The following is a 115343-nucleotide window of genomic DNA, read 5'->3' on the forward strand; positions in this document are numbered from 1 at the left end:
GGAGTGAAAACCACTTCGTTGTCTCGGGTACTTAACAACCTGGAGTCACTTGGTTTTATATACCGGGAAGTAAATGCGTCGGACAAGCGCTCGGTGAAAGTCTACTTGACAGAACTGGGGAGGGAAAAGCGAAAGATTGCGAAAGATGTGGTGCGGGAGTTTAACGAATACTTGGACGCGCAGCTACCTGAGAAGGAACGTCGGCAGCTGGTTAGGTCGTTACAAAAGATTAACGCCTTGGCAGCAAGCTACACACCGCATGTTGAGCTGGAAACATAATAGATTATAAACTGAAATAAATAGGATAACATGAATAGAAGTATTAAAAAAGTAGCTGTTCTGGGTTCCGGGGTGATGGGCTCACGGATAGCTTGTCACTTTGCCAATATTGGTGTAGATGTTTTGCTGTTGGATATTGTCCCACGTGAGCTGCTTCCGGCCGAGGAGGCAAAAGGATTAACATTGCAAAGCGACGTTGTCAAAAACCGTATTGTGAATACATCGCTGGAGACAGCTTTAAAAACAAACCCTTCTCCTATCTATAGCAAAAGTTATGTATCCCGTATTGCCACGGGTAATTTTGACGATAACATGAAAGATATTGGGGATTGCGACTGGGTGATCGAGGTTGTAGTCGAGCGATTAGATATCAAAAAGACTGTTTTCGATCAAGTTGAAAAACATCGTCGAGCGGGCACGTTGATTACTTCGAATACTTCGGGTATCCCGATCCACTTGATGGCAGAAGGGCGTAGCGCCGACTTCAAAGAACATTTCTGTGGAACGCATTTTTTCAATCCTCCACGCTATTTAGAGCTCTTCGAACTTATTCCCACCGCTGATACGCTGGTCGAAGTGGTTGATTTCCTAACGTATTTTGGTGACAAGATGCTGGGAAAAACGGTTGTCCTTTGTAAAGATACGCCGGCTTTTATCGGCAATCGCATTGGTGTTTACTCCATGCTAGCATTGACACACTTGGTAGAAAAGTTGGGCCTTACGGTCGAAGAAGTTGACAAGTACACAGGTCCTGCTATGGGGCACCCCAAATCAGCGACCTTTCGCACAGCGGATGTTGTTGGTCTTGATACCTTGGTCAATGTCGCGAATGGTTTGGATCAAAACGCTCCGGATGACGAAGCCAAGGGCGTTTTCCAACTGCCGGACTACATCAGCAAGATGGTAGAAAACAAGTGGCTTGGCGAAAAATCGAAGCAAGGGTTTTATAAGAAAGAGAAAGATGATCAGGGTAATTCCGTTATCCTATCGCTGGATCTCCAGTCCATGACCTACAAGCCACAGGAAAAGGTAAAGTCCAGTACCTTGGAAGCCACGAAGCCTGTGGAGGATATTCGCAAGCGCATGAAAGTTTATGAGCAAGGAACGGATAAGGCTGCAACCCTCTTTCGAGCCATGCATTATCCTTTGTTTGAGTATGTCTCGCATCGGGTTCCCGAAATAACCGACGATTTCTATAGGATCGATGATGCCATGCGCGCAGGCTTCGGTTGGGAGCTGGGGCCCTTTGAAGTGTGGGATGCTTTAGGCGTTCGGGAGACGATCGACAAAATTAAGAATGAGGAGAAGCGCTTGCCTGGACAACGTGGTGAGGTTGCTGTTTGGGTGCAGGAGATGCTGGACGCCGGTTTTGAATCTTTTTACAGTATCGTTGATGGGGTAAAGAATTTTTACGATAGTACATCTAAGCAATATAAACCTATTCCAGGCGCGGCCGATTTAATTGTACTAGATCATCTTGCAGATAGTAAAACGGTATGGAAAAATTCCGGTGTGACCATTACGGATCTCGGTGATGGGGTGATCAACTGCGCTTTTCATACGAAGATGAACACAATAGGCGGGGAGGTCATTCAAGGGATTAACAAGGCCTTGGATTTGGCGGAGCAAGAATATCGCGGTCTTGTTATCACAAATGACGGCAAAAATTTCTCGGCAGGAGCCAATATCGGTATGATTTTCATGATGGCGGTGGAGCAGGATTATGAGGAATTGGACATGGCGGTTAGCATGTTCCAAAATACCGCGATGCGCATCCGTTATTCATCGATTCCGGTTGTGGTAGCGCCGTTCCAATTGACGCTCGGGGGTGGTTGCGAGTTTTCGATGCATGCGGATTTTGTGCAACTACATGCGGAGACTTACATGGGCCTAGTAGAGTTTGGCGTCGGCGTTATCCCAGGTGGTGGTGGGTCGAAGGAATTCGCACTACGTGCGTCTGATGAATATAAGCCAGATCAGATTGTACAGAACACACTGAAGGATCGGTTTTTGACAATTGGTCAGGCCAAAGTGTCTACATCCGCTGTCGAGGCTGCCGAACTAGGGTATCTACAGCCGGGTAAGTACGCGATAACCATGAATAGAAAGCGCTTACTGGCTGATGCAAAAGCGAAGGTGTTGGAGTTAGCGAACGCCGGTTATGTACAGCCTGCTCCGAGAAAAGATATCAAGGTGCTTGGCAACCAAGGCTTAGGGATCGTATACGTTGGGGCATCATCGATGCGTGCCGGAAACTACATCTCCGATCATGATAAGAAGATATCTGAAAAATTAGGATGGGTGATGTGTGGCGGCAATTTGTCCGCACCGACCGAAGTATCGGAGCAATATTTACTGGATCTGGAACGGAAAGCATTCCTGGAGCTGTGCGGCGAGCGCAAGACACTCGAGCGGATACAGCATATGTTAACAAAAGGAAAGGCTTTGAGAAATTAATCTATGTATTGCGTATAGCGTAATGAGTATTGAGATATGCATAAGGTTCAAGATTTGAGAGTTTGGCAAAATGCGATGCAGCTCGCTGTTGAGGTTTACAAATGTACCGAACAACTTCCTCAAGAGGAGAGATTTGGACTCCTTTCGCAGGTTAGAAGAAGCGCTGTTTCCATCTGCTCAAATATTGCAGAAGGCGCGGGACGAAATTCTAACGGCGAGTTTGTTCAATTTTTGGGGATGGCAAATGGCTCGGCATATGAGCTGCAAACCCAAATTGAATTGCTAAAGCGACTGGAATATCTTGATGAGGCTACAAAATTAAAGTTAGTTGATAATATAGACGAAATACAAAAAATGCTCTTCAAGCTAATGAAGGCATTAAAAAACAAAAATGAGGTTTAGCAAATCGCAATACGCATTACCCAATACACAATACCAAAAAATAAAAAAATGGAAGCATACATTATAGCAGGATATCGGACCGCAGTGGGCAAGGCCCCGCGAGGGGTTTTTCGTTTTATGCGTGCCGACGATTTGGCCGCCGATGTGATCAAGCACATGGTTTCTACCATCCCAAAACTGGATGTCGAACAGATCGATGATGTCATTGTAGGAAACGCCATGCCCGAGGCTGAACAAGGTTTAAACGTGGGGAGGTTGATATCCCTGATGGGATTGCAAACCGACAAAGTTCCGGGCGTGACGGTGAACAGGTATTGCGCTTCTGGGCTGGAAACAATTGCCACGGCTGTTGCCAAAATAAAGTCGGGGATGGCTGATTGCATTATTGCCGGCGGCGTGGAGGTTATGTCGGGAATGCCTTTCGGCGGATGGAAGATCGTGCCAAACCCTGTGGTGGCTAGGGAGAATCCGGATTGGTATTGGGGTATGGGATTAACCGCGGAGGCTGTAGCCAAGGAATTTAATGTGTCGCGTGAAGATCAGGACGCTTTTGCGTTAAGATCACATCAAAAAGCCGTAGCCGCGCAACAGCAAGGCTATTTGCAGGCGGGGATTGTACCGATAAAGGTTCAGGAAACGTACATAAAGGATAATAAGATCGCTACGCGGGAGTATACCGTGGACAAAGATGAAGGCCCTAGATCGGATTCTTCGGCAGAGGCTTTGGCAAAGCTACGTCCTGTGTTCGCGGCCGACGGCTGTGTAACTGCGGGCAACTCCTCGCAGACGTCCGATGGCGCCGCTTTCGTATTGGTTGTATCCGAGAAGATGCTGAAAGAATTACAGGTTGAACCAATAGCACGCTTGGTAAGTTATGCGGCCGCAGGCGTTCCTCCGCGTATCATGGGGATCGGTCCGGTGGCGGCCATTCCGAAAGCTCTTGCAATGGCGAATTTGGGAAAGGAAGATATCGACCTTATTGAGCTTAACGAAGCTTTTGCTTCGCAATCGTTGGCTGTGATCCGTGAATTGGGACTCGACGAATCGAGAGTCAATATCAATGGCGGAGCAATTGCGCTGGGACATCCGCTGGGGTGCACAGGTGCAAAGTTGACGGTGCAGCTACTGAACGATCTAAAGAGAAGAAACGAGCGCTACGGTATGGTGACCATGTGTGTCGGAACAGGACAAGGGGCTGCCGGTATTTTTGAGATGTTGTAGCGTCAATATCTGTGTAAGCAACATAAGAATGAAAATCAGCTAAAAAACTAAATATGAGTAATGCAATGAAAGGGGGCGAATTTGTTATTCGCGAAACGCCGTATACAGACGTATTCATCCCTGAGGAGTTTGATGAAGAGGCGAAGATGATTCGGCAGACCTGTCTAGACTTTCTTGATAGCGAGGTGCTGAACAAACTGGAGCGCATTGATGCCCAAGAAGAAGGGCTGATGCAGTCGCTCTTGGATAAGGCTGGCGAGTTGGGTATGCTGGGCGTGTCTATCCCCGAAGAATATGGTGGATTTGGAAAAAACTTTAACACATCCATGCTCGTGGCCGATGCGGTGGGCGGCGGCTATTCTTTTGCCGTAGCGCTGTCGGCACATACGGGCATTGGCACGCTGCCCATATTGTATTATGGCAATGATGCCCAAAAGCAAAAATATATTCCAAAGCTGACCACTGGCGAGTGGAAAGCCGCCTACTGTTTGACGGAGCCTAACGCCGGGTCGGACGCCAATTCGGGACGCACATCAGCCAAATTAAATCCAGAGAAAACACACTATGTGATCAATGGGCAGAAAATGTGGATCACCAACGGTGGTTTTGCCGATGTCTTCATTGTCTTTGCTAAAATCGATGACGATAAAAATTTAAGTGCGTTTATTGTAGAAAAGGAGTTTGGTGGCATCAGCATGAATCCTGAAGAGCATAAGTTGGGTATCAAGGGCTCGTCCACGCGGCAAGTGTTTTTCAACGACTGTCCTGTGCCCGTGGAAAACTTATTGTCCGAGCGCGAGAATGGATTTAAGATTGCGGTTAATATCTTAAATATCGGCCGGATTAAGCTGGGCGCTGCGACCATCGGATCGTCCAGATCTGTCATTACACAAGCGGTACGTTACGCTAATGAGCGGGTGCAGTTTAAGTTGCCGATATCCAAGTTTGGAGCCATACGTTATAAACTAGCGGAGATGGCGACTCGTCTTTATGCGACCGAGGCCGCGGCTTATCGTGCCGGTCAAAATATTGATGATGCATATGACGCATTGGTGGCTGGGGGTATGGAGGAGTCGCAGGCGAAACTGAAGTCTGTGGAGCAGTTTGCCATTGAGTGTGCCATCATTAAGGTTTGGTGTTCGGAGATGTTGGATTATGTAGTGGACGAAGGTGTGCAGATTTATGGAGGAATGGGCTATTCTGCAGAAGCGCCCATGGAGCGTGCATACCGTGATTCACGCATCAACCGTATCTTTGAAGGAACGAATGAAGTAAATCGTTTGCTGATCGTGGACATGCTGCTAAAGCGTGCAATGAAGGGCGAAATAGACCTGATGGGGCCGGCTACAGCTATCGCTAACGAATTGCTGTCTATTCCTGAATTTGGTGGGGAGGACAGGGCGCCTTTTGCCATGGAGAAAAAAGTAATCGCTAATCTGAAGAAAGCGGGGCTACTTATTGCCGGCGCAGCTGTGCAGAAACTGATGATGTCATTGGCCAAAGAGGAGGAAATCCTTATGAATATTGCGGATATCATCGGATATGTCTACGTTGCCGAGTCTGTGCTCTTGCGGGCAGAGAAGCTTTACCATACCCAAGGGGAAGAGGCATCGGCCCTGCCGACAGATATCGCGCGAGTCTATCTCTATTCAGCCCTGGATAAAGTACATGTCGCAGGTAAAGAGGCGTTGTATTCTTTCGGGGAAGGAGATGAGCTGAAAATGATGTTGGTGGGACTGCGGCGTTTCACCAAGTCCGAGCCTTTTAATAGCAAAGATGCGCGTCAGCGCATTGCTAAAAAACTGATCGACGAGAATCGTTACGCTTTTTAATAGACATAGCATTTACCGTCATAAAACGGCCTGTTGCAGAATTGTGACAGGCTTTTTCTTTTTCTCCGAGAGCGCGAATTGTTATTCTATCATAATATGCTTACTTTCATCGCGTCGTTTTTATCGCTAATCAAACCACATAATAGATGTCATTGTCGAAAAGAACTGTAATAACAGAAGATTGGACCGTTGTTGTTCTAGGTTTAGCCATTGTCGGATTGGCTTTGTATGGCCTTGTGATTCCCAAGCCTACGTTTTCTTGGCTTGTTTTCTCAGATTTACAGGATAATGTACTCTCCGTACAGAACATCACGCATATTGGTAGCCAGTTTTTATTAGTGTATGGCGTCGCTATCGTCGCTGCGGTGCTCTTGGGGAAACCATTGAGGGCATTGCTATTGGTGTTTCCGGTTGTGTTCGTTATCACGTTGATCGCCCTAATGCTGGCTGGAAACGGAATGGTGAAGGATTTAAACTTGGAGGCGGTGATCTTCAGCCTCGCCATCGGTTTGGCCATCAGTAATCTATTTACCTTGCCGGATTGGTTCAAAGCAGCGCTCGCTACGGAACTGTATGTGAAAATAGGCTTAGTGCTATTAGGAACCACAGTTATTTTTGGCGATATACTGAAAGCAGGCTCGCTAGGCTTGATGCAGGCATTGATTGTGGTGCTCTCGGTATGGTATTTTTCCTTTTGGTTATGCAAAAAGCTTAAAATCGATCAGGAAATGTCCATGATGCTATCCAGTGCGGTGTCCATATGCGGCGTCTCTGCGGCAATAGCAACATCAGGCGCCATCAAAGGCGACTCCAAGAAACTCTCTTACGTTATTTCTTTGGTGCTGATAACAGCAATTCCGATGATGATCTTCATGCCTTATTTAGCGAGTTGGATGGGTCTTTCGCAAGAGGTTACCGGCGCGTGGCTTGGGGGCAGTATCGATACCACGGGAGCCGTTGTCGCTTCCGGATCATTGGTTGGTGAAGAGGCCCTAAAGATCAGTACCATTGTTAAATTTTCCCAAAATGTGTTGTTGGGTATCGCTGCTTTCGCAATCAGCATTTATTGGACCTATTCCAACTCGAAGAGTGCTGAACACGCCGAGAAGCCTACGTTGAAGGTAATTTGGGAGCGTTTCCCAAAATTTGTTATCGGCTTTGTATTCGCCTCGTTGCTGTTCTCTTTTGTTATTCCAACTGCACGGGTGGATGGTGTTAAGGAAAGTCTCAAAAGCATACAGGGACTATGGTTCGCATTAGCCTTTACCTCAATTGGGCTGGAGACCAACTTCAAGGATCTTTTTGTCCACAGCAACAAAAAGCCGCTTTACGCCTTTTTGATCGCCCAGTTTTTTAATGTTTTGATCACCTTGGCCATCGCAATACTGCTGTTCCGATAGTGATTTTGAAATGCCTAAACGTCGCTTCAGCTGGCGTTCAGGAGATTTTTGTTCGATTTATATATGGATTTAGTTGTTTTGGAGCATCTTATTAGTGAAGGAAAAATAGCATGAACGAAAAAGAGCTGCTGTTGCATTATAAAAAGACAGGGGATGTGCAGGCGTTGGGGAAGCTTTATTCTCCCTACATGTCCCTGCTTTATGGGCTTTGCTACAAATACCTTCAAGATCAGGAAGCTAGTCAGGATGCGATTATGCAGATTTTCGAACAGTTGATCGATAAATTGCGGCAGCATGAGGTTGATAATTTCAAAAGTTGGCTTTACGTCTTCGCGCGTAATCATTGCTTAATGGAACTGCGTAGGGGCAAGCAGCGTACCTTCGTCGATATAGAAAATCATCTATTGGAGTCAGAAAACAGGCTTAATCTGAGGCATAACGAGCCGCAGTGGACGGAGCAGGATTTTGAACGGATGGAAAGCTGTTTGGACACCTTGCAGGAGAAGCAGGCCGGTTGCATACGTTTGTTCTATCTGGAACAGCGCTGCTATAAGGATATTGCAACAGAAATGAGTTTAGATTTTAATCAGGTAAAAAGCTATATCCAAAATGGCAAGCGCAACCTGAAGATATGTATGGAAAATAAAAGAAATGGAAAATAATTATCAGCTGTCCAGAATACATAATTACATCCATGGGTTGATGAGCAAGGAAGATATGTACGCTTTGGAACGCGAGGCCCTAGACGATCCTTTTCTTCAGGAGGCTATCGATGGCTACAAATTGCAGAATGGGGTGGATGCAAAGTCGTTAAGTCTACTCCAGCAACGCTTGGAGCGTCGAGTGACGGAGCATGTACACAGAAAAAACCGATATTTCTTCGGTTGGCAACGGTTGGCTGTAGGCCTAGTGGCGGCGGTGATGTTCGTTACCGTGTGTACTCTGGTGCTGATGCGGCATTTGCCAAATCATAGTGCAAATAATGTGACCGAAGTAGAGTTGATGGATGAAGGACTCACAAAAACATCGGTACGTCCGCTTGCTGGCGCTGATGCGGTCCCTGTTGATGGATGGGACGCTTTCGCAGATTTCCTTTCGACACATTATTCCGGTCTTAATAAAGAGAGAAAGTTACAGTTGTCCTTTAAGATTGATGGCGGGGGGGCTCCGTATGCTGTACAGGTGGAACAACCAGTTTCGCCTACAATACAGGATGAAGTGATTAAGATATTGGAATCTGGTCCGAAATGGAGGGGGCGAGAAGGTCGTATAGAGATTGTATTTCCGGAGTAATAAAAAAACCTTAAAGCATGCTTTAAGGTTTTTTTATGTCTTACTTAGAACGGCAAATCGTCATCATCTGCGCCAGAAGAAGAGATGTCTACGGGAGGCATATCCGCGTAGCCGGGTGCTGGTGCCGATTGTGCTGTGTTTGCTAATTTTGTTACACGCCAAGCCACTAACGAGTTGAAGTAGGTTGTCACGCCGTCTTTATTTGTCCACGGACGACCACGTAAGTTGAAAGAAACCTCAATTTCATCACCTATGGCCAAATTATCAAATATGTTAACGCGATCTTGCGTTGATTCAAAACGAATGTATTCTACAAATTGTGGGTTTTCAGCATACGCGACAATTAAATCTCTTTTTTTAAACGACTCGGTAACTTGTTGCGTCGCGCCTATCTCGTGAACTTTTCCTCTTATTTCCATATCAAAACTATTAAACTGTAAAATTAAGCATTTTTTGCTAAGCAGAATAAGTAACTTTGCAAAAATATGATGGAAGTTTTCAACACCCCCAATAAGGTAATTATCACCTGCAACAGACGGCTGTCTCCGTATTTGGAACAAGAAGTCAAAGATTTAGGATTCACGATCGTCCGTGCTTTTAACACGGGCGTCGAGATAAAGGCCTCTATAAATGAGTGTGTTCGTTTGAATCTTAACCTACGTGTAGCGAGTCAGGTTCTTTACGAAGTCAAGGCTTTCCGAGCACACAATCCGGAAGAACTTTACCGCAATTTACTGACCATCGCCTGGGAGGAAATTATCCCATTCGACGGTTATTTCTCGGTAACCTCAACGGTGCATAACGAGACAATTACCACCCCCTTGTTCGCGAATGTGAAAGTGAAGGATGCCATTGTGGATCGCATAAAAGATAAAAAAGGGATACGTCCGAACAGCGGGCCAGAACTCAATCGTGCGGTTATACACTTGCATTGGATGGAAGAGCGAGCTGAAATTTTTATCGATACCTCTGGCGAGACTTTGGCTAAACACGGCTATCGTAAACATCCGGGTAAGGCACCCATGCTGGAAGCATTAGCGACCGCCACGATCTTGGCAACAGGATGGGATAAGAAATCGCCTTTTGTTAATCCGATGTGTGGATCGGGAACATTGGCTATTGAGGCCGCTTTGCTAGCACAACAACGTGTCCCTGGCTTGCAACGTATGAATTATGCATTTATGCACTTCATCGGTTATGACGAGGCGGTTTTCTTTGAGGAGCGCCGCCGCATCAAGGAAATCACCGAGAAAACAAACTTGCCGGAGATCATTGCCTCGGATATCGCACCAGAGGCGGTGGAGATCGCCAAATTGAATGCCCGTACAGCAGGGGTAGAGCATATCATTACGTTTGAGGTGGGCGATTTTGCAGATACGACGGTGCCGGAGGGCAATGGCGTGGTGATGTTTAATCCAGAATATGGAGAGCGCTTGGGGGTGCACAGTAAATTGGAAGAAACCTATAAGCGTGTGGGCGACTTCCTTAAGCAGCAATGCAAGGGTTATCGCGGCTATGTATTTACCGGAAATCCAGACTTGGCAAAGAAAATTGGCTTACGTGCATCACGTCGATTTGAGTTTTTTAATGGCAAATTGGATTGTAGATTACTGCAGTACGAACTATACGAGGGAACAAAAGAAAACTAAAAATATGCAAAACTCTTTTATCGAACAGACAGCTTCTTTCGTTAAAGAGCGTTTGAAAAATGCGGAATCGGGACACGACTGGTGGCATATACAACGGGTTTGGAACAATACGAAATTATTGTTGGAAACAGAAGATGCAGATCGTATGGTATGCGAGTTGACCGCCTTGTTGCACGATATTGCGGATAGCAAATTTCACCATGGGGATGAACAAATTGGACCGCGTATTGCCGGCGAATTTTTGTTGAGCATCGGTGTGGATGCTACGACGGTGGTGCACGTGCAACAGATTATATTAAATATGTCTTTTAAAGCTTCGCTGGGAGAAGTCAGCTTTCATTCCAAAGAACTGGAGATTGTGCAGGACGCCGATCGTTTGGATGCGATAGGTGCCATAGGCATCGCGCGAGCGTTTAATTACGGAGGGTTTAAGAACCGCGAAATCTATAACCCCGAAATTCCTGTCGAGCAGCACTTGACGAAAGAGGCTTACAAGAATACACAGGCGCCAACGATCAATCATTTTTACGAAAAGCTGCTTTTGTTGCGTGATAAGATGAATACCCCAACCGGGCGCGAAATTGCTGCCGAAAGACACCGATTTATGGAGTCTTTTCTGCAACAATTCTATGGGGAATGGAATGGGGAGCGCTAATTTAATATTGCCTTAACTTGAATTTGGTATATTCGTCTGGTAAATAAAACGCTATATACAGAACATAAGTAGATTACAATGAAGAAATCGCTGGTTATACTAACACTTTTTTCGGCTATGGGTCTAGTCTCTTTTGCACAAACGAAGGTCATCGCTCACCGTGGAGCATGGAAAAACACCAAGATGCCACAAAATTCCCTAGCTTCGTTGAACGAAGCAGCAAAGCTCCATGTTTGGGGAAGCGAGTTTGATGTACATGTCACCAAGGATGATATTTTGGTGGTGAACCACGACGACGATTTTTATGGGCTAGACATCGCAACTTCCACCTATGAAGAGCTGCTTGCAAAAAAGCACCCTAATGGCGAGTCGATTCCTACCGCAGAAGCCTACCTCAAAGAGGGGATGAAGCACAAGCACATGAAGCTGATATTCGAATTAAAGACGAATAAACTTGGCACGGAGCGGACATTAAAGTCGGCAGAGCTATCTGTAGCGCTGGTCAAGAAGTTGAAAGCGCAAAAATGGGTTGAATACATTGCCTTTAGTTACGATGCTTGTTTGAAGTTAAGGGAGTTGGATAAATCGGCCATGGTGCATTACTTGTCGGGGGATAAAACACCGCAAGAAATCAAGGACGCGACATTGAGCGGTATAGATTACCATCTATCGGTTTACCAAAAAAAACCAACTTGGATCAGCGAAGCAAACGGTTTGAAGTTGAAGACGAATGTGTGGACCGTAAATAAAGAGGATGATATGAAATACTTCATCGATCATAAAATTGATTACATTTCTACCGACGAACCGGAAAAATTAAATGGGTTATTAGGTAAGTAGTTACGGCTAACAACAAAGAAAACCTGCATCGATGTTCGAATAGCAGGTTTTCTTTTTATTTATTGCAAAAACATGTTTTCTATGGGACGTATTATTCTATCTTGCTTTTTTTCGATCTTGTTGCTTGTTGTCCAAGCGCAGGATATGACGGTCGCTTCGTTTAACATTCGTATGAAGACGAATGCCGATACCGGCAACCTATGGGATAATCGGAAGGCGGCATTGACCAACCTGATCAAGTTCCATGGGTTTGAGGTTTTTGGTATCCAGGAAGGGTTTTATGCGCAAGTTCAAGACATGAAGCAATTGTTGCCAGGTTTTAATTATGTAGGCGTAGGACGGGATGATGGTAAACAAGAGGGTGAGCATTCCGCTATATTTTATAATGAGAAGCGATTCAAGGTGCTAAAAGATGGTACCTTTTGGCTTTCTGCCACCGATACAGGAAAACCTAATAAAGGATGGGATGCTGTGCTGCCGCGTATTTGTACGTGGGCCATTTTTGAAGATCGAGAACATGGGAAGAGATTCATCTTTATGAATACACATTTTGACCATGTAGGTGTCGTCGCTCGCCGCGAGAGTGCGAAGCTTATTTTAGCTAAAGCAAAAGAATTTGCGCAAGATCTGCCACTGATTCTTACAGGCGACTTCAACGTGGATGAAACAAATGAAGCCTATCATACGCTAGCCAATAGTGGTATTGTGCAAGATGTATACGACCTAGCAAAAGTTGTTTATGCGCCAAATTCAACGTTTAACGGTTGGGGAAAAGCACTGAAAGCTGCAGAGCGGATTGATCATATTTTTATTACGAAGCCGTTCACGGTGTATAGATATGGCATCCTTACCGATACGTATTTGGGAAAATTTCCTTCGGATCATTTTCCGGTCATGTCCGAATTGTCTTGGTAAGACCGTCGTATGTGTTCTTGAGAAAGAAGCCGGTAATGAATGGGGCCCATCAGTACCAGGTCTGGATATATCATATCTGTCTTGTCGACAGGTAATTGCATAATAAGCTTACATAATCGTGCAGAACTTGTTATTTTTGGAGCATCAAATCAAAGAGAGTATGCGATCATTTTCTATCAATGCTATAAAGGATTTCGAAGTGGCGGCGCGCTTTATGCGTTATGTGCAGATCGATACCGAGTCAGATGCTTCCTCCAGTTCTTTCCCTTCTACTGCGAAACAGAAGGACTTGAGTCGTCTGCTTGTTGACGAACTACAGCAACTCGGCATAGCCGATGCACACCTAGACGATTACGGTTATGTGTACGCCACGATACCATCCAACTCGGACAAGGATGTGCCGACCATTTGTTTTTGTTCACATGTGGACACATCTCCCGACTGTTCTGGGGCTCATGTAAAACCATTGCTGCACGCAAATTATCAAGGCCAGGATTTGGTGTTACCCGACGATCCTGCTGTTGTGATCCGGTGCGATGAGCATCCTGACCTTAAAAATCAGCTTGGTAACGATGTGATTACCGCTAGTGGAACCACTTTGCTGGGCGCAGATGATAAAGCTGGCGTAGCGGAGATTATGGATGCAGCCCGTTTACTGATGCGCCATCCGGAAATCAAACATGGGACGATTAAGATATTGTTTACGCCGGACGAAGAAATAGGTAGGGGCGTGAACCATGTTGATCTCGACAAATTGGCCGCGGATTTCGGCTACACCATGGATGGAGAGAAAGCTGGCACAATTGAAGATGAAACCTTCTCTGCAGATGGCGTTCAGGTTACTATTCAAGGTGTTTCGGTGCATCCTGGCTTCGCTAAAGACAAGATGGTAAGTGCGCTCAAGGTGGCTGCAGAGATCATCCACGCGCTTCCGAAAGATCGACTTTCACCAGAAACAACGTCCCAAAAAGAAGGTTTCGTTCACCCCAACCAGATTCAGGGTGGTGTGGATAAAGCAGAAATCGATTTCATCGTGCGTGATCATAAAACCGCGAATTTGGAGAAGCATGAAGCGGAACTGCGAACGATCATTGACGGCGTTGTTGGCCGGTATCCGGCGGTGACCTATCAGTTCAAGGTCAGCGAGCAGTACCGAAATATGAAAGAAGTGCTGGATCAATATCCCCAGATTATGGAAATTGGGTTGGAGGCAATTGCTCGCACAGGTATTGTCGCCGAGCGGCGCAGCATTCGCGGCGGCACGGATGGTTCGCGACTCTCGTTTATGGGGCTTCCCTGTCCGAACGTCTTTGCCGGAGGTCACGCGTTTCATGGTAAAATGGAATGGGTAAGTCGACAAGATATGGAGCTTGCAGTGCGCACCATCTTGCACATCGCGACAATCTGGGAAGAACGCGCATAGGATCCTATTTCGTAGCACATTACATGGACAGCACGATTGACATCACATATGACGTCGTTGTGCCTCCAAAATGCCAAAAACATACATAGATCCGCCAACTGGTGGAAGTCAGCTAAAAATTAAGTAAACATATGGAAAACGAGGTATTAAAAGCGATACAGTACAGAAGAACCGTAACGCAAAATAATTTTACGGAACAGGATATCAGCCGAGACGAGCTAATAACCATTTTAGAAGCTGCAAACGCAGCGCCCACGCACAAACGCACACAACCTTGGCGTTTTGTAGTTTTTCAAAAAGACGGTTTGCAGCGATTGGGTACAGCGCTGCGTGCAATCTACAAAGACATTACGCCCGCGGAGAAATATAGCGAAGCAACGGAGCTGAATATGGGAAAGAAAGCTACAACGGCTAATGTGGCTATTGCAATTGTGGTGAACTATACGGGTGAGCTTCCCGAATGGGAAGAGCTTGCAGCGACCTCCTGTGCTGTGCAGAACCTTTGGCTCGCAGCACATTCGCTCGGAATCGGGGGCTATTGGGCTACTCCAGGGTTGATCAATCACCTCAGCGCTTTTCTAAAGCTGGATGAAAACCAAAAGTGTATCGGTTTATTTTACCTCGGGCATCACGAAACCGAACCGCGTGAGCCTGTGCGTAGCGCAATCGAAGAGAAAATACGTTGGGAAGAATAAGTCGAAAGCTTTTCCAATGCGGAAGATAAGGCTTTAAGAGATTCTTATCTTTTTGAAACTTTCTTTCAGACAAAATGTTCGTAAAGTACGCATTTATGTTCAATACTTTAAAAACGTTGTTATGAAAAAACTATTTGGATTGCTTGTCGTGGGCGCTTTTTTGATATCGTGTGTTGATTTGTCATCTTCTGGAGAAAGTGAAGCAGTTGATACCTCATCTGTCGAATCAGGCCCTTCTACGACCGGTGACAACTCTCAAACATCGATTGATTGGGTTGGGACTTATGAGGGCACCATTCCATGCGCCGATTGTCCGGGAATCAAGACTACCATCGTTATTAATAACGATGAAACTTTCCGGATTCGTAGTGAATATCTGGATCGTGGAGAGACAATCGAGGATAACGGAAAGATCATGTGGCATGAAAACGGCTCTGTTGTGCACTTAAAAGGGAAGGATACAGACCTGAAATTAAAGGTAGGTGAAAATCAATTGTTCCACTTGGATAAGGATGGAAAAGTGATCGAAGGCGATTTAGCCTCCAATTATATCTATAAAAAGAAAGCGTAATGTAAAATTACGATAGAAAGCCTGCACATTCGTTGCGGGCTTTTTGTTTATTAACTACCTTGGCAGTCCTAGAATTCGCCGTATGCAAACCGTAGACACAAAACCTCAACTTAATTCCACTGCGCTGTGGTTGATGGCCATTTTATCAGGCTTGGTTGTTGCCAACAATTATTACAACCAACCTTTACTGGGGCTAATAGCGAATGATTTTCAGGTCGAAGAAGGCACCGTCAGCAAGATCTCGGTCCTTACGCAGCTAGGGTATGCCTGCGGTCTTTTGTTTGTTGTCCCCCTTGGCGATAAGGTGCTTCGCAAGCGACTGATATTGATTGATCTGCTATTTGTTGTAGGCGCTTTGCTGTTGATGGCATTTGCCCAGCAATTGTGGCTGCTTTACGTAGCGAGTTTCTTCATCGGTTTTACGTCAATCATCCCACAAATTTTTGTACCTATGGCTGCCGCTTTGTCTACAGCAGATAGGAAGTCGTCTAACATTGGTCTGGTAATGTCCGGTTTGTTGCTTGGCATTCTACTGTCGCGCTTCTTGAGCGGTATTATCGGTGAGTTTTGGGGCTGGCGGTCGATGTTTGAACTGGCAGCGGGTCTCATGGTCATGACCTGGCTATTGGTTTGGTTTTATTTACCCGAGTTGAAACCGAACTTTATGGGGTCATATGTTTCCCTCATGAAATCAGTCTGGCATTTTGCCAAAACAGAACCCAAGTTGCAGCTTGCATCCTTCCGTGGCGCCATGGGCTTCGGCGCGATGTCAGCGGTTTTCACCACACTTGTTTTTCATCTGGAAGGTGCACCATTTTATGCGGGAGCATCCGTGGTCGGAAGTTTCGGGCTTATTGGCGCGGTGGGTGCATTAGCCGCGGCGTTTGTAGGACGTCTCCAGCAACGCTTTTCGGTGTATCAATTGATCTTTGGTGGAATACTCATCCTGCTAGTTAGCTGGGGATTCATTTACTTTGGGCAGCACAGTTATGCGGGTCTAATCATAGGTATTATTTTAATTGATCTCGGTTTACAAAGCTCACATATCATGAATCAAACCGACTACTTTTCTATCCCGACAGATGCGACGAGCCGTCTCAACACGGTGTATATGGTTAGCTACTTCTTGGGTGGGTCGTTAGGCACTTACCTGGCGGCTGTCGCTTGGCAGTACGCGGGTTGGGAGGGGGTCTGTCTTGTCGGGACTACATTCAGTACACTGGCATTTGCCGCCCATATTTTATTTGGGAAGAATCGTGTTAGCTCCCCGGGGACAGCATAGCTCGATTAGCCACTGATATAGTGACCATAAGGGATCTTGCGCAATAGGAATATTATCGCAAATGAGGCCAGCATAGTGAGCAATGCCGCCACCGGAATTTTGTATAGCGTTGGAAGGTCTACAAGGGGATGTACGTAATTCAATACAATAATGTGTACCAGATAGATGCCGAAACTATGTCTGTCCAATGCCTGTAACCATGCGGGAGGCGGTTTTATCAATAGATTTTTACAGAGGAGAAATACCAAACTGGCGAGAAGAGCATTGTTGAGGGCAAGGTAGCCATAAAATGCAGGAGAGAATCCGTGGACCGACTGGCTGTAAAGCCTTGTCCCGTAGGTATTGAAAAGAATCACAACGATAATGAGTATGGCAAGCGTGCCGTTGGTAACACGGAATGCTTTTTTAGCCAGCATGTATCCAAGGACGGTATAGCCGGCATAACCGTAAAAAAAAGACAGGTCTAATTTTGGCATATATGCCGCGTAGCTTTTATTCATGATGAGTAACGAAGCGGCCCATAGGGATAATAACATGTACATTTCCTTTTCGGACGCGTGGCGCACCAGGATGCGGATGAACGGTATAGCGAGGTACACCCCTATGATCATGTACAGAAACCATAGATGGGCACTCGGTCCATGCAATATTTTTTCTATGCTTATTTCTAGAACGCGGTCGGCTGGCAATACCTCCACATTGGTGTAGCGGTAGAAATAATATACCAAATAAACCGTAATCCAAAAGAGAAAGGGCCATAAAATCCGAGTCACGCGCTTCTGATAAAAGACAAAAATGTCTTCCTTTTTGTCTAATAGCAGCGCGCCAGAGATCAGGAGGAAAAGCGGAACGGAAAATCGTGACATACTGTTTAAGATATTGGCATAGCTCCAATCCAAGGAGTTGGCACTAAACGTATGCAGATACCCCGTAGAGGCATGAATAAGAATAACCAAAAATGTTGCCAGTACACGAAGGGTGACAAGATATGGAATGGATTGTTGCATAGCTAAAGTTACTTTATTTTTCGTTCGATGAGCCTGCTATTTTTTCTGCTGTATCGATTAAAAAAAACGCAATAGTGGCAACTTTGTCTTGCTATTTTTCACAGTGTGCTATTCGGAAGGCCATAATAGGGATGTATGTAGCATTGGAATGAGAATTGTTGGATCCTACAAAGTTATCACATAAGGAATTAAAAAAAATAAGTAAATTGCAGAATGGGATTCGCCACTAAGAAATCTAGACGCTGGGAGCTACAACAACTGACTTGGACCTTCATATCCATCGTGATGTTTATTCCGTTGCCGATCCATATCTTTCCCTTTGTTATGCTGACACAGGCGCGAAAAAGTAAAATAAGATCGTGGTATGTTACCGGCATGGTGCTTTTGTTGATTGAGCTGGGGCTTTTCGCATCTTTTATTTATTTTTTTGGAACGCTTTCTCAAGCTATGCTGCTCACACTAAGCGGTTCGGTGACGTCCTATATTGTCGGTAATGGTTTACTGCTAAATCGAGCAAAACCCTATTTGCAACGTTTGGAGCTCGCAGAAATCCGGCCGTTGGCATGGATTCCAACAGCTGCATCCCGAAACAAGGTTCAGCAATTGCCACAGGCGGCATTAGATACACCACAGTTGTTTATTGAGCGACTCATTCACTGGCGGAAAGAGATCGGCAACCGTACCATTCATCAAAATATAGATAAGATTATTCACCTGTTTCAGCTATTGGAAAGAAGTGATAAGATGGAAGCGGAGCGGTTTCTTGTCCGGCACGCCACAGTCGTCAATGTATTAATGAAATATGATGAGATTGAGAACTCTAGATTGAATAACAGCGTAACGATAGCATCTAAGAAGAAATTAGAAGATGTAATCGCGAAGGCGGCAATAGCGATTGAGCAAGAGGTAACCAACCAGTTTAAATCTGGAATTTTAGATGTTTCTGCGGAAACAGACGTATATATTCAAAGCTTAAAAAATAGAAACCTTTTAAACGAATAGCTGATGGCAAATCTAGACTTAACGACATACGAAGACAACCAAGAAGATAAAAGCAAATCGGTAGCCCCGAACTTTACTGCGGAAGAGAAGTCCCAGATCGAACAGTATAAAAGTAAGATCAATTTGACGTCTACCACCGATATAATTCAATATGGAGTTGGTAGTCAAACGAAGGTAAGCAACTTCTCCAATGAGATTTTGAAGCAGGTGCGGACCAAGGATATGGGCGGGGCAGAAGATATTCTGTTAAACCTTCGTTCAGACATTAAATCGTTTGACGAAAACTTGAATAAAAAGCCGCTGATTCCATTTTTCGACAACTTGAAGAAAAAGGTACAGCGTATGCGCACCGAATACCAAAGTGTGGAGAAGAACATCCATCAGATCGAACTTAAGCTGGAGGGGCATTACAAAAATTTGGCGAAGGATGTGCATATCTTCGACAAGTTGTTTGTGGAGAATCAGCATTTCTTTAAGGAGCTGTCTTTGTATATTGCGGCGGGCGAGGAAAAGTTGGAAGAGGTGCATAACGTTACCTTGCCGCAGATGAAGGCAGAGGCTGAAAGCTCTGGCGATCAACAGAAAATTCAGCAGTACAAGGACATGGAGCAACATGTCGTGCGTTTCGAGCGCAAAGTACACGATTTGAAGTTGACGCGTATGGTTGTTTTGCAAACTGCACCTCAGATCAGATTGATCCAGAACAATAGCTCGTCCCTTATGGAAAAGATCCAATCTTCTTTGGTGAACACGATACCCTTATGGAAAAACCAAATGGTCTTGACACTGGGCATCGCCCACTCCCAAAAGGCGCTGGAGGCGCAAAAGGCGGTAACCGATGCCACCAATGAGCTGCTTCGCCGAAATTCAGAGATGTTGAAAGAATCAACGGTGAATATTGCCAAAGAAACGGAGCGTGGTATTGTCGATATAGAGACTATCAAGAAAGCGAACCAAGACATTGTGTCGACGATTGAACAAGTGTTGCAGATCCAGCGTGAAGGGCGTGAAAAGCGCAAGGTTGTAGAGCAGGAATTGATCCAAGCCGAGAGTGATCTCAAAACAAACCTATTGAAATCGTCCACGGACGACAATAAACTGATTAATTAGGTCGTTGTAACCAAAGGTCGAGATCCCGCAATAAAAAAGCGTTTGTCGTGACACAAACGCTTTTTTATTGATCTTGTTCTGCTAATCTTCCCAACGTCTTTTCGGAAGACAGGATATGCTATGTATTTTGCGTAGGACTACAGGTCTTTGATCAAAGCGGCTTTCTAGCACTAACGAGTCCGCATCGTGATAGGCCACGCGATAGCGCGGAAGGTATGTTCCGGTTTTGTAGCAACCGGCCGTTTTATACTTTCCGTTTTCTTTGGTATAGATGCCTTCTCCGATCAAACTATCCCCACGCATCACGTAGACTCCCTTCGCGTATTCGTTCCACTCACCGTTCTTATAACAAGAGTCTGGTATGCGCTTCATTTTGGCATGAACGTGCATTGTGGTATACACCGAATCGCAAATGAACTTGAATTCGTGCAAAGTGTAATCCATCATTTGCGTTTGATGGGGGATGCTGTCTTGCACCCATACACCTTGTAGGAACGCTGCACCTTCCGTTTGCATCTCGGAGTGTCGCACGCAGCTGTTTGTAGCAAACAGCATGCTCGCCAAAAGTGCCCAGCATGCCGTTCTTTTGATATTTTGCTCGGGTAGATTTATCACCTAATTATTTTAAGCTTCCAACCATTTCTTCTGGCTTCACCCATGCATCAAATTCTTCCGCGGTTACGTAACCCAAAGCAATAGCCGTTTCCTTCAACGTCGAATTGTTTTTATGGGCAGTTTGCGCGATTTCCGCAGCTTTGTAATAACCGATTTTGGTGTTCAATGCGGTAACAAGCATCAAGGAGTTGTTTACAAGTTCCTCTATGCGTGCGTAATTGGGTTCGATACCTACCGCGCAGTGCTCTTCGAAAGACACGCAAGCATCCCCGATTAATCGGGCCGACTGTAGGAAATTAGCAGCCATAAGCGGCTTGAACACATTCAATTCGTAATGCCCCTGCGTACCGCCAATGGTGATGGCAACATCATTGCCCATGACTTGTGCGGCCACCATTGTTAATGCCTCACATTGGGTCGGATTGACTTTGCCGGGCATGATGGAAGATCCGGGTTCATTCTCTGGAATCAGAATTTCGCCAATGCCCGAACGTGGACCAGATGCTAACATGCGAATATCGTTGGCAATCTTATTTAATGAAACAGCAAGTTGCTTCAAGGCTCCGTGGGATTCCACGATAGCATCATGGGCCGCTAACGCCTCAAATTTGTTGGGTGCCGTAACGAAAGGCAATCCGGTGAACTCGGCAATATATTTTGCGACTAAAACATCATATCCTTTAGGCGTATTCAAGCCCGTTCCTACAGCGGTTCCGCCCAAAGCAAGTTCGGCTAAGTGTAGCAAGGTATTTTTGACGGCTTTGATGCCATAGTTTAGCTGAGCAACATAGCCAGACAGTTCTTGTCCCAAGGTAACTGGGGTTGCGTCCATCAAATGTGTACGGCCAATTTTTACGACGCTCATGAACTCTTCGGATTTACGCTGCAAGGTGTCGCGCAATTTTTCTACGCCTGGAATGGTAACCTCAACAACTGCTTTGTATGCTGCGATATGCATCCCCGTAGGAAAGGTGTCGTTGGACGACTGTGATTTATTTACATCATCGTTTGCTTTGAGAACAGGATCGCCTTCACCGATTTTTCCGCCAGCCAATACCTGCGCACGGTTTGCAATGACCTCATTGACATTCATATTAGATTGCGTTCCGGATCCCGTTTGCCAAATAACCAATGGGAATTCATCCGTAAGTTTTCCGGCTAGGATTTCATCACAGACCGCCGCTATGGCATCTCGTTTCTCTATAGACAGCACGCCGAGATCGTGATTTGCAAAGGCGGCAGCTTTCTTGAGATAGGCAAAACCTGCTATGATTTCTGTAGGCATGGATGCCGAAGGCCCAATCTTAAAATTGTTACGTGAACGCTCAGTCTGTGCTCCCCAGTATTTATCTGCAGGAACTTGCACTTCGCCCATCGTGTCTTTTTCTATTCTGAATGACATAATTAAACGTATTTATTTACGTGCAAAGTTAATGAAAATTATAGAGAAGCTGTGCGGATTGCCTGACTGAATTGCTTTTGTGGTTACATGCCAAGCCTCTTATCAATTCGCTCTTGGACATGATGATAAAGCTGTTTGGGCTTAAGCGTTCGCCAAGGAAAGCTGTTCAGTTCGCCTCCAAAATGTATGTAATAGTCTATGCCGTGCGATTTGAACTCTTGAATCACATGTTCCCTAAAATTCAGCGCTACGATCCATCCATCGCTGCTGTCTTCATACCACTCTTCATAATAGGAGTCGTCTGATCCATGGAAATTTAATACATTCTCGCCGATCAGCAGAAATTTATCGACGCCCTCTGCTGCCAGCATATCGATTACCTCTCTTTTGAGCAACATAATATCGTTGTAAATAGCGTCGTTCCATTCGCCAATAAGCTCTATGATGGCGTATCCTTTTTCATAATCCACATAGAGCACTTTGAGGTATAGGGTTTGGGAACCAAAATCATCCCACTGGGGATGGAGCAAAAAGTTATAGATCTTCTTATCAAACTCAAATTCGCTATAAACCACGCCATAAAATGGCGATCGCTCATCATCTGCAGCGACGTAATCGTCACGCCAATTGTAGTAGGGTTCTATCTCGTGCAAAACGGATTTGTTTTAGTTGTCCAGCAGCTATAAAGTTACATGGAATTTGTATATGTATAACTCAACATGCTAATTACTTCGGTAGCCTATTCCATATGACATAAAAATTATGAAACATTAGCCGCTTTTAAGTGTATTTTAAGCAAATACCTGTTGATTTAGCATGCAAATTGAAGAAAACTATTTAATTTTGCAAACGAATTTTATACATGCAGAAAGGTACAAAAAGAAATCTATTTGTCGCAGCGACATATGCCGCCGTCTTGCTATTGGGGATCCTTTTAGGGCAAAACTATGTGGATGAGCAGGGGAGCAAGCCGGGGAATAGTTTGGTTCCGATCGGTTTGTCTAATAATACGTGGAAAATACAGCAACTGTTGGATTTGGTGGCTGACAGTTACGTAGACAGCGTAAATGTAGATTCTGTACAAAATGGGGCGATCAATCATATCATTTCACATTTGGATCCGTATTCAAGTTATCTCGTTCCCAATGAGTCGCAGCGGCAGACCGAAATTTTGGAGGGCACTTTTGAAGGCATCGGCATGGAGTACTTCAATTTGAACGATACCTTGATGATTGTGTCGCTGATCAATGGGGGACCTGCCGATAAGGCTGGATTTCGCGTGGGCGATAAGCTATTGAAGATCGGCAACCAAACGGTGGCTGGGATCAATATATCAAGAGAACGTGTAGAAAAGTTGATCCGAGGGCGCCGAGGTACATCCCTACATATCCATGTCAAGCGTGACTTTGAAGAACTGGCCGCACCGATTAAGGTCGTGCGCGATCAAGTTACGGTAAGTTCTTTGGACGTCGTGTATATGATTCGGCCAGGAATAGGCTATGTGAAAGTGCGTCGCTTCGGTATCAATACAGGCGACGAATTTCGCCAAGCGGTGGTGGAATTGAGGAAGCAGGGCGCGACCAAGTTGATCCTCGATCTTCGTGACAACGGAGGCGGGTACTTTCATATGGCAATCAAAATGGCTAGTGAGTTTTTTAGTGATCGGAGGTTGGTGGTCTATACGGAGGGGGCACATGAAGAGAAACAAACGTATTATTCTGATGAAGGTGGAAACTTTTCTACGGGCGAACTGGTCGTTTTGATCAATGAAAATACGGCATCAGCCAGTGAAATTGTTGCGGGAGCTGTTCAGGATTGGGATCGAGGAACGATCATTGGGCGGCGCTCTTATGGTAAGGGTATCGTTCAGGAACAGTATGATTTTTCTGACGGGTCTACAGTCAATCTTAGTATTGCGCGCTATTTTACGCCACTTGGAAGAAGTATCCAAAAAAAGTACAGCCCCAATTGGTCCAACATGGTTGATTTCAACAATATGTACGAAGGGCTTTGGGCGTTGGATACGCTTTATGCGCACGGCAAAACGTTCAAGACGCTCGGCGGTAAACCCGTCTACAGCGGCGGGGGTATCCTCCCGGATATTGTAGTTCCAGTCGATTCCAACGCGTTGAGTTTATTTTACCAGGATTTGATTCAGTATAGCTTTATTGAACAATTTGTTTATACACGTTTCACCAAAAAACTACCTGCATACTCTATAGACAACTTTTTGCAAGGCTACCACTTGCCTGACAATGAGTATCACCGATTTATTGACTTTGTACGTGCGGAAGGCTTTTTAATTTCGGATCGGAAGAAGAACGACCTTCGGCGGGTCATTGAAAGCGATATCGAAGCTTTGGTTGGCCGATATTATTTTGGTAGAGAAGCGTATTTCAAGGTGAAGAACAGAAGTGACGCTTTTGTGCGGCGCGGATTGGAATTTTTGGAGGCCGCGCAGCTTTAAGAGATTCCGCTACACTTTCTTCGTCAGAAGGTTATGTCGGCCCACACGGGATAATGGTCGGACAGCTTTTCCTTGACCACTTCATAGTGTTTCACACGAAATTTCGTACTGCATAGAATGTAGTCTATTTGAAAAAGCGGGAGCATTTCATAGTGGGTCACACCCCAGCCGCTTCCTTTCTCACGGAAGGTGTTCTTTAGTCCATTCCGCACTAGGTTTACGCTATAGGACATTGGCGTATCGTTGAAGTCGCCCATCACGAAGATGGGGTAGCGTGTGGCGTTCATGTGATCGCGTAGAGCTTCGGCTTGTTTGCTGCGTCCCTCAAAAGCATATTTCAATTTTCTTCCGACCCGTCGTGTTGCACGCTCTTCATTGGTTACATTCGAAGGATTTTGGATAAACTCTTTATCTTCTGTTTGCAGGCCGAAGGAGCGTAAATGAACATTGTAAACACGAATGGTATCGTTGGCGCGGACAACGTCGGCAAAAATAATCCGATTGATGCCATATTCGTTTTTAGTAATGGTGCCAGCGTTGATAATGGGAAATTTAGAAAAGATAATTTGTCCGTACGCTTCATGCTCCGTTTTCATGGCCGGTTCAAAATAATAATCTTTGAAACCTGCTTCGTCCAAAATCCGGCTGGTCATTTTTTTGGTACCTTTTATTTTAGAAAAAAACTCTTGAAAGCACAGGATGTCAGGATTCGTGTTTTTTATCAGTCGGATGACATCGCCTTTCAGATCCGTAGCGGGCAGTTGATCTATTTCAGTAAAAAGGTGTGCATTAAAGGTCATCACTCGTATGGTGCTATCTGTTTTCTCCGGACTTTTAACTTGCTTGCGAAAGCCCATATGCTGATTTAACAGATTCCAACCCAGAAAAATAGGAACTGCCATAACGAATGCATACTTCGGTTTGCGTAGCAGCCAGTAGCCTACAAAGCCTATGTTGACAAGGAGTATAGGCAGATAGCCCAATCCGAAAAATGCGATAGGCCAAAAAGTCTTCGGATTGATGTAGGCCGCGGAATAGCTTAACAACAACAACACTATCGCGATAGTGTTGCAAATTAATATTGTTTTGCTAAAAAACCCGAGATCTTTCCTGAACAAACTGTTTTTCGCCATGTTATCGCTCGCTATCACTTGCTTTAAAAAGCACTTCTTTTTCTTGCGAAGTTAAGCTTTCGTAGCCTTCTACGGAAATTTTATCTAAAATCTCGTCGATCTCCTCTTGGTTGGGGAGGTCGGATTGATGTCTGTACTTCATGGTTGACTTGAAGGCCTTACCATGATGGACGACCTTCAGCTTAGATCTTTTCTGTAGCTGAAAAAATGAGCTGAAATCATTTCCTTGCTGCAGGGCTCGTGTGACGACAAGCCCCCAAAGAGCGGCAAAGAGGAAGGATACTGCGCCGGCCTTATTGACCATACCGATGAAGATCACGGACAACGCAACATAAGCAATGGCCAAGTTTTTTAACGATATGTTTCCGATCAAAAAAAGACGAATCTCGGAACGCGGAACTAATGCCGCAATTGATGTGACGAGCGCAGCCAAAGCAAATGACACTCCTTGGTAGGATACCTGGGCGCTATTTTGGAAAGCCGGAATCGTCCCGAATATGGGGTACGAAAGCCCTCCTAAAAGTACGGCAGAGATAAAAATAAATAAAAACTGCCGTCGATTTAAAAAGTTAAGAAAGGTGTTGCCCATCCAGAACAGCCACAGGCAGTCAAACAGGAGGGACAGTAGGCCGGTGTATACAAAGGGGTAAGAAATAAGGCTCCAAGGCTGTTGCAAAAATTGAAGGAAGGAAAGCGGTAAGGTGAAATCACGGACCACATAGTTGTACAGGGAAAAGTTGATCAATCCCAGGTCCTGGATCAGGTCGAAAAGATGAATGGCTACAAATAAAAGAACTTGAGCCGATATGATATACGGGACAGGCGATGGACCTTGATACGTATCCCGCCAAAATGCTTTTAACACACTTTCTTTCATCTTTTTCGTTTTATTACATCGTCCATTTTATTTGCAGAAAAGTTAGATACCTCGTCTGATTCGCCATGCTTTAATGAGTATATATCCGAAAAGTGCACCACCTACGTGAGCCAAATGGGCAATTGAACCGCCAGCATGTGAAAATCCCAAATATATCTCGATAAGAATCAGTATAGGGATGAAGACTTTTGCTTTGATGGGCACAGGGATGAAAAATAAATAAAGCGGCATATTTGGAAATAGATAAGCAAAGGCTAAAAGTAGTCCGTATATAGCACCCGAAGCACCAACTAGTGGGGTTCCGTAAATAGAAGCTAAGGTCGAAAATTGCTCTTGGGTAACTTGCAGGCTGGATGAAACACGGTCATTTAAAAAGTCGAATTGTAAGAGTGATGAGGCTTTTACTGTTCCGGCGATTTGATAAACCTCGAAAGCTTGCACGCCATATTGCAAGATCAGAGCACCTATCCCACAAATCAGGTAGAAATTTAGAAAGCGCTTAGAGCCAAACATGTGCTCTATAATAGGGCCGAACATAACTAAGGAAAACATATTGAAAAAGATATGGCTAAAACCTCCATGCATAAACATGTAGGTAATGATTTGCCACACATTGAAAAAAGGCGAATCGGGATAGAATACGCCGAAAAAGCGGATAGACTGGTCAAAAACTGCAGAGCCAATAAAACAAATCACGTTGATGATTAATAGGTTTTTGACGACTGGTGTAAGATTTGAAAATATACTGTTCATATGTGTTCCTGACGATGTTGTATTTATGTTCTTAATTTTTATTAAATCGCTCCATAAGTTCTTGCAAGGTTATGGTAACGATAATTGGTTTTCCAAAAATGGAGACGCTGGGTGATTCCGTTGCGAAGAGGTTGTCGATGAGTTCTGCCATTTCTTGATTATCCAAGGAGGTGCCTGGTTTGATGGCTGCACTTTTTGCTAAGCTGCGCGCCAAATTGTCCCTTTTGTTAAGTTGTAGAGCATCCTTATTATTTTTAAAATCTTCCAAAAGTTGTTCCAAGATTTTAGCTTCGTTAATACCGGATCCCAAGTCTGCAGGAAGGCCATCGACAATAAAGGTTGTCTTCCCGAAAGGACGCAGCTGAAAACCTAGGGTTTGTATCTCGGACAGCATATCTTCCATGAGGGCGAAGTCAGCACTGCTTAATTCCACGGTTTGCGGGAAAAGGCTCTGCTGGCTGCTTCCTTGATTGTTTTCGAGCTGTTGTATGTATTGTTCGTAAAGAATGCGTTCATGTGCCGCTTGTTGATCGATCAGCATAAAACCCGAATGGATTTGGGAAACGATGAAGCGGCTATGCAGCTGAAAAAACTGCTTTTTGTTTTCCACGGAGTTTCCTTTTGCAAGTCTGCTTTCAGGCGCTGTGGTCGTTTCGCCTTCCGTCGAATGCAGGGATGCCTGTTCGCTCTCTTTCTGTTGGGAGATCTGGTAGAGTGTATCCCAATTTTGAGGAATTCCAGCCTTTTTCTCAAAGCCCTCCGCATAAGCCGATGTGCGGGATTTGGATGAAGCCTTGGCATCTTCAAAAGGGTTAAAATTAGGGTTGAACGATATCGTGGGCGCCTGTATTTCGTCCAAGGGTTTGCTGGTAATCAAGTTTGTAAAACTTGTTTCTTGGTCGAAATCCAAGGTTGGCGCAATGTTATAGCGTCCGATAGACCGTTTCAAGGCCGAGCGTAGAATGGCATAGATTGCCTTATCATCTTCGTACTTGATCTCCGTTTTTGTAGGGTGTACATTGATATCGATTTTGGCGGGGTCAATATCAATAAAGAGTACATATAAGGGAAACGTCTCCGCCGGCAGAATATCCTCGTAGGCATTCATCACGGCGTGGTTCAGATAGGGGTCTTTAACAAAGCGATTGTTGACAAAGAAAAATTGTTCACCACGGGTCTTTTTCGCATACTCTGGTTTACCAATGAAACCGCGAAGCGCGATGATCGTTGTCTCTTCCTCTACCGGCACGAGGCGTTGGTTATAGCTATTCCCGAATAAGTGTACAATGCGTTGTTTCAACGTTTCGGATGGCAGGTGGAAGATCTCATTTCCATCGCTATGCAGACTAAAAAATATGTTGGGGTGCGCTAAAGCTATACGTTGAAACTCATCAATAATATGCCGCATCTCTACAGCGTTACTTTTGAGGAAATTGCGTCGAGCAGGTATGTTGTAAAAGAGGTTTTTTACGCAGATCGTAGTTCCTGAGGGTAAGGCTTCCGGATATTGTTTGATCACTCTTGATCCTTCAATTTCCACTATGGTGCCCAGCTCATCTTCCACACGGCGTGTTTTGAGCTCCACTTGAGCAATTGCGGCAATAGAAGCCATCGCTTCACCGCGAAAGCCCATTGTACGTATTGCAAAAAGATCCTCGGCGCGGCGTATTTTCGACGTGGCATGTCGTTCAAAACACAAACGGGCGTCCGTTACACTCATGCCACAACCATTGTCGATTATCTGGATGAGCGATTTCCCTGCATCCTTTACGATAATCTTGATTTTATCTGCTCCTGCATCAATAGCATTCTCCACCAATTCCTTCACCGCTGAAGCGGGGCGTTGAACCACCTCTCCTGCAGCAATTTGGTTGGCTACCGAATCGGGCAACAACTGAATAATATCTGACATACAGGAACAAAGTTACGAAAATGCTTGCGAAACTGGTACGCTTATCCGAACTTCAAAACCCCGTTCTTCGTCAAAATTAGGCTAAGCTCGTGCAAGATTTTTCCAGATGGATGCAGCAACCCTAATACCCACGAGATGAACACCAATCTGGACCTGCTTTGCACCGACCAGGGGGCATGCTAGTGAAAACAAAAGGGCACTGCCCCTTTGTTTCAATCTTTGTTTTGAATGGCCTTGATTATTCCCTCTAGATTTTCATTGAAAGAGAGGAGTTGTGCGAAGACCTTTTCGTCTTTCCCAAGCCCACCATGTTTGTTGTTTTTACGAAAAATTTCAACAATTTCTTTCCATCGTGCTTCTTCACTTGGCGTTTGCAGGCCTGCCAGTCCCTTTAACTTGAGTAGATTGCTCTCGGTGTCGGCGGTCAGTGTTTGCGATTCACTCTCATAATGTGCCAATACCACCTGCTCGATTTCTTTCGTATTCATCATAGGCACCACTTGGGCCACTAGCTTGCTCATGTTTCTGTAGGAGCCTTGCATTTTAAATGGTGGTTCCGTTCTGTAGCTGTCCTGCATCGCCGCACTGCGTATGTAGCTTTGGTTTACTTTAACCACCGTGTCTCGAATGGTCAGCACGTGTCGCAGCACCGAAAGGAAGTCGTCGATTTCTTGTTTAAGGTAGTTGCCCTCAAGATCAGGAAGCTGGTCAGCATCGGTTTCCACGTAGCGGATAAGTGCATAGAAATCGGCGAAAGACTTTCCTGATATTTTTGCAAGATAGCTATTTTCCATGGCTGCATTTTCGACGAGGCTGAGGTTGAAAAGGTGTTCGGTGTCGCCGATCACATCACCGAGGTTATATACATCTGCACGGTTGGCCAACATGTCAGGTATCTGAAATTTTGCACCGCTCTCGGTATAGGGGTTTCCAGCCATCACGATACAAAAACGCTTACCTCGCAGATCGTACGTTTTACTCTCGCCGTCAAAGATACCGTCGATCTTGCGTTGCCCATCCGCTAGGGATATGAATTTTTGGAGAAATTCGGCACTCAAATGCTGGATATCATCGAGATAAAGCATCACGTTGTCTGCCATTTCTAAGGCTAAGTTTACCTTCTTTAACTCCTCCCGCTCGCCCGATGTTCTTGCCTCAACTGGATCTATAGAGGTGATATGGTGACCAATCGTTGGGCCATTGACCTTAACAAAATGCAGGCCCATGGTTTTGGCTAAGTATTCCATCAGCGTAGTTTTCCCATATCCTGGGGGTGATATCAACAGAAGCATCCCCATGCGTGCGGTACGTTTGTTGTCGCCTGCGGCCCCCAGTTGCTTAGCCAAATTGTTTCCTATCAGCGGGAAGTACACCTCATTAATCAGTTTGTTGCGAACGAAGGAAGTTAATATTTTTGGTTCAAACTCGTTGATCTTGAGCTCTTTTTCGTAGGCCTTGCTAATTTGTTCTTTTAGCGTGGTGAAAGCTGCGTAACGCGGTACGCTTTCTTTGGTAAAAGCGCTCAATTTTTTGATAAAGACATGATAGGGTATACTGTAGCTTCCGTTTTGCAAGGCTGCATGATTACCTTTAAGATTTTCCAACTGTATTCCCTCGTGTGCGAAGACGAGTTGATAGTTGTCGTTCGGAAAGAGGAGGGCAGAGGCCGTTTCAGGTATTAAATGTATCAGTTTATCCCCATTCTTTTGTTGATCGACATACGAATGCAACCAGTTAAGGGCCAAATAAAAGCGATCCATAAGATCAAAATCGTTGCTTTGCACGTCGCTTTCAAAATCTTTGTGAGCTTTCTTTTCGCTTAAAAATCGCAGGAATTCCTGACGTAAATGATCCGCTTGCTCCGCTAGGGCAAACTTTCCGTATTGTGTGAAGGTTTCAAATAAATAAGCTGCCAGTTCGGAAGCTTCAACAGTCGTAACCTCCGTTGGTGTCGGCTTTTTAAGGAGCTGTTTTGATATTTCCGTAATCGTCGACTGGTAGTGGGTGGAGTTTGGAAACGCTTTTAAGACACGGTGCGCGGACTGAATTAAATGTGCTAAGCGCGAGCGCTCCTCTTCGGGAAGACTATGGTAGAAAAGTTGTGCAGAAGCACGTACAGAGCCCTCATAACGTAACAGTTCCAGCTTTTTATCCAGTTTTTGCAGCGCGTGGAATATAGCCAAGGCATCGATGTTGTGCACGCCTTTCATGTAGCTTTCCGAATATTGCTGTTCTACCATTTGATTGATGTAGCTTTCCACATCGAAATTCGACGTATTTTGTGCGGTCAAAAAAGCTTTGTAAGCAAGATACTCTCCGCGGTAAACGGTTTTATTTTCTGAGATCAACTCCTGGTCCCAGATATCCGCATAGGCCAAAAATTCTTCATTCCGTACTTTTTGATAGAAGCTTGTGCCGGTCAGATGGTAGAAAAGCTCTTCGTTTCTCCTTACCAAGGTCAGGCTCAACGATTGCTTGTTGACCGTAAATTTATGTTTGCCAAGGGCGATGATGTTTTCGCCATCCACGTATAGCTCGGACTTATCACGCAGCGTCCGCAACGCATCTTCCTGTGATTTCTTGAGCAAGTTTTCCAAGTTCTCGGCTTTGGAAATATCGTTCAGCGCTTGCAGTTCAGCCACGAGTTGGCGCACCTTGTCGATCATGAGATCCGCCGCATAAAAGCTGAAGATCTCTTCCCGACTTTTGAAGGTGTTGGATTTGTTTTCGACGTTTTTTAACACCCTTAGGCCAATCTGTTCTAAAGCAATTGTACGCTTGTTGATCTGTTCAACAATTTGCTCACGTTTGCTGTTGAAAGCTTTGATGATTTCATCGCGCTTATCTGCAATTTTAAGGGCAAAGTCGTCAAATTCGGAAAACCGGCTCTCCAGTTCCTCAAGTTGTACCAAGGTTTTGGTATAGTATTCTTCTACCTTTTCGGCGGAGGAAGACAGTTCCAAATAATTGGTTACCGATTGTTCGAGTAAGGTGAGCTGCGCAGAAAATTCAGCCGTAGCTTCCTTGCTCTTCAAGGACTGTAGCTTGCGCGTCAGTTGGGCGCGTACCTCATTGAGCGAAGCGAAGATGACCGATATCTTCTCTACAATTTGTGTCGTCTGGGTTGCATCATCGATCTTTAGGCTATGCAGGATGTCTATGAGCAATTCCAATTCGTTGGAGATAGCCGAATTGCCTTCTTCAATGGCTTTGGCATCAAAGGCTTTTTCGATAGCGCCAACAGATTGACGTTGCGCGACGACGCGCTTTTCGTAGCTGTCAAGCGCATCGTCCTTTAAAAGGAACGTAATGGTTTTTTCCGACAGCATCTCAATGATGCTATTTAGATTGGCCAGTATGGCTTCGACCTGATCCAGGTCAATATAGCGGACGTTTTTTAGCTCGATTACTTCACCTAGATGTCTGCGTGCATCGGCAAGTTGGTTCACTAATTGGTCCAACAGGGTGACTGTCGTGCTATCGACTATAAATTGTAATGCTTCCAGCTTCTTCTTTGCTGCGGATAGCTGTTCTTCTGCATGCTTGCGTTGTGCCTGTACTTTGATAAATTCATCGATGGCCGTGTTGGCCACTTCCCGGATTTGCTTGAGTGGATGGGCAAGGTTTTTTAATGCGTCGTCTTCGATCCAAAAATACGAATCCAGTAAGCTAGTGGATTTCTTCAGGATGTCCTCATAAAGCCCTTCGTAACTATCTTCTTTGTACAGTAGTTGGATCACTTCCTGCGCTTCGGCCATAGCCTGCACAATCTGCTTGTTGCCGACCTTGTAAAGCGGGTCGTTTTTCTTTTCTTCGTTTTCCTTCAGGGTGGCCATGTAGGGCGTGTCCCAAATTTGCACCTGATGGTGACGGGTCGCTTCGGCCTCCGTCCGGAAGTAGGTTAAGCTTCCGTCTTGAAATATGGTAAATCCGTTACAGATAATCGGCGTTTCGACCGCCTGCTGAATGATGTTATAGGACATCAAAATGTAGGTGTTCGTTTCCGTTTGCGTGAAGACATATAAAAAGTCTTCGCCATTGGGCGACACAATCTTGCGTAGGAAGGTAACATGCTCGAAGTTTCCCTCGAATAGTTTGTGTGTGCCATTTTGTAGGTAGTAGCCGTTGGCGAATATAATACCTTGGTTGTCCGGTAGCAAGATCGCGGAGTCGTTCAGCGATTTAAGGTTGACCACCTCCTTGGTGCGCTGATTAAACACGTAGGCGCGAAACTCCTCCTGATACGGTTTGATGCGTATAGCGATTAAATTGCCTAAATCAACGTAATGATATTCGGCGTCGTCAAGCTGCTGATCGAGATTTGTTACCTTCTCCGAATAGATACCCTTTCCACTGTCGGTGTTGTCTTCAATCTTGAACGTGATATCGCCATGTAAGGCCTCGATAAATACCTTGTCCAAAATCGATACGTGTGGATATTTCCCTAGACGGCGGTCTTCTAGTCCAGTTTTCGTCCATTCAAATTCAAATTGATCGGGCAAGCGAACTTCATGTATGCTTCGGTCGTCCTGATAGTGCAGTTTTCCATCTTTTATGAGCCACTTGAAAGCTTTCAGATCCGAAGATTTTTTGCTCGTTTGGAAAATCATGTACAGGTAATTCTCTGTCCTGCGAAACCGTGCGAAGATCGAATCTCTGTAGTATTTGTACAGGTTTTGGTAATCGGCTATAAAGGCCGCATCATGGATAAGGTCGAGCGTCTGCGGGATAAATTGATTGTTCTCGAAGAGGTAAATACTGAATACATCATCGAGTTTGATTTCTGAGCGAAGTCCAAAATGAACGTTGTATCCAAAGATACAGATATTCTCCAGGGCGATAATTCCACGGGCAACGCAGTTGTTGTCAGTGGTTATGCGCTGATTTGCTTTCAATACAAATGAGGTCGCATTGAAAATCTCTTTTCTAGCCTGGTTTAAGGCGTGTAACCGTTTTGATAGATCATCCTTCTGCGTCAATAGCCTTTTACGGATGATTTCGTATGCGCCTACATCTAAGCTATTGTTTGTTGCGGTTCCTTCGTTGTTTTCTTGCATTCGTGTACGTAGTCTTGGGTTGCTATCCTTGTTAAATCGTTAAGTATTACGCTTGTCGATTTTGTCCTTCTTGAAATGCTGTTCAGGCGCTATGAGCGCCCGAACAGCATTTTAAATTTTGGGTAAGCCGGTCGCGACCTTGTTTTATAAGCTTATTTTTTTGTTGGAAACGCCTAAATTGTTGGCCAACGAAAATAAGGAGTTGATAAAACCGCTATCTTCCTTATCGGCTGAAGCAGCCTGCTGTAGCTTCAGTAAAGCGGCCGATACGGTCAGGTTTTTGATGTCGTTCGAGGAAATTCCGTATTTGTCTGCTAAGCTCTTTATTTTCTCACCGAGGTCGCCATCGCCATGCTCGCCAATCAATGCATTTTTGATCGCTGTTGCGTGTTTGGAGTTGTCAATCAATTGATCAAAACCCTTCGAGTTTGAAACCTGCCGAACGATGTTCTCGAAGAACATCGTCTCTCCACCAACGATATCGATCTTGGCCGACTTTAGGGCTTCTGACAACACCCCTGCTTGCGCGGTAGCGATATCTTTTTGGATGTTGATATGAGCCATTTCGATATCACGTTCTTTTTGCAGTTGCAATTTAAACTCTTCGTGTTCTTTCCCTACTCCGTCAAGTTGTTTCATTGCAGCCGCTTTTTCTTCGATTCCTTTTGCTTCTGCCAAAGCTTTTTCGCGCACCACTTCTGCCTGGGCCAATCCTTCGGTACGTAAGGCTGCGGCTTTCTTCTCGATAACACTGGCTTCTACGGTGCCTTGCTTTTCTTCGGCTTCCGCTTTTGCGATCATCACTTCCGCTTCTGATAGACCGATAGCAGCCTCTTCTTTCGCTTGCGCTTCGGCGATAATTTTGCGGGCTTCCGCTTCTTTCGATGATGCTTCTTTCTTTGCCTCGGCCTCAATTAGCAACTCTTGTGCTTTTTTCTCGGCGATCTGGCGTGCTGCCTCGGCATCGATCACTTTCTTCGCGGCTTCTTGTTCTGCTGCAATCTTGGCAGCTTCGGCTGCTTTGACCGTAGCAATCAAGCGTTCCTCAGCTTCTTGTGAGGCTGCGATGACCCCAGCTTGCTTCTTACGCTCCACTTCACGGAAGGTTTCCACATCTTTAACCGACTGCTGTTCTTCCACCACGCCTTTTTCTAGTTGGACGCGCTCTTTGATTACATTCTGTATACCTTTTTTCTCCGTTTCGATGGATCGTTCTTTATCTATCTGTGCCAAAGTCACGATGCGCTCCCGCTCTGTTGCTTCCAATGCACGATCTTTTTCCACGCGTTCAGTTTCTACGGCGTCAGTCCTCAATTTAGCTTTCTCGGCAATGATAATCTGGCGCAACTTGTTTTCTTCCTGTATTGCGAGCTGTTCTTCCGTTGCAATGCGTACGGTTTCCGACTTCAGGCGCTCTTCTTCGCGCACTTTCGTGATCTCGGCGTCCTCACGCGCTTTGATGTTGTCGATCTCCCGGCGTTGCCTTTCTTCTTTCTCTGCCAGTTGCCTGTCGAGTTCCAAGATTGCTTCCCGCGCTTCCACATTTTGTTTGCGAATAACTTTCTCCTCGTCTCGGCGTATCAAGTTGGCGTGGATGTTCTGCTGGGCAGTAAGTTCTGTTATTTTCTTGATACCTGCAGAATCCAAGATGTTGTCCGGGCTCAAAAATTTCAGCTCCGTTTGTTCCAAATAGTCGATGGCGCAGTCGTCCAAGATATAACCGTTTAGATCTGTGCCGATAATATTTAAGATCTCTTCCCGAAATTCACGGCGTGCTTCGTACAGTTCGATAAAATCGAATTTCTTACCCACTGTTTTCAGTGCTTCGGAGAATTTGGATTCAAAAATGTTTTTCAAGGTTTCCGGCTCGCTCGCGCGGTCGCAGCCCAAATTCTGCGCGACATTGATGACGTCGTCAACGGATTTGTTCACTCGTACGAAGAAGGCCACCTTGATATCCGCACGGATATTATCTTTACAGATAAGTCCGTCATGCTGCATACGAGCGATTTCGATTTTTTTGACGGAGATGTCCATGATCTCCATTTTGTGGAATACGGGTACCACATACATTCCTTTGTTAAAGGCCACACTGGAGCCCCCAACACCGGTCCTCACGATAGCTTTTCCTTGTGGGATTTTTTTATAGAACATACTGAGTACCACAAAAAATGCCAAAACAAGGAATACGACTACGCCGACGGCGATCAAAACTAATCCCGTAAGTCCGTCTACAAATAATAAAGTGCTGCTTGTCATTGATTCAGATAATTTAGATGCTGTGTAAGTTTATTTCTTTTTTAACGTAATAGATTTTTCTGTCCGCTGTTTCGCCTGTAATAACCACTTGCTCGCCGTAAGCGATTTGGTCACCATTATGGCTTTTCACCGGTAGCCGTATCACATCGCCAGCAATAATGATCTCTACGGATCCGATGCGGTCTTCTGCTACAGAGGTGCGCATGGTGCCCGAGCGCCCTAAGAAATCGTGCGGCTCTTCGCCCGCATAGCCGACCTTTTTGTATAGCTTGGCGACAGGGATGGTAACGTAGTGCATGAGCATGTAGGTCAGGATGAAGATCGGGATCAAGATAAGCACCGACTTCCATCCAAATTGGGCGAGGTTCAAGGCTATCGAGGAGGCGATGGTGATCAGCCAACCGATGAATTTGAACAAGGTGACAATCACCATAAAAGGTGCTTTTCCAATATTGATAAAGTTCATCGCTTTTGATAGTAAGGTAGTTTCGCCATCGCGCTGCATATCTGGATCGTCGGGGCTGTCCACTTCGTGGACGTCTGCACCGTCAAAGTCTATGTCTGCATCTGCATCGCCAAAATCAAAGCCGTCGCCGATCAGCATGGTAAAAAGCCAATAGACGAGCGAGATGCCTGTCAGCACGGTCATGATGGCGTTTGGTAGCGGGTTAAAGAGCAAATGTAAGATAGCGTCCATGTGAACTGAAAGATTTAGTTAATGGGTCGTTTAAATGTATAGTGAAACGTCCAAGACGTGCCGCTCACAGCAAGGTCTTGCATAGCGACAAGTTCCCATCCCTCTTGGCCGAGCGTATTCAGGATGTTATCCAGTTCTTGCGGATCCAGTTTCTTTTGCCAAAAACCCTTTGGCTCTACTTTTACGGTTTTGTATTCAAATCTTTTCATCATCATTTAATTCCCATTTGTTTTTTTAATGCTGTTAGTTCGTCTTGTATAGCCTGCTGTTCATCCGGGAGTTCGCTCTTGTTTTGTGCCATCTCGGCGTATGCTTCTGCCAAAGCTTCATCGTTGGCTACCTTACGTTTTACTCGCTGCAACATATCAAGCGTACTGTTGCTGTCCATGTTGGCCATCTGCTGGTTGGCTAAGGAGGCGGCCTCGTTTACCTTTTGCTTGGCACGGAGGGTGGTCAGCTCTTTTTCCCATTTCGCAATATTGTATTTCAGCACGTCGATATGCTTGTGTACTTCCTGCAGCTTGCTAGTTTGTTCCAGCAGTTCTGCCTGCAGCTCCTGCGTATCTTCCACGAGTCTTTTCTTAGTGAGTAGGGCCTCGCTAGCCATTTTTTCACCTTCCGTTGCGGTGAGTTCGCCTGCTTGAGCCTTGGCTAATGCGCGTTTTGCCTTTTCGGCAAGCGTATTTGCTTCCTGCTCTTTGTCGCGGACGCGGCTTTCCGTGCGGATAATCGTCGCCCGTACTTTAGCGGCAGATTCCACCGTGTCACTGAGCTGCTTTTTCATATCACGAATGCCCTGTTCACTCAGGCTGATAGGGTCTTCCATTCGTTCCACAAGAGCATGGATTTCGGCTTGCCCGATTTTTAAGAGTCTTTTGAAAATGTTCATCACATCTATGGTTTTGAAAATTGTATAAGTTGTTCATAATACTCGCTAAGCAATAGGGACAATGAATTGATTGCCGCGTCAAATTCGTTTTGATCAAGGTTATGCACCTGTAGGGTGTAGCGGTAGATCACTTTTTTGCCGTCTTCGGTCAGTGCAAAGCCTCCATGGATAATATCACGGTTCTTGATAAGTAAAGCTTTGAAGACTTCCGACCTTTCATCAACGAGCGTAAAAAGATACAATTCGAAAATAATAACTGGGGGCGCGACGCCAATGATGAGGTTTCGTATGCCGTCGGCATCGCTCTCGATCATGAAAAAGCCTTCTTGCTCGTCTTTTTTGCTGATGCTGAATCCACTGTTTTCTATATATTTTTCGACCTTACTAAATTGCATTGGCTAATTAAATTGTATATTTGCTTATATTCTTTGCATAAAGATAGTTAATGCAAAATTATTTTGCAAAAAAAAGTACGATTTCTTTTTAAAATAAATGACGATGAGCCAAATTGGAAACAATATTAAGAAGTTGAGAAGTGTGAAGGGGCTGAGCCAGCAGGCATTTGCAGACCTGTTTGGATTAACTAGGGGCAATATTTCATCGTACGAGGAACGGCGCGCTGAACCAAAAATCGAAGTGATGCTGCAGGTTGCAAAATATTTTAGCATACCGATTGCTGAATTGTTGGAAAAGCAGCTTACCGTAAATGAAATTTTGAATTTTGAAGATTATTTTCCGTCGGACCCGCTCACGATAGAGACGGGAACCTTGGCCAAAATTCCGTTTTTAGATCGGGATTATTTTCGGCATTACGATGGCTCTGCTGCAAGCTTGGATAGCCGGCCGTCTATATACCTGCCACTCGATAGTAACAATAAATTTCTTGCAATAGAGAATAGTTCTTTCATTCCCCACCCAGTTGGTTTTGCCTTCGAGGAACATATGATTTTGTTCTTTGAGCAGGTTAGGGTAGATATCCTACATACTTTAGGTGATCATTTCGGCTACTTTGGTGGCGATACGCCCTTTTTCGGTCGATACGATTTGGCAGGGAAGGAGATTGGCCTGGTGCTGAATGATTGGAAGAAGGAGGTGTATACCGCTGAGACAGCTCCGCACTTTTGGAAGCTGTTTGGGAAGTTTGAACGGGTGATGTAGTAGAAATAACGGAGATGGCTTAAGCCATCTCCAGTTTTAAAAATCGTGCTGTTTCGTTTTTCTTTTGTTTAATGAGGTCTTCTGGAACTCCGGCAAACATCAACTGTCCGCCATTTTTGCCGCCCTCAGGCCCCATGTCAATTACCCAATCGGCGGTTTTTACGACGTCGAGGTTGTGCTCGATAATCAATACCGTGTTTCCACGGTCAACCAAGCGGTTGATTACGCCAAGCAATACATTGACGTCTTCAAAATGAAGTCCGGTGGTGGGTTCATCTAAGATGTAAAAAGTGTTTCCAGTATCTTTTTTTGAAAGCTCTGTTGCTAATTTCACACGCTGTGCCTCACCGCCAGATAGCGTCGTCGAGGATTGTCCGAGTGTGATATAACCTAAGCCCACGTCTTGGAGGGTTTTGATTTTTCTGTAGATCGATGGAATATTCTCAAAAAAAGTTACCGCTTCGTCGATGCTCATATCCAACACATCGGAAATCGATTTTCCACGGTAGCGTACTTCCAGCGTTTCTCGGTTATAACGTTTTCCTTGACACGTCTCGCAAGGTACCTGCACGTCCGGCAAGAAATTCATTTCGATAATTTTCATACCGGCACCTTGGCAGGTTTCGCAACGTCCACCTTTAACGTTGAATGAGAAACGTCCCGGCTTATAGCCGCGGATTTTCGCTTCAGGAAGCTGCACATATAAGGTGCGGATATCTGAAAAGACCCCAGTATAGGTCGATGGGTTTGATCGTGGCGTGCGTCCAATAGGGCTTTGATCGATCTCAATAACCTTGTCGATATGCTTCAAGCCCTCGATAGATTTATAGGGCATTGGTGCAGTCTTCGCACGGAAGAAATGTTTGTTCAAGATGGGGTATAAGGTCCCAGTGATGAGGCTGGATTTCCCTGATCCGGAAACACCAGTTACCAAGATTAACTTTCCTAAAGGGAAATCGACGCTGACGTTTCGCAGGTTATTTCCGGAAGCCCCTTTTAAGGAAAGCGTATGTCCGCTTCCGGCGCGACGTTCTTTAGGAATCGCTACCTCGCGCTGTCCATTGAGATAACTCGCCGTAAGGGAGTCGGCTTTCATAATTTCTTTTGGTGTGCCTTGTGCCACTACTTCTCCGCCATGTACACCTGCTTCAGGCCCCATGTCAATCACGTAGTCGGCGTGCAAGATCATATCTTTGTCATGCTCTACTACCAGTACCGAGTTGCCGATATCACGCAGATTCTTAAGGGAGTTGATCAGCCGTTCGTTATCACGTTGGTGTAGCCCAATGCTAGGCTCGTCCAGTATGTACAGCACATTGACCAGTTGCGAACCGATCTGCGTGGCCAAGCGTATACGCTGGGCCTCTCCGCCCGACAGCGTTTTCGAGGAGCGATCAAGCGTCAGATAGCTCAACCCAACGTCCAATAGGAAGCCAATTCGTGCACGAATCTCTTTTAAGATCTCTACTGCGATCGTTCGTTGACGTTCATGGAGACGTTCCTCAATGCCATTGAACCACTCCTTCAAGCTACTGATATCTAAAGCTGCCAGCTCGGAAATATTCTTGTCGTCTATTTTAAAATGCAAGGATTCTTTTTTAAGCCGCGCTCCATGGCAGACGGGACAAGTAACTTTTGTGCGAAAGTCATCCAACACTGGTGCATCGTCGCTGCTTTTGCCATTTATCTCCTCCAACATCTTAAAGATGCCGGAGAACTGTACTTGGTATTCGCGGGATCCATAACTGCCGTAAGAAACTGTGAGGCTCATTGGCTCGTCCCCGCCGAACAGCAAGGTATTTAGCTGTTCATCGGACAATTTCTCTACCGCTGTGCTGAGACTGAAGTCCATTTTCTTGGCGACGGCTTTAATCACCTGGAACGACCACGATTCCCGAACGGGGCCTAAAGGTAAAATTGCACCTTTTTGTATACTCAGTTTTTTGTCGGGCACCACGATATCCTTATCAATTTCGAAGATGTAGCCTAACCCATCACATTTAGCACAGGCGCCATAGGGCGAGTTGAATGAAAAGGTGTTAGGTTGCGGTTCGTCGTAGGATATTCCAGATTCCGCATCCATCAGGTAGCGGCTAAAGAAATGTTCGCGGCCTTCTTTGTTTGCTATTTTAATGATCCCTTTTGCTGTCTTCATCGCTTGCATCACGGAAGTATAGAGCCTTTTGCGGTCACCTTCAGACGCATAGAGACGATCTACCACGGTTTCTATATCGTGTATTTTATAGCGGTCGACTTGCATCTTGGGCGCGATATCCAAGATCTCGCCATCCACGCGAACCTTTGTGTAGCCCTGTTTACGGATTTGCTCAAAAAGCTCGCGGTAATGTCCTTTTCGGCCTTTTACAACGGGAGCCAAAATGTATATGGGCTCGTCTTTGAATTCCTCCATGATCTTTTCGACAATCTGCTCCTCCGACATCCGTTGCATAAGTTTACCCGTCGCATAGGAGTATGCTTCGCTTGCCCGCGCATATAGCAAGCGCAAAAAGTCATAGATTTCGGTGATTGTACCCACCGTGGATCTTGGGTTTTTGTTGGTGGTTTTTTGTTCGATGGAAATTACCGGGCTTAATCCAGCTATCTTGTCTACATCCGGACGTTCCATTCCACCCAAAAACTGCCTGCTGTATGCAGAAAAAGTTTCCATGTATCGACGTTGGCCCTCCGCATAGATCGTATCAAAGGCTAAAGAAGATTTTCCGCTGCCACTTAATCCGGTGATAACGACCAATTCGTTGCGCGGGAAGCTAACATCAATGTTTTTAAGGTTGTGTGCTCGCGCACCAAAAACTTCGATTTCATGCTGTTCACCTAAATCTATATGGGTTTTCTGCTTGGAGGAACTCATGCCGTTTTGTTCTGAATTTTGCAAGTGACAAAGGTACAGAAATTTAAGCGGAGTAGTCGCAAGGGCAAGTGCCGAAATGATAAAATTTGATTTTTAAATGATAGCTGAACTCTTTGGCCAGTAATTTGTATTATTGAATGTATTAAACGGGGAAATAATTTTGAAAAAACTAGACCTGACAAAGCAAGATAAAGAGGTGGTGGAACAAGCGTTGACCTATTGGAGAGATCACGCTATGTTAGACGAGCAGAAAGTAGAAGAGCTCAAAAGAAGCATTGATGAGAAAGGGTTCGAATGGAAGATTCTCGCGCGCTACGCTTTTTGGGTCGCCTTGGTGTCGCTTGTTTTTTCTGTCCTTTCCTTATTTGCCGACGATGCGCTGGTACGCTTCGTGGAGCGGTTCTATGAAACACCTAACATCGTCTTCTGCCTATTTTTTGCGGGGTTGGCTATTGTTTTTTACATGCTGGGATTTCGAAATAAAAAGAAATACCCGGCAAACACTTTTTCCAATGAAACGATGATGTTGGCAGGATCTTTTTCTACGGCGGCGTGCATAGGCTTTCTAGGGCAGGTGCTCGATCGTAGTACAAGTCAATATACCTTCTTATTCCTCCTTTCAATTTTCGTCTATGCGGTTTTATCAGTCAAGTTGAATTCCAAACTTATTTGGGTGTTTACACTGGTGGCATTAGGAGTTTGGTTTGCCACGGAGACGGGCTATCATAGTAATTGGGGGTTCAAATTTTGGGGGATGAATTACCCGTTACGATTTACGTTGTTCGGCCTTTTGCTTACCGCCTTCTCGATTTGGGGTCAGCCAAAAGTGCAGGTGCTCCAGCCTTTCCAACCGACGAGTTATGTGGTGGGTCTCCTGTATAGTATGATTGCACTTTGGTGTTTGTCCATTTTTGGAAACTACAGTAGTTTTGACGCTTGGACACAGGTGCGGCAATACCATATTTTGTATTGGGGCGTTTTGGCCACAGCGCTTTCGTTGGGTTTGGCACTATATGGAATGAAAATGAAAGATACAATATCGCGTGACATAGGTTTTGTTTTTTTTATCCTCAACCTATACACGCGATTTGTTGAATATCTCTGGGACAACATTAACCGGACGGTTTTCTTCCTCCTACTGGCTGTCTCCTTTTGGTTTGTCGGTCGGTGGGCCGAAAAGGTATGGAGTAACGATCAGACTAGCCGAAGTTAATGCTATAGGTGATATCCACGCCGCCTGCGGCCAACATATCGTGTACCGAGCAATATTTTTTCACGGCCAATTCAGCTGCTTTCTGGGCCTTTTCTTCGTCAATTTTTCCTGTTAGCGCGAAGGTTATGTGAATATGGGTAAAGATATTTGGAATTTCTTCGCGGCGTTTTCCTTCCACTTCTACACTGATATCCGTAATTTCTTGCCGCTGTTTTTTGAGGATGCTGCTCAGGTCAAATACGCTGCATGATCCTAGGGCCATGAGCACCAATTCCATTGGGCGCACGCCTTTTCCTTCTCCACCGATGCTCTCCGATCCATCGATGTTTACTTTAACTGAAGAAAGCGCACTTGACGCTTCAAAGTGTACCGCCTGGTTTTGGCGGTTTAGTTGTATTTTCATGCCATTTCGGATTTAATGCCTTGTCAGATCAGCGCTGTTTTGCAAACTCTTCTATAGGCTACTTTTTCATAAAGGACCTTTGTTCAAAGATAGGCTTTACAAGTAACAAAAGAAAGTTGTCCTAACCGGTTTTGATAAGGCTCCTTGGTATCCATGTTAAGGGGTTGAGATTTCCAGATGCATGCAATAATATGCAATAGCCCAGCCGTTCTTAAGAGCTGGGCTTTGACAGGCTACATGTCTGCGCGCAGTATTAGGGGAATTTTACACCGCGGTATTTTGTTGCATCCACCTTGGGGATACGACTTTTGTATTTGCTATTGATCGCGTCAATGAAAAGATTAGCTATGAGCGCATTGCCCATTGGTGTTAAATGTATGCCGTCCAATGAAAATGCATTGCCGGTAATAAAAGATGCATTGACGCCTATACCGTTATAGAGGATGCCGGGACTTTTCACACGGTTCAGATAAGCTTGAGCATCCGCGAGTGCCAAATTTTTGTTATTGGCGGTCGTCTTAATGATGTCATTGAACGCTGTCACGCGTGCCGCAATTTCGGAAACTTCATCCTTATCGAGCACAAATCGATCAGCTAACGGATTCTGCGGAATCAAACCATAACCGGGGATACCATTGCTGGTCTTGCCCAAGGTGTCCGTAGGGAATCGAAGCGTAAAGAGATCTTCACTGGTTGCTTGCCTCGGGCCTGCTGCGGTTTGGATATAGATTTTAGTAAACTGGCCACCGGTGCTGGCGGATACACCGGCCTCTAAGCGGGCCGTTGTTACTGTATTGAAAAACGGAATGCTCGTGACGGTGGGGATGGTTGCCACTACACCTTTGCGATTGTTCTCCGTTAATTTGTCGATGAATGTTGTGTATCGAGCACTAAATGTGTTTATGCTGGTCAACGTTGTGGTAGGGTCTTGTGGGTTTTCAAAAGCTCCGTTCATGGCATAGCCAAGTACATCATTATTGCCTAGCCAAAAACTGAAAAACGTGTGGTTTTTAGTAGAGACGAAGTCAAAGTAAGTTCTTTGATTAACCTCAGTGTCGGTCAGTAGGCGTTCGAAATACATGTTCAGCGAACCAAAAGGCGGGGCGAAGGCAAGGTCCAAACGCATCCCCGGCACGCCAAGATTTTCTATTTCTCCGGTGAATTTAGCTAACCTATTTTCTGCGCGATAAGCTAAGTTTGTCGTGACATTAGTCGTTTGCGGTTGTCCATCTACCAAGGCGGTCAACTGCAGATAACCCGAACCATTTCGTTGTTCTTGGGAAAAGAAGGGGCTGCGAAATTCGCCACCGCCAACCTGTTTGAGCTGTTCTGCAATCAAATTGGGATAAGCAACCTCTTGTCCCTCGAGATAGAGACCACCGTCCGCAAATCCTGCGGTTAGCGAATTTCCAATGGCGACGTATTTGGTGAAATCTGCTTCTCCTGCCTGCGCTTCGAAGCTATCTATTTCCGGTTTACAGGAGTAGGCCAGCGCCAAGACGGTGAAACCGATATATAACGACGTGTAATTTAATGCTCTTTTCATGTTGATTACCATTTATAAGTTAGCGATAAGCCTGGTGCATGGATATTTGTTTTGTACGTTCCTGAAAGGCCAGTAGCAGCGCTCGTGACAGAGCGTTCCAAAAGATGCTGAAAAACGTAGGCTCCCGTGATGTCCCATCGATCGTTGATGTCGTAGGTGAATCCCACAGATCCCATCACCCGGTTATTGTCCGGTGTTTCCGGGGAGACATAGGGGCCTCGCACGGGCGAGTAGACATAGCCCGCACCTGCCCGAAGGGCTAGGTTATCAGTAGTCTGGTAATTTATACCCACCTTCCCAGAGAAGGCGTTTTCGTAATTTTTCTCTTGTCTGGTATCTTGTAGGAGAGGGGTGTTGTCTTTGTAATCGAATACCAGTTCCTTATAGATGTCGTATCCAATCAGCGTGGCGTCAGCTGCGATATCCACTTTTTCGCCGACAGGAAATGCCAAGCCTAGATTAAACGATGCAGGTAATGGTAGTTCGGCATCAAATGTCGTGTTGGGGAAAGATGCTGCAACTGCTGCGGGTACCGTAAACTCAGCATCCCCATCCCTCAATTTAGTAACGACTTTTGAGCGGTAGCTCAACGATATGGCAAACTCATTCTCCAAGTGGTAGTGCACACCTACATTAAATCCCATGCCAGTACCTACGCCTGTAAGCTGTGCTTGTGCAGGCTGTCCGTCGTTGCCAGCAATTGGGAGGGAACGCGACAGATCCACTTGCCCGAAATTGTACACAAATCCACCACCGATACCGAAGTTTTCGGTGATTTTAAAGCTCAGGGTAGGTTGAATGAATATGGCTCGCAATTGCAAATGATTTAGTTCATAGCGGCCAGGCCATTCGTTTCCCCAATCTACAGACCCGCCAAAAGGGGTGTACACGCCTAGGCCGGCTTTCCACCAGCTGTTGCTGGGGCCGAAGGTAGCGAAGGCCGCGAAAGGCGGCGTGATCCTAAATTTCGTGTTGTGCACATCGCTACTGCCGCGTTCTTGGAACGCAGATCGGTACATCACGCCACTCGCACCAACGGTGATCGCGTTGTGATCCATTTTCGACAAAGCCCCTGGACTATAGAAAATAGAGGCCTCATCAATAAAAAGTGCGGAACCGGCGCCTGACATGCCTACGGCTTTTTGGCTTTGTGTGTTTACTTGCGACCCTTGTGCCCATAGCAGGCTAGGGCTGGCTAGCATCAATCCGAGTAGTAATCTTTTCATACAAATACTTTTTGGTTAGCGGATTTTGTACCGTTAAAATAATATGCTAACATAGTATTTTAAATATAAGAAAGCAAATGTTTGGCTAAAATAAATACATCGATTTTAGCGGTTTTCAAGATTCTTTAAATGAAAAACAGTTGTTTGTAAAATGGTTGCCTAATTATTGTACCTATCCACGTTTTTTTATAGGTGCAAAAATCATTCCCTAAAATTTGAAAAACAATCATCATCGGTCGTTAAGCAGGCAAAACAGCCGTTGTTTATGCTGGAGGTTTGTGTCCGTGTATTATCCTGGTATGTAACGTTTGGCGATGCAGTAGGCTGAAAGCAGCATTTCTGTGCGAAAAAAACAAAAAACATACTAAAGTACTAGACTAAAAAAATTAAATTTGCTCATCATGGAAAAAGATCAATCTAAAGTTATCCGGGAGCAGGCTCCAAGATCGGCAACGCGCGAGCATTCCGTCCCGCTATATTTGACATCAAGTTTTATTTTCGACAGTGCTGAGCAGGGAAGGGCGGTTTTTGCGGAGGAGGAAGAAGGGATGGTGTATTCGCGCTATGCAAATCCGAATACCACCGAGTTTATTAACAAAGTTTGTATCTTGGAAGAAGCGGAGGCTGGCTTGGCATTTTCATCAGGGATGGCGGCCGTGTTCGCATCTTTTGCGGGCTTTATCCGCAGCGGTGATCATATTGTTTCTTCCCGCGCTATTTTCGGATCCACTCATCAGTTGTTTACACAGCTATTTCCGAGATGGGGGGTAACACATACCTATGTGGATGCGATAGACAACGATGCTTGGGAAAGCGCGATACAGCCCAATACCAAGATTTTATTCTTAGAATCACCGTCAAACCCGGGATTGGAATTAGCAGATCTATCGTTTTTGGGTGCATTGAAGTCGAAATATCCCCATATTATTTTTGCCATTGACAATTGCTTTGCCACACCATATTTGCAGAAGCCTTTACAATACGGTTTTGACCTGTCTATCCATTCGGCAACGAAGTATATGGATGGACAGGGACGTGTGCTTGGCGGTGTAATCGTCGGTAAAAAAGAACTTATTGAGCAACTGATGTTTTTTATACGGCATACCGGTCCTGCCATGTCTCCATTCAATGCCTGGGTGCTGTCCAAAAGTATAGACACTTTGGGTTTGCGTATGGACAGGCACTGCAGCAACGCGTTAGCACTTGCTGAATCTTTGGAAAAGCATGCGGAAATTGTGGATGTCAAATATCCTTTTTTAGCATCTCATCCGCAGCATGAATTGGCGATGAGGCAGATGAAGGCAGGTGGTGGTATTGTGACGTTCGAGGTGGCAGGTGGCAAAGAGCGGGCTTACAGGTTTTTGGACGCGTTGAAAATGATTCTATATACCTCCAATTTGGGCGATGCCCGTTCAATCGCCACACATCCCGGATCGACAACGCATTCAAAATTATCAGAGCAAGAGCGCCTTGATCTTGGTATCAAGCCTGGGAGCATTCGGCTTTCGGTAGGCATTGAGGATAAAGATGATATTATTGGGGACATTCTGCAAGCATTGGAAGAAACGAAATAGGGAAGATTATTTTCCTTCCCTATTTTAAATAGGCCTGTTACAAGGCAGCCAATGCTTTTTCGTAGTTTGGCTCTTCTGTTGTTTCAGGTACCTGTTCGGTGTACGTTACATTTCCGTTTTCGTCAATTACCACAACGGACCTGCTTAATAGACCTGCCAAGGGGCCGTCCGATATTTTAAGCTGGTAAGCGTCAGAAAAATTACTGTCTTTATATTCAGAAAGGGATACCACATTTTCTATACCTTCTGCTGCACAAAAGCGACCCTGTGCAAAAGGTAAGTCGCGGGAGATGCATAGCACAACTGTGTTGTCCAATCCGGCGGCTTTTTCATTGAATGTACGTACCGAGGCGGCACATGTTCCGGTATCCACACTAGGGAAGATGTTCAAAATGATTTTTTTTCCTTTGAAGTCACTTAACGTTTTCTCTGACAGGTCTCCTGCGGTCAACTTAAAATCTGGTGCGGTTGTACCCACCGCCGGCAATTCACCCTGCGTATTGATTGCCGTACCTTTGAATGTTATTTTTGCCATTTTTTACAAATTTGTATAATGTGCATTAAGGTACAAAATATAATTTACATGGCATGAGCCACGCCTGCTGTATCAATCATAAGCGTCTCTTTTTGGAGAATTATCATAAGTGATTTGTGTTGTTCCTTTTCGGATAGATGCTTGGTGATTTGTTGATTAATCCATTGTTGTATTAACTTAGCTTGCTATCGAATTGACTATTCCACCGGTTTTTTTGCTCATGACATAATCTTGCTTTTTTAATGTTCTGAAAAAGTACTTGCCATATCTCATCAATTATTATTATTTTAACCCGTTCAACTACGCTCTCATGAAAAGATATAAATTGTTTTTGTTTTCGTTCATGTTGCCATGTTGCTTGCTGGCACAAGAGGCGCCCAAGCCATATGGTGCTTTACCTTCTGAACGGCAGTTACGGTGGCATGAAATGGAGACTTACTGTTTGATACATTTTACCCCGACGACGTTCCAGAATAAAGAATGGGGTTATGGCGATGCCGATCCAGCGATTTTTAATCCACAGCATTTCGATGCACAGCAGATTGCTGCCGCTGCGGCGGCGGGTGGATTTAAGGGGCTTATTTCGGTTGCAAAGCACCATGATGGATTTTGCCTCTGGCCAACAGAAACAACTAGCTACAGCATTGCAAGCTCGCCGTACAAGAATGGACAGGGCGATATGGTCAAAGACTTTATGTTGGCAACTCGTGGGCAAAACATGCAGTTCGGCGTTTACCTCTCTGCTTGGGATAGAAATGATGTGCGCTACGGAACACCCGCTTACGCAGATGCCTATCGCACGCAACTGACCGAATTGATGACGCTATATGGCCCGCTGTTCACATCGTGGCACGACGGCGCCAACGGAGGAGATGGGTACTATGGTGGGCGGAATGAGAAGCGGATCATCGACCGTACTACCTACTATGCTTGGTATGAAAAGACTTGGCCTATCGTGCGGGAGAAACAACCTATGGCGATGATTTTTTCGGATGTGGGACCAGATATGCGCTGGGTGGGAAATGAGCATGGTTTTGCGGCGGAGACCAGTTGGGCAACCTTTACGCCCAAGGGAATCGATGGGAAGCCTCCCGTGCCCGGACAATCTGATTATTCAGAGTCTCCATCTGGAACCCGGAACGGCAAGTATTGGATCCCAGCAGAATGTGATGTGCCCCAGCGTCCAGGGTGGTTTTATCATGCAGATCAAGACAATAAAGTGAAAACGCCAAATGAGCTTTTTGAAATTTATCTGAAATCAGTCGGTCGCGGAGCAAATATGAACCTCGGTCTAGCTCCGATGCCGGATGGATACCTGCATGCCAATGATGTAAAGTCGCTGAAGGCATTTGGCAAAAAAGTGAAAGCCACCTTTGCCAAAAATTTAGCAAAGGATGCGACGGTTGTCGCTTCCAACGTACGTGCAAATGTTGAAAGCTTTGCTCCAAAATGGATATTGGACGAGGATCGTTACAGTTATTATGCATCAGACGATACCGTGTTGAATCCCACGTTGACTTTGTCGCTGGACGGAGAGAAAACCTTTGACATTATTCGTTTAAGAGAAAACATCAAACTTGGTCAAAGGATTGATAGTGTCTCGGTTGCTGTGTATCAAGATCGGGGATGGCGACATTTAGCTTCCGCTACCAGCATAGGAGCTAACAGGTTGATCAAATTGCCGCAGCCTGTGAAGGCGTCCAAATTGCAGGTAAGGCTGTATGCCCCTGTAGCACCAACACTGAGTGATTTCGGTCTTTTCTATGAATTTGTGGAGGATTTTGCCTACGATCAGACCGTCGAGGCCGAGCGTAGATTGACGACAAAGGATTTCAGGATAAAGAATTTTAAAGGTCTACCAAAGGCGATTGACGGGCGTAATGAAACTTTTGAAGCAATCAGTTCCCCAGCGAGCGGCGTCGTATTTGAATTGAAGCAACCGATCTCTGCCATCGCATACTTGCCACGGCAAGATGGCAAAACAGATGGTGTGGTGTTGCGCTATGAAATAGCGAGCAGTAGCGACGGTAAGAATTGGACGTTGCTGAAAGCTGGCGAGTATGCCAACATCAAAGCAAACCCCATCGAACAAGTTGTTACTTTTGAGATGCCTGTATCGGCTAAATTTGTTCGGTTTATGCCGAAGGAAACGGTTGGTGGAACCTTTTCGGTGGCTGCTTTTTCACTTTTTAAATAGATCAAGATGATACGTTTCTCTATTTTTTTACTGCTCGCAGCGGGTTCTTTTGTAAACATGGAACTGAAAGGGCAATCCCTGACCATGTGGTACGATAAGGCTGCCGAACGGTGGGAGGAGCATGTCCCCTTGGGCAACGGCCGTCTTGGGATGATGCCAAGCGGAAAGGTGCATGACGAATCTATTGTGCTCAATGAAATCTCTATGTGGTCGGGAAGCCCAGAAGATGCCAACAATTATGAGGCATACAAAAGCGTTTCTCCGATACAGGAGCTGTTGTTTGCCGGAAAAAATGATGAGGCGGAGCGTTTGGTCAACCAGTATTTCGTGTGTCGCGGCGCCGGATCTGGACATGGGCGAGGCGCCACTGTTCCGTATGGTTCTTTTCAGAATTTCGGTTACCTCAATTTTCTGCACGACATCCCTGGTACAGTGTCTGACTATACACGTACGCTAGACATATCGCAAGCCCTGTCCACAACAGCATTTAAAGCTGGCAACGTACGTTACCAACGAGAATACTTCACCTCGTTTGACAAAAATATCGGGGTGATTCGGTTGACGGCCACTAAGAAAAAAGCAGTTAGCTTTGCGACTCATTTTTACCGCGACGAGCGTATACGGGATATGCATGTGACGAAAGACGGGTTCAATTGGTGGGGTACATTGCCTGATGGGAAAGGTGGCGATGGCCTCCAATTCGCGGGACAAGTTCGCATCGAATCAAAGGGTGGTACGCGAAAAGTCTACGACAATCAACTCATTGTCCAAGGGGCCGATGAGGTTTTAATTTATATCACCGCATCTACCGATTATTATGAACACGATCCAATCCAGGTCAATCAATCGGTGCTCCACAATGCTGACCGCTGGCGGTTCAAGAGCTTGTTGGCTCAACATCAAAAAAAGTATAAGCAGGTGTTCGATCGTGTCGCTATAGACCTCAGAGACGCGCAACGCAAAGACACGGTTCCTACAGATGTCCGCATCAAACGGTTTTTTGAGAACCCTGCACAAGACAATGGGATGGCCGCTTTGTATTACCAGTTTGGTCGTTATTTAAGTATTTCAAGCACCGCACCGCAAATAGAGAAAGCCCTACCACCTAATCTGCAAGGATTGTGGGCGCATGAAATACAAACGCCTTGGAATGGTGACTACCACCTCAACATCAACGCACAAATGAACCATTGGGGCGTTGAAACGGGTAATCTTTCCGAGTACCATCGCCCATTCATTGATTTGATCAAACGCATCGCAAAATCTGGAGAGCTTACAGCAAAGGCCTATTACAATGCACCCGGCTGGGTTGTATACATGATGACCAATGTATGGGGATATTCTGCTCCGGGCGAACAAGCATCTTGGGGCGCAAGTACCGCTTCTGGCTGGCTTTGTAACCATTTATGGCAACACTACCTTTTTACGCAAGACAAAGATTATCTGGCTGAAATCTATCCTGTTCTGAAGGGTGCTGCGGTATTTTACGAGGCCACACTGGTACGGGATCCAAAAACCGGATGGTGGGTAACCTCTCCCTCTGTTTCTCCGGAAAACGCATTCCGGATGGCGAATGGTAACACCGCTGCTGTGGTAATGGGTCCTACTATCGACAATCAGATCGTGCGGGAACTATATGAGTCGGTTTTAGAGGCTGACAAGATTCTGCACTTGCAAGACCCTTTTGTTACCAAATTAAAAGAACAGTTGAAGCATGTACCGCCTCCCGTTGTTATCAGCTCATCTGGTAGGGTGATGGAATGGCTGGAAGATTATCCGGAAGTCGAGCCTCGACATCGGCATGTCTCCCATTTATATGGACTTTATCCAGCACATTTTATATCGCCAACCAGCACGCCTGCTTGGGCAGATGCAGCGCGCAAAACGCTGGAAACAAGGGGTGATGAAGGTACAGGCTGGTCGAGAGCCTGGAAAATACTTTTTTGGGCTCGTTTGCATGATGGTGACCATGCACTTGAGATCTTGCGACAACTATTGAAACCTGCATTTGTCGACGGTACGAGCTACAGCGGCGTTGGTGCAGGAACTTATCCAAACATGTTTTGCGCTCATCCACCCTTCCAAATAGATGGAAATTTTGGGGGATCGGCCGGCATTGCGGAAATGTTATTGCAATCGCATGATGGCTACATTCACCTCCTGCCTGCATTGCCGAAAGCATGGAAAGATGGTTCGGTAAAAGGGCTAAAAGCCCGTGGCAACTACCTGGTCGATATCACATGGGCAGACGGTGTCGTCACCGATTATCGGATTGCAGGCAAGCAAGGTCAATCGGTGACAGTCATGGTGAACGGCGAAAAGATCGTCAAGAAAATATAAGAAAATAGCGAAGGATCGCTATTTTTTTTCTTTTTTTTCCAAATAAATAAATCAATTATGAATAGTTCTTCCTTTCTTGTTCTTTTGTCGGTAGCCTATCTATTAACGGCTTGCCATAGCGGTGTAAAGCAATCTTCCGAGCAGCGGGACGCTGCTTTTTACCCCAACTTAGTTCATGTGCATCTAACGGGTAAGGTAGATCTACCGGACAGCACGCGCATTTATATCAACACGCAGGAGAATACGATGCAGCCCCTACTTGCTACAAGGGTATTGAATGGATCTTTCACATTGGAAGGTGAGCTGGAAGAACCTAATTTTTATAACCTTGTCATACAAAAGGAAAAATTTAGTGTATACCTTGAAAATGCGAAGGATTATCATTTTGAAGCAAACGTGTCAGGTGGAAAGGTGCAATCTGGAAATTTTAAGACGAATTCCGCCACACAGCAGCATTATCAGGCAATGGAACGCACGCGTCAACAGGAAATGAAAGCTTTGGGTGACAAGGCAGCGAAGCTTCGTACGTTATTCGATAACCCTAAAACTTACCAAGCGGCGGTAGACCAGTACGAAAGGCTATCGAAGCAACGTGCAAGCTACCCTGAACAGCTACAGCAAAAATATCTAGACGATCCGGCCGTGGCGCCAGCAATAAAAATCTACCTGATAAAAAATGCGTCAATCGGTGCAGATAACCATGATGCATACCATCGGCTTTTGTTGGGGATACCGGATAGTTTAAAAAGCATATCACTGTATCGACAGGCTTTGGCTAAGGTCGAACAAGTACATGATTTTTTTACGAATATGCCCGATTTTCCTGATATCCAACCGCGCAATTTGGCAGGAGATAGTTTGAATTTAGCAGATTTTCGGGCGGCTGGTCGTTTACTTTTTGTCTTTTGGGGCAGTTGGAACAAGGAGGCCAGAGCCGATATCCAACAAATAAAAAGTAAGGCCGCCGCACTCGCAAAACTGGGAGTACAACCTATATTTCTTACTTGGGAGAAAGACTTTGCGGCCTGGGAGAAAGCGAGTGCCGATCTTTCTTTAGGCAAGCATAATTATCGGTTGAATGCTCATGACCAGGATTTTATGGTTAAGCATTACGCTGTTCGGAAGTTACCACACTATATGCTGGTCAACGCCAAGGATCTCCAGATTCTTAACTATCATTTCACCTATCCACTCGACGGCCAGCTGGAGCGCGACCTGCGGAAAGAGTAACAAAAATCGCGTTCTAACCGTTTTTATTCATTTAATATCACATAAGATTGAAATACGTTTTTTCGTATTTCTTTTTTGATCTATCTTAGCCTTACCGATTAAAACTTGCTCGGCGTATTATGAAAAATTTTACCTACATGTTTTGGTATGGCTTTTCATTGTTGTTCATCATCTATGCCTGTTCCTGTCAGCGGGAAACCTATCCAGATGATGACATGAGGGAAAGCTATACGGTTGCGGTCAAGTTCAAGGAATTTGATCAGACTATCCGCGAGTTAAAGAATAACCAACGGACACAGTTGGCTCAGGCCAAAAAGAGGGGTATGATGAACGGCCTTCGTGCAGCAGAGGGGGACTTTGTCTACTTTTGGTCGTTTAATCAAGGGACACTTGAGCCTGATATATTTGCGACGGAAGGAGCGACATTGACTTACAATCAAGGGCTTACTCCCTTTTCATTTGCAGGAGGCTGGAGCTTCGAGAGCTACACCGCCGGTTTCGGGCTAACCATCACAGGAGCCAACGAAATTTTGTTGAAAATCCCGCTCGAGGGGATCACCGCTGTCCAAGACTTTGGCCTAGATATGGGATCTTCAGGGACAGGGCCAAAATCCTTCTCCCTATCTTATGGACAGAATGGACAGGATTATACCTTACTTTCTGAAGACAATCAGTTTAGTAACACAAATACGGCTCACGCGAAGAATACGTTTGTTTTTTCTTTGCAAGATGTTGAACTGGATAAGCGTCGCGATTTATATATAAAAATAATCCCGAAAGCAGGTTTTCGTGGTGAAGCCAGTGATTACCGCGCCTCTACAGGTGTTATTAAGTTGGATAACATCCGGTTGACAGGGGAGAAAGGTGTTTCAGAAGCTAGCAGCGTCAAAGCGTTGCATTATCACGTTTTTGATGCCGAAAACAAAGATCTGATTACCTTTGGTACCTATGACTACGCTGTCGAGAACTTAACGGACTTTTCGCTTTCGCTTCCTCTCGGCAGATATATTGTTTCTTTTGTTGCCAATGAATCTGACAGCACGCTTGTTTTACCTTCCGCACCATCGTTTTCGAACTGGTATGTCGGCAATCGTTTTGCTAACTACACTGCGCGTGTCTTTGGGCTTTTAGATACATTTACGGTCTCTGGCCACATGGAGCGTGAACTGATACTCAAGCGCTATTTTAGCCAGATCAAATTCGAATTTACAGATCCGGGCGATCTAACATCTGTTGGAAAAATTGTGATCAGGAGAATGCATGAACCGGAATTTTATGCTCCGTTCAACCGCACGTTAGCCAATCCCATTTTGGATCAATCCCAGATTGTGATCTTTCCAACATTTATGTCAGGGGATAAAACTATCTTCTTCAATCAGTTTATCGGAAACGTGATGGAACCGTTTGATATAGCTTATAGAATCGACGTTTACAGTCGTGTAGACACCTTGTTGCGAACTTTTGAGCTAACAAGTGCCATTCGAAATAATATGCAACTGGTATTTCGCGGGCCTTTGTTGGGTGATACTGGGACGGGTTCTTCGTTTTCGATTCTGTTTAAGGAAGACTGGGATGGACACGATATCATCAGTTTTTGATGTAGCCCTTTCGCGGCTTAGATCTCGATCCTATTAAAATGGGGTTGAAACACGATGTCCTGCTGCTGCCGACGGGTGGGCAGCAAGCAGGACGTCTTATTATTAAACGAGCTTTTCCAAAAGGCTGGTCCAGCTCACTAAATTACCTATAATCTTATCGAGATCAGCGGCCGACACGCGTTCTTGTTCCATGCTATCTCGGTGACGTATCGTGACGGTATTATCCGTTAACGTTTGGTAGTCCACGGTGATACAAAACGGCGTTCCAATTGCATCTTGACGGCGGTAACGTTTTCCAATGGCGTCCTTTTCGTCATACTGTACATTGAAATCAAATTTAAGCTTGGTCATGATTTCGCGTGCTTTTTCCGGAAGCCCATCTTTTTTGGTAAGGGGTAATATTGCCGCTTTGACAGGCGCAATCGCTGGATGAAATTTAAGCACAACACGTGAATCTTGTTTGTCGGTGGTCGATAAATCTTCCTCAACCAATGAATTTGCCAAAACGGTTAAGAATAGGCGATCTAAGCCAATAGACGTTTCGATTACATAAGGAATATAGTTTTGATTGATCTCTGGATCGAAATACTGCATCTTCTTTTTCGAAAAGGCCTGATGTTGTTTCAAATCAAAGTCTGTGCGTGAATGGATGCCTTCTACCTCTTTGAATCCAAAAGGAAATTTAAATTCAATATCCACAGCTGCGTTAGCATAATGTGCTAGCTTGGCGTGATCGTGATAACGATATTTTGCAGGATCAGATCCTAGTGCCAGGTGCCATTTTAAGCGTGTTTCTTTCCATTTCGAGTACCACTCCAGCTCGGAGCCCGGGCGTACGAAGAATTGCATTTCCATTTGCTCAAACTCGCGCATACGCATGATAAATTGACGTGCAATTACTTCATTCCGGAATGCCTTTCCAATCTGAGCAATCCCGAAAGGGATTTTCATACGACCGGTTTTTTGCACATTCAGGAAATTTACGAAGATACCTTGTGCGGTTTCAGGCCGTAAGTAAACCTGCTCTGCGCCGTCAGCCATTGCACCCATTTGCGTAGCAAACATCAGGTTAAACTGACGTACGTCGGTCCAGTTTTTCGTGCCAGATATGGGGCATACGATATTATGGTCTTCAATAATTGTTTTCAGGCGAGCCAAGTCGTCCGCATTCAGTGCCGCATCGAGATCTTGCTGAAGTTGCGCTGCCTTATCTGTTTTGCCATCTTTTTCGTAACGGTCTATTTTGTCTTCGATAAGTTGGTCTGCACGGTAGCGTTTTTTGGAGTCTTTGTTGTCGATCATAGGATCATTAAACCCGTCCACATGCCCTGAAGCCTTCCACGTAGTTGGGTGCATAAAAATTGCGGCATCGATCCCCACAATATTCTCATGCAACTGCACCATGGATTTCCACCAATAGGTCTTTAAGTTGTTCTTCAATTCGGACCCCAATTGTCCATAATCGTAGACGGCACTTAAGCCATCATATATTTCACTTGATGGAAATACGAAACCATACTCTTTGGCGTGTCCAATTATATTTTTAAAAAAATCGTCTGTTTGCTTACTCATAAGAGGCAAATATAAAAATTAGTAATTAGATATGTGCGGCAACCTGCAGTATTTACGAAACGCGTTAGGTTTGTTTTAGCCCTTGTACAGATCGCGAACCTGCTGACTAGCGTTTTTATTGTCTACCTTTTTGATGATATGCGCTATTACACCATTTTCATCGATGATGAAGGTTGTACGTGCCGTACCCATATATTTCTTTCCGTACATGTTTTTTTCCACCCATACGCCGTAATCCTCAACAATTTTTTGATCGACATCTGCCAACAGATGAAAGGGGAGGTCGAACTTGCTGATAAACTTTTGATGGGACTGTTCGCTGTCTATGCTTACACCGATAACTTCGAAACCGTCCTTTAACAAGGACTGGTAGTTATCGCGAAAGTTGCATGCCTCAGTTGTACATCCCGGAGTATTGTCTTTTGGGTAAAAATAAAGGATTACTTTCTTTCCAAGAAAGGAAGACAGCTCCACCGTTTCTCCATTTTGGTTTTTTGCACGAAGTGCTGGTGCTTTATCGCCCACATTTAATTCTGCCATAATCGTAATTTTTATTTTGTTGACCGGATTGAGAAGGATCAAGTGTAGATCCTGTTGATCGTCATTCTTGTCGTTTTATTTAGTAAATGATGCCTCGTATACCTTTTCGTTGTCTTTCCAATCGGTAACCACTAATTTAAATCGATGCGAACCTTTAGCCAAGTTCGGATCGAATCGATGCCATAGATGTCGATTTTTCGAGTCGTATTCCATCAATACCCATTGATCGTCGATGTATGCATGAAAGGATTGTATGCCCGAAAAGTTGTCTCGGATCGTGAAATCAATCTTGGCCTGCCCGCCGATATGTTTGCCGTTGCTGAAATTTCGAGGGAGAATCGTAGGTGCTATGGTGTCTACGGCAATATAGAAACGTCCGAAGTTTCGTGTATTGACCGTTACATATCCATTTTCGAATTTGCCACCTTCGGAACCATTTTCTACGGAAGCAATCAGCGCTTTGTCTTGCAAGTGCTGGGGAAGATTTGTTGGCTTTATGCGGAGCGTAAACGTGGAAAATAGTGGGATAAAACTATTATGTACAGCGTGGGTTAGCGAATAACCGCCTGTAGGCTGTGCAGACGTCGCATACTCAAAGTCTAGGTCGTCATACAGCACACCCTTAGGCATGTGGAGCTGGATGTCATTTCGTTCGAAGGTGTTCGCTCTATCCCAGCTAAACAGCTGTATGCCTCTCCTGCTCGCGATGGTGGTATTGGGCTTGGCGATGTTCTTTATTTGGAAGTTAAGCTCGCTACAATTTCCGCGAACGTCCTTAACGACATACTTGATATCGTGCACCGCGTTGTCCGTTAGTTCAATAACACCGCGATCCTTTAATACATGGAAGATTTCTATGGGGTTGCCGGGATCTTTAAAGCTCTTTTGAATCTTCGCTTTTTTCGTTTTCCAGTATGGGTAGTCGATATAGGAATGTATGGCGCGCGATGTATTGAAATCTAATTCCTCGAACAGGACGGTAGAGATTGCCTTGCCATCAAGAAATAGTTCGATAGAGTAGACGCCATTTTGGAATCCTCCCGCGCGATGTCTGTCGATAGTGCTGATACCTAGCCCAAACTTTCCCGACACGGAGATCGGATTTCCTGAACTTAATCCGTAGCGCCCCTGTTGTATGATTTGTGCTGGAAATGGACGTCTCGGCGTATGCTCATTAAAAAGTTCATCATTCAGGTCATAAACGAGCATGCTGTTTATGGTCGGTTTAAAATTGTCATTGAACCGAAGGCCAAAAAGCTGGGGGTTTAGTGGGTGCTGTGTTTTGGTATCTCGGATCTCGAAATGCAAGTGAGGACCAGCAGACCCTCCGGTATTGCCGGCCTTGCCGATAAACTGACCTTTGGCCAGTTTAACCTGCTCGGGAGCAACGGTCACGTCCACGTCAAAGCGCTTTTGCTTGTACTGCTCGGCCCGGATGATGTTCGTCAAAGCGTCGTTAAAGCTATCCATATGAAGGTATACCGTTGTATATCCATTCGGGTGGTCGATGTACACGGAATTTCCACCACCTCCAATTTGTACCCTGACGCGTGATACGAAACCTGCCGCCGCAGCATGTAACGGCAATCCGATTCTTTGCTGGGTACGATAATCGTCGCCAGCGTGGAAGTGTGTAGAGCGAAGCTCTCCAAAAGTTCCTGATGCATCCATCGCTATGTTTAGTGGATTCCTAAAATAGCCTTGCGGATAAGATCGTGAGGTGATGATATCGCTGTCTTGGGCAGCCCCCAAGAAAAACATACCCATATAGATCAATAAAGTTCCGTAAACCTTCATCTGCTCTTTGTTTTGTGGATCATGGTGACTTGACTCATGTCTGGTTAAGACGTTTATTTGATGTTACAGGTGAACATGGTTCGATCAGCAATGCGTCCTTCGAAAGCGTCACCAATAGCTATGGGGCCTACACCCACCGGCGTACCTGTATAGATTAGGTCCCCTTTGCGCAGTGTGATATATTTTGATATGAATACGATAAGCGTTTCAAAATCAAAAATCATATCTCGGGTATTCCCCGCTTGCACGACCTCTCCGTTCTTCAGCATGGAAAAGGCTATTTGCTTCATGTCTGTAAAATCTTCCTTCGGTACTAACGGACTAATTACCGCAGAGTGGTCAAAGGCCTTGGCCAGCTCCCAAGGTAAGCCTTGTTTCTTATGCTCGGCTTGTATATCCCTAGCAGTGAAGTCAATGCCCAAGCCGATAGCATCGTAATATTTATGCGCAAATTTAGAGGAAACATGTTTGCCTTCATTGCAGATACGGATCACGATCTCGACCTCATAATGTATATCGTTCGAAAAATCGGGATAATAGAAGTCTTTGTTGTCTTTCAAGATGGCCGTATCGGGCTTCATGAAAATTACCGGCGTCGAGGGCACGGGGTTATTTAGTTCTTTCGCATGATCTATATAGTTTCTCCCTACTGCAATTACTTTCATCTTTTTAATAGCTATGTACCGGCCGTTGTTGCCGCGGCGGCCTCTTTACGTTATTTTAACAAACGATATCGCTTGATGTTTAAAAAAAATGCGGCTAGATTTGTTGTTTAACAAACTTAATAAAATACATAGGCATTTACAAGCGCCTCGATCTAAAGCTAATTTGGGAAGTACGTTATACGAGGTAAAGGTACGAAGTGTGCTGCCGGTTTTCTTGTTTGGTGAATTACTGTTACATTTATGCGATGGAACAAATAGAGGCCGTCCTTTTTGATCTTGACGGAACATTAATAGATTCAGAACATTTTTACTATAGCAATTGGCAACCAATATTGGCGGAGCATTTCGATCTGACGATTACTTTTGAGGATTGGTTGGCGCTATTTGCCGGTCATACGCTGGCGCGCAATGTACATTTTCTTAAGAAAAACTGGGGAATAGAGACATCCGAAGCCTTTATGTGGAAGGAGACACGGGCAGCTTACGCGCGAGCGGATATGCGGACGATTTCACTGATGCCCTTTGCGCGGGAGATTTTACAGAACTTACATGCGGCCGGGAAACGCATTGGTTTGGTGACGTCTAGCTACCAAACGACGGTAGACACTGTTTTAGGACACCATGGTTTGCTGGGATTTTTTGAGTTTTTCGTCACACGGGAGAAAGTCGTCCAGGCCAAACCCAATGCCGAACCCTATTTGATGGCTACAAAATTGATGGGACTTGCTCCAGTGAACTTGTTGGCGGTGGAAGATACCGCAACAGGGCTACGTGCCGCCCAGGATGCTGGGTTGCGTTGTGTTGCAGTGTCTCGACAAGCCGTCGAACGCGCTCGACTGACGTCGGCAGACTACATGATGGAAAATTTATTTGAAGTAAATGAAATGTTGCTTTAGTCGACTGGCGGAGTGGAATTGCATAATTATTATTAAATTAGAGACCTTAATTACACCAACGATATGGATAGAAGATCAGCCATCAAGCAGATGTTTGTTTTGGCAGGGGGTATGATGATTGCCACGTCTTGCTCGACGGATGGGAATGCGACCTCTATTATACTAAACAATATCAAAATGAGCGCTTCCGATGAGGCTTTGCTTGCCGATATTGTAGAAGCCATTATCCCGGAAACGGATAGCCCGGGTGCGAAAACGCTCCAGTTACATTTATTTGTGATGAAGATGGTGGACGATTGCCATAGTCCAGAAGACCAAGAACTTTTTCTGAAAGGGCTTAAAGATGCCAAAGACCTATCTGGTAAGTCCATCGCGGAAACGGCTACATACATGCAGCAACTTGGGCCAAAAGATGGTTTTGCAAAGATGATAAAAGAACGTACTGTCCAAGGCTATCTGAATTCGGAGTATGTGATGAAGAATAAATTGATTTATGAATTAGTTCCAGGTCGATATGATGGAGCGGTAAAAGTAAATAGTTAAGGATGGCAAATCTAAATATTGATTCGGAGAAGGCGCGTACGTATGACGCAATTGTGATCGGGTCGGGAATAAGCGGTGGATGGTCGGCAAAGGAGCTTACCGAGCGGGGGTTGAAGACCTTGGTGCTGGAGCGCGGTCGTGATGTGCAGCATGTGAAAGATTACCCAACGACAAATATGTATCCTTGGGAATTTGAACATCGGGGAGAGATGCCATATGCGGTTCGACAGGAGAACCCTATTGTCAATCGCTGCTATGCGTTTCATGAAGATGCTGCTCATTTTTTTGTTAAGGACAAGGAGCATCCATACCTACAGGATAAGCCCTTCGACTGGATTAGGGGGTACCAGGTAGGAGGGAAGTCTTTGCTGTGGGCGCGACAAACACAGCGTTGGTCTGACTTTGACTTCGAAGGCCCTGCGCGCGACGGATTTGCTGTGGATTGGCCAATTCGTTATGCAGATTTAAAGCCTTGGTATGATTATGTCGAGCGTTTTGCAGGTATCTCCGGTGATCGTGACGGCTTACCGGAATTGCCGGATGGCGAGTTTTTGCCTGGCTATCCGCTCAATGTGGTGGAAAAGTATTTTAAGCAGAAAGTCGAATCCAAATATCCGGCACGTAAAGTTATTTCTGCGCGCTGTGCACATATATCCAAACCGCAGCCCATCCATATCCAGCAAGGGCGTACGCAATGCCAAAATCGTAAACTTTGCCAAAGGGGCTGCCCGTTCGGTGGATATTTCAGCTCGAATGCTTCAACGTTGCCTTGGGCGGCGAAGACAGGGAACATGACCCTAAGGCCTGATTCGGTTGTGCATTCAATTCTCTATGACGAAGCGAAGGGGCGGGCGATTGGCGTGAAGGTTATCGATCGCAACAGCAAGGAGGAGATGGACTTTTACGCGAAGCTTATATTCGTGAATGCAGCGGCGATCAATACCAATTTGATTTTGCTGAATTCTCGCTCTAATCGTTTTCCAAACGGATTAGGTAACGATAGTGAAACGTTAGGTAAATATATGGCTTTTCACAACTACAGTGCGCGGATATATGGAGAATATGACGGGCTGTTGGATTTCAAGACCGATGGTCGGAATCCCGCCGGAGGCGGATACATACCACGTTTCCGTAATCTGCATAAACAGGAAACCGATTATTTGCGCGGTTATGCCGCTGGCTTTGGTGCTTATCGGTCTGCAAGTTCTGACCGTAGCGGTTTCGGAGAAGAGTTGAAAAAATCCTTATTGAACCCCCAACTTGGCAATTGGGGTGTAGGCTCGCATATGATGGGGGAAACTATTCCCAAAGCTGCCAGTTACGTTGCATTGGATGCGCAACAACGCGACGACTGGGGTATTCCTTTGTTAAAAATTTCGATCGATTATGACGATAACGACGCGAAGATGAAGAAGGATTACCTCGATACGATGGAAGAGATGTTTCTGGAAGCTGGGTTTACAAATATCCGTCGGGATGATCGTTGGCAACCGCCCGGGTTAGATATCCACGAGATGGGAGGCGCACGCATGGGAAATGATCCGAAGACGGCAGTGCTGAATAAATGGAATCAGATGCATGCCGTACCTAATGTTTTTATAACGGATGGAGCCAGCATGACCTCTACGTCAACACAAAATCCATCACTCACCTATATGGCCTTCTCCGCGCGTGCAGCAGATTATGCCGTGAAAGAAATGAGGAAGGGTAATATCTAGCTATTGTTTCCCCTCATATTGATGAATTATTCGTGTCCGGCCCCGAAAAGGTCGGACATTTACCTGTCTATACGTTTTAGCAAAAAATAGTTTCACTGCTAACTGTTTTGGTAGCCTACTAACAGCACGAACCCGATTGAACGGTATTGACGATATGTTGCCTTGTGCTAATATCGTTTTAGCAAAGGTGCTAAAAGGTTTAAAATGTGTAATAAAAATCACAAAAAGTTTTTTGGTCCCAAACTAAATGTGTTAATTAGTGTTAACGTTATACTAATTTAAACCTACCAATGTACTGTCTTTTCCCTATGTGAAGGTAGTGTTGGTCGGCATTAAAGTTGGTATATCGTGCGGCTAAACTATACTTTACAAACATTAAATTTATGTGGAACATTGACAAACTAAAGCTATCCCAGGGGAAACTCTGTATGCTTTCCCTTGTGATGTTGGCGACCAGTTATGGTTCTACCTATGCCAATATCAATTCTTCAAAACCTATCCCATCGACCGCTTTTTCAAAACAACAAACTGTTTCAGGACGCGTTACCGATGCGGCTACGGGCAGTCCTATCGCTGGGGCAACCGTTACGGTTCGTGGCACAACGACTGCGACCCAAACCGATGAAAGTGGTGCGTACAGCATCCAAGCCGCTGCAGGCCAAATTTTGGTAGCGACATTTATAGGCTACAAGTCGTTGGAATTGCCCGTAGGCACGGCAAATGTAGACTTTCCGTTAACAGCAGATGGCGAATCGCTGGATGAAGTCGTGGTGGTAGGATATGGTACGATGCGCAAATCAGATGTAACCGGTTCCATTTCTATGGTAAAGGGGCAGGATATGATTAAAAATCAAAATTTCAGTGCCCTGGACAATTTGCGAGGACAAGCAGCAGGTGTAAATGTATATTCCAACTCCAGCCAACCGGGGGCGTATGCCAACCGCGTGGTGATCCGCGGTACTGCTTCGATCAACTCTTCATCCAGCCCGCTTTATGTCGTGGACGGCGTGGTGATGGAAAATTTTCACTTGGTGAACCCGAATGATATTGAGCGTATGGAAGTATTGAAAGACGCTTCTTCTGCGGCTATTTATGGTGCACGTGGTGCTAACGGGGTCATCTTGGTTACAACAAAACGAGGTTCTAAAGACGGACGTAGAACCATAAGTTACCAAGGGTCGGCCAGTGTGAGCTCTCCACAACGCTACATGGATGTCTTGAACGCAGAAGAGTGGGTACAAGCCTTTATGATCGGTTTAGAAAATGAAAATACCTACATGCCTGATAAATACAATTGGTCTTTAGATCGTAAAGATTGGTTCAATGATCCAAACTATTTTGATGCCAATGGGAACCCATTGTATGATACCGATTGGCAAAGGGAAGCAACGCGTACGGTTGTTTCTCAAAATCATCAGCTGAATATCCAACAAGGTGATGAAAAGTCCTCGATGGGTGCATTCATTAATTATACCGATCAGCAAGGGGTTGTGAATAACACCTACAACAAACGTGTGAACGGTAAATTGGCATACGATTCGAAAGTGAAAGATTGGCTTTCTACAAGTATAAACTTAACAGCGAATCATACTTACGGTCGTTTTACACCCGAAGACGGCGGTGGGCAAGAGGCACGTCGTACGATGATCGAGATGTTACCATGGTTGCCTGTTTACCAACCAGACGGACAGTATAGTTTTTCTGGCTCATCAACGGTCAACGGTGTTTTAGGCTTCGAAGGGATGTCCAATCCCGTTGCTATCTTAGATCTACAAGAACGGCAGCGTGCCAATACGCAAATTTTTGGTAATGCAGCCTTGACTTTCCATTTGGCTGATGGCCTAGATTTGAAAACCCAATATGGTGTAGATAAACAACGGAGACTGTACCGTGGCTATTCTTCCGTATTGCTACATAATATTTCTCGTCCAAACGGTTGGGCACAGATTGAAAACGAAGATATCTTCTACTGGCAGCAAGAAACCTATTTGAGCTACAATAAGCAATTTAATAATCACCGTATTAATGCGGTAGCCGGTTTATCTTGGCAAGGACGCGAGCGCGAATTCAGTATGAATCGTACAGAAGGCTTTACCAGCGATTTCTTTAAATGGAACAATATGGCGGCGGGTTCTTTGCCGCAAGCACCAGAATCTGCTTATGAACGTTGGGGTATGAATTCTTACTTTATGCGTGCAGCTTACACATTAAATGATAAGTATTCGGCTACAGTGACAGGTCGTTATGATGGTTCATCGCGTTTCGGAGCGAATAACAAGTTCGGCTTCTTCCCATCTATGGGTCTGGCTTGGGTAGCATCTAAGGAATCATTCTTACAAGATGTCTCTTGGTTAGACAATCTGAAATTACGCAGTAGCATTGGTATCACCGGTAACTCCGAAATTGCACCTTATCAATCTATTGGTAGAGCCATTAACAATACCCAACTGCTGGGCGGTTCGCGTATGCCAACATCTTATTTAAGGAACATACGGAATGACGACTTGAAGTGGGAGAAAACAACCACGATCGATGGTGGTTTCGAATTAGGGTTGTTTCAAAATCGCTTGAACTTTGATGTCTCGTACTACAATCGTAGAACAACAGATTTGCTTCTGGAGGCGCCACTTCCAAATGCATCCGGATTTGAGTTCGTAACACAGAATATTGGTGCGGTAAATAATAAAGGCTTTGATATTATGATCAGCGGAGCACCTGTTCGTAATGAAAATTTCCAGTGGACATCTACGATCAATATGAACTACAATCAGAATCGCGTCGTTCAATTGGCTAACAATAACGCAGATATTCTTCAAAATAGCTTTGTATCTGGTCCAAACAGTGTTATTCGCGTTGGGGAAAACTTAAATAGTTTCTATGGCTACCGTCGTAACGGCATTTTCACAGTAGAAGACTTTGAAAATGGCCTTATAACAAGAGAACAGATTGGTCGACCAAACCGCTCGGCAAATCAAGAAGTTTTAGGGAAAGGCATTCCCGATTGGTCAGGAAGTTTTATCAACACATTCAACTACAAGAATTTTGATATGACAGTTGATATGCAGATTGTCTATGGTGTAGAAACATTGCAACAATTTTATCATTCCACTTACGATCGTTTTGGTATCACCAATGGTTTGAGCGAAATTTTGACGGATGCTTATAGCCCTTCAAATCCAAACACCATGCAACAGGCTATATTCTTGACTAATGGTGGTCACGCTGGTCAGGATACACGTATTGATTCTTCTTGGATCGTGGATGGTTCATACCTACGTTTCAACCTGATTCAGCTAGGTTACTCGTTCGACTCGTCGTGGGCACAACGTTTAGGTATTTCTGGTTTGCGTGTGTATGCTAGTGCGAACAACCCGTGGTTAATAACTTCTAAAGACTTTAAGGGATATGATCCTGAAAGTACGTCTACCGGTGATGGAAATAAATTTGGACAAAATGTGACGTTCTTCTCTTATCCGCGAGCAAAGACATTTACCTTCGGTTTGAACCTAACGTTATAATTAAACCTTTAATACTAAAGACAGATGAATTTTAAATATATCATATTAGGACTTAGTTTATCAACTATGTTGTGCATGAGTTCCTGTAAAGATTTTTTAGACGAAAATCCGAGAAGTGAAGTTGGTGAAGACGACTACTACAAAACGCAGGGGCAAGCTTATGAAAACGTCAATGTGTTGTACCGTTTGGGTGCACCAACTTTTTATGGAAATGCCAACGGTGCATACCAAGGACCGTTTGCATCGATTCCAGTCATGTTAACGGGCTATTTTGAAAATAGCTATGAAGGGCAGGAGCAGATCAACCAATACTCCCGTCTGTTAACAAGACAGCAAAATACGCGTATCGTTTCTAACAGGGTGAATGAGATTTGGCGTACTGCTTTTCAAGCTATTAATATAGCCAATAGTGCGATCAAAAATATTCCTAACATCGCAATGCCTGATGATTTGAAAGCCACATTAATCGGAGAGGCGAAATTCTTCCGGGCTTTTAACTACTTTTTCATGGTAAAAATGTTTGGAGGTTTACCTTTGTCTACTGATCAGTACGCAAGCTTGGATCAAGATTTCTTTTTGCCACGTAGCTCCCCGGAAGAAGTTTATGAAGTGATTGAATCCGATTTAATCGCTGCGGTGGAAACCTTGCCTGCAGCAATCTTCAATAGCAGTGGACGTCGTGTGAACAAAAATATAGCTGCAATGGCGTTGGCTAATGTATACCTTCAGCAAAACAAATTTGACGAAGCCGTGCCTTACATTGATATTGTGCTTCAGTCGGGCCATTCGTTAACTCCGAATACCGATTTGAACACCCTTAGTGCCTTTAATAGTTTGCGTACTTCGGATCTATTGGATGAAACTATATATGCGATGGAATTTGATGAGGGGACTAACTCAGGTGGATCATGGCCAACATATGGTTTTACGGCATCTGCCAATGCTATCTTCGATAAGTACACCATTTTCGAGCGTGTGTATGGTCCGACAAATAGGTTCCTCAATGTGTATGAGGCAGATGATTTGAGGATTCAACCCAGGCAGTTTTACCATTGGACATATACCAATCCAGACAATGGCAAGACTTGGAACGGGGGTAACACCGCCGGCGTATGGTATTTTGTCGAGGAGGATGCGTTGTTAAATACGGGCCGATCTACGAAAGATAGGAATATCTATCGCTATGCGGAAGCCTTGTTAATAGCTGCGGAGGTTAAAGCACGTACCACGGGCGTTGCTTCGGCAGCAGCTCACCTGGCGGAGGTGAGAGCTCGCGCAAGCACTACAGGGGAAACGGTAGCACAGATCACCGCTCAACTACAAGGCTTGTCGGTCGATCAGTTCGTACAAGAAGTATGGAAAGAGCGTTTACGGGAATTACCTTTGGAATTTAAAATGTGGGATGATTGTTTACGGACCGGCATGTTTCCAAATATTTCAGCTGACGTAAAAGGCCAAGTTACCTTCACGCCATTGGTTGGTGCAGCAAATGGTTCGGGTGCTATTTTCAAAGAGACAGATTTAGTATACCCAATCTCTTTGGATGAGCTACAGCGAAACCCTAACCTGACCCAAAATACAGGTTATCAAACAAACTAGCTGATCCTAAAGCTAGATTTTAAGATGAGCTGCGGGATTATATCCTGCAGCTCTTTTTTGTTTTGTGCATTGGGATTAGCACGAACAGATGTCCAAACCATTCTGCTGTTTCCAACTAAATCGGAACAAGGTGTAACATTTCGTGTTAACAACGGTATAAAAAAAGAGCTTCAACAAAGGAAGCTCTTTTTAAATATATTAGCGCTGGAGATCTAGTTGTTAAACTTCGATCGCCACTTCCATTTTGAAATCGTCGTCTCTCAGGTGTACAATTTCCATAGATTTTTCGTAGTTCGTTGACTTCTTCGAGAAAAAATCATGTTGTGTGGTTTCGGTATTTAAACCGTTCAATACAATAGGATTGACCTGCTTAACTTCAAAAATCGGGTCGAAACCGAGGTTCATGAGTGCTTTGTTACCATTGTAGCGCACATATTCCTTTACTTCAGCTGTCAATCCCACTACCGTATAGAGCTCTTCGGTATATTTCAACTCATTTTCGTATAGATCGTTCAGTAGGTTCAGGAAACGTGCTTTCACCTCTTCCTTGTTTGGAAGGCGGCTGTAGACCTCTTGCGCGATTAAACCAACGAATACACCGTGGATAGACTCGTCTGCTACGATTTTTTTAATAATATCTGCCGACGCCACCATTTGTCCCTGTCCGCATAACCACAGGGGCAAGAAGAAGCCAGAATAAAACAAAAAGGATTCCAATAACACTGATCCGGCTAGTGCCATGAATAGTTCTTCGTCGGTTACGCGCTCTTTGTCGATCGCCCTGTAGTATTTGTCAATGGTAGCCGCCTTGTACTGCAAGAATTTATTTTCTTTGACCCAGCCAAATACGTCATTGATTTCATTGGTCGTAGAAACCGTCGTAAAAATCGTTGAATATGATTTTGCATGGATGGCTTCCATCATACACATATAAGACAAAACCGCTTTATTTTGTAGGGATCCGATATGATCAATGATTTTCGGCATGCCAGTATGGCTTTGTAGGGTGTCCAAAAGGGTTAAACCTCCCAAAGCCTTTTTATAGCATTCTTTCATATCCCAGCTTAAGCCTTTCCAGCTGTCAATATCTTTGGATGGGATATATTCGGTATCGATCCAAAATTGTTTGATATTCTGTTCCCAAAACATCAATACGTAATCGTTATCTGGTGTGTTCCAGTTTACGGCGCTAAATTGTTTGCTCATGCTTATTCATTTTTTGGAGTCGTAAAAAAGGTGTTCTGTGAGAAGAAACGGAAGGAGAAACGCAGATAAGTGGTGTTATCGGTTTCTCCTTTACGCGTGTTACATCCGTAACCTTTATGCTTGACTTATTCGTTTTACTATTTCTTTTTAATCATGACACGTTATGCCGAGCAAGAAATACACTCTTCTACGGTTGATTTGCGCGTACGGGTGTAATACAAAGATTTCAGGCCGATTTTATGGGCATAAATATAATATTTAGCCAAGTCGCGCGTCGAGTCTTTAGAATTGGTGTGCAAAATGGTCGATACACCCTGATCGATATGACGCTGTATGACGGAAATTAATTTCAATACCTTAAACTGATCCATGTCATAAGCCGATTTAAAGTAGAAGTAATTGTCATTTGTCAGGTATGGCATCGGGTAATAGGTGGTACTATCGCCATATTCGCGAACTTCGATAATATCTACGACGGGCATCACGGAAGCTGTTGCATTCATGATGTAGGAAGTAGATTGATTAGGGGCAATGGCTAGGCGGTAAGCGTGGTAAATACCGTGCTCTTTCACTTGTGCTTTTAAATTTTCCCAATCTTGGCTTGTCGGAATGTGGATGCCTTCAAACAGTTCTTTTACCTTATCCGTGGTTGGTTGATATTCGCGTTCTGTGTAACGATCAAAATATGTACCGTCGGCATATGCTGATTTTTCAAAACCTGTAAATGTTTTGCCTCGTTCTTTGGCAATCTCCATAGATGCTTCGAGCGAATAATAATTCATCATCATAAAGAATGTATTGGCAAAATCCAGCGCTTCTGTAGATTCGTACATGATGAAGCTTTTTGCTAAGAACCCGTGAAGGTTCATGGCTCCGAGTCCGACCGAGTGCAGCTCCCTGTTCGCTTTTGCAATAGAGGGAACCATATCAATATTGGTAACATCTGTAACAACCGTCAATGCACGCATGGCTGTTTTAACGGTTTCCTTGATGCGTCCGTTGTCCATTACGGTAGCGATGTTCAACGAACCTAAATTACAGGAAATTCCGTAACGGATGGTATCTTCTTGCCCATAGATGTTGATATCAGAAACTTCGGAAACTTGCATGATCTCCGTGCATAAATTGGAAAACTTAACTTTTCCAAGCCCGTTTAGCGCATGCGCCTTATTCGTGTTTTCTTTGAAGAAAATATAAGGATAACCCGATTCTTTTTGTGTTTGTGCTATCCGAACCAGCAAATGGCGTGCATTGATTTTTTTCTTTTTAACGTTCGGATTGGTGATCAATTCGTCGTACATCTTGTCCATATCTAACTCGTCGAGATATTGACCATATTCCTGCATGACGGTGTGGGGATAAATCAAATAACAAGCCTCGTCTTTTTCGGCAAGTTCCATAAATTTATCGGGAACAATGATACCGATCGAAAGAGATTTGATACGCACCTTCTCATCCACATTGATTTTTTTACAATCCAAGAATTCTTCGATATCCGAATGGAAGATATTGAGGTAAACGGCACCAGCACCAGGGCGTTGGCCCAATTGATTGGCATACGAGAAGGTATCTTCCATGATTTTCATGATCGGAAGCACGCCGCCGGCGCGACCTTCCACGCCCTTTATGGCTTCGCCACGTGCACGGATCTTGGAGATGTTGAACGATACACCCCCGCCGATCGACGATAGTTTCATAGCCGAGTCCACCGCGTATCCTATGCCGTTCAGGTTGTCACCAATCTCATCTAAAAAGCAAGAAACTAACTCTCCAGAACGTTTTTTGCCAGCATTCAAGAATGTCGGGGTAGCGGGCTGATACTCTTGATTGATCATAATTTCGGCATACTCGATAGCTTTTTGTACACCTTCTTTGCGCGCTAGGAAAAGCGCAACGGCCACCACACGGTCTTCGTAGCGCTCCAAGAACTTCTCTCCAGAGTCATCGCGAAGGGCATAGCTTTGGAAAAACTTGAAAGCGGCCATAAATGATTGGAAGCGGAATTTTTTCGCGTATACAAAATTAAACACCTGTTCTATTTCCTCAAAAGTGAACGACTGATAGAAATCGATGTAATAGTTGTTCTCTATTAAATAGTCGACTTTCTCTTTCAGTGTGTAAAAGAATACCGTGTTTTTGTTCACGTATTCTAGGAAATAGGCGCGTACAGCTTCTTTATCTTTATGTAAGCTGTACTCGTCATCATGCTTAATCATGATTTCATTGTTAAGCAATATCCAATTTTTTGCTACCTCGTTTGCTATCATTGTATTGGTGTTTAATAATGTCAATAAATTGATTGATATCCTCCATGGTGCCCGAAAGCTCAAATTTCATCGCCAAAGGCACATCGTAATCTTCCGATATCTTGTCCGCTGCCCGTCCAAAGTTTCTGCCCCAATTTCTGTTTCCGCTGGATGTAACAGAAAAAATCTTGCCTGCATAACTATCCATAAACGACTGTGTTTTTTCTGGAACGCAGCCTAATTTCGTTGTGAAGGTAATCAAATGTCCTGCTTCCTGCACAGCAAGCCCCTCTTCAATTTTATGGGCTTGCCAGCCAGTGATTTGAATCACCTTGTTGATAAAACGTTGAACGTTTCCAGTCTTCGAATCGTAATATAAGTGTACCATTGCTCGCTCGATTTTTGTTTCGGGATGGAGGACTTTTATAACGCAATCAGTGCCAATTCTTCGGGTTTAAAGCCGATAATGCGTTGTTGAACTTCTTCATTATCTAGGACAAGAACCGTTGGTACCGTTCTGATACGAAACTTAGCTGCTAGATCCGGCTGATCAAATGGATTTACTGTTTCGTATGCAATACCTTTGTTATCTAAGTAAGCTGACACTTGTGCGCATGGAGCACAGTCATTTTTTTCGAATTTAATGATTCTTGCCATGTTGTTGTTAAGTTTATGTGTCGGATGCGCATGACATCCTAGAAGTTTAAAACACGAGACTCGAAAGCAGACTTGCATTTAGAGTGAAACAAATATCCACTATTTTAATTGGGCCTGTTAATGATACTTTTCCACATGGTCTTCAAACTGAAAGAATAAATGCGCTTCTCTGCTTGTTTTTTATTGTAAAATGTTGGTTTACAGTTTTTGATAAGAATGTTGAAAACTTTAAACCGTAAATAATCGCTAGAAATTTGCGCGCAATATCCCGTATTTTTCGCTCACTTTTTACGTATAAAATTACTACTTTTTTGACTTAACTTTAACAGTATTTTTGGATGCAATATGTATTGGAGATCGCCGTCCATAACAATCTTGTTAGCATCTTCACCTACCTATTAATTATTGCTACCTTGTATCGAAAATCCAATACGATGAAATGCTTTTCTTTTTTTTTATTTATTTCTTTTTGTACCAGTATCTATGCACAAGAGCATGTTACCTATCAAAAACCTCCGGCCGAGATTTTGCAACTAGCAGATTACCAGAGACCCCCTTCCGTGATGATAAGTCCAGATGAGAGCTGGATTATACTTTCCTATCGAAGTACGTACAAGAGTCTAGACGAATTGAACGCGCCAGAGGTTCGTTTGGGTGGTTTACGCGTCAATCCGCAGACCAATATGGCGAGCGCGACGAGCTATGTAAACAACGTCAAGATAAAGAACTTTGGCCTTGCCGAAGAAAGGCAAGTGCAAGGCCTTCCGGATAGTCCACGTATAGCTCACATGCTTTTTTCTCCAGATTCGAAGAAACTGGCTTTCACACATACCACGGCAAATGGTGCCGAGTTATGGATTATTGATATACCAAGCGCCACGGCGCGTAAACTTTCGGATGCACGGTTGAACGCCAGTATGGGCAACCCTGTGCAATGGTATAAAGATGGTACGAAGTTACTGGTTGCAACGCTGCCTGTAGACCGTCCAGCGTGGATAGATAGTAGTAAAGACTTGCCCACGGGACCGATTGTTTCGACAAGTGGCGGACAGGTTTCGCAGTTGCGCACCTATCAGGATTTATTGAAAACCCCGCAAGACGAGTCCAATTTTGAAACATTAACGAAGGCCGAGTTGTATGCCATCGACCTTAACGGACAGCAAACAAAAGTGCACGATGCTGGCATCTACAGTCAGCGTTCCTTCTCTCCGGACGGGAAATACTTGCTGTTGACCATGGTAAAGCGTCCTTTCTCTTATGTAGTTCCGTATTATAATTTTCCGCAGGAAACTATCGTATTTGATGTGGAAGCCAGGCAAAAGGTCAAAACCGTAAATGAAACGCCCCTAATCGAAGTACAACCTAAAGGATTTTCGTCTACCAGAGCAGGCAAAAGAGGTTTGAATTGGCGTGACGATAAGCCAGCCACGCTCATGTATGTGGAGGCATTGGACGGTGGAGATGCGTCGAAAAAAGCACCATTCAGAGATGAACTGTTTTCTTGGGATGTACCATTTACCAGCGCTGCAACCTCGTTGATGAAATTGGCAGATCGCTATGCCGGTGTTTTGTGGGGCGATGAAAATCATGCTTTGGTTTATACCCGGTGGTATGATACCCGGAATGAGACGACCATACTGTTGAACCCTACTACAAAATCGACAAAGATCATTTCAACGCGAAACTCACAAGATGTGTACAGCGATCCAGGAAACGTATACACCGCAAAAAATAAATGGGGCTCCTATGTCATGTTCGTTGCGGATAACAAAAGCTATTGGGTAGGTGATGGTTATACCAAAGAAGGGCAGTTTCCTTTTGTAGACGAGCTAGACTTAACTTCCCTAAAGAAAAAGCGCCTCTATACCGCTAAGCTGGACGGAAAGAAGGAAAGCATAAGCCGTATTTTGGATATCAAAAAAAATACCATTTTAGTTTCTGTACAGTCGCCGACCGACTATCCCAATTATTACGTGCGCAATATGCGCACAGGTAAGGCCAGTGCACTGACACAATTGGAAAATCCTTTTAAATCATTGACAGGTGTACAGAAAGAAGTAATACACTATAAACGCAAAGATGGGGTGGATCTTTCTGGAACGCTTTATCTGCCAGCAGGGTATGATAAAACAAAGAAAGAAAAGCTGCCGCTGTTGATCTGGGCTTATCCAACCGAATATAAAGATAAAAGCACTGCGGGTCAAAGCACAGCGAACCCATATGCTTTCACGTATCCGTCCTATGGTTCTTTTGTCTATTGGGTAACCAAAGGTTACGCTGTGCTCGACGATGCGGCTTTTCCAATTATCGGCGAGGGCGATGAGGAACCCAACGATACATTTATTGAGCAATTAGTGGCGAACGGTGAAGCAGCAATAGATGCGGTCGATGCGCTTGGCTACATCGATCGGACCAAAGTTGGGGTAGGTGGGCACTCCTACGGCGCGTTTATGACAGCCAACCTATTAACGCATTCCAATTTATTTGCCGTGGGGATAGCTCGTTCGGGGGCATACAATCGTACGTTGACACCCTTCGGCTTTCAACGAGAGCAACGTAATTACTGGGATGTACCCAACGTGTACAATGGGATGTCGCCTTTTATGCATGCGGATAAAATGAAAACACCGATGTTGCTGATTCACGGTGCTGCCGATAATAATCCCGGCACGTTTACGCTGCAAACCGAACGTTACTTTCAAGCGCTCAAAAATTTGGGAGCGCCGGTGCGCATGGTGCTCCTACCTTTCGAAGCACATGGATACACGTCCGAAGCGAATATTCTACATACGTTATGGGAGCAGGATCAATTTTTGGAGAAATATTTAAAAAATAAATAAAGAAACCGGCCGTTGGGAATTCTCAACGGCCGATTTCTCTTTATGCTATTTTATTTTGTAGCCTTTATTTGGAAGGGAATAGCATGTTCACCCCATGCAAGCCTTATGCTGCCTGATGGAGCGGCCGTAATAGTGAATTGTTCCTGGCTGGCGCTTGCTGTAGCGTTAGAAACATTAACCCGTAATGCATCTTGGCTTTCATCATATTTCGTGCCCCATTGGTCCCATACTTTATTGAAGATGAGGGTTGTCTGCTGTTGCCCCGGAATAGTGTATAGGCTGTACTTGCCAGCCGAAAGCGGCTTTCCTTCAATGGTAACATCTTTGTCAAACGCAATCGTTGTTGCTTCATTGGCGCCTGTGCGCCAAATTTTTCCGATGGGTGCGATATCTACACCCAGTTGCCTGCCTTTTAGCGACGGTTTGCTATAATGGATGCTGATATTCACACCGTCCTGCGTGGTGATGTTGACACTGTCCGGCGGACTCGGCCTCTTACTCTTATCATTCTGTGCAAAACCGACAAAACTGATCATCATCAGAAAAAATAAAATAGGTGCTGCTTTCATATCTCTATTTGTTATGTTTAGTTTATTAAACAGCTGTAGGTCAACATTGTTTGCCTTTAATAGGGCTTAAAATGTGTTAAATTTTTTGTGATAAATCCGTTGACGCAGATTTCCTCGTATATTCGTGTTAGATTGGCTAAAAGTCCCTTTATGAAAACTTGGAAATATTTGTGTTTAGTAGGATGCCTTGGCATAGCTATGAGTTGTAAAAAGGAGGTTGGGCCTACACCAGAACCGGAACCTGTAGACACCAAGGAACAATTGATACGCGATAGCATATACTATTACTACAATCAGCAGTCGTTGTGGACAGAATACATTCCCGACAATACGGTTCTTCGAACCTTTACGGCTAGCTATACCAGTAATGATGAGGTTTTGCGTGCATTAAAAGCCCGAACACCCTATTATGCCGGGTACAACGGCAGCATCGATCGTTTTTCCTTTATTGAGGAAAAGGGCTCTGGAAGCCAACAACGTAGCAGCAATGGGTTACGGATGGATACCAATGATGGCTATGGGATGTATTTTGGATGGCGCATTATTTCTGAGACTTTGGCTGCTCCTGTGCTTTACTTTGTAGAGGGAGGCTCGCCAGCCCAGAAAGCGGGAATTACACGGGGCTCGATGCTTTTATCGCTCAATGACGCTACCGACGTAACAGCGCCATATAATTGCAATGCCAGTGGAGCCTGCTATGTAGAGACGAATGCTTTCAATGATTTTCAAAACAAACTCAATACAGCTACAAACGGCAATACCATGCGGTTGAAAGTAAGGACGGTGGATGGACAAGAAATCGAACGCACCTTGACCAATGGAACATATGTCATCGACCCGTTACTCGCCGATACCGTCTACAATTACAATAAAAAAATTGGGTATTTCGCTTTTTCCTCGTTTGAAGAAGTCACGGGCAACAACCAAAATTATCAGAATTTCCAACGTGTTTTTCAACGTTTTGAAGCCGAGAACATCAAAGAGCTTATTGTAGATATGCGTTATAACACAGGAGGATATGTGCATACGGCACAATATCTGGCAAATAAAGTTGTCCCTGCATCGGGTGATGGAAACCGCATGTTCACCTATGAAGTAAATACAAATTTGCAGCCGTATACGGTTAGGGCATTCGATGGGCTAGATTTCAGGCCCGTGAATTTTGTCCGCAATAATAACTTGGAATTGGAAACTGTTTATTTTTTGGTCACCGAAGAGACAGCATCGGCTTCAGAGCTGTTGATCAATGTACTGAAGCCCTATATGCGAGTCGTTCTTATTGCAGAAACGACTCGTACATACGGTAAACCGGTAGGATTTTTCGCACAGGACATTATGAATGAAGAAATTTCCCTTTGGGTCACTTCTTTTAAAACCGTAAACAGCCGGGGGGACACGGACTATTGGGATGGCCTATCGGTTGATGAGACTAATGTAGCCGATGATATTGGTCGTGATTTTGGCGATCCTGCGGAAAATATGATTGCTCGTGCCATCAGTCTATCTGGGGGCAACAGCTCCGCGAGATTAAGTAAGTCGTCAGTTTCCCGGAGTGCAACTTCTGCAGGCTCATTACCCAAGAAGTTTAAGGTTGTCAACAAGCCTGATGAAAAGAATTTGTTAAAGAAAAGAAACTAGCTGAGCGTTAGATAAGCAAAAAGGGTGGAAAGTATATAAATCTTTCCACCCTTTTCTTTACATCAGCTATTATTATACCAGATACTCGAAAAGCGTCTGATCCTTATTGATTTCCATGAAGTCAAACTTGTAGGCTTTAAAGCGTTCGATGAGGCTGGTATAATCTTTTGGATCATTGAGCTCTATACCAATCAAAGCCGGACCACGTTCACGTTCAGTTTTTTTAATGTATTCAAAACGCGTAATGTCGTCTTTGGGGCCTAGTACTTCGGTGACCAACAACCTGAGCGCCCCGGGTCGTTGCGGAAAGCGGACAATGAAATAATGTTTAAAGCCCTCGTACAGTAGCGACATCTCTTTGATTTCGCTCATCCGGTCAATATCGTTATTCCCTCCCGACACCACACAGACCACTTTTTTTCCTTTTATTTCTTCCTTGTGAAACTCGAGCGCTGCGATGGACAACGCGCCGGCCGGCTCAGCAACAATTGCGTCTTTGTTGTACAGCTGCAGTATGGTAGTACATATCTTTCCTTCCGGGATAGGTTTGACACTATCCAGTAGCTGGCTACTGATGTCATAGGTTAACGTGCCTACTTTTTTCACAGCAGCACCATCAACAAATTTGTTGATCTGCTCCAGTTCGATAGGGCCTTGATTTTTCAATGCTGCAAGCATGGATGGGGCTCCTTCTGGCTCAACCCCGTAAAGCTTTACAGCGGGTGCATGTTTTCTCATGTGATAGCTCACGCCTGATGATAGACCACCGCCGCCGATAGGGATGAAGATCGCATCTAAGTCGGGTAAATCTTCTAAAATCTCGACGGCTACCGTTCCTTGGCCTTCGATGACTTTCAGGTCATCAAAAGGTGGGATAAAGGTCATGCCGTGCTCTTTAGTATAGTCTAAAGCTGCTTTTTGGCAATCGTCAAACGTATCGCCGGTTAACACGATTTCGATTTGGCCATTTCCCCACATCTCTGTTTGCGTTATTTTTTGGCGTGGCGTGGGACCGGGCATGAAGATCACGCCTTTAATACCCAGTTTTTTACAAGACAAGGCAACGCCCTGTGCGTGGTTGCCGGCGCTGGCGCAGGTGACACCTTTATTTCGCTCTTCTTCAGAAAGGCTAACAATTTTGTTATAGGCTCCGCGAAGCTTGTACGAACGTACTACTTGCAGGTCTTCTCTTTTCAGATACACCTCTGCTCCATATTTCTCGGAAAGATGTAAATTATATTGCAAAGGCGTACGGTTGACCACATCTTTGATGCGTTCTGCCGCCTGTTGCGAGTCTAGAGAAAGGGTTGATAAATCCATAGCGGATAGAAAGTCAAAGGTCAAAAATAAAAAAGTCAAAAACGTTTACCAATTAGGAAGTCCTTACCGATATTGTTTTAGTGCTTTTGCTTCATATGAAATTATAAAAAGAGCTATCCCGTAGCTCTTTTTATAATTTTTGTTTAGGATTGCATTAATGCTTTAAGATCATCATCGCAAAGATCTTTCTTAGCGTCTGCTACAACTAAAAATTTCTCATACGTTGTGGCCAGTTCGTCTTTGTCAAGCTGATAGCCTAAACGCTCAAGATGATGCTTTAAAGCATGACGACCGGATCGAGCAGTTAAAATAATACCAGCTTCGTCTAGTCCTACATCTTCTGGACGGATGATTTCGTAATTCTCCCGGTGTTTTAAGAAACCATCTTGATGGATACCTGAGCTATGTGCGAAAGCATTTTTTCCGACAATCGCTTTATTAGGTTGCACGGGCATACGCATCATCGAGCTTACCTTTTGCGAAATGGCGGTAAAGAGTTTGCTGTTGATGTTGGACGTTAAACCGGGAAACTGTTGCTGATGTACTTTTAAGATCATGGCCACTTCCTCTAAGGACGTATTTCCGGCACGTTCGCCGATACCGTTAATCGTACATTCTACCTGGCGGGCGCCGTTTTGTACGGCGGCAATGGAGTTTGCCGTTGCTAAACCTAAATCGTTGTGACAGTGTGCAGAAATAATAGCCTGTTCAATATTGCTGACATGTTCTTTCAAGTATTTGATTTTTGCGCCATATTGATCGGGCAGACAATATCCGTTTGTATCTGGAATATTGACTACAGTCGCACCAGCGGCGATAACCGCTTCCACCATCTGCGCTAGATAAGCGAGATCAGCACGACCGGCATCTTCTGCATAAAACTCTACGTCTTCGACATAGGATTTGGCATGCTTGACAGCCGCAACGGCACGCGCTAGAATATCCTCCCGTGTAGAGTTGAATTTATGTTTGATATGCATGTCCGAAGCACCGATTCCGGTGTGGATACGTGGGCGTTTTGCAAATTTAAGTGCCTCAGCGGCAACATCGATATCGTTGTTGTTTGCCCGAGTCAGCGCACAGATAATGACGTTGTCTACGGCTTTGGAAAGTTCGACGACCGATTGAAAATCTCCCGGGCTAGATACTGGGAAACCCGCTTCGATAATATCTACACCCAATGATTCCAGATCTTTCGCAATTTCGATTTTCTCCGGTGTTGTTAACTGACATCCTGGTACTTGTTCGCCATCGCGAAGCGTGGTGTCGAAAACGTATAAGTGATTCGGGTCGTGTAGCATAACTGTTAAATTAAAAAGTTAAAGTTAAAAAGTCAAAACCTGTGTTGGATATAGAAGTCTTACTTCAACAATCCTATTTATACAGAGGGGTTGACTTTCATTGTTTTAGATGATTATTTCTTAAAAAACGATAACACTTTTGCGCCCATTTCATTGGTTCCTAAAATCTTATCGGATTCCGTTTCCGCATTGGCGATATCGCCTGTTCTCCAACCGGCTTTAAGCGTTTCCGCGACTGCGGTTGTTACTGCCTTTGCTTCTTCCTGCAAGCCAAAAGCGATATCTAACATCAGGGCTACCGACAGAATCGATGCGAGTGGATTCGCTTTGTTTTGTCCGGCAATATCGTGTGCCGAACCATGAATTGGTTCGAAGAAACCGGTGCCGTCACCAATAGATGCTGAGGCAAGCATGCCCATGGATCCTGCTATCTGAGAAGCTTCATCCGTCAGGATGTCGCCAAATAGATTGGCCGTGAGCACAACATCAAACTTTTTAGGGTTTTTAACCAATTGCATAGCAGCGTTATCGATAAACATATGTTCCGTTTCTACATCCGGATATTCCTTTGCAATTTCCTGTACGACCTCCCTCCAAAGTCTTGATGTTTCCAAAACATTGGCTTTGTCTACAGAACACAGTCTTTTGTTGCGTGTCCGTGCGGCTTCAAAGGCCTTGCGCGTGATGCGCTCCACCTCATAGCGATGATAGTTCATCAAGTCGGAAGCGAATGTATGGTCTTCATTACGGCTTTTTTCGCCGAAATAAACGTCGCCAGTCAGTTCGCGAAAAAATAAAATATCTGTTCCACGTAGCACCTCTGGCTTTAAGCTTGATGCATCTAAAAGCTCGTCGAAAAGAAGAATAGGTCTTAGGTTCGCATAAAGGCCCAATTCTTTGCGGATTTTCAACAAGCCTTGTTCTGGTCTTACCTTTGCCGATGGATCATTGTCATATTTCGCATGCCCTATAGCGCCGAAAAGTATGGCATCCGAAGCCTTTGCTTTTTCTAAGGTTTCATCAGGCAGTGGATTTCCGTTAGCCTCGATGGCAGTGTGCCCCATAATTGCTTCGTCGAAGCTAAATTCGTGGCCATAATGCTGTGCTACGGTCTCTAAAACCTGCTTGCCCCAAGTGGTGACTTCCTGTCCAATGCCGTCGCCCGGTATTATTAAAATGTTTTTCTTCATCTTACTTAGCTTGAAAAGTAAAACGGCTTTGGCCTATTAGATGGGCACTTTGTCCGCTGTCCTACTTAACCTCTTTTATTAACTTTATGTCTATTTAATATTAATATCTACTTTGTCGCTGCCAGCCTAAAAAAAGACTTTATACTATACTGCTTTCCGGACTACATGTCCGGAAAATTACTTTGCCATCTTCAAGAACAAGTCTATTGTCTAGACAGCTGGGTAATTGAGATTCGTAGTGACCTACGTAGATCAATGTCTTTCCATAGCCACTCAACTCATCCAAAACCGCATTGAAATGCGCGGTCTGTGATTTGTCTAGGCCTTGGCAGGGCTCATCCAAGATCAATAGCTGCGGGTTCTTGACAATCGTCCTTGCTAAAAGCGCTAGTCGCTGTTTGCCTAACGGTAGCGTGTGCAGCAACTTATCTTTATCTTCCAAAAGATCGAAAAAATCCAGCACCTGTTCCATTTGTTTTTTCTCTTCGTATTTGACCTGCACGAACCAGCCGATGCTATCATAAAATCCCGATGCTACGGTGTGCCATACCGTAGCATTTTTGTCGAAGTACCAGTGTAGCTCGGGCGATATAATGCCAATTTTAGCTTTGATATCCCAGATACTTTCTCCTGTGCCCCGCTTTTTGCCGAATAGGAAGATGTCGTTGGCATATGCCTGTGGGTGATCTCCGTTCAATAGGCTGAGTAAAGTAGACTTTCCGGAGCCGTTGGGACCTTGCAGTAACCATTTCTCACCGGCGTGCACGCGCCAACTAACATTTTTCAAGACCTCTTTTTCTCCGTAACGTACAGAGACATCGCGTAATTCAATCATCGTGTCGGTGTCGACATAAGGGGCCTGTTGCAAGAAGTATGGGAGAGGTTTCTGCCGCCTTTCCTCATCTTGGGCAATTTTAGACAAGTCTGTTACGGACTGCAGCCGTCCCTGTTCGATTTGAGCAAAGCGGTTGATCGATGTCGGGATATCGCTGTCGTTCGTGATAAGGATGAGCTGTGTTCCCGCATGTGCGATCTCATCCAATATCAGGTTGAGGTTTGTGCGCGAACGTCTATCTAACCCGGTGTAGGGCTCATCTAAAATAAGCAATTGGGGCCTGAGCCATAAGGCCTGTACCAACTGCAATTTCTTATGTTCTCCGCTTGAAAGTTCGATAAGCTGTGTTGCTCGACAGTTTTCAAAGCCCAAGGCTTTCAAAATAGGTTCTGCATCCTGCAGGTCAAGCTGTTGTTTTTGCCCAAAGTGCACAAGGTCGGCATAAACCGTAAGCGTGTCGTTTTGCTGCTGCTTATTATAGCGCTGTTGATAGTAAAAATTGCGGTCGCCCTCTAGGTTCGTAAATTGGTACCAGTTGGATACATAGTATGCTTTTGCTGGCATAGGGCTGTTCGGATCAAATTGAAAGATCACCTCGCCCGAAGCTTTTTCCTGCTTCACGATGGCTTTAGCCAAAGAAGATTTCCCTGATCCACTTTTTCCGGCAATGAGCCAGTGTTCGCCTGGGTAAATACGCCAGTTTAAATCGCATAGCACGGCAGTTCCGGCGTAATGCAGATCTAAGTGGGCGATATGGACGACAGGGTTCGGCATTATCTATTTTTCTCGAATTCCTCGATTTGACGCTTATGGCTTAAGATAAAATCGATATCATCGTAACCGTTAATCAAGCATGATTTTTTGTATGGATTGATCTCAAAAGAGTAGCTATCGCCAGTTTCATCGATTGTTACCGTTTGTGCTTCTAAATCGACACTTAATGAGCTAGTGGGGTTTGCAAAAACCACGCTGAAGATCTTTTGTAGAAACTCTTCGGGAACCTGAATGGGCAATACACCGTTATTAAGTGCGTTACCCTTAAAGATATCGGCAAAGAAAGAGCTGATCACCACGTCAAAACCATAATCTTGAATGGCCCAGGCCGCGTGTTCGCGACTTGATCCGCAGCCGAAATTTTTGCCAGCTACGAGAACCTTTCCCGAGAAAGTAGGGTTGTTCATCACAAAATCCACCTTCGGCTGGTTATCTGCATCGTATCGCCAGTCGCGGAATAAGTTATCCCCGAAACCATCCCTTGTTGTCGCCTTTAAAAAACGTGCAGGGATAATTTGATCGGTATCTATATTCTCAATTGGTAATGGAACCACTTGAGACGTTAATTTTTCAAATTTTTTCATTTTGAAAATTAAAAAGTAAAAATTTAAAAAGTAAAAAAAGGCCAAGTACCGTATTTTTTACTTTCCTTCGGAAAAGATAACGTGAACGCATATGTTTGCGTTATCCTCCATCTTTTAAATCAATTGTCTGATATCAACAATCTTACCTGTTACGGCCGCTGCTGCTGCTGTTAATGGGCTAGCCAGCATCGTGCGGGCATTGGGTCCTTGGCGTCCTTCAAAGTTTCTGTTTGATGTGGATACGCAATATTTTCCTGCCGGAATTTTGTCTTCGTTCATCCCCAAGCAGGCAGAACAGCCTGGCTCGCGCAAAGCAAAACCTGCTTGTTCAAATATTTTGTCAATTCCTTCTTCTTTAGCTTGTGCTTCTACCTGCTTTGAGCCAGGCACAATCCATACTTCTACATTTTCTGCTTTCTGTTTTCCTTGCACGAAAGCTGCAACCTCCCTGAGGTCCTCGATACGGGAATTGGTACAACTACCGATAAAAACATAGTCTACGGCTTTACCTATAACAGATTCACCATCTTGGAAACCCATATAGTCAATAGCTTTCTGGTAAGAGGGGCGTTCGCTTTCAGGCTGTGAATTGGTGGTAGGAATATGTTCGGTGATACCGATTCCCATTCCCGGATTCGTTCCATAGGTGATCATCGGTTGGATATCTGCTGCGTCGAATTCAAGTACGGCATCAAATATCGCATCATCGTCGGAATACAGGGTTTTCCAGTATTGCAATGCTTTGTCCCATTCTTCTCCTTTTGGTGCAAATTCGCGCCCTTCCACATAATCGAATGTAGTTTGATCGGGTGCAATAAGTCCACCTCGGGCGCCCATCTCAATGCTCATATTGCAGATCGTCATACGGCCCTCCATACTCAATGAACGGATAGCAGATCCTGCGTATTCAACAAAATACCCTGTACCTCCAGCAGCAGATATTTTGGCGATAATATAGAGGATAATATCTTTTGCACCTACACCAGCTGCCAATTCGCCATTGACCTCGATTTTCATGGTTTTAGGTTTCTGCTGTAACAGGCATTGCGTAGCAAAGACCTGTTCAACCTGCGATGTGCCAATACCGAAAGCAATCGCTCCAAAAGCACCATGCGTAGAGGTATGGCTATCACCACATACCATAGTTTTTCCCGGTTGTGTGATACCTAGTTCTGGGCCAATAACGTGCACAATACCTTGATAGGGATGTCCTAAACCGTATAACTCCACCCCAAATTCGGCGGTGTTTTTTGTCAGCATATCTACTTGGTAACGTGATAGCTCTTCTTTGATTGGCAGGTGCTGGTTCAACGTAGGAACGTTATGATCGGCAGTCGCAACCGTCTGCGATGGACGAAGTACCGGCAAGCCACGTTTACGTAGGCCGTCAAAAGCTTGCGGCGAGGTCACCTCATGAATAAGGTGTGTGTCGATGTATAGGATGTCGGGGAAGCCCTCTTCACGCTTGACGACATGTGCATCCCAAATCTTCTCTACTAATGTTTTTCCCATTTTCTCTTTCTCTATTAGCGCTGAAAAGTATGTGTATTCCGTCAGAAAGTAGTTTTTCTAAATCACTTGCTTGTCTCCTGATTCAGCTATTTCAGGAATACTGTTATGTGCAAGGAGCTGCTTGTGTGCTAGTAAAATATATACGTCATTGCGAGAAGGCAGAACGGTTGCGAAGCAATCTTACGTGATTTAAAATGCAGATTGCTTCATTATACTTCCTTGCAATGACGTGTTTTGCTAATTTCCATGCGGTTTTCAAACAGCCCTTTTTGACGGTCTAAATTACGAAAAATTAAACAGTTTTAATGGTTTTCATTGCTGTCATGGCTTTGCGCAATTTCACCCCCACAATCTCTACAGGGTGGTTTCGCAAGATTTCGTTGACCTGTACCAATTGTACGTTATCGACTGATCCGTCTTTTCCTTCGTTGTAGTTTTTACCTACTAAGTCTGTATCTACCTTTTTCATGAAGTCTGCCAATAGGGGCTTACAGGCTTGGTCAAATAGGTAACAGCCGTATTCCGCTGTGTCCGAAATCACACGGTTCATCTCGAAAAGTTTCTTACGCGCAATGGTGTTGGCGATCAACGGCGTTTCATGCAACGATTCGTAGTAAGCAGATTCTGGTTTGATACCCGCTTCCACCATGGTTTCAAAAGCCAATTCTACGCCGGCTCTTACAAAAGCAACCATCAGCAGGTAGTTGTCAAAATATTCTTGCTCGCCAATTTTGACGTCTGCAGCGGGTGTTTTCTCAAAAGCCGTTTCACCTGTTTCTGCTCTCCATTTCAGCAAGTTCACATCTCCATTCGCCCAGTCTTCCATCATGGTTTTACTGAATTCGCCCGACATGATGTCGTCTTGGTGTTTTTGGAACAATGGGCGCATAATATCTTTTAGTTCTTCCGAGATTTGAAAGGCTTTGATCTTTGCCGGATTGGATAGGCGGTCAAGCATACCGCTTACGCCACCATGTTTTAAAGCTTCGGTGATAACCTCCACACCATATTGCACCAATTTCGATGCGTAGCCAGGGTCTATGCCTTTCTCTACCATTTTATCGAATGATAGGATGGAACCTGTCTGCAATAATCCACAAAGGATCGTTTGCTCACCCATTAGATCTGATTTTACTTCGGCGACGAAAGAAGATTTCAAAACTCCAGCATGGTGTCCGCCCGTTCCTACACAGTATGCTTTTGCGTAGGCCCATCCTTTCCCCTCTGGATCGTTTTCTGGGTGTACGGCGATTAATGTTGGCACACCAAATCCTCTCAGATATTCTGCACGAACTTCCGATCCTGGACACTTTGGTGCAACCATCAAAACCGTAATATCTTTACGGATTTGCATACCTTCTTCCACGATGTTAAATCCGTGCGAATAAGAAAGGGCTGCGCCTTGTTTCATCAGAGGCATCACAGCATTGATCACTGCAGTATGTTGCTTGTCTGGCGTTAAATTGATCACAAGGTCTGCTGTTGGAATCAACTCATCATATGTTCCTACAGTAAAGTTGTTGTCCGTAGCATTCTTCCAAGAATCTCTTTTTTGGTCAATAGCTTCTTTACGTAATGCGTAGGAAATATCAAGACCGCTATCTCTGAGGTTTAAACCTTGGTTAAGGCCTTGCGCACCGGCACCTACAATTACGATTTTTTTACCTTTTAAAGCATTCACGCCATCTGCAAATTCGCTAGTTTCCATGAATTCTGCGTGGCTCAGCTGTTCTAGCTGTTCTCTAAGCGGTAATGTGTTGAAATAATTTGCCATTGTTTTATTGTGTTTTCTTTTCTATTGAGTTGATTATTATTTTTTTAGTGCACGCTTTTGTGCAAGTGCATAACCGAAATGCAGATTGTCGTGCCCAACGGTGGTGATCAGGACCTCTTCAATAGTGTTGAGGCTAGATTTATACGTGGATGTTTCGAACGGGGTAATATTGTTGAAAATCCCCTTATCGTAATCGGCATAAATCTGCTGGATAGTCGATAACGCAAGGGCGCGTAAATCTGCAATTTCCTCTGGATCGACCGTATACGTCGGTTTAGTGCCTTTTGCGTAAGCAGATAAATATTGAATAGCGGACGTATCCGATTTGATCCCGGTACGCACATAACAAAGCGCTTGTGTGCTAACGACGATGTGGCCGAAGTTCCAGATAATATTATTGTTGAATCCTTCCGGAATGTGATTGAGCTCTTCTGCAGTAAGGCTATCAATCAGTTCAATGAACGCTTTGCGTGCATCGGTAATAAAATTAAAAACGTTATCCATATTGCATTACATGGTGAAGACCTTATCACCTTGATCTAAAAATTCATTTTCCACCATTTCTGGTGCGGGTTCTTCCCGTTCAAACTGTTTCAATTTCGAATGAAAGCCCGCGCTGTCTTTGATAATGGCGATGCGAGCGCCCCGCACAAACTCAATAAGTCTGTATTTGGTTAACTCTGCCGTTAGTTTATCGATTTCTTCGCGATGCCCCGCGGTTTCGAAAACGGTGTAATCGTTACGGATAACCACGGCCGATGCGCCATACTCGCGCAACAACCGTTCTACCGGAGCTTTTTCTGCGATAACATCTGTTGGAACTTTATACAGAGCTTGTTCCTGCCAAATAAGCTCTTCGTCGGTATTGTAGTATGCCTTCAGCACCTCAACCTGCTTTTCAATCTGCCGACATAGTTTACGGACGACCTCTTCTGATTCGGTAATCAAAATAGTGAATCGATGGATGTTTTCTACCTCTGAAGGCGAGGTATTCAAGCTTTCAATGTTGATTTTCCTTCTGGAAAAAATACCGGAGATACGACCTATCATCCCGATAGAATTCTCCGTGTATAAGGTGATGGTATATTCTTGTTTTTCCATTTCAAATTAAAAATTAAAAAGAGAAAAATTAAAAAACTAATTGTTACTCTTTGTTTTGATAATGATTGTAGCGACTATCTTCGACAATTCGTCGGCTTCTCTCAATAAATTATTTAGCTTTTCCTTTGTTCTTGCAGTATCGTATCTCGTAATAAACAAATCCAATACTTGGTTTCATTTGCCGATTTCAGCGCAATAGTATAAAACTTAATAAAATCGTTTTTTGACGATCCAGCGTATCCCTCCACAAGATTTGCTCCGATTGATGATGCACTTCTTATAAGTTGATCACTCATCGACGTGTACACTTTACTGTATTGTTGCCCGCTGGTAAAAAGTATGACTTGTTTTGCAAACTCATAAGCCCTGTGCTTGATGTCGATTGACGTCGCCATACTTTTTTACTTTTTAATTTTTACCTTTTATTTTAATCGTATCTCCGATACGCTTGTTCCTTGTGCAACCATAGGGAAAACATTGTTTTCTTTCCCGACCATTACTTCCAATAGATAGGCCCCATCATGATCCAACATGGTTTTTACGGCGTTATATAGATCTTTGCGTTCCGAGATTTTGTTGCCATCGATGTAATAGCCTTTGGCTACAGCGACAAAGTCGGGGCTGGTGATGTTGACAAAAGAATAGCGTTTGTCGTGGAACAGTTGTTGCCACTGTCTTACCATACCAAGGAATTCGTTGTTGAGGATCAAGATCTTCACCTTGGCGCCGAACTGCATGATCGTGCCTAATTCTTGAATGGTCATTTGTATGCCCCCATCGCCGATGATGGCGACGACATCGCGGTGCGGCGCGCCATACCAAGCACCAATGGCTGCCGGAAGACCGAAGCCCATGGTGCCTAATCCGCCGGAGGTAACATTAGACTTCGAACTGTTGAATTGTGCATAACGACAGGCGACCATCTGGTGTTGACCGACATCGGTCACAATAATGGCATCTCCACCACTGACTTCATTCAATACGCGAATGACTTCGCCCATGGTCATGACTTCCGTTGTCGGGTTCAATTCATTGTGGATGACCTCTTTGATTTCCTCTTTTTCCAACTCCCGGAATTGTGCTAGCCATGCACGGTGGTCACGCGGCTGTAGCAGTCCGGTGAGTAAGGGGAGTGTTTCTTTACAGTCGCCCCAAACAGGAACGGTAGTTTTTACATTTTTGTCGATTTCGGCGGGGTCGATATCCAAGTGGATAACCTTTGCTTGTTTCGCATATTTGTCCAGTCTACCGGTCACACGGTCGTCGAAACGCATGCCTACCGCGATGAGCACGTCACATTCGTTGGTCATCACATTAGGGGCGTAGTTGCCGTGCATACCGAGCATCCCTACGTGTTGCGGATGGCTGGTTTCCAATGCGCTTAATCCCATAACCGTGGTTGCGGCAGGGAAGCCTCCTTTTTCAATAAAATTTTTGAAATCTTGCTCCGCCTGTCCAAGGATAACACCCTGTCCGAAGATAACGAATGGTTTTTTCGCTTCGTTGATCAATGCTGCTGCTTGCTCGATATATTCTTTGCGAACAATCGGTTTTGGTCTGTAGCTGCGTATATGGTCACATTTACTGTAACCTTCGTAACCGAAGAGTTGTAACTGCGCACTTTTCGTGATGTCGATCAATACAGGACCTGGTCTTCCGGTCTGTGCGATATAAAAAGCTTTAGCCAGTACGCTGGGAATTTCGGTTGCATCGGTAACCTGATAGTTCCATTTGGTAACGGGGGTAGTGATGTTAATGATGTCCGTTTCTTGGAAAGCGTCTGTTCCAAGTAGCGACGCAAACACTTGACCAGTAATGCACACGATAGGGTTGCTATCAATCATCGCATCGGCAAGACCCGTGACCAAGTTTGTAGCACCAGGGCCGCTTGTTGCGAAAGCGACACCGACGCGACCGGAAGTGCGTGCGTAGCCCTGCGCCGCGTGGATTCCTCCTTGCTCGTGGCGTACAAGGATGTGGGTCAGTTTTTCGTTGTAGTCATACAACGCATCGTAAATCGGCATGATCGCACCACCCGGATAGCCAAATATGGTATCTACCCCTTCATGGATCAAGGCCTCTAATACAGCTTGCGAACCACTCAATTGTGTCGTCGTCGCTGTTTCCTCTTGAGGCTTCGTTTCCGTTTTTTCCAGTGTACTCATTGTTTTTAAGTCAAAAGTCAAAAGTAAAAAGTCAAAAAATTGGTTGACGTCTCACCTTTTCAATTTTAGTTTTTCCTTTTTTAATTTCTATAGATCGGTCACACATCCTTCTGAAGCATCGGCTACCGTCTTCGCGTATTTATACAGTACCCCTTTATTGACTTTCAATGCGGGTTGAGTCCATTTTGCCCTTCTTTCCGCGATGACAGCCGCGCTGACATCCAGATGAAGGGAGTTGTTTACGGCGTCGATTTCTATGATGTCGTCATCCTCTACCAAGCCTATTAGGCCGCCTGAGTAAGCTTCCGGTGTGATATGCCCAACGACAAATCCATGCGTTCCGCCCGAGAAGCGCCCATCGGTAATCAAGGCAACCGAGTTTCCTAATCCTGCTCCGACGATCAAGGACGTTGGTTTCAGCATTTCCGGCATGCCTGGTGCACCTTTAGGCCCCGAGTTTTTAATCACGACAACATCGCCCGGTTTGATTCGTCCGGTAGCCACACCTTCCACCAGCTCGTGCTCGCCATCAAAAACGCGTGCAGGGCCGGTGAATTTTTCGCCTTCTTTTCCGGAGATCTTAGCGACCGATCCTTTCTCGGCGAGGTTTCCGTATAAAATCTGTAAGTGGCCTGTCGCTTTGATAGGATTGCTTAGCGGCTTGACGATAGGTTGGTTGTAATCGATGATAGATTTGACGTCTGCCAAGTTTTCTGCCACGGTCTTGCCTGTCACCGTGAGGCAGTCGCCGTGCAATAAGCCCTCGTCCAATAAATACCGCATCACCGCAGGGGTGCCGCCATACTGGTGCAAATCCTGCATCAGATATTTTCCGGAAGGCTTAAAGTCGGCCAATACCGGGGTTATGTCTGACATACGTTGGAAATCGTCTTGTGAGATATCGACCCCAACAGATTTTCCTATCGCAATAAAGTGTAATACCGCATTGGTGCTTCCTCCCAATATAATGATGGTGCGTAGCGCATTTTCGAACGCTTTGCGGGTCATAATATCAGAAGGCTTAATATCCTTTTCTAATAATACACGGATGTATTTACCGGCATCGGTGCATTCGGTTTTCTTGTCTTCGGATTCGGCAGGGTTGGAGGAAGAGTAGGGCAAGCTCATGCCTAGCGCCTCGACGGCTGCTGCCATCGTGTTTGCGGTATACATACCACCACAGGCGCCAGCACCCGGGCAGGTATGTTTGATAATACCTTCATAATCCTCGTCAGAAAGGTTGCCACAAAGGCGCTGGCCTAATGCCTCAAAAGCCGAGACGATGTTCAGCTCTTGTCCTTTGTAGTGGCCGGGCGCGATTGTTCCGCCGTAGACCATGATGGCCGGCCTGTCCAATCTGCCCATGGCCATGACCGCGCCTGGCATGTTCTTGTCGCATCCTGGGATAGCGATCAGGCCATCGTAATATTGTCCGCCACAGATCGTCTCTATACTATCGGCAATAACGTCGCGCGACACCAAAGAATAGCGCATGCCATCGGTGCCGTTACTCATGCCGTCGCTCACGCCTATGGTTCCGAAAGTAAGTCCAACGAGACCGTTGGCCCACACTCCTTTTTTAACGACCTGTGCTAAATCGTTCAAATGCATATTGCACGTATTCCCATCGTAGCCCATACTGGCTATTCCTACCTGCGCCTTCTCCATGTCGGCGTCGGTAAGTCCGATACCGTATAGCATGGCTTTGGCCGCTGGCTGCGTTTCATCTTGAGTAAAGATGCGGCTGTATTTATTTAATGCTTTTTCCTGATCAGATGATGACTTCATAATTCTCTTCTTCTAAAACTAACTTTTTATATTTCCTTTGGATAGATGCACCTATGGTGTGTTCCCAGTCCTCTTTGTATGCCACACCGTCGACTTCTTTGATGCCGATGATTTCGGCAGCTGTGCCGCTTAAAAATGCACTATCAGCTGCTAAAACCTCCTGTATAGTAAGTTTCTTTTCGACGATCTCGATATGGAGCTCCCTGCAGAGTTCAATAACCGTTTGTCGTGTAATACCTGGAAACACGTTCTCCAGTGGGGGCGTATATAATTTAAAATCTTTTTCAATAAATAAGTTCTCGCTTGATGCTTGGGCTACGAAGCCATCCTGATCCAACAACAACGCTTCATCAAACCCTCTCTTTAATGCCTCGTTGCTTGCCAATATTGAATTAACAAACTGCCCAGAAACTTTAGCTTCTACTGGAAAAGACTTCGGATTCGGCCTTTCCAACGAAGAGGTGCATACACGTAGCAAATTTTGCCCAAGGTATGGCCCCCATTCCCAGGCGGCGATCATGATGTTTGCAGAAGCTGCTGCTGTCAAGTGCATATTGGCACCGGAGAACACCAATGGGCGAATATAGGCAGCGCGAAGGTTATTCTTATCCAGTAATTCGTATGTGCTGGCGATCAACTGCTGTTTGTTCCACTCGTACGGTAAGTTGATCGCTTCACAGGACTGCTGTAAACGATCAAAATGTTCCTCCGCTTTGAATATGCGTATCCCGTGATGGGTGCTGTATGCACGAAGGCCTTCGAAGACACCATATCCATAGTGAAGGGACTGCCCGAAAAGGTCGGTGCCCGCTTCGGACGCCTTTACAAAATCTCCATTCAAAAAGATGTACGTGTGTTGATTATAATACTGCATATTCATGTTGATTTTGTCTGTTAGCATGCTCTTCCTTCCCCAAGATTTTGCACAGGCCAATTTAACTTTTGTTAAGTTAGTTCTAATCGAAATTTTTTACAATAGCAAAACAGAATATTTTTAAAAAGTGTAATATTTTGATTTAAAAATTTTTTCAAATTTTAATTCTGAATACTAGTTTTTATTAAAAATTTTATTTTTCATCGAATAGACTAAAATTAAAATGGGTATGTTTTTTTGTCGTGTTATTTTTTCCGGAATAGCGGTAAATTCTGCTTAAAATGTTCGATATGCCAAATCAACTTGTGAAAATAAGCATGGATTTCTAGGGGCAAATAGGTACGGGGCTATGTTGAAAGGATAGCATAAGAGCGATAGAAAGGACACCGGCCACAAACGAAAAAGCCCTTAAAACTTGGAAGTCTTAAGGGCTTTTCATGTAGGTATTTTTAGTTATTCTTCAACGATTCCTTCTGCTAATACCGTGATGTTATTTTCCTTGGCTTCCACAACTCCACCTTTAATGACCAGAATGATTTGGCCTTCGTTTCCTTGAATAATGACTTTTCCATCCTCTAAAGTCGATACAATAGGCGCGTGGTCCTTTAAAATCTGAAAGGAACCTGCGCTGCCTGGAACGGTTACCGCGGTAACCTCGCCTTCGTACGCTAGTTTATCTGGAGTTATGATTGTTAATTTCATTTAGTGATGTATTGTGTATTGCGTAATGCGTATTGAGCCATGATCATATCTCACTACTCAATACGCTATACTCTGTACTATTAAACTGCTTCTGCCAATAGTTTCTTGCCTTTTTCAATAGCATCTTCGATACCACCGACCAAGTTGAACGCCGCCTCGGGATACTCATCTACTTCACCGTCGATAATCATGTTGAAGCCTTTGATGGTATCTTTGATGTCAACAAGTACACCTTTAAGACCTGTAAATTGCTCGGCTACGTGGAACGGTTGAGACAAGAAACGTTGCACACGACGGGCGCGGTGAACAGTAAGTTTGTCTTCTTCTGACAACTCGTCCATACCTAAGATGGCGATGATATCCTGTAGCTCTTTATACCGTTGTAGGATTTCTTTCACGCGTTGCGCTGTGTTGTAGTGTTCGTCTCCTAATACAGCTGGTGATAAGATTCTAGAGGTGGAGTCCAATGGATCCACGGCAGGGTAGATACCCAGCTCAGAGATTTTACGCGACAATACCGTCGTTGCATCCAAGTGGGCAAAAGTCGTGGCTGGAGCAGGGTCAGTCAAGTCATCGGCAGGAACATATACTGCTTGTACAGATGTAATGGATCCGTTTTTGGTCGATGTAATACGCTCTTGCATTAAACCCATTTCCGTTGCAAGTGTTGGTTGGTAACCTACGGCTGAAGGCATACGCCCTAATAGCGCGGACACTTCGGAACCAGCTTGTGTAAAACGGAAGATGTTATCGATGAAGAAAAGAACGTCACGACCTTGACCTTGGCCATCACCATCGCGGAAGTACTCTGCTACCGTAAGACCAGAAAGCGCAACACGAGCACGCGCCCCTGGAGGCTCGTTCATTTGCCCGAAAACAAATGTACATTTTGACTCTTTCATCAGCTCATTGTCCACCAAATCAAGCGGCCACTCGCCTTTTTCCATGCCTTCCATGAAATGGTCGCCATACTTAATAATGCCTGATTCCAACATCTCGCGCAACAGGTCATTACCTTCACGCGTACGTTCGCCAACGCCCGCAAAAACGGATAAACCCCCGTGTCCCTTTGCAATGTTATTGATCAGCTCTTGGATCAATACGGTTTTACCCACACCTGCTCCACCGAACAAACCAATTTTACCACCTTTAGCATAAGGCTCTAGCAAGTCGATTACTTTAATACCTGTAAATAACACTTCACTTTCGGTAGATAGTTCATCAAATCGTGGCGGCACGTTGTGGATAGGACGACCGTTGGACTTATCCAAATTTGGAATACCATCAATCGCATCACCTACGACATTGAATACGCGACCTTTGATCTCTTCGCCAATAGGCATTTTGATTGGAGCACCCGTATCTACGACTTTCATGCCGCGGACTAAACCTTCCGTCGCATCCATGGCGATGGTACGAACACGATCTTCGCCTAGGTGTTGTTGCACTTCTAGTACGATGCGTTGACCATTGTCTTTCTCAATATACAATGCATCATAAATCTTCGGAAGATTGTCATTGTCGGCGAAGTTGACATCAACTACGGGGCCGATAATCTGCGCTATTTTACCAATATTGGGCATATTATAGGGACTAAATAATTATTAATCAATTTAAAACAGATGCGTTTAACATCTAGATTTTGGAAGGCAAAAATAAGCTATATCTATTTAAAAGCAAAGCGCTGCGTGATAATAATTTTATTTTTGTAATGGAGGCTTTCTGAATGCCCTTTTTTCGGAATGGGATACAGGTCGGTTAAGTCTGTAAATGGGTCGTTGGTCGGAGTCGGAAGGGCTCATATTCGAATTTCACAGCTGTCGTCATACGCTTTTTTTCAGAATTTCCATTGAAAGCGCCTCGCGCCTGCTTTATTATCGAAATGTTACCATGTGTCGACACGATTTCGATCTCTATTGCTTAGTTTAGAGCCAATTTACTAACATAATAACATTTTTATTCCGAGTTTTATGAAGATAAGCATCTTTCTATTTTTTGTCCTGCTTCCGTTTGCAGGACGCAGCCAGCTGAATTACCCAACCTACGGCGAGCTTACGGAAGAGATTCGAGCTATTTCAAAGCATGCGGGCGGAGCCGCTTCTAGCATTGGAAGAAGTTATGGCGGGGAGGATATTTCCGTGATCAAGATCCAATCGGGAGCGGAAAAAAAGCCAACTTTGCTGATTGTCGCGGGAATAGATGGAAAACATCCTGCAGGTATCATCAGCGCCTTAGATGTAGCAAAAAATATTTTGAACTTACCCCAAGATTCGTTGGCAGCCATTCTTAGCAAACGTTCTGTTTGGATTGTCCCTGTTTTAAATCCCGACGCCTATAAACGCAATGTCGCATCGAACAGGTGGCTTTCGGGCAATGCACGTGTTATCGACAACGATCGGGATGGGCGATTGAATGAAGATCCGGCAGAAGATTTAAATCGTGACGGCGTGATTGCCCAAATGCGTGTGCGTCGCAAAGGGGGTAAATATGTTGCACACAGCGATCATAACGATTATTTGATCGAGGCTGATCGTAGCAAAGGGCAGGAAGGCATTTATGAACTGTATATAGAAGGAATAGACGCGGATAAGGATGGGCTTTTCGGCGAAGATGGGGATGGAGGTGTGAATATCGACCGAAATTTCACCTACGACTACCGTCCTTTTACAGCCGAAAGTGGTGATTACGCTGCTTCGGAGCCAGAAACTCGAGCTCTAGTTGACTTTATTTTTGATCATCCGCAGATTGCTTCAGTTCTTCACTTTGGACTTGGCAATAATCTTACGGAAGCGGAGTCATTTGATGCGAGGAAAGCCGGGGAACGTATTATATCATCATGGTCGGCAAAGGATGTGGATGCAGCGAAATTTGTCAGTAGCGTTTACAATCGTTTGACCGCTAATTTGGGCGTAGCCCCAAAGTCAGTTTCCCACGGCGGAGGCTTCTCTAACACGGCGTACTATCACCTCGGCAAATACAGCTTCGTTACACCGGTGTGGTGGCCCGCTGTGCAAGATACCAGTCAAATAGGGAAAGCCAGCGGAGCCAAGAATGGGGATGATATGTTTTTGCAGTGGATAGCTACGAACAAGCTTAAAGGAGCTATATTGCCGTGGGCCAAAATAAATCACGCCGATTTTCCACAGCATAGTGTCGAGGTAGGCGGTGTTGTGGAAGTATTCAAAAATAATCCACCGAAGGAATTTTTGCAACTTGCCACGAGGGCCCACACCGACTTTGTTGTTGCCTTACTACACAATATGGCTCGACTCGAATTTGAGACGCCGGTAGTCACGCCCTTGGGGGACGATATCTTTCGGATCGATATACGGGTAGTCAACACCGGCGTGTTGGCTACCTACCCCGAGATTGCCGATAAGATCAAACACGTGTCCAAAATGAAAGCTGTTTGTTCGCTGCAAAAGAACCAGAAATTTTTGAGTGGCAAGCGCTTGCAACTGTATCCCACACTCGCAGGTGGTGCTTCGCAGCAGTTTTCTTGGCTTATTCAAGGCAAAGGTAGTGTAGAGATCACGGCAGGTTGCCCTACGGCAGGCGAGCAAACCATTAAAATAAACCTATAATTTTGAACATTATGAGACTTATATATATAGTACTGGCGACATTCTTTTGCGGATCTACCTTCCTACACGCACAGCAGAGGGCGGCAAAGGAGGCAGATGAAATTGCTGGACTGCGGGCTATCGGATCGCCTGCTAATCCCAAGGTGGCCATGAATTGGAGCCGCTATCACGATACAAAACAAATTGCACAGTTTTGCGCGGATCTGCAGAAAGCATACCCGCAATTGGTGAAGTACGAATCGATCGGTAAGTCCTACGAAGGAAGAGATATGTTCGTGTTGACGATCTCCGACTTTTCCAAAGGCCATGTCGCTCGCAAGCCTGGGATGTGGATAGATGGAAATATCCACGCCAATGAATTGCAGGGTTCCGAGATCGCGATGTACACGGCTTGGTATTTGGCTGAAAACTTCCACAGCGTGCCCTTTATCCAGGAATTACTGCAGGACAAGGTGTTTTATATTGCGCCAACGATCAACCCCGATTCTCGAGATTATTTCATACATGAGCCCAACACCATGCATTCGTCGCGTACTGGGAGGCGTCCATTTGACAACGATGGCGACGGTGCGGTAGCGGAAGATCTGTATGACGATCTTGATGGGGACGGCCATATCGTTATGATGCGCAGAAAATCGAAAACAGGTCGCTACAAAGTGGATCCTGAAAACCCAAACCGCATGGTGATCGCCAAGCCGGGGGAGGCCGGTGAATATGAGCTGTTGGGCTTCGAAGGTATAGATAACGATGGAGACGGTCTGGTCAACGAAGATATTACCGGAACATATGATCCCAATCGAGATTGGGGGTGGAATTGGCAGCCTAATTATGTGCAAAATGGCGCCTTGTATTATCCAGGAACTTTGCCCGAAACGCAAGCGGTAAAAGAATTCTTTTTTAGCCACAAAAATATTGCTGGCGCGCAGTCTTACCACAACTACGGTGGGATGATCTTGCGTGGCCCAGGAGCAGCACAGGACGAGCAATATTATTCTCGCGCGGATGTGCAGGTGTACGACGCTTTGGGCAAAGTCGGTGAACGGATGCTTCCTGGGTATAACTATATCGTTATCCATAAGGATCTGTATACTGTTTTTGGTGGAGAGATCGATTTCATTGCGTTAGCAAGGGGTGTTTTTACATTTTCTAACGAATTGATGACGACTTACAAGTTATTCAATGAAAAAGCAGGGCAGGGTTTGCGTCAGAGCGATGAGTACTATGAATTTGATAAGCTTCTGCTTTTCGGCGATGCCTATGTTCCTTGGAAGGAATATGATCATCCGCAATTCGGTAAAATAGAAATTGGCGGAGCCAAGAAAAACTATACCCGGAATCATCCTGGTTTTCTGTTGCTGGAAGATGCCCATCGAAACGCGGCGTTTACGATTTACCACGCCCACCATACGCCAAAGCTGGAAGTATTGGAGACGGATGTCAAGCCGATCGGCGGCAATCTTTTTGAAGTAAACGCAACGGTATGGAACAGCCGTATCATTCCGACGCATTCTGATCATGACTTAAACTATAAAATTGAACGGCCAGACCACATTCGACTAGAAGGTGCAGAAGTTATCACAGGTCTACGTGTATTGGATAAAGATTTCAACGTAACCGTTGAGCAGCGTTACAAGCCGGCACAAATTGAGGTGCCAAACATAGAAGGAATGCGTGAAGTACGGGTGCGCTGGATCGTAAAAGGGAACCCCAACAAAGCCAAGCTGATCGTCGATAGCGAGAAAGGCGGATTGCTCGAACAACCGCTAGCCTTAAAATAAATAAAAAAAGACGTTTGCTCAGCAAACGTCTTTTTTTATGATCAAGTTTTAGGAATTCCTTTTCATTTGTTCATCCAACAGCTGTCGCTTCAACAACTGTTCTTTTTCCATCGATTTTTTTCGTAGGATTTGCAGCTCTTCCTGAAGCTCTTCTGTGGTTTTTTTGTGCTCATTTGTGTCTACTTTCGCTTTTCTGAACGAAGCAAGGGTCGCTAAAAATGCAACGGCCAAGACGATGATGATTGCCCAGACCATGGTATGGTAGGTTCCTTTTGCAAAGTCAATACCTACAAAAGCAATACTATCTGTCTTTTGCTTTTCCGCTTGAAGCTGTGTATCTAATGTGTTTACGGAATCCTTTAAATTTTTTACGGTTGTCACGGAAGACGACGAGTTTGCCTTCAGGGTAGCAATTTCCTTTTGATAGACAGAAATGGAGTCCAATACGTTTCTCCGTACAATTTCCAGATTCGTTTTACGGATGATTTTAAAGTCAGCATTCTGCGACTTCGAAAGGTTGCTCAAATTCAAAAACTGTTCACTGAGCGAGCCCTTTTGAATGGCGTAGGGTAACATAGGCTTTGTCTGTCCAAAAACAGATAAGGAACACGCTGTCACGGTGACTAGTAGAAATCGTTTTAACATAAATTTAATGTAATTAGTATAGTGTTTTGTATTATAGAATAACACCAATTTTTCAAAATTATTGTTCGACCAGAATTGGTTAAAGTTGAAAAATAAATAACGAAAATGCAAGAATTTGGACTTTTTAATATGTTTTTTGTTGTGAAAAGCAGGGAGATGCATGTCTTCACAGAATGCCTTTGGACAGATTTCAGACCACCCTTTTTGGGGGATGATAACATGTTGTAAAAAGTGGATAATTATACAGAGGAAAGAAAAAGAATAAAGTCGTTCTTTTGAAAGACATATTAACGGAGAGGGTGGAGGTTTGCAAAAGCGCCTCTCTGTACACATCGTATTAATAAAAATTTATGGTTCGACTTTGTAGGAAGTTCGGTGTTTTGTTTATTTTGTGTCTGCTGTTTGGTATAACAGGTGTTTGTGCGCAGCCGGCACGAATTCTTTATGAAGCATCGGGCGTGACGAACGATGAGCGCTTTGCCTTCGCGCTGGATAGATTATCCGCCCAGATGGGCAAGAAGGTGAAAAAAATAGCGGCCAATTTTTCGAAAGACAAGGTTAAAAAGCCCGATATTTTGGTGGGCATCAAATCTTCGTCGGAATGGGAAAGATGGGTGCCGCGCCAGCTTCTAGACTCTTTAACGGACAAGGAATCGTTTGTTATTTACCGAAAGGATAGCCGTTCGCCGTTAGTTATTGTGGGAAGCGACGAAACAGGCTTGCTTTATGGATGTGAAGAGATGCTTAGCCAGCGGGCATTCGAAAAGGAGGCTATTGCTTATTATGATGCGCCAGAGATGGTACTTCGTGGGACCTGTATCGGCATGCAAAAAACAGAATATTTGCCGGGGAGAGACGTTTACGAATACCCCTATAATGAAGAATTGTTTCCTTGGTTTTATGACAAGGGGCTTTGGGTCAAATATTTGGACATGTTGGTGGAGAATCGGTATAATACCTTATACCTGTGGAATGGACACCCTTTCTCTTCGTTGGTTAAGTTGAAAGATTACCCGTACGCGTTGGAGGTAGACGACGCCACCTTCGCGAAAAACGAAGATATGTATACGTTCCTGACTGCGGAGGCAAATAAGCGCGGCATATGGGTCATCCAAATGTTTTACAATATTATCTTGCCGAAGCCCTTCGCTGATCGGCATGGCCTAAAGACGCAAGAGCGCAACCGTGTCATTACGCCGCTGATCGAAGACTATACACGAAAATCCATTGCCGCTTTTGTTGCTAAATATCCAAATGTGGGTCTTTTAATAACTTTGGGCGAAGCTATGGAGGGTGTAGGACAGGACGATATCAACTGGTTTACCAAAACAATTTTGCCTGCTGTGAAGGATGGGCTTCATGCGATAAACAGTGCTGTCGAGCCTCCTGTCATCCTGCGCGCCCATGATACCGATGCTCCCGCCGTGATGAAGGAAGCGCGGCCAATCTATAAGAACCTGTACACTATGGCCAAATATAACGGTGAAGCATTGACTACCTATACGCCCCGTGGTAAGTGGGCCGAACTGCACCAAGAGCTGGGCAGGATCGGAACCGTTCACATACAGAATGTGCATATTTTGGCCAACCTGGAGCCATTTCGGTACAGCGCACCAGACTTTATACAGCAATCGGTAAAAGCTATGCACGAGGTACATCTGTCTAACGGTATCCACATCTATCCCCAGGCATCGTATTGGGATTGGCCTTATACAGCAGATAAGGTAGATGGCCGTTTGCTCCAGGTAGATAGGGATTGGATGTGGTACAAGGCTTGGGCGCGGTATGCCTGGAAGGTTTCCCGGCAAAAAGAACAGGACGCCAAGTATTGGATCCGTCAGTTGGCGAGTCGGTACGGCGTTACGGAACAGGCTGCAGCCGACCTTTTGGCTGCGTTAAACGAGGTTGGCGAAATATCTCCCAAAATATTAAGGCGTTTCGGTATTACGGACGGCAATCGGCAGACCTCTTCCTTGGGCATGCTGATGACACAGCTTATCAATCCCTATCGTTACGGTTTGTTTACCCTGCTGTATGAATCGGAAGCTCCGGAAGGAGAGATGATCATCGATTATGCAGAAAAGAAATTTAAGGGCGAGCAGCATGTTGGCGAGACCCCCGTACAGGTGGCCGATGAGATCGTGGCGCATGCCGAAAAAGCCGTCGCGCATGTCGCCGCGCTGGAAGTAACGGCCTCTGATGCGGCAGAACTTAAGCGGTTGAAAAATGACATCTATGTGCACGAAGCGCTGGCCAAACACTATAGCTACAAGGTGAAAGCTGCCGTGCAGGTGCTGCAATATAAATATACAAGAGATGTGGAATCGCTTAGGTTGGCGGTGCCGGATTTGGAACGCAGCGTCGATGCTTACAAGCGCCTTGCCCAATTAACGGCAGGCAGTTATTTATACGCTAATAGTATGCAGACCAAGCAGCGGAAGATTCCTATGCGCGGCGTAAATGCCACATTTAAGCATTGGACAGAAATGTTACCTGTTTATGAAGCAGAACTCGCTAACTTTAAGAGATCGATAGATTCGCTTTCCAAAAGTGAAGGCATGCTGAAGCAACAGCGGCACAAGCTAGAGGTAGCGCCCGTTGTGCTACCGGAAGATGTGCAGTTGGTGACCTTAAAAAAAGGAGCTAATCTTTATCTGGACCAAGAACTTGTGGTGACGCATTTGCCTGAAGAGTTTGAAGGTTTACAAGCAGTGATGATCGATGCTGGCAAGCAAAAGCAAGAAGGTACAACCTTAAGTTTTGAAGCGACTGGGCCGGTTAAAGTACTTGTCGGGTATTTCAACAGCACGGACAAGGTTTTTGCGCCTAAGCCTGTGCTGGAAATCGACGCAACAGCCAACGACCATGGCCAAGCAGATACGAAGGTGCGTAATGCCTTACGGGTGCAATACATGCCAATGATTGATGTGCACAGCTATTCGTTTGCTGTCGGCAAACAGGAATTGAAGCTGCCCAAAGGGGAAGCCATTATTCTGGGCTTCGTCAACGACACAGAGCTGCAGCATCCCTACAATGCTGATGTAGACAATCGTGGGGATGATGTGGATGACTTATTTGGTTATTATGGAGAAATTAAGTTGTAATGGAGAGGATAAAGAATAGAGTTTTATTAATATTGGTATGTTTGATGCCCTGTTTCAGCTGGGCGCAAATAGATCTCCGTACGAAGTTGGACGGCTATGTTCGGCAGTTCAATAGCGATGACAACGAAGCCGTAGTCAATCTAATTTCCAATAAAGCGTCAGCTGATTGGATGAAAGATAATATTCCGCTGTTTGATTGCCCGGATTCCGCCATTGAAAAAATATATTACTTCCGTTGGTGGTCTTTCCGCAAACATATCAAAAGCACGCCAGAGGGAACGATCGTTACCGAGTTTATCGAGCCGGTGAAGCACGCCGGCAAGTTTAATTCGATCAGTTGTGCTCTTGGGCATCACCTTTACGAAGGTCGATGGCTCAAAAATCGCGACTTTCTAAAGGAATATGTGGATTTTTGGTTCTACCACGCCGATAAAGGGCAAACAAAACCTCGATTTCATCAATTTAGCTCTTGGCTTCCAGACGCCTTATTAGCCTATTATAAAGTATCGGGCGATAGAGATTACTTGCTATCTAGATTAGACGCGCTCGATACCGACTACGAAACTTGGGAAAAAGAACGGCAATTGCCGAGCGGACTTTTTTGGCAACATGATGTCAAAGATGGGATGGAAGAATCTGTATCTGGAGGCAGACGGGAGAAGAATATGCGGCCAACAATTAACAGTTATATGTATGGTAATGCCCGAGCTATCGCGAGCATAGCGAAGATGGCCAATCGTCTGGATCTGCAAGAAAAATACGCTAAGAAGGCCCGTACAATTCAATATTTGCTATTAGACTCGCTGTGGGATAAGGACGACCACTTCTTTAAAACCAAACTGGAAAAAGGCGGGTTGCATCCTGCACGCGAGGCTATCGGTTTTATTCCATGGTATTTCAATCTGGTACCAGAAAAGGCAGTGTATGGCGTTGCTTGGGATCAAGTTATCGATACTGCAGGATTTAGGGCGCCGTGGGGGCATACTACGGCAGAACGGCGTGAACCTACATTTCGCACACGCGGCACTGGTCACAGCTGTGAATGGGATGGCGCTATTTGGCCTTTTGCCACTTCTCAAACCCTAAGGGCAATGGCTAATGTGTTGTCATCCGCCAAATATCGTGGAAAGGTCAGCAAAGAGGATTTCTACCATGAAGTGCAACAATATGCGAAAGCGCACGTGATGCATGGCAAACCATATATCGGCGAGTATCAGGACGAAAAAAATGGCGAATGGCTGAAGGGCGATCATCCGCGAAGCAAATTTTACAACCACTCCACCTTTGCGGATGCGGTTATTCAGGACCTGATAGGCTTCAAGCCAACGTTAGGCAATGGCTTTACATTAATGCCCCTTATTCCAGATGGTGAATGGGATTATTTTTCCTTACAGGAGATTGTCTATAAGCGTAAAACCATCAGTATCTTTTGGGATAAAAATGGGGATCGCTACGGAAAGGGAAAAGGACTGAAGGTGTATGCCGACGGGAAGTTGGTAGCAAAATCGAATACATTAAAATCGCTAAAAGTTAACTTGAAATGATAAAAACAGGAATCTTTACCTTTGTCGTATGGCTGTTTGGGCTACTGTCGTTCACACAGGCACAGTCTTACTACAACGTGCTGAAGTATGGTGGGAGAAATGATAGTACAGGCACGAATACGAAAGCCATCGCAAAAGCTATTGATGCTGCTGCTGCAAAAGGCGGCGGAACGGTTTATTTTCCTGCCGGGAAATATATTACTGGCCCGATTCATTTTAAGAGTAACATCACGCTATTTATCGATGCGGGTGCTGAACTGCATTTCAGTGATAATTTCGATGACTATTTGCCCATGGTGGAGTCGCGTTGGGAAGGCACCGCGGTAACAAATTTCTCCCCTTTATTTTATGGAAACGGATTGCAGAATATAGCAATCGTAGGACGTGGGATCATTGATGGACATGGGAAGAAATGGTGGGGGTATTCAGAAATCGAAGTAAAAAAACAAACGGAAGACAGCAAGTGGCAAAAGGAATTTAAACGCCGCAATCCAAATGTATTGGCGCCGGATCTGCCGGGCTGGATAGAGCGTGGGTTCTTACGCCCGCCATTCATTCAATTTTTAAACTGCAGCAATGTGCAGATTAAGGATATAAAGATCCAAAACTCTCCCTTTTGGACAATCAATCCACAGTATTGCGACAACGTAACGGTAGATGGTGTCACGATCGATAACCCGCCCTCGCCCAATACAGACGGGATAAACCCTGAATCGTGCAGCAATGTGCGTATCGCCAACTGCCACATTAGCGTTGGCGACGACTGCATAACCATTAAATCGGGCAAAGATCGGTCTGGAAGGCAGATTAACATCCCAGCAGAAAACTATACCATCACCAATTGCACGATGCTCCGTGGACATGGAGGTGTGGTCATAGGCAGCGAGATGTCGGGTGGCGTAAAGAATATCGTTATCTCCAACTGTGTCTTTGACGGTACCGACCGTGGCATTCGCCTGAAAACTGCGCGTGGAAGGGGAGGTGTTGTCGAAAACATTCGGGTCAGCAATATTGTGATGCGGAATATTCGCGATCAAGCTATTGTTATGGATATGCAGTATGCAAAAACTGAAGTAGAGCCGGTTAGCGAACGCACGCCCCAGTTCAAAAATATCTATATAAGCGATATGACGGGATCGACCAATCGGGTTGGGCTATTACGTGGATTAGACGAAATGCCGATCGAAAATGTGAGCTTTAATCATATCAACATGCAATCCCAAGCAGGTTTTTCATTGGAAAATGCGAAGAAAATCTCCTTCAACCACGTGCAGGTAGATGTGGCGAATGAGCCGCTTATAAAAGCGAAAAATGTAGATGTGCTGGAAATTTGTGCAGTTCAAAACTTTACGCCTTTGGCCGATCGTCCGTTGTTGCTGATGGAAGATGTGCAGCATGTCAATATTCAGCAAAATTACCCTATGGCCGGCACAGATGTGTTTATGGAGCTTTTGGGACAACATAATGCTGATGTCTTTGTGCACAGCAATAATTTTAGCCAAGTAAAACAGGTCGCTAAAGGTTCGATTGGTGCGGCGGTAATCGTAAACAATGTGGAAGCTAAAAAATAAAGCAATGCCGGTTCGAGTATCGTTCTTGTTGGTTGTGTGCTGGTGCTTTGGTTTGCATGCTACAGCGCAACAGAGATTATGGTATAAACAGCCAGCACAACGATGGGAAGAAGCATTGCCCATCGGCAATGGTCGTTTAGGTGCTATGATCTATGGTGGTGTGGAACATGAGGAAATACAATTTAATGAGGAAACACTTTGGACGGGGACGCCAAGAGACTATAACAAACCCGCTGCATACCTTTACCTAGATAGTATCCGTGACCTGATTGATCGTGGTCAGCAGCGAAGGGCCGAAGAGCTTGCCCAACGAGAGTTTATGGGCGTAAAAAGTATTTCCGAAGATCCTGCAGCTTGGTTGGCTAAAGTAAGTGAAGAACGTGATAAGCAGAATGGTGCAGCAAGCGTTAATTACCCCGATCATGCCTGGGAAACGATACAGGTACCGGCTTACGAGGGTTGGGAAGACATCGGGTTAGAGGGTGTGGACGGAGCTGTTTGGTTTCGTACGCCTGTTGAGCTCCGCGAGCAGGATCTTCTAGACGATTGGGTGTTAGACCTGAACAAAGTGCGAGAGGAAGACTATACTTTTTTCAATGGACGCTTATTGGGACATACTGTCGGCGACCAAGAGAAGCGTCTGTACCATATACCGAAAGAATGGCTACGAGCGGGTAAAAATGTGCTAGCTGTCCAGGTGATCAACCGAAGCGGGAAAGGTGGTATTTCAGGGTATAAGGATCCGCAACAGCCTATAGGCTTTCGCAGTGCAACAGGGCGTTTTATTTCTATCGTCGGACAATGGAAATATTGGGTGCAGGACGCGGATGTGCCAAAGGTTGGAAGTTATCAAGCCAGTTACCAACCTTTTGGGTCTTTAATGCTGCGATTTCCGGCTGGGAGAACGACTAACTACCGGCGAAGCCTTTCCTTAGCGCAAGCGCTTGCCGAGGTTAGCTATACCCAAAATGGGGTTTCTTATAAGCGCACTTACATCGCAAGTTGTCCCGATAATGTTGTTGCCATCCAGTTGACAGCCGATAAGCCGAAGCAGTTGTCTTTTTCATTGTCAATGAATGCCAAACATCCGGGTTACCGAGTTTGGAAGGTCGACGAACACACTTTGGGTATGGACATCAAGGTGAAGAACGGGATATTAAAAGGCGTGTCTTTTGTGACGGTCAAGCTACGCGGAGGAAGGATTTACGAAAAGGACGGCTGGTTGGAAGTGGAAAAAGCCAACGAAGCTACGGTCTATTTAAGTGCATCCAGCAGTTTCAGGAATTATCAGCAAATCGACACAACGTTTAAGGAAAAAGCAATAGCGCACCATCGACAGCTGCAGAAGAAGAAATTCAAACGCTTGCTTGCAAGGCACGCGCGCGATTACCGAGAACTGTTCGGCCGCTTTTCGGTAGGCTTTGGCGGAGCTGCGGTCGATAGCATACCCACGGATGAACGCTTAAAAAGATTGGTGACTGCTGAAGATCCTGCATTGGTTGCGCTATACATACAATATGGACGATATTTGCAAATTGCGAGTTCGAGAGCAGGAACGCAGCCGGCAAATCTGCAGGGAATTTGGAACCATTTGTTGGAACCCTCTTGGGGAAGTAAATACACCACCAATATCAATTTGGAAATGAATTACTGGCCAACGGAGATGCTCAATCTGAGCGAGCTTCACCAGCCGCTCTTCGCCATGATCCGTGAATTGTCCTTGTCGGGTAAAGAGACCGCGCAGGCCTATTATGGCGCACGCGGTTGGGTGTTGCACCACAACACGGATATTTGGCGCGGCACTGCGCCTATCAACAATGCCAACCATGGTATATGGCCTACAGGTGGCGCTTGGCTGGTCACGCATCTTTGGGAGCATTACCTCTACAATCAAGATCCGCAATTTATTGCCGATTATTACGATATCATCAAAGTAGCTACCTTATTTTTTAAAGATGTACTAGTGAAAGATTCCGAATCAGGATGGTTGGTGAGTAGCCCTTCCAATTCTCCAGAGCATGGCGGTTTAGTGAAAGGCCCTGCTATGGATCATCAAATCGTTCGATCCCTGTTTTCTATCTTTATCAAGTCGTCAAAACTGCTGGGGAAAGATAAACTGCTAAGGGACTCTATTCAGCAACAACTACCGAAGATTGCGCCCAATCAAATTGGTCGCTATGGACAGCTGCAAGAATGGATGGAAGATCTAGATGATCCAGAGAATAAACACCGCCATGTGTCGCATCTTTGGGGATTGCATCCTGGCAACGAGATCAATGCCGATGATACGCCTGCCTTGCTTCAAGCGGCAAAGACTTCTCTGCAAATGCGCGGTGATGATGGAACAGGTTGGAGTTTAGCTTGGAAAATAAACTTTTGGGCAAGACTTAAGGATGCAGAGCACGCCTATGCCATGGTAAAGATGCTGCTGCGCCCCGCTGGTAGGGCAGGCGGTTCGTATCCAAATCTGTTCGATGCGCACCCGCCCTTTCAGATCGACGGTAATTTTGGTGGTGCCGCAGGCATCGGTGAGATGTTAATGCAAAGCCATACCCGTTATTTGGATATTTTGCCCGCACTACCCGCCGCGCTGTCTGAAGGTAACGTAAGGGGTATGAGAGCAAGGGGTAATTTCGAGATTGATATGCAATGGAAAGAAAAAACACTGCAAGCACTGACGATAAAATCCAAGTCTGGGCAGCCTTTAAGACTGCGCTACCATGGCAAGACCATAATATTGGAAACAAAGAAGAATAAAACCTACACATTTGACGCTGATCTTAACCTGTTGTAATGATACGTAAGCTTGTTGTTGTTTCGTGCTTGCTTTGGAGCTTTTTATCGGTTGTTGTTGCGCAAGGAATACGCCGCTCTCTATCACTAGATAGGGAATGGCTCACGGCAATGGATGAACAGGATACACTACGATATAAAGGATTTGAAAAGGTCGATTATAAAGAAACGGCTGGCTGGAAGCGTGTTGATGTACCGCACAATTGGGATAGCTACGCCGGTTACCGTCGACAATTGCACGGCAATCTACATGGATATGCTTGGTATAGAAAATCATTTACATGGAAGGACTCTAAGAAAGGTAAACGTTTCTATTTGTTTTTTGAAGGGGTCGGATCTTATGCCACCGTTTGGTTGAATGGGCAGCGTGTGGGTTATCACGCAGGAGGCCGAACGACTTTTACGCTAGACGTTACCAAGGCTCTTTACACAGATGGGAGAAAGAATATCGTTGCGGTACGAGCTGATCATCCGGAGGGCATTCAAGACTTACCTTGGGTGGATGGCGGCTGCTCTACCGAGCGAGGATTCTCGGAAGGTTCACAGCCCATGGGTATATTTCGCCCGGTTAGTTTAATTGTTAAGAGTGAACTGAATATCGCCCCCTTTGGTGTGCACTATTGGAATGATGAGACCGCTGACGGGAGTAAAGCAACTATACAACAGCAGATCGAAATCCAGAATACATCCACGCGCGAGCGTGATATCAAAGTGGTCACTTATCTCTTGGATGTCCATGGCAAGCGTGTCGGCAGCTCCGTCGATCAGGTGCATATTGCTCCATCTACGACCAAAGAAATTCGCCTGTCGGCAATAACAGTCAACAAACCTACGCTATGGGAGCCGCAGAACGCCTACCTCTACACCGTAGAGACTAGGCTTCAGGAAGGAAACAAGCTCTTGGATAGCGAGCGAACGCCATACGGCATCCGCACGGTGCGCTGGCCCAAAGGACTTAAGCCGCTTGGGAGCAATCAACTTTTAGTAAACGGAAAGCCTGTTTTTATACACGGCATTGCAGAATATGAACATAAGTTGGGAAACTCACATGCCTTCAGCGAGGCGGAAATATTGGCTAGGGTCAAAGATATGAAGACGATGGGGTTCAATTCGTTTCGCGACGCACACCAACCACACAACCTGCGCTACCAAAAATTTTGGGACGAGCACGGCATCTTGCTATGGACACAGATGGCCGCACATATTTGGTTTGATACCCCGGCATTTCGTGCTAACTTCAAGCAGCTGTTGCGCGATTGGGTCAAAGAGCGTCGGAACAGTCCGTCTGTTTTTTTATGGGGTATAGAGAATGAAAGCACGCTGCCGGCCGATTTCGCCCGTGAATGTATGGATATCATTAGGGAGTTGGATCCTACAGCTTCGATCCAGCGTTTGGTAACAACCTGTAATGGCGGTGATGGAACGGACTGGGATGTACCGCAAAATTGGACAGGAACCTATGGTGGAGACCACCATACTTACGGCGAAGATCTGAAAAAGCAATTGCTGGTAGGCGAGTACGGCGCTTGGCGGACGTTAGAGCTGCATACCGAAGCGCCCTATCTTCCCAATCATCCTATATATAGCGAAGATCGCTTTACTGAAATCTTGGAAACCAAACTGCGCTTGGCCGACTCGGTCAAAAATGAAAGTATAGGCCATTACTTATGGCTTTGGAACTCGCACGATAACCCTGGCAGGGTGCAGGGAGGCGAAGGCTATCGCGATATTGATAAAATTGGCCCGGTCAACTACAAAGGATTGTTAACCCCTTGGGGCGAGCCTACGGATGCATACTACATGTACCGGGCGCATTACGGTGATGAATCCCGGCCCATGGTACACATTGCATCCCATACTTGGCCCAATAGATGGCTAAAACCAGGCTTAAAAGATGGTATTCGTATCTATTCAAATTGCGAGGAAGTCGAGCTGTTTAACGATGTGGAAAGTGAGTCTTTGGGCGCGCAGAAAAACCCCGGTTTCGGCCGAGCATTTGAATTCAATGCTGTCCCAATCCAATACAATGTTTTATACGCGATTGGTAAGAATAATGGTAAAATCGTTGCTCGAGATACTATTGTCCTCCATAACTTGCCGCAAAGCCCGAATTTTGACAAATTGATCAATCGGCAGTCTTCAATTTTAGAGTCGGATACGGGAGCGCAATATCTCTACCGAGTCAATTGCGGTGGGCCAGATTATACGGATCGTTATGGCAACCTTTGGGTCGCCGACCAGCCATACGGACCGACTGTGTCATTTGGCTCTACTTCTTGGGCCGATCAGTATGGCATATCATCGGTCTTTGCCAGTCAGCGGCGAACGTTTGATCCGATAAAGGGCACGGCAGATTGGGCTTTGTTCCAGACATTTCGTTATGGTCTCGACCAGCTGCGCTATATCTTTAATCTGCCTGATGGCAAATATAAGATAGCGCTCTACTTTTCAGAGCCTTGGGTTGGCGCGGGGTCGAACGACGACGCGCGGGGAATGCGGCTTTTTGATGTGGCGCTGAATGGGGAAACCGTCGCAAAAGATATCGATATTTGGAACGAAGTAGGGCACGACCACGCCATGAAGCGGGAATATGTGTTGGAGGTCACGGGCGGCAAATTGGAAATTAGTTTTCCAAATGTTGCAGCAGGTCAAGCAGTTATTCAGGCCATTGCTGTGTCTGGGATAGCGGGTGCTTCGGTACCAGAAATTGGGTTGAAAAAAGCTGATAATCAGATCAAGCAGGGCGAAATATCGTATTCAGGCACTTGGATGGATATCGGGCAAGTGTATGATAGTAAGGAAAATCTCTCTTTCCATTATCTGCCTAGCTTCTTGTACGCCGCGGATTTTATCCGCGCTGAGGATAAAAATTTGCGGTTGTCCTTTCATAAGCCGTCTTACGTATATGCCATTTCGAAAAGACCAATAGATGATATGGAATTTACTGGAGATTCGGTGATGAACAATCGTGGAGAGGTGTTTCAGGTATATCGTAAGGTGCTGGCACGCGATGCTGTATATCGTCTCCCCACGGTACACGCAAATCTGTTCGCATTCCAAGAACAGAGTGGTTTGCAGCCAGCCTATGATCTGAAAAAGTCCGAAACCTACAAAGCAGAAGCGATGAAGAACGTAGAAGGGATGGCAAAGGTAGATTTTCAAAAACAGGGACGTTTGCAATTCACTGCTGACGATGGATTTGTGGCGTTTGAAATAAAAGTTGGCGTTGCCGATATCTATTCGCTGACGTTGAAGTACCATAACGCCGATCTGCAGCCAAAATTGCTAACATTGGAACTACAAACCTTAGATGGTCTTGTGTTGAAGAAAGCTGAGCCACTACAATTGGATGTCACGCGTGCAGGAAAATGGAATTACGTGGGCACGAATACGGGGTCGATGATCAATGCCGGAACCTACCGCGTTATTGTACGAGGCATAGATGCACGCGATATTTATATCGATGCGTTGGATGTGCAGTAAAATTATCACCCACGGTGAAGTTGTTCCTTATGATCAGTGTTTGCAATGTTTGAATGGCCTTTTGGCGATAGCAGACAAAAAGCCCACTATGTCAAGCTAAACGCATCAATTTCTACTGAGATATCGCTTTTTATATTCGAGTGGGGTGAGGCCCATCACTTTCTTAAAATGTCGGTAAAAGTTCGAGACGTTGTTGAAGCCGCATTCAAAACAGATGATTTCGGTTGGTAATTTGTTTTCGACCAACAATCGACAGGCATGGCTGATGCGAATCTCCACGAGAAAATCGTAGTAAGTCTTTCGGGTCATCGTTTTAAAATATCGACAAAACGAGGTGATACTGAGATTGGCAATGTTGGCCACCTCTTCCAACGTAATATCTTCTTTGTAATGGGCGTGTGTATGGTTGAATATATTGTTTAATCGGATGTTGTCTGCTTCATTGGATTGGTGGAAGGTGGTCTGCGTCTTCACGATAGTCTCACATTCGTCGCTTTCGGCAATCACCTGTAAGATTTGCAACAGTGCGATAATCTTCCCTATACCTGTTTCCTCCACACTGGTATGCATGAGTTCTGCTACTTTTGCTTTTGTTTCTCCTTTAATGATCAAACCGCTTTTAGCTTTATCAAAGAGCTTTGGCAAAAGATACGATTCCGGAAGCTGCAGTAATTGCTTTCCAAGACAGTCGGGCAAGAATTGTAAAACGATTGCCTCTATATTATATTCCGGGTTGTTTTGATAATACTCGTCTTTACAACGCCAAGCATGCGATAGCTTCTCGCCGACCAATATGATTTCGCCTGGAGCAAAACTACTGATGTTATCGCCAATAAACCGTACGCCTTCTCCGCGTATCGTATAATGTAACTCCAGTTCCTCGTGATAGTGCCATACATTGCCAAAATTGGGCATCACATCATGCCTTGCGGAAAACGAACTTTCCAATTTTGCCGGAAGTTTTCTATACAACGGTTTCATAGTCTTCGAAAGGTTTATCTAACAAAGGGTTTACAATTTTTCGTAACGGAAAGCTAATATACAACTTTATATGAAAGGCGAATGGTAATATCTTATAATGAAGGGGTAATGTTACATAGAGAGCCGTTTCTGTAATGCAGTTCGTTAGGACAACGCCGATGAACTTGTGCAATTCATTTTTATTATTCTCCGACCGGTATACAACTCCTAAAGTTAGGGCGATGTAGGGAATTGGTTGGTACAGAGATGCAAATTTTACGATCACGGAGTACGATGGTATCAGCTATTGTTTTACAGTTAGCTGGCTAAAATATGCAGATCTTATCTGTGTTTGCGTTAGCTTTGCATGTTTTTTCTATTGCTTGTTCATACGCAAAGGGCTGCACTTGATGTAGCGTGCCTTAATGCAGTCTTGGGCTATAGGGCAAGCATTTTTTTCTACTGATAACATCGTACAGTAAATAGATAATCACTTATAAATTTTCCATGTAAAGAATGCGTTACTTTGGATTAATCAATTATAGATGTGCAGGGATTTGCAATTGCTGAAAAGAGTTTTGCCAATGTGTGCTAAATACGGCTAAGTGTGATAACCAATGGATCTAAAAAAGCAGTAAATTTAAAGAGCGATGAGAAAAATACAGGTAGTTTATTTTCTTTTTCTGGTGATGGTCGGGAATGTGTCACTAGCACAAGATGCTAGGCAAGAGTATCTAAATGTCATTACAAATAGGGCAGATAAGATCGTTGCCACGTTGGGCCTGTCGGACAGTTTGGCATACTATAAGGTTCGTGATTTAGTCGTGAATGACTATGACAATGTTAATACGCACCACGAATCTAAACAGGCAAAAATCCAGGCTGTGAAGAAGAAGTTTTCTGCAGATAAGGAACTGCAAGTAACCAAAGTTTCAGAGATAGAGCGCGCCGAAGCGAAAAAATTAGAAAAGCTCAATGCCAAATATATCCAACGACTTTCCAAGATATTGACAAAAGAACAGGTGGAGATGGTCAAGAACGGGATGACCTATGGCGTATTACCGAAGACGTATAGCGCTTACCAAGAAATGATTCCTAGTTTGACCGCAGAGCAAAGGGGACACATCCTAATGAATCTAATCGAAGCACGCGAATTGGCTATGGCGCAACCCGGGTCAAAAGAGAAACACGCAGTTTTTGGGAAGTACAAAGGCAGAATAAATAATTATTTGGCAAAGGAAGGCTACGACTTAAAAGAGGAAGGTAAAAAATGGGAAGAAAGGATTAAAAGCCGAAAGGACCTGCTCTAGTAAAAGCTTGGTAAGGTAGTGTTTACGGTGTAATTCTTAGCTAACCAAGGAATTTAACCGCATTGATATAAACCTATTCCGATCTCAAACGATCTTACACTTTGCCTGGGCTTTGGGGATGGTGTAAAAGGAGCTTTATTTAAAGACGAAATTCCAACTATAAATTAGTTATATAAACCTAATTATCATGAGATGTCAACAGATTTACAACTATCTACTGTTTTTTGCGTACGGCTGAATGGGATTCTCGTCTTAGCGTCGCTTGACGAAGCCCTTTTTTCTATACGATTTTAACTAGCCAATACTGGAAGAATGCTTTCAACCTGTTCGTTTACGGGTGTAGTGATGCTAGGCATTTTCTCGTAAAGGGAAAAAGCGCATATAATAATTTTGTAAGCAAAAAATATTAATTAAAATTAATAAACAACCTAATTATGAACTTTCAAAAAAATAATCCAGTTAGACTATTTTATGGAGCGTTGTTTTTGACCTTCTTAATCGTAGGATTTAACGCGTGTAGCAAGGAGACGGTTTTAGGTCCGCCGACGAGTTTGACGGAAATGGCGAGCGGTATTAGTATTGCTCATGCAGATACATCCTTGGTGTTGTCGTGGAGTCCTGGTTTGGCCGCATGGGAAGGTAAAGATCGTCCTGTTGTAACGTT

At 44.9% G+C, this 115343-nt stretch carries 88 protein-coding genes (2 of these 88 cut by a window edge); 42 read left to right on the forward strand and 46 right to left on the reverse strand.

Translation table 11 applies throughout. From position 1 onward, the window contains the following. The 8 genes from IE165_RS12855 to IE165_RS12890 form a co-directional block, all read left to right on the forward strand. A protein-coding gene (locus tag IE165_RS12855; RefSeq protein ID WP_189627035.1) for a MarR family winged helix-turn-helix transcriptional regulator crosses the window boundary here: on the forward strand, positions 1-279 show its 3' portion. It extends 168 nt beyond the left edge of the window; the window shows 279 of its 447 coding nt (coding positions 169-447); its start codon lies off the left edge, out of view; its stop codon occupies positions 277-279. A gap of 30 nt (positions 280-309) precedes the next feature. After that, positions 310-2736 (forward strand): 3-hydroxyacyl-CoA dehydrogenase/enoyl-CoA hydratase family protein, encoded by a 2427-nt coding sequence (locus tag IE165_RS12860; RefSeq protein WP_189627036.1) that lies wholly within the window; start codon positions 310-312, stop codon positions 2734-2736. Positions 2737-2772: 36 nt separating this feature from the next. Continuing rightward, positions 2773-3138 (forward strand): four helix bundle protein, encoded by a 366-nt coding sequence (locus IE165_RS12865; RefSeq protein WP_189627037.1) that lies wholly within the window; start codon positions 2773-2775, stop codon positions 3136-3138. 48 nt (positions 3139-3186) lie between these two features. Then, positions 3187-4359: an acetyl-CoA C-acyltransferase gene (locus IE165_RS12870; RefSeq protein WP_189627038.1), complete on the forward strand. Its 1173-nt coding sequence runs from the start codon at positions 3187-3189 to the stop codon at positions 4357-4359. A gap of 53 nt (positions 4360-4412) precedes the next feature. Continuing rightward, a complete protein-coding gene (locus IE165_RS12875) occupies positions 4413-6191 on the forward strand; it encodes an acyl-CoA dehydrogenase FadE (RefSeq protein WP_189627039.1) in 1779 nt (592 codons plus the stop codon). A gap of 146 nt (positions 6192-6337) precedes the next feature. Next, the gene (locus IE165_RS12880; RefSeq protein WP_189627040.1) at positions 6338-7591 is read left to right on the forward strand and encodes a YeiH family protein; all 1254 of its coding nucleotides are present in this window, start codon (positions 6338-6340) and stop codon (positions 7589-7591) included. A gap of 110 nt (positions 7592-7701) precedes the next feature. After that, entirely contained in the window at positions 7702-8253 is a 552-nt protein-coding gene (locus IE165_RS12885; protein WP_189627041.1) for an RNA polymerase sigma factor, read from the forward strand. Continuing rightward, the gene (locus tag IE165_RS12890; RefSeq protein ID WP_189627042.1) at positions 8243-8884 is read left to right on the forward strand and encodes a hypothetical protein; all 642 of its coding nucleotides are present in this window, start codon (positions 8243-8245) and stop codon (positions 8882-8884) included. Before IE165_RS12885 ends, IE165_RS12890 begins: the two co-directional genes overlap by 11 nt. Before the next feature lie 44 nt (positions 8885-8928). Here IE165_RS12890 and IE165_RS12895 read toward each other — a convergent pair whose 3' ends face one another. Beyond that, entirely contained in the window at positions 8929-9303 is a 375-nt protein-coding gene (locus IE165_RS12895) for a DUF3127 domain-containing protein (RefSeq protein ID WP_189627043.1), read from the reverse strand. Positions 9304-9372: 69 nt separating this feature from the next. Between IE165_RS12895 and IE165_RS12900 the strand changes: the two genes are divergently transcribed. From IE165_RS12900 to IE165_RS12935, 8 genes are all read left to right on the forward strand, one after another. After that, a complete protein-coding gene (locus tag IE165_RS12900) occupies positions 9373-10533 on the forward strand; it encodes a THUMP domain-containing class I SAM-dependent RNA methyltransferase (protein ID WP_189627130.1) in 1161 nt (386 codons plus the stop codon). Positions 10534-10537: 4 nt separating this feature from the next. Continuing rightward, positions 10538-11188, forward strand: a complete 651-nt coding sequence (locus IE165_RS12905) for an HD domain-containing protein (RefSeq protein ID WP_189627044.1) — start codon at positions 10538-10540, stop codon at positions 11186-11188. A 78-nt stretch (positions 11189-11266) separates the two neighbouring features. Continuing rightward, positions 11267-12028 carry a glycerophosphodiester phosphodiesterase gene (locus IE165_RS12910; RefSeq protein ID WP_189627045.1) on the forward strand — a complete coding sequence of 254 codons (762 nt, stop codon included), beginning with the start codon at positions 11267-11269 and terminating at the stop codon, positions 12026-12028. 81 nt (positions 12029-12109) lie between these two features. Further along, positions 12110-12943 (forward strand): endonuclease/exonuclease/phosphatase family protein, encoded by an 834-nt coding sequence (locus IE165_RS12915; RefSeq protein ID WP_189627046.1) that lies wholly within the window; start codon positions 12110-12112, stop codon positions 12941-12943. A gap of 160 nt (positions 12944-13103) precedes the next feature. Then, positions 13104-14366: a peptidase T gene (gene pepT / locus IE165_RS12920; RefSeq protein ID WP_189627047.1), complete on the forward strand. Its 1263-nt coding sequence runs from the start codon at positions 13104-13106 to the stop codon at positions 14364-14366. Between the two features lie 131 nt (positions 14367-14497). Beyond that, the gene (locus IE165_RS12925) at positions 14498-15061 is read left to right on the forward strand and encodes a nitroreductase family protein (RefSeq protein ID WP_189627048.1); all 564 of its coding nucleotides are present in this window, start codon (positions 14498-14500) and stop codon (positions 15059-15061) included. A 121-nt stretch (positions 15062-15182) separates the two neighbouring features. Beyond that, positions 15183-15632, forward strand: coding sequence for a copper resistance protein NlpE (locus IE165_RS12930; RefSeq protein WP_189627049.1), 450 nt, complete (start codon positions 15183-15185; stop codon positions 15630-15632). Between the two features lie 82 nt (positions 15633-15714). Further along, positions 15715-16914, forward strand: coding sequence for an MFS transporter (locus tag IE165_RS12935; RefSeq protein WP_189627050.1), 1200 nt, complete (start codon positions 15715-15717; stop codon positions 16912-16914). Positions 16915-16919: 5 nt separating this feature from the next. Here the strand turns inward: IE165_RS12935 and IE165_RS12940 are convergent, their stop codons facing one another. Further along, a complete protein-coding gene (locus IE165_RS12940; RefSeq protein WP_189627051.1) occupies positions 16920-17921 on the reverse strand; it encodes an acyltransferase in 1002 nt (333 codons plus the stop codon). 213 nt (positions 17922-18134) lie between these two features. Here IE165_RS12940 and IE165_RS12945 point away from each other — a divergent pair, with 213 nt between their 5' ends. Next, positions 18135-18923 carry a hypothetical protein gene (locus IE165_RS12945; protein WP_189627052.1) on the forward strand — a complete coding sequence of 263 codons (789 nt, stop codon included), beginning with the start codon at positions 18135-18137 and terminating at the stop codon, positions 18921-18923. Between the two features lie 3 nt (positions 18924-18926). Next, positions 18927-20033, forward strand: a complete 1107-nt coding sequence (locus IE165_RS12950; protein WP_189627053.1) for a toxic anion resistance protein — start codon at positions 18927-18929, stop codon at positions 20031-20033. Between the two features lie 81 nt (positions 20034-20114). Here IE165_RS12950 and IE165_RS12955 read toward each other — a convergent pair whose 3' ends face one another. From IE165_RS12955 to IE165_RS12965, 3 genes are all read right to left on the reverse strand, one after another. After that, positions 20115-20648 (reverse strand): fumarate hydratase, encoded by a 534-nt coding sequence (locus IE165_RS12955; RefSeq protein ID WP_189627054.1) that lies wholly within the window; start codon positions 20646-20648, stop codon positions 20115-20117. A 4-nt stretch (positions 20649-20652) separates the two neighbouring features. Continuing rightward, complete coding sequence (gene fumC, locus IE165_RS12960; protein ID WP_189627055.1) at positions 20653-22050, reverse strand: class II fumarate hydratase; 1398 nt, start codon at positions 22048-22050, stop codon at positions 20653-20655. Positions 22051-22133: 83 nt separating this feature from the next. Next, positions 22134-22703, reverse strand: coding sequence for a hypothetical protein (locus IE165_RS12965; RefSeq protein WP_189627056.1), 570 nt, complete (start codon positions 22701-22703; stop codon positions 22134-22136). A gap of 209 nt (positions 22704-22912) precedes the next feature. On the opposite strand from IE165_RS12965, the gene IE165_RS12970 reads away from it, so the two are divergent. Then, entirely contained in the window at positions 22913-24517 is a 1605-nt protein-coding gene (locus tag IE165_RS12970; protein ID WP_189627057.1) for a S41 family peptidase, read from the forward strand. A 23-nt stretch (positions 24518-24540) separates the two neighbouring features. On the opposite strand, the gene IE165_RS12975 is transcribed toward IE165_RS12970, so the two are convergent. The 10 genes from IE165_RS12975 to IE165_RS13020 form a co-directional block, all read right to left on the reverse strand. After that, entirely contained in the window at positions 24541-25650 is a 1110-nt protein-coding gene (locus IE165_RS12975; protein ID WP_189627058.1) for an endonuclease/exonuclease/phosphatase family protein, read from the reverse strand. Between the two features lies 1 nt (position 25651). Continuing rightward, a complete protein-coding gene (locus tag IE165_RS12980; RefSeq protein WP_189627059.1) occupies positions 25652-26527 on the reverse strand; it encodes a rhomboid family intramembrane serine protease in 876 nt (291 codons plus the stop codon). A gap of 42 nt (positions 26528-26569) precedes the next feature. After that, entirely contained in the window at positions 26570-27280 is a 711-nt protein-coding gene (locus IE165_RS12985) for a rhomboid family intramembrane serine protease (RefSeq protein WP_189627060.1), read from the reverse strand. 31 nt (positions 27281-27311) lie between these two features. Further along, complete coding sequence (gene mutL, locus IE165_RS12990) at positions 27312-29192, reverse strand: DNA mismatch repair endonuclease MutL (protein WP_189627061.1); 1881 nt, start codon at positions 29190-29192, stop codon at positions 27312-27314. A 212-nt stretch (positions 29193-29404) separates the two neighbouring features. Beyond that, positions 29405-34249, reverse strand: a complete 4845-nt coding sequence (locus IE165_RS12995) for a DNA repair ATPase (RefSeq protein ID WP_189627062.1) — start codon at positions 34247-34249, stop codon at positions 29405-29407. A gap of 144 nt (positions 34250-34393) precedes the next feature. Beyond that, complete coding sequence (locus IE165_RS13000) at positions 34394-36508, reverse strand: flotillin family protein (RefSeq protein ID WP_189627063.1); 2115 nt, start codon at positions 36506-36508, stop codon at positions 34394-34396. Between the two features lie 13 nt (positions 36509-36521). Further along, positions 36522-37205, reverse strand: coding sequence for an OB-fold-containig protein (locus IE165_RS13005; RefSeq protein WP_189627064.1), 684 nt, complete (start codon positions 37203-37205; stop codon positions 36522-36524). Positions 37206-37219: 14 nt separating this feature from the next. Further along, positions 37220-37420: a DUF4177 domain-containing protein gene (locus IE165_RS13010; RefSeq protein ID WP_189627065.1), complete on the reverse strand. Its 201-nt coding sequence runs from the start codon at positions 37418-37420 to the stop codon at positions 37220-37222. Further along, on the reverse strand, positions 37417-38094 hold the full coding sequence (locus tag IE165_RS13015; RefSeq protein WP_189627066.1) for a PspA/IM30 family protein: 678 nt from the start codon (positions 38092-38094) through the stop codon (positions 37417-37419). Before IE165_RS13015 ends, IE165_RS13010 begins: the two co-directional genes overlap by 4 nt. Before the next feature lie 5 nt (positions 38095-38099). Further along, positions 38100-38489, reverse strand: a complete 390-nt coding sequence (locus tag IE165_RS13020) for a YbjN domain-containing protein (protein ID WP_189627067.1) — start codon at positions 38487-38489, stop codon at positions 38100-38102. A gap of 103 nt (positions 38490-38592) precedes the next feature. Here IE165_RS13020 and IE165_RS13025 point away from each other — a divergent pair, with 103 nt between their 5' ends. Then, positions 38593-39252 carry a helix-turn-helix domain-containing protein gene (locus tag IE165_RS13025; RefSeq protein ID WP_189627068.1) on the forward strand — a complete coding sequence of 220 codons (660 nt, stop codon included), beginning with the start codon at positions 38593-38595 and terminating at the stop codon, positions 39250-39252. Between the two features lie 19 nt (positions 39253-39271). Here the strand turns inward: IE165_RS13025 and uvrA are convergent, their stop codons facing one another. Next, positions 39272-42121, reverse strand: a complete 2850-nt coding sequence (gene uvrA, locus IE165_RS13030; RefSeq protein WP_189627069.1) for an excinuclease ABC subunit UvrA — start codon at positions 42119-42121, stop codon at positions 39272-39274. Positions 42122-42281: 160 nt separating this feature from the next. On the opposite strand from uvrA, the gene IE165_RS13035 reads away from it, so the two are divergent. Then, entirely contained in the window at positions 42282-43334 is a 1053-nt protein-coding gene (locus IE165_RS13035; RefSeq protein WP_189627070.1) for a DUF2157 domain-containing protein, read from the forward strand. Here the strand turns inward: IE165_RS13035 and IE165_RS13040 are convergent. From IE165_RS13040 to IE165_RS13050, 3 genes are all read right to left on the reverse strand, one after another. After that, positions 43321-43737 carry an OsmC family protein gene (locus IE165_RS13040; RefSeq protein ID WP_189627071.1) on the reverse strand — a complete coding sequence of 139 codons (417 nt, stop codon included), beginning with the start codon at positions 43735-43737 and terminating at the stop codon, positions 43321-43323. The genes IE165_RS13035 and IE165_RS13040 overlap by 14 nt on opposite strands. 253 nt (positions 43738-43990) lie before the next feature. Next, positions 43991-45283 (reverse strand): SGNH/GDSL hydrolase family protein, encoded by a 1293-nt coding sequence (locus IE165_RS13045; protein WP_229826550.1) that lies wholly within the window; start codon positions 45281-45283, stop codon positions 43991-43993. Positions 45284-45288: 5 nt separating this feature from the next. Next, positions 45289-46509 carry an OmpP1/FadL family transporter gene (locus tag IE165_RS13050; RefSeq protein ID WP_189627073.1) on the reverse strand — a complete coding sequence of 407 codons (1221 nt, stop codon included), beginning with the start codon at positions 46507-46509 and terminating at the stop codon, positions 45289-45291. A 401-nt stretch (positions 46510-46910) separates the two neighbouring features. On the opposite strand from IE165_RS13050, the gene IE165_RS13055 reads away from it, so the two are divergent. Beyond that, complete coding sequence (locus tag IE165_RS13055) at positions 46911-48083, forward strand: trans-sulfuration enzyme family protein (RefSeq protein ID WP_189627074.1); 1173 nt, start codon at positions 46911-46913, stop codon at positions 48081-48083. Between the two features lie 37 nt (positions 48084-48120). Here IE165_RS13055 and tpx read toward each other — a convergent pair whose 3' ends face one another. After that, complete coding sequence (gene tpx, locus IE165_RS13060; protein ID WP_189627075.1) at positions 48121-48618, reverse strand: thiol peroxidase; 498 nt, start codon at positions 48616-48618, stop codon at positions 48121-48123. A 310-nt stretch (positions 48619-48928) separates the two neighbouring features. Between tpx and IE165_RS13065 the strand changes: the two genes are divergently transcribed. From IE165_RS13065 to IE165_RS13080, 4 genes are all read left to right on the forward strand, one after another. Then, positions 48929-50815 carry an alpha-L-fucosidase gene (locus IE165_RS13065; RefSeq protein WP_229826551.1) on the forward strand — a complete coding sequence of 629 codons (1887 nt, stop codon included), beginning with the start codon at positions 48929-48931 and terminating at the stop codon, positions 50813-50815. A gap of 6 nt (positions 50816-50821) precedes the next feature. Continuing rightward, positions 50822-53155: a glycoside hydrolase family 95 protein gene (locus IE165_RS13070; protein WP_189627076.1), complete on the forward strand. Its 2334-nt coding sequence runs from the start codon at positions 50822-50824 to the stop codon at positions 53153-53155. A 57-nt stretch (positions 53156-53212) separates the two neighbouring features. Continuing rightward, on the forward strand, positions 53213-54385 hold the full coding sequence (locus tag IE165_RS13075; protein WP_189627077.1) for a DUF4369 domain-containing protein: 1173 nt from the start codon (positions 53213-53215) through the stop codon (positions 54383-54385). A 119-nt stretch (positions 54386-54504) separates the two neighbouring features. Further along, positions 54505-55983, forward strand: coding sequence for a hypothetical protein (locus IE165_RS13080; protein WP_189627078.1), 1479 nt, complete (start codon positions 54505-54507; stop codon positions 55981-55983). A gap of 102 nt (positions 55984-56085) precedes the next feature. Here the strand turns inward: IE165_RS13080 and IE165_RS13085 are convergent, their stop codons facing one another. From IE165_RS13085 to IE165_RS13100, 4 genes are all read right to left on the reverse strand, one after another. Then, complete coding sequence (locus IE165_RS13085) at positions 56086-57555, reverse strand: glycine--tRNA ligase (RefSeq protein ID WP_189627079.1); 1470 nt, start codon at positions 57553-57555, stop codon at positions 56086-56088. A gap of 75 nt (positions 57556-57630) precedes the next feature. Next, on the reverse strand, positions 57631-58095 hold the full coding sequence (bcp, locus tag IE165_RS13090; RefSeq protein WP_189627080.1) for a thioredoxin-dependent thiol peroxidase: 465 nt from the start codon (positions 58093-58095) through the stop codon (positions 57631-57633). A 75-nt stretch (positions 58096-58170) separates the two neighbouring features. Beyond that, positions 58171-59892, reverse strand: coding sequence for a M23 family metallopeptidase (locus IE165_RS13095; protein ID WP_189627081.1), 1722 nt, complete (start codon positions 59890-59892; stop codon positions 58171-58173). Positions 59893-59945: 53 nt separating this feature from the next. Continuing rightward, positions 59946-60557 (reverse strand): fumarylacetoacetate hydrolase family protein, encoded by a 612-nt coding sequence (locus IE165_RS13100; protein WP_189627082.1) that lies wholly within the window; start codon positions 60555-60557, stop codon positions 59946-59948. 245 nt (positions 60558-60802) lie between these two features. On the opposite strand from IE165_RS13100, the gene IE165_RS13105 reads away from it, so the two are divergent. The 5 genes from IE165_RS13105 (at position 60803) to IE165_RS13125 (ending at position 68831) form a co-directional block, all read left to right on the forward strand. Next, entirely contained in the window at positions 60803-61453 is a 651-nt protein-coding gene (locus IE165_RS13105; protein WP_189627083.1) for an HAD family hydrolase, read from the forward strand. A 63-nt stretch (positions 61454-61516) separates the two neighbouring features. Beyond that, positions 61517-61996, forward strand: coding sequence for a gluconate 2-dehydrogenase subunit 3 family protein (locus tag IE165_RS13110; RefSeq protein ID WP_189627084.1), 480 nt, complete (start codon positions 61517-61519; stop codon positions 61994-61996). Positions 61997-61998: 2 nt separating this feature from the next. Continuing rightward, positions 61999-63714, forward strand: coding sequence for a GMC oxidoreductase (locus IE165_RS13115; RefSeq protein ID WP_189627085.1), 1716 nt, complete (start codon positions 61999-62001; stop codon positions 63712-63714). A gap of 383 nt (positions 63715-64097) precedes the next feature. Then, complete coding sequence (locus IE165_RS13120) at positions 64098-67232, forward strand: SusC/RagA family TonB-linked outer membrane protein (protein ID WP_189627086.1); 3135 nt, start codon at positions 64098-64100, stop codon at positions 67230-67232. Between the two features lie 75 nt (positions 67233-67307). Beyond that, positions 67308-68831: a RagB/SusD family nutrient uptake outer membrane protein gene (locus tag IE165_RS13125; protein WP_229826552.1), complete on the forward strand. Its 1524-nt coding sequence runs from the start codon at positions 67308-67310 to the stop codon at positions 68829-68831. 219 nt (positions 68832-69050) lie between these two features. Here the strand turns inward: IE165_RS13125 and nrdF are convergent, their stop codons facing one another. The 4 genes from nrdF to IE165_RS13145 all read right to left on the reverse strand — a co-directional run bounded on the left by nrdF (position 69051) and on the right by IE165_RS13145 (position 72940). Next, positions 69051-70037 carry a class 1b ribonucleoside-diphosphate reductase subunit beta gene (nrdF, locus tag IE165_RS13130; RefSeq protein ID WP_189627088.1) on the reverse strand — a complete coding sequence of 329 codons (987 nt, stop codon included), beginning with the start codon at positions 70035-70037 and terminating at the stop codon, positions 69051-69053. A 161-nt stretch (positions 70038-70198) separates the two neighbouring features. Then, complete coding sequence (gene nrdE / locus IE165_RS13135; protein ID WP_189627089.1) at positions 70199-72304, reverse strand: class 1b ribonucleoside-diphosphate reductase subunit alpha; 2106 nt, start codon at positions 72302-72304, stop codon at positions 70199-70201. Next, on the reverse strand, positions 72264-72671 hold the full coding sequence (gene nrdI / locus IE165_RS13140; protein WP_189627090.1) for a class Ib ribonucleoside-diphosphate reductase assembly flavoprotein NrdI: 408 nt from the start codon (positions 72669-72671) through the stop codon (positions 72264-72266). The genes nrdE and nrdI overlap by 41 nt, the downstream gene beginning before the upstream one ends. 35 nt (positions 72672-72706) lie before the next feature. Beyond that, entirely contained in the window at positions 72707-72940 is a 234-nt protein-coding gene (locus IE165_RS13145) for a thioredoxin family protein (RefSeq protein WP_189627091.1), read from the reverse strand. A gap of 338 nt (positions 72941-73278) precedes the next feature. On the opposite strand from IE165_RS13145, the gene IE165_RS13150 reads away from it, so the two are divergent. Then, positions 73279-75780 (forward strand): alpha/beta hydrolase family protein, encoded by a 2502-nt coding sequence (locus tag IE165_RS13150; protein WP_229826553.1) that lies wholly within the window; start codon positions 73279-73281, stop codon positions 75778-75780. A 50-nt stretch (positions 75781-75830) separates the two neighbouring features. On the opposite strand, the gene IE165_RS13155 is transcribed toward IE165_RS13150, so the two are convergent. After that, positions 75831-76349, reverse strand: a complete 519-nt coding sequence (locus tag IE165_RS13155; RefSeq protein WP_189627092.1) for a DUF2911 domain-containing protein — start codon at positions 76347-76349, stop codon at positions 75831-75833. Positions 76350-76547: 198 nt separating this feature from the next. On the opposite strand from IE165_RS13155, the gene IE165_RS13160 reads away from it, so the two are divergent. After that, positions 76548-77987 carry a S41 family peptidase gene (locus tag IE165_RS13160; RefSeq protein ID WP_189627093.1) on the forward strand — a complete coding sequence of 480 codons (1440 nt, stop codon included), beginning with the start codon at positions 76548-76550 and terminating at the stop codon, positions 77985-77987. A gap of 72 nt (positions 77988-78059) precedes the next feature. On the opposite strand, the gene ilvA is transcribed toward IE165_RS13160, so the two are convergent. From ilvA to atpD, 15 genes are all read right to left on the reverse strand, one after another. Further along, positions 78060-79307: a threonine ammonia-lyase IlvA gene (gene ilvA, locus IE165_RS13165; RefSeq protein WP_189627094.1), complete on the reverse strand. Its 1248-nt coding sequence runs from the start codon at positions 79305-79307 to the stop codon at positions 78060-78062. A 143-nt stretch (positions 79308-79450) separates the two neighbouring features. Further along, on the reverse strand, positions 79451-80608 hold the full coding sequence (locus IE165_RS13170) for a 2-isopropylmalate synthase (RefSeq protein WP_189627095.1): 1158 nt from the start codon (positions 80606-80608) through the stop codon (positions 79451-79453). Positions 80609-80721: 113 nt separating this feature from the next. Continuing rightward, a complete protein-coding gene (gene leuB, locus IE165_RS13175; RefSeq protein WP_189627096.1) occupies positions 80722-81798 on the reverse strand; it encodes a 3-isopropylmalate dehydrogenase in 1077 nt (358 codons plus the stop codon). A gap of 139 nt (positions 81799-81937) precedes the next feature. Continuing rightward, on the reverse strand, positions 81938-83407 hold the full coding sequence (locus IE165_RS13180; protein ID WP_189627097.1) for an ATP-binding cassette domain-containing protein: 1470 nt from the start codon (positions 83405-83407) through the stop codon (positions 81938-81940). Then, positions 83407-83991 (reverse strand): 3-isopropylmalate dehydratase small subunit, encoded by a 585-nt coding sequence (gene leuD / locus IE165_RS13185; RefSeq protein WP_189627098.1) that lies wholly within the window; start codon positions 83989-83991, stop codon positions 83407-83409. The genes IE165_RS13180 and leuD overlap by 1 nt, the downstream gene beginning before the upstream one ends. A 114-nt stretch (positions 83992-84105) precedes the next feature. Next, positions 84106-85503: a 3-isopropylmalate dehydratase large subunit gene (gene leuC, locus IE165_RS13190; RefSeq protein WP_189627099.1), complete on the reverse strand. Its 1398-nt coding sequence runs from the start codon at positions 85501-85503 to the stop codon at positions 84106-84108. A 292-nt stretch (positions 85504-85795) separates the two neighbouring features. After that, the gene (gene ilvC, locus IE165_RS13195) at positions 85796-87277 is read right to left on the reverse strand and encodes a ketol-acid reductoisomerase (RefSeq protein WP_189627100.1); all 1482 of its coding nucleotides are present in this window, start codon (positions 87275-87277) and stop codon (positions 85796-85798) included. Between the two features lie 36 nt (positions 87278-87313). Continuing rightward, positions 87314-87781, reverse strand: a complete 468-nt coding sequence (locus IE165_RS13200; RefSeq protein ID WP_189627101.1) for a DinB family protein — start codon at positions 87779-87781, stop codon at positions 87314-87316. 6 nt (positions 87782-87787) lie between these two features. Beyond that, positions 87788-88378, reverse strand: coding sequence for an acetolactate synthase small subunit (gene ilvN / locus IE165_RS13205; protein ID WP_189627102.1), 591 nt, complete (start codon positions 88376-88378; stop codon positions 87788-87790). 113 nt (positions 88379-88491) lie between these two features. Beyond that, positions 88492-88773 (reverse strand): four helix bundle protein, encoded by a 282-nt coding sequence (locus IE165_RS18645; protein ID WP_189627103.1) that lies wholly within the window; start codon positions 88771-88773, stop codon positions 88492-88494. Positions 88774-88800: 27 nt separating this feature from the next. Then, positions 88801-90543 carry a biosynthetic-type acetolactate synthase large subunit gene (ilvB, locus tag IE165_RS13215; RefSeq protein WP_189627104.1) on the reverse strand — a complete coding sequence of 581 codons (1743 nt, stop codon included), beginning with the start codon at positions 90541-90543 and terminating at the stop codon, positions 88801-88803. Positions 90544-90630: 87 nt separating this feature from the next. Continuing rightward, positions 90631-92331: a dihydroxy-acid dehydratase gene (gene ilvD, locus IE165_RS13220; protein ID WP_189627105.1), complete on the reverse strand. Its 1701-nt coding sequence runs from the start codon at positions 92329-92331 to the stop codon at positions 90631-90633. Then, on the reverse strand, positions 92315-93232 hold the full coding sequence (locus tag IE165_RS13225) for a branched-chain amino acid transaminase (protein WP_229826554.1): 918 nt from the start codon (positions 93230-93232) through the stop codon (positions 92315-92317). The genes ilvD and IE165_RS13225 overlap by 17 nt, the downstream gene beginning before the upstream one ends. 426 nt (positions 93233-93658) lie before the next feature. Further along, on the reverse strand, positions 93659-93907 hold the full coding sequence (atpC, locus tag IE165_RS13230) for an ATP synthase F1 subunit epsilon (protein ID WP_189627106.1): 249 nt from the start codon (positions 93905-93907) through the stop codon (positions 93659-93661). A gap of 80 nt (positions 93908-93987) precedes the next feature. Further along, positions 93988-95490 (reverse strand): F0F1 ATP synthase subunit beta, encoded by a 1503-nt coding sequence (gene atpD, locus IE165_RS13235; protein ID WP_189627107.1) that lies wholly within the window; start codon positions 95488-95490, stop codon positions 93988-93990. 387 nt (positions 95491-95877) lie between these two features. On the opposite strand from atpD, the gene IE165_RS13240 reads away from it, so the two are divergent. Then, the gene (locus IE165_RS13240; RefSeq protein ID WP_189627108.1) at positions 95878-97491 is read left to right on the forward strand and encodes a M14 family metallopeptidase; all 1614 of its coding nucleotides are present in this window, start codon (positions 95878-95880) and stop codon (positions 97489-97491) included. Between the two features lie 11 nt (positions 97492-97502). Further along, a complete protein-coding gene (locus IE165_RS13245) occupies positions 97503-99269 on the forward strand; it encodes a M14 family metallopeptidase (protein WP_189627109.1) in 1767 nt (588 codons plus the stop codon). Positions 99270-99317: 48 nt separating this feature from the next. Here IE165_RS13245 and IE165_RS13250 read toward each other — a convergent pair whose 3' ends face one another. Continuing rightward, positions 99318-99914 (reverse strand): hypothetical protein, encoded by a 597-nt coding sequence (locus tag IE165_RS13250; RefSeq protein WP_189627110.1) that lies wholly within the window; start codon positions 99912-99914, stop codon positions 99318-99320. 350 nt (positions 99915-100264) lie between these two features. Between IE165_RS13250 and IE165_RS13255 the strand changes: the two genes are divergently transcribed. From IE165_RS13255 to IE165_RS13275, 5 genes are read left to right on the forward strand one after another with little or no spacing between them, the layout of a single operon-like run. After that, positions 100265-103018 (forward strand): alpha-d-galacturonidase, encoded by a 2754-nt coding sequence (locus IE165_RS13255; RefSeq protein ID WP_189627111.1) that lies wholly within the window; start codon positions 100265-100267, stop codon positions 103016-103018. Positions 103019-103062: 44 nt separating this feature from the next. Further along, positions 103063-104562, forward strand: coding sequence for an MGH1-like glycoside hydrolase domain-containing protein (locus IE165_RS13260; protein WP_229826555.1), 1500 nt, complete (start codon positions 103063-103065; stop codon positions 104560-104562). Further along, a complete protein-coding gene (locus tag IE165_RS13265) occupies positions 104559-106133 on the forward strand; it encodes a glycoside hydrolase family 28 protein (RefSeq protein WP_189627113.1) in 1575 nt (524 codons plus the stop codon). The genes IE165_RS13260 and IE165_RS13265 overlap by 4 nt, the downstream gene beginning before the upstream one ends. Positions 106134-106137: 4 nt before the next feature. Next, positions 106138-108927 (forward strand): glycoside hydrolase family 95 protein, encoded by a 2790-nt coding sequence (locus IE165_RS13270; protein ID WP_189627114.1) that lies wholly within the window; start codon positions 106138-106140, stop codon positions 108925-108927. Further along, complete coding sequence (locus IE165_RS13275; protein WP_189627115.1) at positions 108927-112409, forward strand: malectin domain-containing carbohydrate-binding protein; 3483 nt, start codon at positions 108927-108929, stop codon at positions 112407-112409. Before IE165_RS13270 ends, IE165_RS13275 begins: the two co-directional genes overlap by 1 nt. Positions 112410-112514: 105 nt before the next feature. Here IE165_RS13275 and IE165_RS13280 read toward each other — a convergent pair whose 3' ends face one another. Next, positions 112515-113390, reverse strand: coding sequence for an AraC family transcriptional regulator (locus tag IE165_RS13280; protein ID WP_189627116.1), 876 nt, complete (start codon positions 113388-113390; stop codon positions 112515-112517). 629 nt (positions 113391-114019) lie between these two features. On the opposite strand from IE165_RS13280, the gene IE165_RS13285 reads away from it, so the two are divergent. Beyond that, positions 114020-114679, forward strand: a complete 660-nt coding sequence (locus IE165_RS13285; protein WP_189627117.1) for a DUF3826 domain-containing protein — start codon at positions 114020-114022, stop codon at positions 114677-114679. Positions 114680-115113: 434 nt separating this feature from the next. Then, positions 115114-115343, forward strand: partial view of a DUF4957 domain-containing protein gene (locus tag IE165_RS13290; RefSeq protein WP_189627118.1) — the start only. The gene runs 1405 nt beyond the window's last position; 230 of the gene's 1635 nt are visible here — the first part of the coding sequence; it begins with the start codon at positions 115114-115116; its stop codon lies off the right edge, out of view.

Source organism: Sphingobacterium griseoflavum, assembly GCF_014653155.1.
Lineage (GTDB): Bacteria > Bacteroidota > Bacteroidia > Sphingobacteriales > Sphingobacteriaceae > Sphingobacterium > Sphingobacterium griseoflavum.

Coding starts and splice junctions, on each gene's coding strand:
- IE165_RS12860 (WP_189627036.1), top strand. CDS start 310: ATGAATAGAAGTATTAAAAAAGTAGCTGTTCTGGGTTCCGGGGTGATG.
- IE165_RS12865 (WP_189627037.1), top strand. CDS start 2,773: ATGCATAAGGTTCAAGATTTGAGAGTTTGGCAAAATGCGATGCAGCTC.
- IE165_RS12870 (WP_189627038.1), top strand. CDS start 3,187: ATGGAAGCATACATTATAGCAGGATATCGGACCGCAGTGGGCAAGGCC.
- IE165_RS12875 (WP_189627039.1), top strand. CDS start 4,413: ATGAGTAATGCAATGAAAGGGGGCGAATTTGTTATTCGCGAAACGCCG.
- IE165_RS12880 (WP_189627040.1), top strand. CDS start 6,338: ATGTCATTGTCGAAAAGAACTGTAATAACAGAAGATTGGACCGTTGTT.
- IE165_RS12885 (WP_189627041.1), top strand. CDS start 7,702: ATGAACGAAAAAGAGCTGCTGTTGCATTATAAAAAGACAGGGGATGTG.
- IE165_RS12890 (WP_189627042.1), top strand. CDS start 8,243: ATGGAAAATAATTATCAGCTGTCCAGAATACATAATTACATCCATGGG.
- IE165_RS12895 (WP_189627043.1), bottom strand. CDS start 9,303: ATGGAAATAAGAGGAAAAGTTCACGAGATAGGCGCGACGCAACAAGTT.
- IE165_RS12900 (WP_189627130.1), top strand. CDS start 9,373: ATGGAAGTTTTCAACACCCCCAATAAGGTAATTATCACCTGCAACAGA.
- IE165_RS12905 (WP_189627044.1), top strand. CDS start 10,538: ATGCAAAACTCTTTTATCGAACAGACAGCTTCTTTCGTTAAAGAGCGT.
- IE165_RS12910 (WP_189627045.1), top strand. CDS start 11,267: ATGAAGAAATCGCTGGTTATACTAACACTTTTTTCGGCTATGGGTCTA.
- IE165_RS12915 (WP_189627046.1), top strand. CDS start 12,110: ATGGGACGTATTATTCTATCTTGCTTTTTTTCGATCTTGTTGCTTGTT.
- pepT (WP_189627047.1), top strand. CDS start 13,104: ATGCGATCATTTTCTATCAATGCTATAAAGGATTTCGAAGTGGCGGCG.
- IE165_RS12925 (WP_189627048.1), top strand. CDS start 14,498: ATGGAAAACGAGGTATTAAAAGCGATACAGTACAGAAGAACCGTAACG.
- IE165_RS12930 (WP_189627049.1), top strand. CDS start 15,183: ATGAAAAAACTATTTGGATTGCTTGTCGTGGGCGCTTTTTTGATATCG.
- IE165_RS12935 (WP_189627050.1), top strand. CDS start 15,715: ATGCAAACCGTAGACACAAAACCTCAACTTAATTCCACTGCGCTGTGG.
- IE165_RS12940 (WP_189627051.1), bottom strand. CDS start 17,921: ATGCAACAATCCATTCCATATCTTGTCACCCTTCGTGTACTGGCAACA.
- IE165_RS12945 (WP_189627052.1), top strand. CDS start 18,135: ATGGGATTCGCCACTAAGAAATCTAGACGCTGGGAGCTACAACAACTG.
- IE165_RS12950 (WP_189627053.1), top strand. CDS start 18,927: ATGGCAAATCTAGACTTAACGACATACGAAGACAACCAAGAAGATAAA.
- fumC (WP_189627055.1), bottom strand. CDS start 22,050: ATGTCATTCAGAATAGAAAAAGACACGATGGGCGAAGTGCAAGTTCCT.
- IE165_RS12970 (WP_189627057.1), top strand. CDS start 22,913: ATGCAGAAAGGTACAAAAAGAAATCTATTTGTCGCAGCGACATATGCC.
- IE165_RS12975 (WP_189627058.1), bottom strand. CDS start 25,650: ATGGCGAAAAACAGTTTGTTCAGGAAAGATCTCGGGTTTTTTAGCAAA.
- IE165_RS12980 (WP_189627059.1), bottom strand. CDS start 26,527: ATGAAAGAAAGTGTGTTAAAAGCATTTTGGCGGGATACGTATCAAGGT.
- IE165_RS12985 (WP_189627060.1), bottom strand. CDS start 27,280: ATGAACAGTATATTTTCAAATCTTACACCAGTCGTCAAAAACCTATTA.
- mutL (WP_189627061.1), bottom strand. CDS start 29,192: ATGTCAGATATTATTCAGTTGTTGCCCGATTCGGTAGCCAACCAAATT.
- IE165_RS12995 (WP_189627062.1), bottom strand. CDS start 34,249: ATGCAAGAAAACAACGAAGGAACCGCAACAAACAATAGCTTAGATGTA.
- IE165_RS13000 (WP_189627063.1), bottom strand. CDS start 36,508: ATGACAAGCAGCACTTTATTATTTGTAGACGGACTTACGGGATTAGTT.
- IE165_RS13005 (WP_189627064.1), bottom strand. CDS start 37,205: ATGGACGCTATCTTACATTTGCTCTTTAACCCGCTACCAAACGCCATC.
- IE165_RS13010 (WP_189627065.1), bottom strand. CDS start 37,420: ATGATGATGAAAAGATTTGAATACAAAACCGTAAAAGTAGAGCCAAAG.
- IE165_RS13015 (WP_189627066.1), bottom strand. CDS start 38,094: ATGAACATTTTCAAAAGACTCTTAAAAATCGGGCAAGCCGAAATCCAT.
- IE165_RS13020 (WP_189627067.1), bottom strand. CDS start 38,489: ATGCAATTTAGTAAGGTCGAAAAATATATAGAAAACAGTGGATTCAGC.
- IE165_RS13025 (WP_189627068.1), top strand. CDS start 38,593: ATGAGCCAAATTGGAAACAATATTAAGAAGTTGAGAAGTGTGAAGGGG.
- uvrA (WP_189627069.1), bottom strand. CDS start 42,121: ATGAGTTCCTCCAAGCAGAAAACCCATATAGATTTAGGTGAACAGCAT.
- IE165_RS13040 (WP_189627071.1), bottom strand. CDS start 43,737: ATGAAAATACAACTAAACCGCCAAAACCAGGCGGTACACTTTGAAGCG.
- IE165_RS13045 (WP_229826550.1), bottom strand. CDS start 45,283: ATGAAAAGAGCATTAAATTACACGTCGTTATATATCGGTTTCACCGTC.
- IE165_RS13050 (WP_189627073.1), bottom strand. CDS start 46,509: ATGAAAAGATTACTACTCGGATTGATGCTAGCCAGCCCTAGCCTGCTA.
- IE165_RS13055 (WP_189627074.1), top strand. CDS start 46,911: ATGGAAAAAGATCAATCTAAAGTTATCCGGGAGCAGGCTCCAAGATCG.
- tpx (WP_189627075.1), bottom strand. CDS start 48,618: ATGGCAAAAATAACATTCAAAGGTACGGCAATCAATACGCAGGGTGAA.
- IE165_RS13065 (WP_229826551.1), top strand. CDS start 48,929: ATGAAAAGATATAAATTGTTTTTGTTTTCGTTCATGTTGCCATGTTGC.
- IE165_RS13070 (WP_189627076.1), top strand. CDS start 50,822: ATGATACGTTTCTCTATTTTTTTACTGCTCGCAGCGGGTTCTTTTGTA.
- IE165_RS13075 (WP_189627077.1), top strand. CDS start 53,213: ATGAATAGTTCTTCCTTTCTTGTTCTTTTGTCGGTAGCCTATCTATTA.
- IE165_RS13080 (WP_189627078.1), top strand. CDS start 54,505: ATGAAAAATTTTACCTACATGTTTTGGTATGGCTTTTCATTGTTGTTC.
- IE165_RS13085 (WP_189627079.1), bottom strand. CDS start 57,555: ATGAGTAAGCAAACAGACGATTTTTTTAAAAATATAATTGGACACGCC.
- bcp (WP_189627080.1), bottom strand. CDS start 58,095: ATGGCAGAATTAAATGTGGGCGATAAAGCACCAGCACTTCGTGCAAAA.
- IE165_RS13095 (WP_189627081.1), bottom strand. CDS start 59,892: ATGAAGGTTTACGGAACTTTATTGATCTATATGGGTATGTTTTTCTTG.
- IE165_RS13100 (WP_189627082.1), bottom strand. CDS start 60,557: ATGAAAGTAATTGCAGTAGGGAGAAACTATATAGATCATGCGAAAGAA.
- IE165_RS13105 (WP_189627083.1), top strand. CDS start 60,803: ATGGAACAAATAGAGGCCGTCCTTTTTGATCTTGACGGAACATTAATA.
- IE165_RS13110 (WP_189627084.1), top strand. CDS start 61,517: ATGGATAGAAGATCAGCCATCAAGCAGATGTTTGTTTTGGCAGGGGGT.
- IE165_RS13115 (WP_189627085.1), top strand. CDS start 61,999: ATGGCAAATCTAAATATTGATTCGGAGAAGGCGCGTACGTATGACGCA.
- IE165_RS13120 (WP_189627086.1), top strand. CDS start 64,098: ATGTGGAACATTGACAAACTAAAGCTATCCCAGGGGAAACTCTGTATG.
- IE165_RS13125 (WP_229826552.1), top strand. CDS start 67,308: ATGAGTTCCTGTAAAGATTTTTTAGACGAAAATCCGAGAAGTGAAGTT.
- nrdF (WP_189627088.1), bottom strand. CDS start 70,037: ATGAGCAAACAATTTAGCGCCGTAAACTGGAACACACCAGATAACGAT.
- nrdE (WP_189627089.1), bottom strand. CDS start 72,304: ATGATAGCAAACGAGGTAGCAAAAAATTGGATATTGCTTAACAATGAA.
- nrdI (WP_189627090.1), bottom strand. CDS start 72,671: ATGGTACACTTATATTACGATTCGAAGACTGGAAACGTTCAACGTTTT.
- IE165_RS13145 (WP_189627091.1), bottom strand. CDS start 72,940: ATGGCAAGAATCATTAAATTCGAAAAAAATGACTGTGCTCCATGCGCA.
- IE165_RS13150 (WP_229826553.1), top strand. CDS start 73,279: ATGCAATATGTATTGGAGATCGCCGTCCATAACAATCTTGTTAGCATC.
- IE165_RS13155 (WP_189627092.1), bottom strand. CDS start 76,349: ATGAAAGCAGCACCTATTTTATTTTTTCTGATGATGATCAGTTTTGTC.
- IE165_RS13160 (WP_189627093.1), top strand. CDS start 76,548: ATGAGTTGTAAAAAGGAGGTTGGGCCTACACCAGAACCGGAACCTGTA.
- ilvA (WP_189627094.1), bottom strand. CDS start 79,307: ATGGATTTATCAACCCTTTCTCTAGACTCGCAACAGGCGGCAGAACGC.
- IE165_RS13170 (WP_189627095.1), bottom strand. CDS start 80,608: ATGCTACACGACCCGAATCACTTATACGTTTTCGACACCACGCTTCGC.
- leuB (WP_189627096.1), bottom strand. CDS start 81,798: ATGAAGAAAAACATTTTAATAATACCGGGCGACGGCATTGGACAGGAA.
- IE165_RS13180 (WP_189627097.1), bottom strand. CDS start 83,407: ATGCCGAACCCTGTCGTCCATATCGCCCACTTAGATCTGCATTACGCC.
- leuD (WP_189627098.1), bottom strand. CDS start 83,991: ATGAAAAAATTTGAAAAATTAACGTCTCAAGTGGTTCCATTACCAATT.
- leuC (WP_189627099.1), bottom strand. CDS start 85,503: ATGGGAAAAACATTAGTAGAGAAGATTTGGGATGCACATGTCGTCAAG.
- ilvC (WP_189627100.1), bottom strand. CDS start 87,277: ATGGCAAATTATTTCAACACATTACCGCTTAGAGAACAGCTAGAACAG.
- IE165_RS13200 (WP_189627101.1), bottom strand. CDS start 87,781: ATGGATAACGTTTTTAATTTTATTACCGATGCACGCAAAGCGTTCATT.
- ilvN (WP_189627102.1), bottom strand. CDS start 88,378: ATGGAAAAACAAGAATATACCATCACCTTATACACGGAGAATTCTATC.
- IE165_RS18645 (WP_189627103.1), bottom strand. CDS start 88,773: ATGGCGACGTCAATCGACATCAAGCACAGGGCTTATGAGTTTGCAAAA.
- ilvB (WP_189627104.1), bottom strand. CDS start 90,543: ATGAGTACACTGGAAAAAACGGAAACGAAGCCTCAAGAGGAAACAGCG.
- ilvD (WP_189627105.1), bottom strand. CDS start 92,331: ATGAAGTCATCATCTGATCAGGAAAAAGCATTAAATAAATACAGCCGC.
- IE165_RS13225 (WP_229826554.1), bottom strand. CDS start 93,232: ATGCTAACAGACAAAATCAACATGAATATGCAGTATTATAATCAACAC.
- atpC (WP_189627106.1), bottom strand. CDS start 93,907: ATGAAATTAACAATCATAACTCCAGATAAACTAGCGTACGAAGGCGAG.
- atpD (WP_189627107.1), bottom strand. CDS start 95,490: ATGCCCAATATTGGTAAAATAGCGCAGATTATCGGCCCCGTAGTTGAT.
- IE165_RS13240 (WP_189627108.1), top strand. CDS start 95,878: ATGAAGATAAGCATCTTTCTATTTTTTGTCCTGCTTCCGTTTGCAGGA.
- IE165_RS13245 (WP_189627109.1), top strand. CDS start 97,503: ATGAGACTTATATATATAGTACTGGCGACATTCTTTTGCGGATCTACC.
- IE165_RS13250 (WP_189627110.1), bottom strand. CDS start 99,914: ATGTTAAAACGATTTCTACTAGTCACCGTGACAGCGTGTTCCTTATCT.
- IE165_RS13255 (WP_189627111.1), top strand. CDS start 100,265: ATGGTTCGACTTTGTAGGAAGTTCGGTGTTTTGTTTATTTTGTGTCTG.
- IE165_RS13260 (WP_229826555.1), top strand. CDS start 103,063: ATGCCCTGTTTCAGCTGGGCGCAAATAGATCTCCGTACGAAGTTGGAC.
- IE165_RS13265 (WP_189627113.1), top strand. CDS start 104,559: ATGATAAAAACAGGAATCTTTACCTTTGTCGTATGGCTGTTTGGGCTA.
- IE165_RS13270 (WP_189627114.1), top strand. CDS start 106,138: ATGCCGGTTCGAGTATCGTTCTTGTTGGTTGTGTGCTGGTGCTTTGGT.
- IE165_RS13275 (WP_189627115.1), top strand. CDS start 108,927: ATGATACGTAAGCTTGTTGTTGTTTCGTGCTTGCTTTGGAGCTTTTTA.
- IE165_RS13280 (WP_189627116.1), bottom strand. CDS start 113,390: ATGAAACCGTTGTATAGAAAACTTCCGGCAAAATTGGAAAGTTCGTTT.
- IE165_RS13285 (WP_189627117.1), top strand. CDS start 114,020: ATGAGAAAAATACAGGTAGTTTATTTTCTTTTTCTGGTGATGGTCGGG.